The sequence below is a fragment of the Paenibacillus sp. J22P143 genome (genome assembly GCF_059692035.1).
This window is the reverse complement of the sequence record NZ_JCAUAQ010000013.1, coordinates 1-115,343: the sequence shown is the minus strand read 5'-3', so window position 1 is coordinate 115,343 and position 115,343 is coordinate 1. Positions and strand designations below refer to the sequence as shown.

General features: G+C 45.4%; 84 protein-coding genes and 1 pseudogene (1 of these 85 running past the window's edge). 59 read left to right on the top strand and 26 right to left on the bottom strand.

Annotated features, from left to right (window positions below; genetic code table 11):
• The 11 genes from AC58PQ_RS18320 to AC58PQ_RS18270 form a co-directional block, all read left to right on the top strand.
• Positions 1-1,586 carry the 3' portion of a sensor histidine kinase gene (locus AC58PQ_RS18320; RefSeq protein ID WP_497243980.1) on the top strand. It extends 163 nt beyond the left edge of the window, so only the last 1,586 of its 1,749 coding nucleotides appear in the window; the start codon falls outside the window, past its left edge; the stop codon is at positions 1,584-1,586.
• Positions 1,587-1,589: 3 nt separating this feature from the next.
• Positions 1,590-3,152, top strand: coding sequence for a response regulator transcription factor (locus tag AC58PQ_RS18315; RefSeq protein WP_497243978.1), 1,563 nt, complete (start codon positions 1,590-1,592; stop codon positions 3,150-3,152).
• 95 nt (positions 3,153-3,247) lie between these two features.
• Entirely contained in the window at positions 3,248-4,588 is a 1,341-nt protein-coding gene (locus AC58PQ_RS18310; protein WP_497243976.1) for an ABC transporter substrate-binding protein, read from the top strand.
• Between the two features lie 221 nt (positions 4,589-4,809).
• Positions 4,810-5,712 (top strand): carbohydrate ABC transporter permease, encoded by a 903-nt coding sequence (locus AC58PQ_RS18305; protein ID WP_497243974.1) that lies wholly within the window; start codon positions 4,810-4,812, stop codon positions 5,710-5,712.
• Between the two features lie 76 nt (positions 5,713-5,788).
• A complete protein-coding gene (locus AC58PQ_RS18300) occupies positions 5,789-6,565 on the top strand; it encodes a carbohydrate ABC transporter permease (RefSeq protein ID WP_497244042.1) in 777 nt (258 codons plus the stop codon).
• Between the two features lie 25 nt (positions 6,566-6,590).
• Positions 6,591-7,634, top strand: a complete 1,044-nt coding sequence (locus AC58PQ_RS18295) for a glycoside hydrolase family 88/105 protein (protein ID WP_497243972.1) — start codon at positions 6,591-6,593, stop codon at positions 7,632-7,634.
• 277 nt (positions 7,635-7,911) lie between these two features.
• Positions 7,912-8,964 (top strand): substrate-binding domain-containing protein, encoded by a 1,053-nt coding sequence (locus tag AC58PQ_RS18290; protein WP_497243970.1) that lies wholly within the window; start codon positions 7,912-7,914, stop codon positions 8,962-8,964.
• Between the two features lie 92 nt (positions 8,965-9,056).
• Positions 9,057-10,544 (top strand): sugar ABC transporter ATP-binding protein, encoded by a 1,488-nt coding sequence (locus tag AC58PQ_RS18285; RefSeq protein ID WP_497243968.1) that lies wholly within the window; start codon positions 9,057-9,059, stop codon positions 10,542-10,544.
• Positions 10,541-11,542, top strand: coding sequence for an ABC transporter permease (locus AC58PQ_RS18280; protein WP_497243966.1), 1,002 nt, complete (start codon positions 10,541-10,543; stop codon positions 11,540-11,542). Before AC58PQ_RS18285 ends, AC58PQ_RS18280 begins: the two co-directional genes overlap by 4 nt.
• 90 nt (positions 11,543-11,632) lie before the next feature.
• Entirely contained in the window at positions 11,633-13,453 is a 1,821-nt protein-coding gene (locus AC58PQ_RS18275; protein ID WP_497243964.1) for a sensor histidine kinase, read from the top strand.
• Positions 13,450-15,030, top strand: coding sequence for a response regulator transcription factor (locus tag AC58PQ_RS18270; protein WP_497243962.1), 1,581 nt, complete (start codon positions 13,450-13,452; stop codon positions 15,028-15,030). The genes AC58PQ_RS18275 and AC58PQ_RS18270 overlap by 4 nt, the downstream gene beginning before the upstream one ends.
• 91 nt (positions 15,031-15,121) lie before the next feature.
• On the opposite strand, the gene AC58PQ_RS18265 is transcribed toward AC58PQ_RS18270, so the two are convergent.
• Together AC58PQ_RS18265 and AC58PQ_RS18260 are read right to left on the bottom strand one after the other, a co-directional pair.
• Complete coding sequence (locus tag AC58PQ_RS18265; protein ID WP_497243959.1) at positions 15,122-15,880, bottom strand: YheC/YheD family protein; 759 nt, start codon at positions 15,878-15,880, stop codon at positions 15,122-15,124.
• Positions 15,881-15,986: 106 nt separating this feature from the next.
• Positions 15,987-17,981, bottom strand: a complete 1,995-nt coding sequence (locus AC58PQ_RS18260) for a beta-galactosidase (RefSeq protein WP_497243957.1) — start codon at positions 17,979-17,981, stop codon at positions 15,987-15,989.
• A 254-nt stretch (positions 17,982-18,235) separates the two neighbouring features.
• Here AC58PQ_RS18260 and AC58PQ_RS18255 point away from each other — a divergent pair, with 254 nt between their 5' ends.
• The 7 genes from AC58PQ_RS18255 (at position 18,236) to AC58PQ_RS18225 (ending at position 29,961) form a co-directional block, all read left to right on the top strand.
• The gene (locus AC58PQ_RS18255; protein ID WP_497243955.1) at positions 18,236-19,207 is read left to right on the top strand and encodes an ABC transporter permease; all 972 of its coding nucleotides are present in this window, start codon (positions 18,236-18,238) and stop codon (positions 19,205-19,207) included.
• Positions 19,208-19,240: 33 nt separating this feature from the next.
• Complete coding sequence (locus tag AC58PQ_RS18250; RefSeq protein ID WP_497243953.1) at positions 19,241-20,125, top strand: carbohydrate ABC transporter permease; 885 nt, start codon at positions 19,241-19,243, stop codon at positions 20,123-20,125.
• Positions 20,126-20,171: 46 nt separating this feature from the next.
• A complete protein-coding gene (locus AC58PQ_RS18245) occupies positions 20,172-21,758 on the top strand; it encodes an extracellular solute-binding protein (RefSeq protein ID WP_497243951.1) in 1,587 nt (528 codons plus the stop codon).
• 692 nt (positions 21,759-22,450) lie between these two features.
• Positions 22,451-24,793 (top strand): helix-turn-helix domain-containing protein, encoded by a 2,343-nt coding sequence (locus tag AC58PQ_RS18240; RefSeq protein ID WP_497243949.1) that lies wholly within the window; start codon positions 22,451-22,453, stop codon positions 24,791-24,793.
• 124 nt (positions 24,794-24,917) lie between these two features.
• Positions 24,918-27,503 (top strand): exo-rhamnogalacturonan lyase family protein, encoded by a 2,586-nt coding sequence (locus AC58PQ_RS18235; RefSeq protein WP_497243946.1) that lies wholly within the window; start codon positions 24,918-24,920, stop codon positions 27,501-27,503.
• A gap of 96 nt (positions 27,504-27,599) precedes the next feature.
• Positions 27,600-28,796, top strand: a complete 1,197-nt coding sequence (locus AC58PQ_RS18230) for an FG-GAP-like repeat-containing protein (protein WP_497244040.1) — start codon at positions 27,600-27,602, stop codon at positions 28,794-28,796.
• Positions 28,797-28,854: 58 nt separating this feature from the next.
• Entirely contained in the window at positions 28,855-29,961 is a 1,107-nt protein-coding gene (locus tag AC58PQ_RS18225; protein WP_497243944.1) for a rhamnogalacturonan acetylesterase, read from the top strand.
• On the opposite strand, the gene AC58PQ_RS18220 is transcribed toward AC58PQ_RS18225, so the two are convergent.
• Both AC58PQ_RS18220 and AC58PQ_RS18215 read right to left on the bottom strand, forming a co-directional pair.
• Positions 29,941-30,147 (bottom strand): hypothetical protein, encoded by a 207-nt coding sequence (locus AC58PQ_RS18220; RefSeq protein ID WP_497243942.1) that lies wholly within the window; start codon positions 30,145-30,147, stop codon positions 29,941-29,943. The genes AC58PQ_RS18225 and AC58PQ_RS18220 overlap by 21 nt on opposite strands.
• A 410-nt stretch (positions 30,148-30,557) precedes the next feature.
• Positions 30,558-32,738 carry an S-layer homology domain-containing protein gene (locus tag AC58PQ_RS18215; RefSeq protein WP_497243940.1) on the bottom strand — a complete coding sequence of 727 codons (2,181 nt, stop codon included), beginning with the start codon at positions 32,736-32,738 and terminating at the stop codon, positions 30,558-30,560.
• A gap of 511 nt (positions 32,739-33,249) precedes the next feature.
• Here AC58PQ_RS18215 and AC58PQ_RS18210 point away from each other — a divergent pair.
• The 6 genes from AC58PQ_RS18210 to AC58PQ_RS18185 all read left to right on the top strand — a co-directional run bounded on the left by AC58PQ_RS18210 (position 33,250) and on the right by AC58PQ_RS18185 (position 44,013).
• A complete protein-coding gene (locus AC58PQ_RS18210; RefSeq protein ID WP_497243938.1) occupies positions 33,250-33,540 on the top strand; it encodes a hypothetical protein in 291 nt (96 codons plus the stop codon).
• Between the two features lie 89 nt (positions 33,541-33,629).
• Positions 33,630-35,363, top strand: coding sequence for an AAA family ATPase (locus tag AC58PQ_RS18205; protein ID WP_497243936.1), 1,734 nt, complete (start codon positions 33,630-33,632; stop codon positions 35,361-35,363).
• 123 nt (positions 35,364-35,486) lie between these two features.
• Entirely contained in the window at positions 35,487-37,145 is a 1,659-nt protein-coding gene (locus tag AC58PQ_RS18200; RefSeq protein ID WP_497243934.1) for an FAD-binding dehydrogenase, read from the top strand.
• A gap of 286 nt (positions 37,146-37,431) precedes the next feature.
• Entirely contained in the window at positions 37,432-40,755 is a 3,324-nt protein-coding gene (locus tag AC58PQ_RS18195) for a pectate lyase-like domain-containing protein (protein ID WP_497243932.1), read from the top strand.
• 140 nt (positions 40,756-40,895) lie between these two features.
• Positions 40,896-41,936, top strand: a complete 1,041-nt coding sequence (locus tag AC58PQ_RS18190) for an S-layer homology domain-containing protein (protein ID WP_497243930.1) — start codon at positions 40,896-40,898, stop codon at positions 41,934-41,936.
• 202 nt (positions 41,937-42,138) lie between these two features.
• The gene (locus tag AC58PQ_RS18185; RefSeq protein ID WP_497243928.1) at positions 42,139-44,013 is read left to right on the top strand and encodes an LTA synthase family protein; all 1,875 of its coding nucleotides are present in this window, start codon (positions 42,139-42,141) and stop codon (positions 44,011-44,013) included.
• Positions 44,014-44,041: 28 nt separating this feature from the next.
• On the opposite strand, the gene AC58PQ_RS18180 is transcribed toward AC58PQ_RS18185, so the two are convergent.
• From AC58PQ_RS18180 to AC58PQ_RS18170, 3 genes and pseudogenes are all read right to left on the bottom strand, one after another.
• Positions 44,042-44,392, bottom strand: coding sequence for a hypothetical protein (locus tag AC58PQ_RS18180; protein WP_497243926.1), 351 nt, complete (start codon positions 44,390-44,392; stop codon positions 44,042-44,044).
• A gap of 135 nt (positions 44,393-44,527) precedes the next feature.
• Positions 44,528-45,070, bottom strand: coding sequence for a hypothetical protein (locus tag AC58PQ_RS18175; protein ID WP_497243924.1), 543 nt, complete (start codon positions 45,068-45,070; stop codon positions 44,528-44,530).
• Between the two features lie 682 nt (positions 45,071-45,752).
• Positions 45,753-45,962, bottom strand: a pseudogene (locus AC58PQ_RS18170) (IS1380 family transposase); the annotation flags it as partial.
• A gap of 167 nt (positions 45,963-46,129) precedes the next feature.
• Between AC58PQ_RS18170 and AC58PQ_RS18165 the strand changes: the two are divergent.
• From AC58PQ_RS18165 to AC58PQ_RS18125, 9 genes are all read left to right on the top strand, one after another.
• Positions 46,130-46,366: a hypothetical protein gene (locus AC58PQ_RS18165; protein ID WP_497243922.1), complete on the top strand. Its 237-nt coding sequence runs from the start codon at positions 46,130-46,132 to the stop codon at positions 46,364-46,366.
• 84 nt (positions 46,367-46,450) lie between these two features.
• Complete coding sequence (locus AC58PQ_RS18160) at positions 46,451-48,253, top strand: sensor histidine kinase (RefSeq protein ID WP_497243920.1); 1,803 nt, start codon at positions 46,451-46,453, stop codon at positions 48,251-48,253.
• Positions 48,246-49,661 carry a response regulator transcription factor gene (locus AC58PQ_RS18155; RefSeq protein WP_497243918.1) on the top strand — a complete coding sequence of 472 codons (1,416 nt, stop codon included), beginning with the start codon at positions 48,246-48,248 and terminating at the stop codon, positions 49,659-49,661. Before AC58PQ_RS18160 ends, AC58PQ_RS18155 begins: the two co-directional genes overlap by 8 nt.
• A gap of 198 nt (positions 49,662-49,859) precedes the next feature.
• Positions 49,860-50,768: an ABC transporter permease gene (locus tag AC58PQ_RS18150; RefSeq protein ID WP_497243916.1), complete on the top strand. Its 909-nt coding sequence runs from the start codon at positions 49,860-49,862 to the stop codon at positions 50,766-50,768.
• Positions 50,768-51,700 (top strand): carbohydrate ABC transporter permease, encoded by a 933-nt coding sequence (locus AC58PQ_RS18145; RefSeq protein ID WP_497243914.1) that lies wholly within the window; start codon positions 50,768-50,770, stop codon positions 51,698-51,700. The genes AC58PQ_RS18150 and AC58PQ_RS18145 overlap by 1 nt, the downstream gene beginning before the upstream one ends.
• 52 nt (positions 51,701-51,752) lie before the next feature.
• Positions 51,753-53,378: a type 2 periplasmic-binding domain-containing protein gene (locus AC58PQ_RS18140; RefSeq protein WP_497243912.1), complete on the top strand. Its 1,626-nt coding sequence runs from the start codon at positions 51,753-51,755 to the stop codon at positions 53,376-53,378.
• Between the two features lie 109 nt (positions 53,379-53,487).
• Positions 53,488-55,266, top strand: coding sequence for a right-handed parallel beta-helix repeat-containing protein (locus tag AC58PQ_RS18135; protein WP_497243910.1), 1,779 nt, complete (start codon positions 53,488-53,490; stop codon positions 55,264-55,266).
• Between the two features lie 84 nt (positions 55,267-55,350).
• Complete coding sequence (locus AC58PQ_RS18130) at positions 55,351-57,600, top strand: glycosyl hydrolase family 95 catalytic domain-containing protein (protein ID WP_497243908.1); 2,250 nt, start codon at positions 55,351-55,353, stop codon at positions 57,598-57,600.
• A 471-nt stretch (positions 57,601-58,071) separates the two neighbouring features.
• On the top strand, positions 58,072-58,551 hold the full coding sequence (locus AC58PQ_RS18125) for a transposase (RefSeq protein WP_497243906.1): 480 nt from the start codon (positions 58,072-58,074) through the stop codon (positions 58,549-58,551).
• A gap of 156 nt (positions 58,552-58,707) precedes the next feature.
• Here the strand turns inward: AC58PQ_RS18125 and AC58PQ_RS18120 are convergent, their stop codons facing one another.
• Genes AC58PQ_RS18120 through AC58PQ_RS18110 form a run of 3 tightly spaced genes read right to left on the bottom strand, consistent with a single transcriptional unit; the run spans position 58,708 to position 61,959 of the window.
• The gene (locus AC58PQ_RS18120) at positions 58,708-59,658 is read right to left on the bottom strand and encodes an NAD-dependent epimerase/dehydratase family protein (RefSeq protein WP_497243904.1); all 951 of its coding nucleotides are present in this window, start codon (positions 59,656-59,658) and stop codon (positions 58,708-58,710) included.
• A gap of 28 nt (positions 59,659-59,686) precedes the next feature.
• Entirely contained in the window at positions 59,687-60,979 is a 1,293-nt protein-coding gene (locus AC58PQ_RS18115; protein ID WP_497243902.1) for a UDP-glucose dehydrogenase family protein, read from the bottom strand.
• Positions 60,976-61,959 (bottom strand): sugar phosphate nucleotidyltransferase, encoded by a 984-nt coding sequence (locus AC58PQ_RS18110; RefSeq protein WP_497243900.1) that lies wholly within the window; start codon positions 61,957-61,959, stop codon positions 60,976-60,978. The genes AC58PQ_RS18115 and AC58PQ_RS18110 overlap by 4 nt, the downstream gene beginning before the upstream one ends.
• 237 nt (positions 61,960-62,196) lie before the next feature.
• On the opposite strand from AC58PQ_RS18110, the gene AC58PQ_RS18105 reads away from it, so the two are divergent.
• The gene (locus AC58PQ_RS18105) at positions 62,197-62,532 is read left to right on the top strand and encodes a hypothetical protein (protein ID WP_497243898.1); all 336 of its coding nucleotides are present in this window, start codon (positions 62,197-62,199) and stop codon (positions 62,530-62,532) included.
• A 250-nt stretch (positions 62,533-62,782) separates the two neighbouring features.
• Here the strand turns inward: AC58PQ_RS18105 and AC58PQ_RS18100 are convergent, their stop codons facing one another.
• Positions 62,783-63,925 (bottom strand): glycosyltransferase family 4 protein, encoded by a 1,143-nt coding sequence (locus tag AC58PQ_RS18100; RefSeq protein WP_497243896.1) that lies wholly within the window; start codon positions 63,923-63,925, stop codon positions 62,783-62,785.
• Positions 63,926-63,944: 19 nt separating this feature from the next.
• The gene (locus AC58PQ_RS18095) at positions 63,945-66,155 is read right to left on the bottom strand and encodes a CotS family spore coat protein (protein WP_497243894.1); all 2,211 of its coding nucleotides are present in this window, start codon (positions 66,153-66,155) and stop codon (positions 63,945-63,947) included.
• Between the two features lie 341 nt (positions 66,156-66,496).
• Between AC58PQ_RS18095 and AC58PQ_RS18090 the strand changes: the two genes are divergently transcribed.
• The 14 genes from AC58PQ_RS18090 (at position 66,497) to AC58PQ_RS18025 (ending at position 86,559) form a co-directional block, all read left to right on the top strand.
• On the top strand, positions 66,497-66,943 hold the full coding sequence (locus AC58PQ_RS18090) for a DUF1761 domain-containing protein (protein ID WP_497243891.1): 447 nt from the start codon (positions 66,497-66,499) through the stop codon (positions 66,941-66,943).
• A gap of 108 nt (positions 66,944-67,051) precedes the next feature.
• Positions 67,052-67,786 carry a phytanoyl-CoA dioxygenase family protein gene (locus tag AC58PQ_RS18085; protein ID WP_497243889.1) on the top strand — a complete coding sequence of 245 codons (735 nt, stop codon included), beginning with the start codon at positions 67,052-67,054 and terminating at the stop codon, positions 67,784-67,786.
• Positions 67,787-67,851: 65 nt separating this feature from the next.
• Positions 67,852-68,685, top strand: a complete 834-nt coding sequence (locus AC58PQ_RS18080; protein WP_497243887.1) for an AraC family transcriptional regulator — start codon at positions 67,852-67,854, stop codon at positions 68,683-68,685.
• Between the two features lie 70 nt (positions 68,686-68,755).
• Entirely contained in the window at positions 68,756-68,926 is a 171-nt protein-coding gene (locus AC58PQ_RS18075; protein ID WP_497243885.1) for a hypothetical protein, read from the top strand.
• Between the two features lie 282 nt (positions 68,927-69,208).
• Positions 69,209-69,724, top strand: coding sequence for a hypothetical protein (locus AC58PQ_RS18070; protein WP_497243883.1), 516 nt, complete (start codon positions 69,209-69,211; stop codon positions 69,722-69,724).
• Between the two features lie 29 nt (positions 69,725-69,753).
• Positions 69,754-71,955, top strand: coding sequence for a carbohydrate binding domain-containing protein (locus AC58PQ_RS18065; protein ID WP_497243881.1), 2,202 nt, complete (start codon positions 69,754-69,756; stop codon positions 71,953-71,955).
• A gap of 124 nt (positions 71,956-72,079) precedes the next feature.
• Positions 72,080-73,603, top strand: a complete 1,524-nt coding sequence (locus AC58PQ_RS18060) for a response regulator transcription factor (protein ID WP_497243879.1) — start codon at positions 72,080-72,082, stop codon at positions 73,601-73,603.
• A gap of 135 nt (positions 73,604-73,738) precedes the next feature.
• Complete coding sequence (locus AC58PQ_RS18055) at positions 73,739-79,618, top strand: S-layer homology domain-containing protein (protein WP_497243877.1); 5,880 nt, start codon at positions 73,739-73,741, stop codon at positions 79,616-79,618.
• Between the two features lie 148 nt (positions 79,619-79,766).
• Positions 79,767-81,092: an ABC transporter substrate-binding protein gene (locus tag AC58PQ_RS18050; RefSeq protein WP_497243875.1), complete on the top strand. Its 1,326-nt coding sequence runs from the start codon at positions 79,767-79,769 to the stop codon at positions 81,090-81,092.
• A gap of 82 nt (positions 81,093-81,174) precedes the next feature.
• Positions 81,175-82,044, top strand: coding sequence for a carbohydrate ABC transporter permease (locus AC58PQ_RS18045; protein WP_497243873.1), 870 nt, complete (start codon positions 81,175-81,177; stop codon positions 82,042-82,044).
• Positions 82,045-82,048: 4 nt separating this feature from the next.
• The gene (locus AC58PQ_RS18040) at positions 82,049-82,876 is read left to right on the top strand and encodes a carbohydrate ABC transporter permease (RefSeq protein ID WP_497243871.1); all 828 of its coding nucleotides are present in this window, start codon (positions 82,049-82,051) and stop codon (positions 82,874-82,876) included.
• A gap of 131 nt (positions 82,877-83,007) precedes the next feature.
• Positions 83,008-84,789 carry a sensor histidine kinase gene (locus tag AC58PQ_RS18035; RefSeq protein WP_497243869.1) on the top strand — a complete coding sequence of 594 codons (1,782 nt, stop codon included), beginning with the start codon at positions 83,008-83,010 and terminating at the stop codon, positions 84,787-84,789.
• A 4-nt stretch (positions 84,790-84,793) separates the two neighbouring features.
• Positions 84,794-85,588 carry a response regulator transcription factor gene (locus AC58PQ_RS18030; RefSeq protein WP_497243867.1) on the top strand — a complete coding sequence of 265 codons (795 nt, stop codon included), beginning with the start codon at positions 84,794-84,796 and terminating at the stop codon, positions 85,586-85,588.
• A 62-nt stretch (positions 85,589-85,650) separates the two neighbouring features.
• Positions 85,651-86,559 (top strand): phytanoyl-CoA dioxygenase family protein, encoded by a 909-nt coding sequence (locus tag AC58PQ_RS18025; RefSeq protein ID WP_497243865.1) that lies wholly within the window; start codon positions 85,651-85,653, stop codon positions 86,557-86,559.
• Here AC58PQ_RS18025 and AC58PQ_RS18020 read toward each other — a convergent pair.
• Positions 86,556-87,410, bottom strand: coding sequence for a helix-turn-helix transcriptional regulator (locus tag AC58PQ_RS18020; protein ID WP_497243863.1), 855 nt, complete (start codon positions 87,408-87,410; stop codon positions 86,556-86,558). The genes AC58PQ_RS18025 and AC58PQ_RS18020 overlap by 4 nt on opposite strands.
• Positions 87,411-87,624: 214 nt before the next feature.
• Here AC58PQ_RS18020 and AC58PQ_RS18015 point away from each other — a divergent pair, with 214 nt between their 5' ends.
• Positions 87,625-88,989 (top strand): Na+/H+ antiporter NhaC family protein, encoded by a 1,365-nt coding sequence (locus tag AC58PQ_RS18015; RefSeq protein WP_497243861.1) that lies wholly within the window; start codon positions 87,625-87,627, stop codon positions 88,987-88,989.
• A gap of 23 nt (positions 88,990-89,012) precedes the next feature.
• Here AC58PQ_RS18015 and AC58PQ_RS18010 read toward each other — a convergent pair whose 3' ends face one another.
• Together AC58PQ_RS18010 and AC58PQ_RS18005 are read right to left on the bottom strand one after the other, a co-directional pair.
• Positions 89,013-89,759: a hypothetical protein gene (locus tag AC58PQ_RS18010; RefSeq protein WP_497243859.1), complete on the bottom strand. Its 747-nt coding sequence runs from the start codon at positions 89,757-89,759 to the stop codon at positions 89,013-89,015.
• Positions 89,760-89,796: 37 nt separating this feature from the next.
• Positions 89,797-90,051 carry a hypothetical protein gene (locus AC58PQ_RS18005; RefSeq protein WP_497243857.1) on the bottom strand — a complete coding sequence of 85 codons (255 nt, stop codon included), beginning with the start codon at positions 90,049-90,051 and terminating at the stop codon, positions 89,797-89,799.
• Positions 90,052-90,224: 173 nt separating this feature from the next.
• Between AC58PQ_RS18005 and AC58PQ_RS18000 the strand changes: the two genes are divergently transcribed.
• The 4 genes from AC58PQ_RS18000 (at position 90,225) to trhA (ending at position 94,420) form a co-directional block, all read left to right on the top strand.
• Positions 90,225-91,316 (top strand): glycosyltransferase, encoded by a 1,092-nt coding sequence (locus AC58PQ_RS18000; protein ID WP_497243855.1) that lies wholly within the window; start codon positions 90,225-90,227, stop codon positions 91,314-91,316.
• Positions 91,316-91,936 (top strand): glycerol-3-phosphate acyltransferase, encoded by a 621-nt coding sequence (locus tag AC58PQ_RS17995; RefSeq protein ID WP_497243853.1) that lies wholly within the window; start codon positions 91,316-91,318, stop codon positions 91,934-91,936. The genes AC58PQ_RS18000 and AC58PQ_RS17995 overlap by 1 nt, the downstream gene beginning before the upstream one ends.
• A gap of 237 nt (positions 91,937-92,173) precedes the next feature.
• On the top strand, positions 92,174-92,839 hold the full coding sequence (locus AC58PQ_RS17990) for a hypothetical protein (protein WP_497243851.1): 666 nt from the start codon (positions 92,174-92,176) through the stop codon (positions 92,837-92,839).
• A 936-nt stretch (positions 92,840-93,775) separates the two neighbouring features.
• Positions 93,776-94,420 (top strand): PAQR family membrane homeostasis protein TrhA, encoded by a 645-nt coding sequence (trhA, locus tag AC58PQ_RS17985; protein WP_497243849.1) that lies wholly within the window; start codon positions 93,776-93,778, stop codon positions 94,418-94,420.
• 211 nt (positions 94,421-94,631) lie between these two features.
• Here the strand turns inward: trhA and AC58PQ_RS17980 are convergent, their stop codons facing one another.
• Entirely contained in the window at positions 94,632-95,525 is an 894-nt protein-coding gene (locus AC58PQ_RS17980; protein ID WP_497243847.1) for a helix-turn-helix transcriptional regulator, read from the bottom strand.
• 132 nt (positions 95,526-95,657) lie between these two features.
• Here AC58PQ_RS17980 and AC58PQ_RS17975 point away from each other — a divergent pair, with 132 nt between their 5' ends.
• Together AC58PQ_RS17975 and AC58PQ_RS17970 are read left to right on the top strand one after the other, a co-directional pair.
• The gene (locus AC58PQ_RS17975; protein ID WP_497243845.1) at positions 95,658-96,548 is read left to right on the top strand and encodes a sugar phosphate isomerase/epimerase family protein; all 891 of its coding nucleotides are present in this window, start codon (positions 95,658-95,660) and stop codon (positions 96,546-96,548) included.
• 128 nt (positions 96,549-96,676) lie between these two features.
• Positions 96,677-98,107 (top strand): HEAT repeat domain-containing protein, encoded by a 1,431-nt coding sequence (locus AC58PQ_RS17970; RefSeq protein ID WP_497243843.1) that lies wholly within the window; start codon positions 96,677-96,679, stop codon positions 98,105-98,107.
• Positions 98,108-98,339: 232 nt separating this feature from the next.
• Here AC58PQ_RS17970 and AC58PQ_RS17965 read toward each other — a convergent pair whose 3' ends face one another.
• Entirely contained in the window at positions 98,340-99,179 is an 840-nt protein-coding gene (locus AC58PQ_RS17965) for an AraC family transcriptional regulator (protein WP_497243841.1), read from the bottom strand.
• Positions 99,180-99,183: 4 nt separating this feature from the next.
• Positions 99,184-99,837, bottom strand: a complete 654-nt coding sequence (locus AC58PQ_RS17960; RefSeq protein ID WP_497243839.1) for a TetR/AcrR family transcriptional regulator — start codon at positions 99,835-99,837, stop codon at positions 99,184-99,186.
• A gap of 144 nt (positions 99,838-99,981) precedes the next feature.
• On the opposite strand from AC58PQ_RS17960, the gene AC58PQ_RS17955 reads away from it, so the two are divergent.
• Positions 99,982-101,481 carry an MDR family MFS transporter gene (locus tag AC58PQ_RS17955; RefSeq protein ID WP_497243837.1) on the top strand — a complete coding sequence of 500 codons (1,500 nt, stop codon included), beginning with the start codon at positions 99,982-99,984 and terminating at the stop codon, positions 101,479-101,481.
• An 82-nt stretch (positions 101,482-101,563) separates the two neighbouring features.
• Here the strand turns inward: AC58PQ_RS17955 and AC58PQ_RS17950 are convergent, their stop codons facing one another.
• The 3 genes from AC58PQ_RS17950 to AC58PQ_RS17940 form a co-directional block, all read right to left on the bottom strand.
• The gene (locus AC58PQ_RS17950) at positions 101,564-103,024 is read right to left on the bottom strand and encodes a stalk domain-containing protein (RefSeq protein ID WP_497243835.1); all 1,461 of its coding nucleotides are present in this window, start codon (positions 103,022-103,024) and stop codon (positions 101,564-101,566) included.
• 409 nt (positions 103,025-103,433) lie between these two features.
• A complete protein-coding gene (locus AC58PQ_RS17945; RefSeq protein WP_497243833.1) occupies positions 103,434-106,400 on the bottom strand; it encodes a DEAD/DEAH box helicase in 2,967 nt (988 codons plus the stop codon).
• A complete protein-coding gene (locus AC58PQ_RS17940) occupies positions 106,397-107,980 on the bottom strand; it encodes a hypothetical protein (RefSeq protein WP_497243831.1) in 1,584 nt (527 codons plus the stop codon). Before AC58PQ_RS17940 ends, AC58PQ_RS17945 begins: the two co-directional genes overlap by 4 nt.
• 196 nt (positions 107,981-108,176) lie before the next feature.
• On the opposite strand from AC58PQ_RS17940, the gene AC58PQ_RS17935 reads away from it, so the two are divergent.
• Positions 108,177-108,551, top strand: a complete 375-nt coding sequence (locus tag AC58PQ_RS17935) for a hypothetical protein (protein ID WP_497243829.1) — start codon at positions 108,177-108,179, stop codon at positions 108,549-108,551.
• Between the two features lie 85 nt (positions 108,552-108,636).
• On the opposite strand, the gene AC58PQ_RS17930 is transcribed toward AC58PQ_RS17935, so the two are convergent.
• From AC58PQ_RS17930 to AC58PQ_RS17920, 3 genes are all read right to left on the bottom strand, one after another.
• Entirely contained in the window at positions 108,637-109,428 is a 792-nt protein-coding gene (locus AC58PQ_RS17930; RefSeq protein WP_497243827.1) for a 3'-5' exonuclease, read from the bottom strand.
• 49 nt (positions 109,429-109,477) lie between these two features.
• Positions 109,478-110,629: an MFS transporter gene (locus AC58PQ_RS17925; protein ID WP_497243825.1), complete on the bottom strand. Its 1,152-nt coding sequence runs from the start codon at positions 110,627-110,629 to the stop codon at positions 109,478-109,480.
• A gap of 88 nt (positions 110,630-110,717) precedes the next feature.
• Positions 110,718-111,512, bottom strand: coding sequence for an AraC family transcriptional regulator (locus AC58PQ_RS17920; protein ID WP_497243823.1), 795 nt, complete (start codon positions 111,510-111,512; stop codon positions 110,718-110,720).
• Between the two features lie 128 nt (positions 111,513-111,640).
• Here AC58PQ_RS17920 and AC58PQ_RS17915 point away from each other — a divergent pair, with 128 nt between their 5' ends.
• Entirely contained in the window at positions 111,641-112,480 is an 840-nt protein-coding gene (locus tag AC58PQ_RS17915) for a phytanoyl-CoA dioxygenase family protein (protein WP_497243821.1), read from the top strand.
• A 68-nt stretch (positions 112,481-112,548) separates the two neighbouring features.
• On the opposite strand, the gene AC58PQ_RS17910 is transcribed toward AC58PQ_RS17915, so the two are convergent.
• Both AC58PQ_RS17910 and AC58PQ_RS17905 read right to left on the bottom strand, forming a co-directional pair.
• Complete coding sequence (locus tag AC58PQ_RS17910) at positions 112,549-113,646, bottom strand: tetratricopeptide repeat-containing glycosyltransferase family 2 protein (protein WP_497243819.1); 1,098 nt, start codon at positions 113,644-113,646, stop codon at positions 112,549-112,551.
• A gap of 40 nt (positions 113,647-113,686) precedes the next feature.
• Positions 113,687-114,265 carry a glycosyltransferase family A protein gene (locus AC58PQ_RS17905; RefSeq protein WP_497243817.1) on the bottom strand — a complete coding sequence of 193 codons (579 nt, stop codon included), beginning with the start codon at positions 114,263-114,265 and terminating at the stop codon, positions 113,687-113,689.
• Positions 114,266-114,827: 562 nt separating this feature from the next.
• Between AC58PQ_RS17905 and AC58PQ_RS17900 the strand changes: the two genes are divergently transcribed.
• The coding region (locus AC58PQ_RS17900) for a collagen-like triple helix repeat-containing protein (protein ID WP_497243815.1) at positions 114,828-115,343 on the top strand (516 nt) is incomplete at its 3' end.

The window sequence follows — 115,343 nt, the reverse complement described above, 5'->3', positions numbered from 1 at the left end:
GTGTGCTGAATTTATCGTCAACCGCGATAGAAACGGAGCTCAAGCGATTAGAGCAGTTATCTTACAGGATTTTGGCAGAGGAGCAGGTACAGGAATGGTTAACTTTGCTGAAAAAAAATCCGTCCGATTATGACCGTCTTATTATTAGTCAATACTTAATAGACCGATTGATCAGTTATTCAGGCGAGGAACCCTATTTATTTTCCATCCAAATTATGGATGCAAGAGGCAACGATCATGAAGGCGGCAACATGAAGAGGATGGATGCTGAAAGGAAAAGGCAAATCATGGCTGTCGCTGCGGAGGGAATGGGGGAAAATCGCTGGATATATCCCGACAGTAAGGATTCGGCGCTGATTGCCACGCGGGAAATACGCTCGTTTCACAAAACGAACTTTGACTTAGACTATTTAGGGACGCTTGTGATCCGTATTAATATAGAGAAAATTGTTCGCGATATCGCACCGGAAGAGGGCGATGTGATGATTGTGTCCGATGGGCATGTCATTTTCCCGAGTGAGCCTTCCTTTGATTTAAGTCGGATTGCCAAGCCTATGAATACGGTTAAAGGGTATGAAATCCAGAAAATTGACGATGAAGAATATTTCATTGCCCAAATACAGTCGCTGAATACAGGCTGGACTTATTTGAATCTTACGCCATTTAATCAAATCTTTGACCGTATCATATTTATTAAGGAAATGGTCGTTTTCGTCTTTATTGCCATCTTCGCAGTCGTCATTTTGTTAGGTATTCGTTTCTCGTACAGCTTAACTCGACCAATCGACGAATTGATGGTGCGGATGAAGCTAGCGGAGAAAGGGAATTTTGAAGAAGCGAATTTATTTCCGTCAGGCGGGCAACTCGCGATGAATGAAATCGGACTCTTACAGCGGAGCTTCCGATTCATGATTGAACGCATCAACACATTAATCCAGGAAAATTATGCGAATCGACTTTTGATCAAGGAAACGGAATTTAAAGCCTTGCAGTCCCAAATAAATCCTCATTTTCTGTACAACACGTTGGAATCCATTAATTGGATGGCAAAAGTGAATCGGCAATCCAAAATTTCCGAGATGGTGGAGGCGTTAGCGTATTTGCTTCGCCACTCCGTCGATTTGAAGGAACCGATTATTACACTAGGTGAGGAAATTGATATCGTCCGCAGCTATGTGACGATTCAGAAAATACGCTTCGAAGAACGTTTGGTGTTCAAACTTGATGTACCTGAAGAATTAATGAATCGCGCCATACCCAAGCTGACGCTCCAACCGCTGATGGAGAATGCGATTCATTATGCGCTGGAGTCAACGATCGAGCCTTGTGAAATCTCGATCCGAGGCTGGAGTACGGAAGACAGGATCTTCCTTGCGGTTGAGGATACAGGGCCAGGTATGCCAAGAGGCGTGATTGAGAGACTGCGAAGCGGCGAAGTGACGACCAAAGGTAAAGGCATCGGACTCCTGAATATCGATGATCGGATTAAGCTTGCCTTTGGCGAAGCCTATGGTATTCGGGTGGATGACGCTGCTGAGTATGGCGCTTCCATCATTCTTAGTTTGCCAAAAGGACAGGAGGAATAAGAGATGCGCAAAGTATTGTTAGTAGACGACGAAAGAATTATACTGGATGGCATTTCGCGATTGGTGGATTGGCCGTCCTTACAAACCGAGCTTATTGGGACTGCGCGTAATGGCGTGGAAGCCTTTGAATTTATTCAGAAACAGGCTCCAGATATTATTATTAGTGATATTCGTATGCCTGGGATGGATGGACTTGAGCTCGTTGCACGTGTTCATGAGGCCTATCCTCATATTCGATTTGTGTTGCTGTCAGGGTTCGGTGAATTTGATTATGCGAGCAGAGCCATGCAGTATGGGGTTAAGCATTATTTGCTCAAGCCAACGAATGAAGGGAAAATCGGTGAAGCGCTGCAGGAAATCGTGGCGGAGCTTGAGCAGGAAACGAGTAAGGAGTCGTTCGTTCGGAATATGAAGGCGGAGCTTGAGAAAGTGATGCCGCATGTGAAAGAGCAATTCCTGAAGGAGTTCGTCACGAATAAAACGTACGGAAATTGGGATTGGGACTATTTTCGAAACATATTTAAGCTTGACTTTGATTACCAAATTCGACTTCTTCTTTTCCAGTTGGAAGAGGGCTTTGAATTCGAGCATTTGTTTGCCATTAAGAATATTGCCCAGGAGATACTGGATAGTCCCCTCCTGAGTACAACGATTGGAAATCATGTTCTAATTCTAATTGAAGAATCGGATCACATCGATCAACTCCATGAGCGTATTTATCACATAAGGGACACTTTTCACATGTACTACAAAATGGATGCGACGATCGCGCTTAGTGAGCCGAGCCATATAACAAAGGCTAGACATCTGTATAAGCAATGCCTGCATCTCTTGAATTACCGTTTTTATCTGGGGGAGGGCAGTCTCATTACCCGTAAGGACACAGAGGTCTCCCAAGAAACTTCACCGAAGGAGTTGGGGTGGGACGAGGAACGACTGAATATGTCGGTGAGATCTGGTCATCGCGAGGAAGCAGAGGCAGCTTTGCATGCCTTTATCGGAGGGCTGAAGGAAGCGCAGCTGGACATTGATGCGACAAAATCGTATGTCATTCAGCAGTTCGTATCGCTTGTACGTCAGTGTGCACCGGATGAAATGAATCATTATTTCACACAAATCCCATTGATTGTGGAAATGAACACGCTTCAAACGATACAGACATTCTTGGAAAATGTTGTCATTACGATGACGGACCGATTCTATGGAATCAACAAAGTTAAGCATAGTGCGATTGTTCAGAAGGTTATCGATGTCATTAATGCGCAGCTCGGGAATTCAGATCTCAGCTTGAATTGGGTGGCGCATGATATGCTGTATATGAATGCGGACTATCTCGGGAAATTATTCAAGAAGGAAACCGGAGAGAAGTTTTCCAATTATGTCATGAAAGCTAGAATTAATCGAGCTACTGAAATGATCGCTGAAGATGCGGATATCAAAATTTTCGAGCTGGCAGAGCGACTTGGTTTCGGAGACAATCCACAATATTTTAGTCAAGTATTCAAAAAATATCGAGGTTCTACACCCTCTGAATATATGAAATCGTCAGACACCTCTGCATTTTAAACAAACAGGACTGTATTTTGGATTCACGTTTCCCCCTTCCGGCGCGATAATACGAGTAGAAATAAACCGATTACACCTTTGGGGAGGAAATACAGATGAAAAAAGTTATGTTCACCGTGATCTCTGCCGCAGTTCTACTTGCAGGTTGTGGTACTAACGGATCAAGCGGATCAACAAGCACGCCCAATACGGGTACCAGTTCGAGCCCAGCAGTAAGCACAGCACCTACGACGAGTGCCAAGGCAGATCCAGTTACATTGCGCGTTGCCTGGTGGGGTGGACAAGCACGTCACGATTATACATTGAAAGTGATTGAATTGTACCAGCAGAAGCACCCGAATGTGAAAATTGAATCGGAGTATGCAGCATTCGATGATTATTGGAAAAAGCTTGCGCCACAGGCTGCTGCTAACGGATTACCCGACGTGTTTCAAATGGACATCTCCTACCTTACTCAGTATGGAACCAGAGGACAGTTGGAAGATTTCGATCCTTACACAAAGAGTGGCGTTCTAAATGTAAAAGATATTAGCGAGAACAACCTTTCCGGTGGAAAAGTGGATGGTAAGCTAGTTGCGATTAATGCTGGCTCCAATGCCCTTCAAGCGACGGTTGATCCGCAAATGCTGAAGGATGCTGGGATTACACCGAAGCAAGACTGGACGTTTGCCGACTGGGATGCGATGGGCGCACAATTGAAGTCCAAAGGAAAGCTGCTTGCTGCTGACCTTCGACATGATGTCTACTTCCCGTTCTTCCTTAGAGGTCAAGGCCAGAAAATGTATGGAGCTGACGGAGCTTCACTCGGTTACACCGATGACAAACCGTTCGTTGAATTCTACACAATGTACAAAAAATGGTACGATTCCGGTTACCTCCTGCCGCTGGATAAGCTAGCTCAGAAAAAAGGAACGCCAGAAGACGATGAAGTGGCACTTGGCAACGCAGTTTCGTCAAACGGTTGGTCCAACCAATTTATTCTTGTTAACACCGCTGCTAAGCGTTCCCTTGATATTCTACCGATCCCGGGCTGGAACCTGAACAAAGCGCTATACTTGAAGCCAAGTATGTACTGGACAGTAGCGAAATCGTCTAAAGTTAAAGAAGAAGCTGTCAAATTCGTAGACTTCCTTATCAATGATATTGACGCGAACAAAATTATTAAAGGCGAGCGCGGCGTACCCGTTTCCTCCAAAGTGAAGGAAGCGTTACAGCCTGATCTCACGCCAGAGCAAAAGAAAGTATTTGAATACGTCGCTTGGGCTGAGAAAAACAGCTCTCAAATGGATCCTCCGAACCCAGTAGGTGCGGTTGAGGTTGATAAATTGCTCAAGGATACAGTTGAGCAAATTCTATACAAGAAGCTGACGGTTGAAGAAGGCGCGACCAAATTCCGTAAGGATGCAACGGCTATTCTAGCTAAAAATAAGAAGTAAATACGTAAGGCTCCGTGAATTCATCTGCGGAGCTTTTTTTTGATGAACAAAACGGAGGGAGGGATGCACCTGCTGGCTGTCGAAACTCGGCTAATTAAACAAAATGAACGGTTTTTTGCATTCATGGCGAGATCAAACCTCTTTATAATACAGATAGAAGAGAAGAGATGAGGCGCGGTGCCTCTCATTCCAGAGATCAAACATATAGGGGTTGATTAACAATGAACAAGCTGCGGAATAACGATAACCTAGTCGGGTATGTGTTTGCTTCTCCGTTTATACTAGGCTTTCTCATTTTCACATTGTATCCAATCATTTCGTCGCTCTACTACTCATTTACGGACTACAACTTATTTGAAGCACCAAATGTGATTGGTTTTGATAATTATCAGAAGATGTTTACAGCGGATGATAAATATTGGAAGTCACTTAGCGTTACCTTTACGTATGTGTTTGCCAGCGTTCCTTTACGACTGATTTTCGCCTTAGCGGTCGCTATGCTATTGAATAAAGCAGCTCGGGGGATAGGGGTGTACCGCTCATCCTTTTATCTTCCTTCACTGATCGGCGGCAGTGTTGCCGTGTCGATCATGTGGACGCAAGTGTTTGGTGACAAAGGCTTATTGAATTCCTTCCTAGGCGCAATTGGTATACATACAGACATTTCCTGGATCGGAAATCCAGCGACGGCGCTGTGGACATTAATTGCTTTGTCCGTGTGGCAGTTCGGATCATCCATGCTGATCTTCTTAGCTGGTCTCAAGAACATCCCGTATTCCTACTATGAGGCAGCGAGTGTAGATGGCGCAAGCAAGGTACGACAATTTTTCAATATTACCTTACCTCTGCTTAGCCCGATCATTTTGTTCAATCTAATCATGCAAACGATATCTGCCTTTATGACGTTTACACCCGCATACATCATTTCACGAGGCGAGGGCGGACCGCTCGATAATACCTTACTTTACTCGTTGTATTTGTACCGTAGGGCGTTCCAATTTTACGAGATGGGTTACGCATCAGCGATGGCATGGGTTATGCTTTTGCTAATCGGCCTCATCGCACTGGTTCTTTTCCAAACCTCCAAGTACTGGGTGTATTACGAATCGAAAGGAGAGCGGTAGCATGATCAACCTCAGCATGAGAAAAACCTTGAAGCCCTATGTGTATCATATTATTGTAGGCGTATTAGCCTTGATCATGGTCTATCCGATTCTTTGGCTCATTGCGAGCTCGCTTAAACCGAATGATGAGATTTTTACAACGGCCTATAGCTTGATTCCTAGCAAAATCGCTTGGGGGAATTACGTTTCCGGCTGGAAGGGCTTTGCTGGAAATACATTCGCAACATTTTATATAAACTCGTTCTACATCGTTATATTGTCGACGATTGGCGCGGTTGTTAGCTCGGCGTTAGTCGCTTATGCTTTCGCACGTATCCCGTTTGTAGGCAAAAACTTCTGGTTCACTTGTATGATGATAACGATGATGCTTCCCCATGACGTAACGATCATTCCACAATATGTGATGTTCTCAAAGCTGGGCTGGCTATCTTCCTTTAAACCAATTATACTTCCGCAATTTTTTGCGATACCATTCTTTATCTTTCTCATTATGCAATTTATCCGCACGATTCCGATCGAGCTGGATGAAGCAGCGAAAATGGACGGTTGCAGCAAATACGGTATTTTCTTTCGAATTTTAGTTCCATTAATCGTACCATCACTCATTACGGCGACCATTTTCTCGTTCTACTGGCGCTGGGAGGATTTCATCAATCCGCTGCTCTATTTAAATAAACCATCGCTTTATCCAGTGTCACTGGCCCTGAAGTTATTCTTGGATGGCGATTCGCTCAACAACTGGGGCGGGATGTTCGCAATGGCATCGCTGTCACTCATTCCGATTATCATCGTGTTCTTCCTGTTTCAGCGTTACATTGTGGAAGGAATCTCTACGAGCGGTTTGAAAGGTTAATATGATGAGAGAGGAACTGTGGGACATGCCGAAATTAGTTTTTGATGAAAATGAGATCAGATCAGCTATCGACCGTGTGGTAGACCGCACGTTTCGAATGGACTTCGGTTGGGATTGGCCTGGCGGTGTCGCGTTTTATGGCGTTTGCGAAGCCTATGCGGCGACAGGAAATGAATCGTATCTGACCAGGCTGAAGGCTTGGGTAGATGAAAATATGGAGGATGGCTTGCCGAAGCTTTCCGTTAACGCGGTGTCCATCGGACATTCCCTTCTTACCTTATATGAAGTGACGAATGAAGAGAAATACCTCGATACCATTAAGGAAATGGCAGATTTCCTATGCATAGATGCGGAGCGTTTTGGCGATGACATTCTCCAGCATACAGTGAATTCTGAAACCTACAATTTCCCTGAGCAAGCTTGGGTGGATACGATGTTCATGGCTGGTTACTTCCTGCTACGTGTGGGTAACTTGCTCAATATTGATGACTATTTCGAGATTGGTCTGAAGCAGTATCATGGACATGAGAACGTGTTGCAGGATGCGAAGACCAATCTGTATTATCATGGTTGGGATAACATTGCTCAAAACAACATGTCCTCCATGTTCTGGGCGCGTGGGAACTCTTGGGCAGCGCTTACGATGGCGCGTGCGCTCCATCTCGTATCTGTCACGCATCCTTCGTTTATGATCATTGATGGTTCATTGCGTGATCAGCTGAGCGCACTTGTCCGATTGCAGGATGAATCAGGCTTATGGCACACGATTCTTGATGATAGGGCGGCACCCTTAGAGACATCTGGTTCTGCAGGGATTGCTACAGCATTGCTAACGCGAGGAAGACTGTATAACAAATATACGCAGAAATCGATCGACGGTATCTTGGCTCGAATCACGGAGGAAGGCACCGTAACAGGCGTATCAGCTGGGACAGCTGTCATGAAAAACGCCGAAGGCTACAAAGGCGTGCCTGACAAACGCATCCAAGGGTGGGGACAAGGATTGACCTTGACATTCCTAGCCGAGGTGCTTCGCTCGAAGAAGGATAGCTTCGGAAACGGTTGCTGAATTTGCAGTAATTGAACTCACATCCGTTACAAATAAGTAAAACCAAAGTCCTCTCAGCCAATTTGCTGAGAGGACTTTGGTTTCTTTAATAATACGACATCTTGAAGCTTCTATTAAGTCAACAAGAAACAAAAATAATACAAAAAATACAAAAGAACTCTCGTTGTTGGTGGTACTTGATACAGACTATACTATGATTACAAACATGAATGATTCAATGCAAACGAATAAGGGATCGAAATCGTATTATCAAACATATTTAGGGGGAGTTATTCCAATGAAAAACATGAAAAAAACATTGATACTTGCGACTTTAACTGCTTTAACGCTTTCTCTGACAGCCTGCGGTACATCAAAGCCAGCTGCTGAAACTTCAAAACCAGCAGCAAGCTCGGAGGCTAAAGCTGCTGACAAGAAATCTGATCTTGTCGTGGCTGGTGTTGTATTCCAAGAAGACCAGTTCATGAAACTTCTGTCTCTCGGTTATCAAGATGCGGCAAAAGCAGCAGGTGTTAAAGTGCTGACGGGAAATACAGGTAACGACCAAGCAAAAGAATCCGAGCTAGTCAACACGTATGTGTCACAAAAGGTAAATGGCATCGCGATATCGCCTTTGAATGAAGATGCCTCGATCGCAGTTTTAAAGAAAGCGGATGATGCGGGCGTGAAAATCGCGATAACGAATACCGCTCTCACGAAAGCGCCTTTTGCAGTTGGGGGATATACGTCGGACAACAAAAACATTGGTGCAACCACTGGTAAAGAAGCAGCTCAATTTATTAAAGAAAAACTAGGCGGTAAGGCGAAAATTGCGATTGTTCAATTCAAATCGGCACTTCCGCAGCAGAGCGCTGATCGCGTTAATGGATTCCTTGAAGAAGTAAAGAAAGTCAATCCAAATGTTGAAGTTGTCGCTGACCAAGATGCTTGGATTCAAGATAAAGCTGTAGCCGTAACAGGCGATATTTTGACAGCGCACCCGGATGTTAACTTCATTTGGTCAGCCAACGAAGGCGGCACGATCGGGGCAACGATGGCTGTGAAAAATGCCGGCAAAGCAGGCAAAGTGTTTGTATTCGGAACAGATGCTAGCGACCAAATGATATCGATGCTGAAAGATAAAGATAACATTCTCCAAGCGATTACTGGGCAAAATCCTTACGATATTGGTTTTAAAGCAATGGAACTGCTGATTAAAGGTCTAAAGGGTGAAGATATCAGTGCGAGCAAAGGTAAAACGACCATTGTAGACGGCGTTCTGCTTAGCCGTTCCAATCCAGATGGTATCTCCAAGTTCGAAGCTGATCTAAAGTCGAAAATGAGCAAGTAGTCCTCGGTTATTTTCGAAAATGGGGTTGCCTAAATTGAAAAATGAGGCAACCCCATACCTTATAAACGTGAGAGAACTGTGAGGTAGACCCCATGAGTGTATTGGAAACGAGTAAAATTACTAAAGAGTATCCTGGTACTATGGCCTTGGATCAAGTTTCGGTATCGTTCGAAAGCGGAAAGGTGCATGCGCTGCTTGGGAAGAACGGATCCGGAAAATCAACCTTGCTCAAAATTTTTTCGGGTGCAGTCGAGCCTACACGGGGAGATGTCTTATTGGATGGAGCGTCCTTGAAATTTCGCGATCCGAGAGATGCTTTTGCGAAGGGGATTGTGACTGTTTACCAGGAGTTAAGCCTTGTGCCCGGTTTGACCGTAGCGGAAAACATTTTTCTTGGTCGAATGCCCATGAAGGGCATGATCGTGGATTGGAAAAAAACTTACCAGATGGCGAATGACATTTTAAATGAGCTGGGTGTGGAAATTCCGGCAGAAGAAATGGTCTATAACTTAAGCGTTGGGCAAGCCCAAATGATTGAAATTGTAAAAGCAATGAGCTATAAGCCGAAAGTTCTGCAATTGGATGAACCGACATCTGCGCTTGCGAAGAACGAAATAGAATCCTTGTTCAAGATGATCAGGGAGTTGAAAAAGAAGAATGTTATCATTATCTATGTTTCGCACCGTCTACATGAACTTTGGGAAATCGCGGATACTTGCACGGTTTTGCGTGAAGGACAATTTATCGGCATGGCGCCCATGCAGGAGCTGACCCGTAAAGATGTGATTGGCATGATGTTTGGTGATGTGGAAATTCGAACCCGTCCCGAAAATTTAACCATATCGAGCGAGGTTGTGTTGGAAGTTAAAGGACTGACGCGCAAGCATAAATTTCAGGATATATCCTTCCAGTTACGAAAAGGCGAAGTTCTTGGCATCGCGGGAATGCTCGGATCAGGTCGAACAGAGCTGCTCAAATCGATTTTCGGCGCAGATCCGTTTGATAGAGGCGAGATTTATTGTAACGGGCGGAGAATGCAATCTCCTACCCCAGAAAAGATGAAAAAAGCTGGGCTTGCTTATACGCCGGAAGATCGCAAGCATGAAGGGCTGATTCAAATTGCTTCGATCAGGGATAATTTATGTGTGGCAAGCTTAGATTTAATAGCTAAGGGTTTATTTATCCGCAAACAAGGCGAAGAAGCGTTCGTACAAAAGCAAGTAAATGACCTTCAAATCAAGGTGGCGGATGTGAACCATCAAGTTTCCTCTTTATCCGGAGGAAACCAACAGAAAGTAGTGGTCGGCAACTGGTTAAATACGAATCCGAGCATTATGATTTTCGATGAACCGACACGAGGCATTGACGTCAATGCCAAGCAGCAAATCTTTCAAATCATTTGGGAGCAGTCTCGCAAAGGAATTTCTAGCATTATGGTCTCGTCGGAGCTAGAGGAGCTGCTCGAGGTCTGTCACCGTATTCTCATTTTGAAGGACGGTAAGATTTCAGGGGAATATGTGCCGGAAGAATTAACAATAGATGAGCTGTATTCGTTAAGCATGGGAGGGGAAGCATCTTGAAAACATCAGAGTTCGTAAAACTACCTTCTTCTTCGTTTGATGTGAAGAAGAAATTAAGCAAACATGCCTTAGAGATCATACTTGTGGTCATCGTTATCATGATGTCGTTTGCTTCATCTGGGTTTTTAACAACGGATAACTTGCTGAATATTTTACGAAATATGGCTTTGCAGGGCTGTATTGCTTTTGGCATGACAATTGTCATTATTGCGGGAGAAATCGATCTTTCCATCGGGTCAACGGTTGCCTTAACGGGGGTCATTATCGGTCTTACGACCGGCAAACTTGCTGACGCGGGTATGTCGATGGATATCGCCGTCATTTTCGGGATTCTTTTATCTTTTATCGTCGCTGGATTGATCGGATTGTTCAATGGGTGGCTCTTAAGTAAATATAAAGTTCCCTCTTTCATCATAACCTTGGCTATGTTAAATGTGATCTATGGGTTCGCTGCAATCATTTCGAAAGGATTTCCTGTAACAACATTGCCATCATGGTATAATGTACTCGGAGCGGGCCAAATCTACTCGATTCCGATTCCGGCTATTATTTTGCTCATTGTATTCGCCATTATCTTAGTCGTAATGAACTATACCAAATTCGGGCGTTCTGTCTATGCGGTAGGAGGCAATCCGGAGTCGGCACGTTTATCAGGCATTAATGTCCCCCGTGTCAAAATTGTTTGTATGGTTGTCGTCCAACTGTGCTCTGCGCTTAGTGGTGTACTCGTTTCCTCACAGGTCATGTCCGGCTCATTCAACTTTGGAAAAGGTTGGGAGATGATTGCGATTTCATCTGTTATTATAGGCGGTACGAGTTTGTTTGGTGGCATCGGCAAAGTATGGGGAACGTTTATCGGCCTTATTTTTCTGGGTGTACTGATCAATTCGATGACGCTCCTGAATGTCAATGAATATGTTCAATATGTCGTTCGCGGGCTTCTAATTTTAGTTGCTGTACTGATCACTACGATACAATTAATGAAGAAACGCAGTTGATCCAAGTTATACGATATGAACGATGGTATCCCTTTTTCCTGTCATTGCAGGGCAAAGGGATTGTTCCATCTCAAGAGGAATGAAATTTGGATGATATTTCAAAACATTAGTTTTCGAACGAAAATGTTCATAAGTATGGTCATCGTCATCATTATTCCGATGATCATTGTCAGTACCTTACTCTATCGCAGATCCGCACAATCCATAACGGATCAAACTTCCAAGGTGGTCATTAGCAGCATCGATTTCGCTGTCAATAATATTGATGATGCGCTTGATAATATGACCGGATTAAGCAAGTTGATTCTAACAGATAACAGGCTTCTAACCCTTGCCGTGCAAGATAAGTGGCTGTCTTCTGAAGCGAAAAATGGAAAATACGTAGAAATGCTGGACTTGCTCCGTTTCTTTATCACTCGCATTAAAACTCAAAATGTGTTGGAAGGAACCGATTCATTTTATTTATATTTGGTAAAGCAGAATACACTCATCGATTCGAAATCAACGTATTACGAAGATATTGATACGAATAACATTGATTTTATTAAAAAAAGTCAAAACAAAGACGGTATTGAACACTGGTTTGTGTCAACACCCGTCGATTATTATAGTCTGAACCGCATTTCTACACGGTTGGAAGACAGTAAAATGATTACTTTTAATAAGGTTTTAACAGATGAAACGGGAAATTCGCTTGCTATTCTGGCTGTCAATATCAATGAGAATTATTTTAGTGATTATTATAGAAAAATACAAAGAGGCATTCCCGGGGATTTCGTCGTCTTGGATGAGAATTCCAATGTAATGGCCCATTCAGACAAGAGCGTTGCAAGCACCAATGGAAACCTTTATTCACAGATTAACGGTAAGATTCAATCAACGGGAAAAGATAGCGGCAGCTTTTTTGTCGATTCGAAGAAACAATTCGTCTTCTATTCCATCTCCAACTACAATCAGTGGAGGTATGTTGTCGTTATCCCGTCGTCAGAGATTTTAGGTAAAGTCTATGAAATCAGAAATTTTTTCTTCGTCCTTATTTCAATTACGGCTCTCATCATTTTTCTGGTTAGTTACTTTTTATCGAATTTATTTTTCAAACCATTGTTAAAGCTCATGAAGGCGATGCAAAAAATCGGCAACCGAAATTTGGATGTAAGGATACAAGACAATCGTCAAGATGAGTTTAGTCAGGTATATCAGGGGTTTAATGATATGGCCGATGAACTCAATGCACTTGTTAAAGATTTAGCTAATGAAAAGTTTTATAAACTGGAAGCTGAAATCAAACTGCTGCAAGCTCAAATTAATCCTCATTTTTTATACAATACCCTAGATTCGATCTACAGTATCGCGAAAATTAAAAAAGTCGAAGAGATCTCACAAATGGTTGCTGCTTTATCTAAATTTTTCAGAGTCAGTTTAAGCAGCGGCAGAGATATCGTCTCGTTAAAAGAAGCGGTAAGTCTGATTGTCAATTATTTAACGATATTGAATATTCGATATCGTGGTGAAATCAGTTTTCATGTGGATCTTCCAGATGAATTTGTTGATTGTCAGGTCCCTAAGATGCTGCTACAGCCAATTGTTGAAAACTCGGTTTATCACGGAATTGAAAAGGCAAACGGAAGGGGGCATATTTCGGTTGCAGTGTCATCTGCTAATGGTATCCTGCGGATTATTGTGGAAGACAATGGTATAGGTATGAAGAAAGAAGAATTGTTGCAATTAAGGGAATATCTCCAAATGGAAACGTCAGAAGAGACGCCCAGCTATGCCCTCAGAAACTTGATTAGACAGATCCGTTTAAAATACGGCTCCCACTATGGAATAGAAATTGATAGCGTTTATGGGGAAGGTACGAAAGTAACGATAGAAATCCCGATAGCAATCAGAGAGGAGCTGGCAACATGATCAAAATGATGGTTGTGGATGACGAAGCATGGGTGCGAGAAAGGCTAATTCATACGATAGATTGGGAGCAACTAGGGATCCAGGTCATAGATGAGGCGAAATGCGGTCAAGAAGCGCTGGAGAAAGCACTTCATTTGAAACCTGATATCATTTTGACCGATATCCGTATGCCTAATATGGGAGGACTTGAGCTTATTCAGTCCTTAAGAAGTCATCAGTTACATGCAAAAGTCATTATTATCAGTGGCTATAGCGACTTTGAATATGCAAAGAAGGCGATTTCTCTTGGAGCTTTCGATTATATATTGAAACCAGTGGAAGATGACGATTTGCTAGGCGTCGTGAAAATATGTCTGGAGCAAATTCTGGCTGAAAAAAAGAAAGAAGAATTGCTGCAAAAGGCGGATACGCAAGTCAATAAGCGGTTGCCAATGTTGAAAGAAATGATGTTTGCTAATCTGGTAAATGCGCGAATCCAGAACGAACGAGATGTACTAGATGCTCTGAACGATATACAGTTTGAATATGTAAATATGAATCATTGTTGCGTTATTTTTCAAATCAAAGAATCGGAAGAAGATGGCACTCAGTTGGATGCCGATTTCGCACAGTTTGTAATCGGGAATTTGGTCACAGATATACTTCGAGAGATTAATTGCAAAGCAATTACGTTTGCAAACTCTAATGAAGTAGTAGCAATTGTGTCTTCTAACCATGCATGTGAATATCTTTGCCAACAGTTCGAATCGGCAGCGTTCGATCATATGATCAATAAAATTTTTGGATGCGCTGTCGACATCGGTTATGGAGAATGGTGCTCCAACATCATCGATATTTCTTTATCATACCGACAGGCGAAGCAGTCTTTGCTGATAAGCAGTTTTCTCTATCAGGAACGCCGCGCGATCTCTGATATTTCCGCGAAATCGGAGAAGTATAAGCATTATGATATTGAAGGTTTAGTTAATTCAGTTAAATTGGGCGATAGGGAATCGGTACTTATTCAATTAGATCAGCTTGTGGAAGAAAATAAACAAACGAATCTGATTGAATTCAAGTTTTTATATTTTCATATCATTACCTCACTAACAAGATCTGCCATACAAGGCAAGCAATCTATGGATAATGTCTCCAACTTTAGTTTACAGTTTTTCGAATTACTGCAAAGATCTCAAAACGTAGGAGAAATTCGTCAATTATTTGAAGAAGCCTTATTAAAAATCATGGCTTATTTAGAAAAGACACAAATGAAGAAGAAACGAAAAGTGATCGAGAAAATTGTTGAATATATGGAGGAACATTATAACGAACCCATAAATTTGAACACGATTGCAGAAGCATTTTTTATGAATGCGTCTTATTTAAGCAAAATTTTTAAAGAGGAAATGGACATTTCGTTCAGTAGATATGTGATGGAATGTCGGGTGGAGAAAGCGATTGAACTCATGAAAGATCCGACGAAAAAAATTTATGAAATTGCGGGTATCGTAGGGTATGACGATGTTCAATATTTCACAAAATTGTTCAAAACCATTAAAGGTGCAACACCAGTGCAATATCGGGAAAAGCTTCGTTAAAAGTAGGAGGGTACTTAATGCCATATGGCTGCGGTACCCTTTTTTTGTATGGAGCGGTATAGTTTAAGTTTGCGAGAAAAAGTCGCACTAACTACTTGGTGCGACCATACTGCTTTCCGCTTTTCAACATACGTTGATACATTTTGCGATTTGACATGTTTTTCAAAGGGTAAAACTGAGGCCGCGTGTTCACTTCCAGAATCCACGGCTTCCCCTTAGAATCAAGTGCGACGTCGAGCCCTAATTCTCTGAACCCTTTGACATGGTGGTCAAAGTTGTTGCCAACGGAAACGCCGAGCTGTTTCAATTCTATTTCCTGCTCACGAATCACGGATTTGGAATAGCCTGCTCCTAACAACGTAGGCTGAAAATACCCAACGGTACCGCCTTGATTGTAGTTGGTGGCCACTTTACCCTCTCTTCCAATTTTGGTGAAAAGTCCGGTGTTGACCCATTCTCCTTGATTCGTCTTCTGCATCATGACGCGAATGTCGAAAGGTCTTCCCTTCGTTTTCGCGAGTTGAATCCCTTTCTGCAATAAAAAGGAACGTTTATCGGCGAAATGGGAGAGTTCTGAATACAGTCGCTTCTTCGTCGAGTAGAAAGCCTTTTTTCGATTCAATTGGGTTTGAAAGCCACTTGGTTTCCGCTTAATTCGAATAATATTAAAACCACCTGAACCGCTAGTGGGCTTAAAGAAGACAGTCTTATAAGAAGAAAGCATCGAATCCAAATTCTTCTTCGTAAAAAGCTCGGTTCGAGGGACGTATTGGCGTAAATCGGGTTGCTGAAGCAGCCATTTTGTTTTACGCCATTTGCTTTTTATTGATCTGCTTTTATATGTGGGCATAGGGTGTACACCTCTTTTTGACAGCGTATGTGAGGTGAACCCTGCTTGTCAGTGCGTTTACCTAGCTGCTGCACCAATTTTGGGGTTAGTTATCCTTAAGTAGTGTCTACTCTACGTTAGTAAATTGGATCACCTTGTGCTCGTATCGGCCAAGCGTCAGCTTACCCTCACGGTAACGTGTTCCCGTAATCGGATCAACGCCTTCCCATGGCAGCGTCACGCTGCCGCCGGCTCCGTCCATGTTCACAACAACCCACACCTCATAACCATCGCCTTGTCTCGGAGCGACAATCGTACCCGCCGTCACATCGGTGCGGAGAGTAACGCCAGCATCATCCGCATACCGCGAGATGAGCTTGTTCAACAACTGCTCGCCTTCGTCGCCAGTCGGCATCGAGCCGAGCATCACGATCTTGCCCTTGCCATACGTGCGCTCCGTGATGAAAGCCTGCCCAACCGCCAGTCCGATTTCGACGGTTCCAACAGCAATCGCTTCCTTCGTCTCGAAGACAGCGCTCCAAAGGGAAAGCGGTGCAGCGACGCCAAACGCACTGCCAACCGATCCACTGCCGTCCATTGGAAACGTATAGACGGTTTCCACGCCTGCAAGTTCCTCCAAAACTCCAAGTGCAGCATTCATATGCATCGTGTGTTCTTCGGTGCGTCCGCCGGAGAGAGGGCCAACAACCCACACACCGCCTTCGGCAACAAACGCAGCAGCACGTTTCATAAAATCCGCAGAAATATAGGGAAGGAAAGGTGTAAACAACAGCTTGTACCCAGTTAGTTCTGCGCCTTCCGGCACGATATCTCGGTGAAGCCCTAAATTCAGTATCCGCTCATAGAACCCGGTTACCAGAGCTCGATGATTTAGCTTTTGATGCGGTTCGGTTTTTAGAAACGCTTTGGAGCGATCCGAATACGTCATAGCAACCTCAGCTTGCATGGGCCGTGTCGCTAAGATCGTCGCTTCAATCTCCTGCCTCGCTTGTTCAACCTCAAGCACGTTAGGAAAACCAACCGTAGGCTTGCCCCAAGTGCTAATGACAGAGCCATGAGGCTGTTCGCAGCCTGAACGCTGCTGTCTCCACAGCCAATAGCAGAAAGCTTCTGCGCCTAGCGCATAAGCGGCAACCGCTTCCGCTTTGAGATAGCCATTCGGATGCGGTTTCGCATAGCTTGCGAGAGACGCAGCATGGGAAGGACTGGTTTCCATGATCCAGTAATCCCGTCCGCGCTTAAAATTCCGCCACAAATCGTTATTTAATAAATAGTTGGCCGGATGATCATACGTCGCGTAGGTATCGAAGGACGCAAAATCTAGCTCGCGAAACAGCCGCTCATTATCCACGCTGAAAGCGACGCTGCTATTGTGCGTAATTGGCGCATCCGAGAATTGGCGGATAATGGCCGCTTGTTCGTCCGAGAACTGTGCGATTTTCTCCATTGAAAACAGTTGGTACATCGTGCTTAGAGAGGAGTTATGTAAGAACGGCGCTGGACCAGGCTGTGGTACTTGCTCGAAGCTGTGGTAGTATTCGCTCCATATTTGGGTTCCCCATGCCTCATTCAACGTTTCAACGGTCTCGTACCGCTCTTCTAACCATTCATGCCACTGCGTAAGGCAAGTTCCACACATACATTCTGATACATGCGCTTTGAATTCATTGTCGATCTGCCAACCGATCACACCTGGCAAGCGTCCAATGGCCCGCGCAATGTGCTCGGTAATGATAGCAGCTTTTTCCCGGAAATAGGGATGATTCGTACACGCATGCTGCCTTGAACCATGGCTCATAACTTGCATCTGCTCATTCACATACATCCGCTCAGGATGACCGTGCGTAAACCATATTGGCGGCGTAGGTGTCGGCGTGCACATGACGGTATCTATCCCATTTTCATGCAAGAGGTTAACCATTTTCACAAAAAATCCTAGATCAATATTCCCCTCGGTTGGCTCCATATTCGACCAAGCGAATTCGCCAATTCGCGCGACGTTCATGCCTGCTTGTTTCATTAGTCCAATATCTTGCTCAATAACCGCTTGATCCCAAAGCTCCGGATACCAGGCCGCACCGTGATATAACTTGTTTCCCATTTCCATCAACCATCCTCTACATCGCAAAGTTAGTTTCTACTATAAGTGCTACCTTGCCTCAGGGGCAATAACACATTCTTGCTGGAAATATTAGGGGATTTCAACTGTTTTGACGGGTTTGCACTTTCTTGATGCATAGTAGAATGCAGAGATTGGAAGGGCTTACAAGAATGTCTGATTGGCGGTAAATGCCAGGAAATGCATAATAGGGCTACAAACGCTCACAAAGCGATCATGACATGGAGGTGAAAAGGATGAAGCAGGCAACTGCTCCTAACAACAGAGAGATTGTTCAGATGTCCCAAGCAAAGGGGCTTCGCAGATCGCAGGTGTGGGCAAGGTTGCGTAAGGATAAATGGATCTACGCATTGTTAACACCCGGCTTATTGTATTTCATTATTTTTAAATATGTGCCCATGTGGGGCGTGCTGCTTGCCTTTAAGAATTATCAACCCTTTCTAGGCTTTTGGAAAAGTGACTGGGTCGGCTTAGAGCATTTTCGTGTATTTTTTCAAAATCCCGAATTTTTCATGCTCCTCCGAAATACGTTGTTGCTCTCCTTATATAATCTGGTGTTTTACTTCCCGGCACCGATTGTACTTGCACTCTTACTGAATGAGATCAAGGTAAATATGTATAAAAGAACGATTCAAACATTAATTTATGTGCCTCATTTCATATCCTTAGTGATTGTGGCTAGCTTGACCTATGTCTTCCTTACAACGGAAGGCGGACTCGTTAACGAGCTTTTACAGAAGTATTTTGGATATAAAATAAACTTCTTAGCGACTCCTGAATGGTTTCGACCGATGATTATCATTCAAACGATGTGGAAGGAATGCGGCTTTGGAACGATTATTTTCTTAGCAGCACTGGCTGGCGTTGATGTAGAGCAATACGAAGCAGCCATTATGGATGGGGCCAATCGCTGGAGACAGCTGTGGCACATTACGCTGCCATCGATTCGCAGCACCATCGTGATCCTGCTTATTCTTCGCATGGGAGATATTATGGATAATGGCTTCGAACAAATTTTCCTCATGCTGAATCCTTTGAACAGGGACGTAGCAGAAGTATTTGATACCTATGTGTATATGATGGGGATCACGCAAGGCGCGTTCAGTTATAGTACAGCTGTCGGCTTATTTAAAGCAGTTATTGGCGTCATCCTGGTACTCGGTGCGAACTGGACAGCGAAACGGTTCGGACAATCTGGCATTTACTAATACGAATATGATAGGTAAAGGAGGAGAGAGGTTTTGGCAAAGCAATATAAGAGCGTTTCCGGAACCATCTTCGATGTAAGCAATTATCTTGTACTTGGTGTCATAGGCATCGTTGCCATTCTGCCATTTCTCTACGTCATAGCAGGGTCATTCGCATCTGATGCGGAGCTGACGAAACGCTCGGTCTTTCTGATACCAGAGACGTTTACCTTAACTGCTTATCGTTTTATTTTCTCGACGGATACGATCGTGAAGAGTATTGGGGTTTCTCTGTATGTCATGGTTGTTGGTACCTTCGTGAACCTGTTCTTCACCGTGACGATGGCCTATGCCTTATCCAAGCGGAGCTTGATGGGGCGGAATACGGTTTTGAATTTGATTATTTTCTCGATGCTGTTTGGCGGAGGCTTAATTCCTACCTATCTCGTTATTCGCCAGCTTCATATGCTGGATACGTTCTGGGCGTTGATGATTCCTGGTGCGATTAGCGCCTTTAACTTGATTATTGTCAAAAACTTTTTCCAAGAGCTCCCACCAGAGCTGGAGGAAGCAGCAAAAATCGATGGCTGTACGGAACTCGGTCTTCTCTGGCGGATCGTACTACCGTTATCCATGCCTGTACTGGCAACCTTCACGTTATTTTATGCCGTGGGCCATTGGAATAACTTCTTCTCAGCCTTGCTGTATATCAACGATCCCGCCAAGTGGCCGTTGCAAGTCATGCTCAGACAGATTGTTTTACTGTCACAGGCTGCAGCAGGAGATCTCAATTCCATGGATCCGAATTTCGTGAAACCGCCCGAGCAATCCATCAAGATGGCTGTTATCGTCGTCGGAACTATACCTATTTTGTTTGTCTATCCGTTCCTGCAAAAGCATTTTGCTAAAGGGGTCTTGATTGGTTCGGTCAAGGGGTAACGGATTCAGATAGAAGTAAGTTCATAACTTAGAGGAGGCATGTTAGATGAAAAAGAACACGAAAAAATGGGTTACCGTAGCAACCGTTGGTACAGCTGTCATGACGACTATTGCTGGTTGTAGTAGTGACAAAGGGGGGACAGCAACACCCGCAGCATCGACTTCCCCAACACAAGCAGCGACACAGACCAAAGCTCCAGAGAACTTAGCTCCGCTTGATCTGAGCATCATGCTTCCGATCTTCAAAACGAATTTCCCGAAGGATGATGGTCCTGTTACGACCGAAATTGAGAAGAAAACCAATACGAATATTCACTTGGAATGGGTGCCTAACGCTTCATATACAGATAAATTCAATATTACACTCGCATCAGGGAAGCTGCCTCAGATCATCTATGTTGGTGATGTGAAGAACCCGAGTTTCGTTAACGCAGCCAAATCGGGCGCATTCTGGGAAATCGGGAAATATTTAAAGGATTACCCAAATCTCAGCAAAGCGAACCAAGTCATTATGAACAACTCATCGGTTGATGGGAAAAACTACGGTATTTACCGTGGGCGTGCATTGGGGCGAAATGGTATCAACTATCGCAAGGATTGGCTGGAAGCTGTCGGTATGCAACCTCCGAAAACGATTGATGATTTCTACAATATGCTCAAAGCGTTTAAAGAAAAAGATCCTGACAAAAATGGCAAAGATGACACATATGGCATGGTATTGGTCAAATGGACGGGGCAATGGGCAAGCAGCTTTGATATTATGAAGCTCTGGTTTGGAGCACCGAACAAATGGGGCGTGGTAGACGGTAAGCTCGTACCAGAGCATCAAACCGCTGAATATCTCGAAGCGCTTAAATTTATGAAGAAGCTATATGATGAGAAGCTAATCAATCAGGATTTCGCTGTGTTTGATTCATTGAAGTGGAACGATCCAATTGCCAACAATCAAGCAGGGGTCGTCGTAGACGTAACAGACAATGCCACACGTATGGATGATAAAATTCATGCAGCGCTAGCCAAGGAAGGCAAAGATAATCCTAACATTCATTATGTCGATAATATGATTGGCGTCACTGGCAAAAATGGATTGAAAGCACTGCCTACCGCCGGCTTTGCAGGTATTCTAGCGATCTCAAAGTCCACCGTAAAAACAGAAGAGGAACTGAAGCGAGTTTTGAAATTCTTGGATCAAATGAACGAGCCTGAACTTGCAACTTTAGCTGGCTACGGTATCGAAGGTAAGCATTATACGAAGGAAGGCGAAGCGCTTGTGCTGAGTAAGGATACCGCTCTTCTCGAATCCGAAGTCGAAGGCTTGAACCAAATGCTGCCATTCATCCCGGAAGATCGCGGTTTGAAAGTGAAGCAAACACCGCTTCGTTTGCAAACAACGAAGATTCAAAAAGAAGCAGAAGCGAACATCGTGGCAAACCCAGTTGAGCCATTCATCTCCAGTGTATACTCGCAAAAAGGTCAACAACTAGATAACATCATCAACGATGCGCGTATTAAATTCATTGTCGGCCAAAGTGACGAAGCGGCTTTGAAGGCAGCGTTCGAAACTTGGAAGAAATCAGGCGGGGATGATCTCGTGAAGGAAATGAATGATTTGTATGCAGCTGCGAAGAAATAAGGATAAAGCATTTGGTGTTAAAGCAAAGGGACTGCTAAGCAGTCTTCTTTGCTTTTTTTCGCTCTGCTTAGTGGAAGAACATCTATAAAATTTTTCTATTATGCGACGCTTCTCCACCTCCGAACGTAAACACTGAAATCAATGGTCAAAGATGCTAAAGTACATTAATTTCGATAGGATATGGCTCTAAATCGTAGAATTAGTGCGAAAATACAACCTTTTGGAACAAAAGCTACCAAAAGGTTGTTTACCTCCAGAAATAGTTGCATAATCGCACGCATGTTAGATTGAGAGGTTACTTCGATTCAAAAGGATGTACTTTTGCATTTTTGACCACATATGAATTTATAAGTTTCCGGTACTCGGAAGAACAAATTCTTATTGGCGATAAATGGTCGCTCATCCTCGAAGTACTTCGATAAAAGTTTTTCTCATGCTCCTCAGCTGTTTGATGTACTCACGACAGAAACTGTCTTTTTAATATTAAGACTAATTTCAAGAAAATAGGGCTGCCTCAATGCGAAATAGCAGGTGCATCATGCACCTGCTATTTTGCTTTCAATAAAACTGCCAACAAGTCGGAAAAGTGGAGTAAATCCACTGGAAATTAACTTTCTTCTTCATCCAGACTGATATACGCTCGAAGGTGTAGACTTCGCTCCAAACAATACTTTCGAACGGTTGGTGAGAGCATGTTACGAGCAATCAAAGAAGGACTAGCCAAAGGATTAAAAAAGACCCTTGGTGGTCAAGGACGCTTCTACAAAAAGAGCTTGATCACGATATTTATCGTTTCGGGTATTCCTGGACTCGTAATGGGGGGACTCGTGTATTGGATGGCAGGCGGGCGCGTGGAAAGCGAGCTGCTTCAGCTGCATTATCGGCAAATTGAACAAAGGTCGCAAAATATCGATGATCAATTAGGCAATCTGGAGCTGCTGCTATCCCATTGGGCGTTTGATAATAAATTTGACTACAGTTTAAATGGTTATGATTTTGTCCGGAATTTCGAACGCACTCAGGATATCACGAGAACGTTAATCGCCATGCAGGGCTCTAATGCCATGGTGAAGCATGCAGAGCTGTATGTGGGTGGAACAAGCTCCGTTCTGTTCAACCCTGAATATATGAAGATTGATGATCGTACAGCAGCCACAGCCACTAGATATGATCCTCTCATCCACGGTCAACATACGACCTACTGGACGCAATGGTCGTTTGATGCGAATCGTCCTGAGAACAAAGATCTAACGCTCGTCCATCAAATTCCCGGTGGAAGCCTGAAGCCGTTTGGTGTGTTAGTGTTTCGTTTTGATAGTCAAAAGGTGGCCAATATGCTCAATACACTGACGCCATATGATGGCGGGGAGACGTTTCTGATTCAGAATGCCGGCGAGCTTTTTGTTTCGGCGAACGGGAACACGTCAACTTCTCCGTTTGTAAGCGCTTTGCGTGAGAAAATAGCAGCACTTGAAGGCAAAAAAGGCTCCTTTTTTATGGATTGGGAGGACTCGACGTATACGGTTTCGTACGGCTGCTTAGCCAGAATCTCGGAGGATTGGACGTTCGTATCCGCATCGCCGATTTCGAGCATCACCTCACCCGTGGTCTTTATTTCCAAGCTGATTATTACGGTAAGTCTCGCCGTATTGCTGCTTGCGGCATTGCTTGCGTGGCTGGCTTCACGTCGCATCTATGTGCCAGTCAAAAGGCTGGTTTCGATGCTGGGGGGAAGCTCTTCTAACCCACCTCAGTGCGAATTTACACTGCTCGAATCACAATGGATGCAATTGCATAATGAGAGCTTGGCGCTGAATACGAAGCTGACCGAACAGCTTCCCCACCTGAAAGACAGCTTCCTGCATCAACTGCTTCAGGGATATTTGAATGCGTATTCAGAGGAAGATTTACGCCACCGGATGGAGCGTTTTAAGTGGGATGTGAAGAATAAGCAATTCGTTGTCCTCTACGTCCAGTTAATCGGGATGACTAGCATGGAGGGGAACTTCCGGCTAGGGGAAGAGGGATTAGTCACTTTTGCCGCCGTGAATATGATTGAGGAGCTGGCTGCTCAGTATGTTGAACAAAGTCATACCCTCAATTTTCACGATCTAACAGCAGGTATCTTGCTTATTCTTCCTGAGGGTCAAACCTATTCGGACATATGCCAAGCTTTTAGCGAAGAGTTGAAGCAATCGATCAATCGTATTTTGAAAATGCGCATGACCATGGCAATTAGCCGGCCTGTATCGCTGATTTCGGATGTACCTATCGCATTTGAACGAGCGAAGCAAGCGGTTAGCTACCGCTACTTCGAGAATGTGAACCAGATTATCGATATGGAGCATGACAATTTTGCAGGAGATGAAGACATGGAGTTGCAATATCCGTTCACACAGGAGCGAGAGCTCATTCAAGCTTTACGGACTGGAAAAGAAGGGGAAGCGAGCGAATTGCTGGTGTCTTTCCTGGAGGTCTTAACCTGCAAAGGGGCCAAAGAAATTGAGGTACAGCAAGGGATGCTGCATCTGCTTGGCAATGTTCAGCATGCCATTATGGTTTCCGGAATTAACCCGAATCGCCTCTTCAAAGGCGCGAATTTATATGAGCAGCTTTCCCAAATTAGGGAATCTTCGAGAATCCTTGCCTGGTTTCAGGAAAAAGTGCTAAGGCCTTTCATGAAGGAGATGTCAGGACGTTCCGACGCCCAAGTGAAACGGATTATAGAACAAGCCATGATTTATTTGCAAATGAATTATAGACAGGATATTTCGCTTGATAATTGTGCTGAGCACACGGGGACGAATCCTTTTTTCTTAAGCAGATCTTTCAAGCAAGTGACGGGGAAAAACTTTATTGATTATTTAACAGAGCTGCGCATTGATAAAGCGAAAGAGCTGCTTCGGGAATCGGAAATGCGGATTAATGACGTCGCCGATCAAGTGGGTTACCAGCATACGTATTTCAATCGAATTTTCAAAAAATTAGAAGGCATGACGCCAACGCGCTATCGAGAGCTCAGTCGAACTTCGTAAGCAACAATGTATAATATCGCCAAAAAAGTGCAAACAGCCCGATCGCAGATTAGCAATAATGTCCGCTTGTTCGCAAGAGATCCTCTTCCTACAATAGGGCTAGATGTGAAAAGGAGATGATCGCTTGGCTTCAGATCTGGCAATTAAGCTGCGTTGGCTAAACAAAGAGGCTTCCAAGCCTGTAGGAATAACATGGGGAATACCTTGGCGCGAGGGAGAGCTTGGGCGCGAAGAGTCATTGCTGTTGGAAACGAATGACGGCCAAGGAGTTGTGCCGGTGCAAAGCTGGCCGACCGCTTTCTGGCCCGATGGTAGTGTGAAATGGTCTGCTCATGCAGCTGCAATTCAATCTGGATCTGCAGAGGGGTTGGCTATTCGTAAAGGCAGGGGTCCCGATCCTGATTTCCGTATTCTCGTAACGGAAACGGATGACACCATTACACTAGACACTGGCATCATGATTTGCACATTAGGCAAGCAAGGTAAACATTGGCTTCGCAGCATTGCTCGTGATGGCAATGAGATATGCCGCGGCGGCGAGCTGATCTGCTTGAAGGAAGGGTTCAGCGATGCGTCCGGCGTTCGAATCAGCCGTGAAGAAACGTTCGAAAGCCGAGTGATACGGGCTGTTGTTGAACAAGACGGACCGATCCGGGCTGTCGTGAAGCTGGACGGCAGGCTTCGCTCGACAACGGGCGCTAGAGCGTGGCTGCCTTTTACACTGCGAATGTATGTGTATGCGGGTCAAGAAACGATTAAACTTGTGCATACGTTCCACTACGATGGGAATCCACACGAGGATTTCATCAAAGGTTTAGGCATCCGCTTTGCGGTTCCGATGAGAGGGGCCCAGTACAATCGACATATCCGTTTTGCAGGTGATCGCGGTTATTTCAGCGAATCGCCCAAAACCTTACATACCCGTCGTACCAAAGGGAAGTATAGAGAGCTTTTTGAGCGTCAAACGGTAGGCGAGTTGACCACTTTTGATCCCGTGGAGGATGCTTATTTCCTGGGGTTGTTGGATGATTCAGCGACTTGGGACAGCTTTAAACTTGTTCAAGATTCGTCTGAGCATTATCGGATTTGGAAGCGGACGAAGGCGGGCTGCAGCTGGGTCAAGGTGACAGACGGAGCACGCGCTGGCGGTCTGGGCTATGTTGGCGGTCTGGGCTATGTTGGCGGTGAGGGTGGCGGCTTGGCGGTGGGGTTGCGCCACTTCTGGGAGAAGCACCCATCTAGCTTTGAGGTACACGGTACAGCAGAGTCGGAAGCTGCGTTTACGATTTGGTTTTGGTCCCCCGATGGGACATCCATGGATCTTCGCCATTATGATACAGAAACACACGTGGAATCTTCGTATGAAGGAGCGGAAGAGCTTCGGGCAACCCCCTATGGGATTGCGAATACGAGTGAATTGTTGCTCTGGTGTACGCGTGAGACGCCAGACCCTGATCTTCTTCAACATATGCAGGAGGAAACGCAAAGCCCTTCGCTGCTCATTTGCGAGCCGGCGTATTATCACGAGTCGGGTGCTTTTGGCTACTGGAGCTTGCCGGATCGAAGCCATTCTGTGAAAGAACAGCTGGAGAATCGGCTGGATGGTATTATCGCTTTTTATCAAGAGGAAGTCGAGCAGCGGAAGTGGTATGGCTTCTGGGATTACGGCGATTTCATGCATAGCTACGATCCCGTTCGGCATATGTGGAATTACGATTTAGGCGGCTGTGCTTGGCAAAATACAGAGCTTGCGCCTAATATGTGGCTTTGGGTCATGTTCCTTCGTACGGGCCGAGCGGATATTTTCCGAATGGCTGAAGCGATGACGCGACACACAAGTGAAGTGGATTTGTACCATTTCGGCGAATATGCGGGACTGGGCTCTAGGCACAATGTGGTCCATTGGGGCTGCGGCTGCAAAGAGGCTCGAATCGGGATGGCGGGCTTACATCGTTATTTCTATTATTTGACCGCTGATGAGCGGATTGGGGATATCATGGATGAGGTGCGTGATTCCGATTTCATGACGGTGAATTTGGATCCGATGCGCGCTTATTTTCCGAAAGATGAGCATCCCACGCATATCCGAGTAGGACCGGATTGGGCGGCTTTCAGCTCAAACTGGATGACCCGATGGGAGCGTTATGAAGATACAGCGTATCGGGATAAAATCTTGGTTGGCATCAAGTGCATTAAGGATGCTAATTATGGCCTCATTTCTGGACCAACCTATGGGTATGATCCTAAGACAGGTGTATTGTCGCCGCTTGGGGACGATAATTGGGGAAGACATTTGGCCATTTGTATGGGGGGACCCCAAGTTTGGTTTGAACTAGCAGGCATGTTGAAGGATCCGGAGTGGGAAGACATGATGGCGGAGCTCGGCGTGTATTATAACCAAACACAGGAGAAGAAGGATAAGCTGACCCACGGTCACATCTCAACGAAGCATTTCGAGCATCCTGTGCTCAGCGCAGCGATCACAGCGTATGGTGCATTTTATAAGCAGGATGATGAGACAGCGGAGAAGTGTTGGTCCATTTTGCTGGGAAGCTCTTTTGCTAAGGTTGATCTTCAGCAGGAGGCTTCCGTTGTTACGCATGTGGACACCTTGCAAGAGATTGATTGGATGAACACCAATGAGGCTGCGCAATGGTCATTGAATACCATTACTGCACTTGAGCTGATATCAGATTGGCTTCCCCAATAGACGGGTTTTTAGGAGGAATTAGTTGTGGGACAAACGAGTAAGGAACCATATTTGATTGGCAAAATAGATATTAGTGCGGCTGGTCCGCGATGCAAAATGCTCCTTGGCGACCTGAACGGAGACGGCCGCATGGAGATGCTGTTGGTACATCCTGACAATCGGCAGGATGTTCGCTATATCCCCCATCAGGTGCAATGCCTGACGGCATATGATCTCGAAGGAAATCTGCTGTGGCAGACAGGCAAGCCAGATGCGGGAGCAGGGAGTGCGGGATCGGATTATCCCGCACAAATCGCTGATATTGATGGCGATGGTCAATTAGAGGTTTTATGCGTGATGGATGGGCGGTTTCTCATCCTGAACGGACAAAATGGCGAAGTGAAATCTTCGCATGAGCTGCCGCATGAGCATGCGCATGATTGCATCATCGTAGCGAATTTGACAGGTGGAGAATACGCCAGTGACATGATCCTGAAAGATCGCTACCACACCATGTGGGCGTTCGATCGTCATTTTAATTTATTATGGACGCACGAAGGTAATCCTGGGCATTTCCCATGGGTATATGATTTGGATGGTGATGGGAAAGACGAGGTTATGGCTGGTTATGATCTGTTGGACCATGATGGTCAGAAGCTATGGAGCTGTCAGGACCTCGAGGATCATGCCGACTGTATCTGGGTTGGGGATGTGAATGGCGATGGACAACCAGAGGTTGTAATCGGAGGTAGTGTTACCGTTATGTATGATCGATTTGGTGTGGAGCTCTGGCGCTATGAGGGTTCGATTGAATCGCAGCATATTGCCCTAGGCAGATTCCAGAGTGATAAGACAGGGTTGCAGATAGCAGGGCTGGATCGGCTTGTTCGTGAGGATGATGGAAAGGGGTTAATAGGGAAAGACGCCTTGTTTCTATTGGACAGCGAGGGCCGGGAAATATGGAAGGAAGACCGCCAAACGGATGGTTGGCTGACAATTATCGAGCCTCTCCGGGGCTGGGAAGCAGGTTCCGCGGATCTAATACTTGCTTTTCGTAGAGGTGGCGGTGTGTGGCCATCCTTGTATGATGGTGACATGAATGTTGTTGTTGAATTTCCGCTAAACGGTTACGCTGTACATGCCGATGTATGTGGCAGTGGGACAGAGCAAGTGATCATTTATAATGATGACACAGCCGCCATATATGGGAGTTGGCCGCTTTCGCTGCGAGAAGGTCTATCCGGCACACAACTGCCGCAGCCCAAACGCTTGTCCAGCTCAACCTTATATCCCGGCGGCGAAATTCCGTTGTGAGAAAACCTCTATCGATGCCATTCAAGATGAGCGAGCGCGTTTAGAAAGGAAATCTACGATGACACACGCATTTAAGTTCGATTTCGGGGTAGCGAACCCAGAGTCAGGTTACACCAAAATTACACCACAAGATGAGTATGAGAAATCTGTTGGATATGGATTTAGCAACGTGAAGAATGTGCATGCCAAAGATCGAGATGAACCGGGCTCGTTGCGTAGAGATTTTTGTATTCCGCTGGATACCTCTTTCTTGGTAGATGTCTCGGACGGGACCTATCGAGTTTCGATCCTATTAGGCGATGAGATTGCAGAAACGGAAACGTCGATCACCACGGGCGAAGGAAGGCTTGTGCTTCATAAGCAGCGTACTTCTGCTGGACATTTTGTACGGACGAGCTTTTCCGTATGGGTCACGGATGCACAGCTTAAGCTTACGTTCTCGGGCAGAGCACCGCGTATCAATGCGTTGGAAATCGAGCCTGTGCCAGCAGCTTGCACGCTATTTCTCGCAGGTGATTCAACTGTAACCGACCAACCGGCAGATGGGTATCCGTATGCGGGCTGGGGACAAATGCTCCCTCTGTTCGTCAAACCAGATGCGGCGGTAGCCAATTATGCGTTGTCGGGTCGCAGTTCCCTGAGCTTTATTCGCGAAGGTGTTTTGGATACTATTTGGAGCAAAATCAAGCCCCACGATTACCTGCTCATCCAATTCGGTCATAATGATCAGAAGCCCGATGAAGTGCGGTATACCGAGCCTTTTACCACGTATAAGGAAACATTAAAGATTTATTTGGATGGCGCTCGCGAGCGAGGGGCATATCCGATCCTGGTCACATCCGTGCAGCGTCGGTTCTTTGAGGAAGATGGCACCCTGCGCGATACGCATGGCGATTATCTGAAGGCGATGCGTGAGCTGGCCTTGGCCGAAGAAGTGCCATTGATCGATCTTGCTGCTAGCAGCAAAACTTTGTTTGAAGCGTTAGGTCCAGAGGGAACCAAGCGGTTATTCATGTGGTTGGCGCCAGGTGAATTCATGAATTTCCCGGATGGTGTCGAAGATAACACCCATTTCCAGCAGCAGGGTGGGATCGATGTGGCGAAGCTTGTGCTAACTGGGTTAAAGGACTTGAAGCTGCAGCCGCTAAGCTTGTATTTGCGGTGATGTAATGTCAGGAGTGGAAAAGGAGCTAAGCGGCGTGTTTGCGCTTAGCTCCTTTGTTTTGATTTGTGGCTGCAGCGGACAGTGCTCCCCGAAATGAGCCCGAATCGCTAGCCCACCCCCATCTCCACCCGCACCCGCACCCGCACCCGTACCCGCACCCGCATCCGTACCTCCATCTCCACCCATCTCCAGCCGCCCCCCAATCCCCACCCATCTCCGAGCTGAAACACTGAAATCAATGGTCAAAGATGCTAAAGTACACTTATTTCGATAAGATATGTCTCTAAATAGTAGAATTAGTGCGAAAATACAACGTTTTGGAGCAAAAGGTGCCAAAATCATGCTTACCTCCATAAATAATTGCATAATTGCACGCATTTCAGATAGAGAGGTTACTTCGATTCAAAAGGATGTACTTTTGCATTTTTGATGCTCATCAGCTTATTGCTGTACTCACGTCAGAAACAAAGTGACTTGGTGGAATGTCTTCCTAGTGGATCGTACTTCGTTTTTTCAATTCGTGGTTTCTTCCCATAAAAAAAAAGGCCCCCCGCCACATCCATGACTTTAGGGAACCCTCTATTCTTGACTCGAGACTACTGAATGTTAATCGTCGTGATAACGGCCCCATTACCTTGCAGGGTAATCGCATGATTGGCAACCAAATTTGTAATGCTCCCCGTAATCGTTACGCTTGAAGACACATTATACGTGGTCGTCAAGTTACTACCATTCGTTCCTGTTTGATTGATGGTGATTGTTGCAATTTTGCCTTGATTCGTAAAGGTTACACTGTTAAAAGTCCCCGAAACACTAAAGTTCTGATTGTTACCGTTGGTAAGCTGAGTGACTTCGGCATAGATGGCCGAATTATTATAGGATCGGATTTTAACAATGTCACCTGGCTGAAGCGCTGATGCGCTAACCGATGCTCCATTGCGATAGACGAATGCCTTTTCATTCAAAGTAATGGCTTGCGCTTGATTGCCGCTCACCAAAATGATGACATTATTCGTTGCAGAAATGATCGTACCTGTAAGCTGTGTAATGGTCGGAAGCGAAGAGGAGCTTCCATCAGCACGTTGGCTCACTTCGGCATGCGAGACAATACCGTTGTAGTAATGCACTTTAATGACATCACCTGGCAAGAGTACACTACTTGTTGTTTGAGCGCCATTCAAGTAAATGGATGTATTTGCGTGAAGCTGTAAGCTGTACGATTGACTGCCACTCGTTAGTGTGAGTAGGTTATTGTTAATCGGCCCCACAATGGTTCCCGTCATTTCACCCGTTGTATTCACTTGTGTAACACTTTTAGTGACTTCAATGACAGCTACGTAATTATTGTACGAATAGGATGTCAGAACATCTCCGACTTGCAGCGAGGCTATGTTCGTAAGTGCGCCATTTTTGTAAACGATCGCGTTACTGTTGAGTGGAAATCCTTTAATTTCGTTATTCGTCCTAAGCAGGAGTACACTATCATTGGTCGGGAAGGCCATTGTACCAGAAACAACACTATTGTAATTGGTTGGTGTTCCAACCGTTCCAACTGGCTGTGTCACTTCAACGAAGCTGACGCCATAGTTGTAAGAGCGTGTGCTTACGATATCACCAATTTGTATGCCTGCGGCCGTCGTCTGCGAACCGTTTCGGAAATAAAGTACAGTGCTATTTAGCGGTAGTGAGATGGTTTGCGTACCACTCAATAGGGTGATTGTGTTACCCGTGACAGCAGCGGCCACCATGCCGGTTTTCACACCGATGGCTTGCGTTGGCGTTGTTGTTGGATTGGTCGGGTTGCCGCCATTGGGTTGCGTTACTTCGATGTAAATGACGTTATTATCGTAGGAACGGATTTTTAGAAGGTCTCCCGTTTGCAAAGCAGATGGACTCACTTTAGCGCCATTCCGATAAATAAACACATTGGGATCAAGTGTGACATTGATGTTTTGGCCATTACTTCGAATGGTCAGTACAAGGCCATTAACAGGTGCTAGTACAGTACCTGTTACAAGCCCATCGATGCTGTTCGGCAATTGGTTGCCTGCGCGATCTAGTAACGCGGCAATTTCCGCGCGGGTTACGAGCTGTTTGGGGCGGAATGTATTGTCAGAGAAACCATTCACAAGTCCTTTGTCGACGGCTACCTTGACATATCCAACGGATCCAGCAGGTACGCTAGATGAGTCGGAGAAGGGGAGTTCTGCATTCATATTGGCTTCAGCTTCGTCCTGAAGTTTCAGAGCTTTGACGAGGAGCGTTGTGGCCCACAACCGATCTGCTGGTTGATTCGGGTTGACGTTCGTTTCGGATTCAGCAAATAGATCGTTCTCTAATGCGACCGCGACGTATCCGACGGCCCACGAAGGCACATTCGCTGCATCATGGAAATTCAGTTTAGTCGCCTTCTCCTCATCGGATTCTGCTTGATCACGCAGCCCCATTAACCGAACAGCTGCCGTAATGGCTTCGATGCGAGAGACCGTTTCTTGCGGTTTAAAGGTGCCATCGGGATACCCATCGAAAATGCGTCTAGAAACGAGACTCATGATGTAGCTTATAGCCCAATCAAAATCTTTGCCCTTTATATCTTTGAAGTCAAACTTAATTTCGGGTTTTGGGCGTTTGTCGGACATGGAGCGTGAATTGTTGCTGTGATTGTTTTCTTTGTGGTCGTCTCGACCGTTCTGAGCGAAGGCCGTTGTCCCCATTCCCATTACGAGTGAGATGGCGAGTGTGGGGACTAGCAGTTTTTTCATACGCGAATGCTTCATCTTTTTCTTCTCTCCTTAATAAAATAAATGAGTAGAAAATTGCGATTATGCGGTGCGTGCTTGAGTTGGTAAAGCTTATTACAGTATTCGGTCACAGATGGGTTTTTCTGGGTGTTGGTTGTTAAAAAAAGGAATTGAGAATTCTTGTGTTGCCCGAATGAGAGCTCGGAAAGCGAGCTTAAAGTGAGTGGTTAACCACTCTTATCAAGCCCGAAAGAGAGCCCCCAACGATCCGCTTGACCGCTTCCTTCGCTTAATACCATTAGCTTGGTTGCGCTTTCGCGATCTAGCGGCTTTTTTTTGGTAGATTTTAAAGATTCTGCGGCTTACTTCGGTCTTATTTCCAAAAAAAATTAATATATTTTTCTTAAAACAATCTTGAATGAGAAGGAAAATAAACCTTTATGAAGTAAGTAATAGAAATGAAATAATTCAATCAGTTCGTTCTAGCCTACTGGTCATTCACCCGTCCCTATTCCTAGCATAGTATGAAGGAAGGTGGTGATGAAAAGTGACAAATACAATTGAGGGCTGGATAATTTACACGTTGTGGGGTATTTTTGGTTTCATGTTGATTGATTTTTTTATCGCGTTCTTCAAATCCTTTTGGGCAGGCTCCTTTGGTCCTACACTCGTGTTAAGTTATTTGAAAGATGTCCTATACTATGTGCTGCCACTGACGGTCCTATTATCTATGATTACATTTGATCCAACAGGCTGGATTATCGTGATTTTTTATTTCATTTGCGGTCTCGCTGTGATGATCAAGTATGTGTTGGATATCATTAAAAGATTCCAATAATCTAACGGAGGCCCTGCGTAAAGCAGGGTCTAGATCGAAGCCCATTTCATAGGGAAATACCAACTTTATCATATGAAGGAAGTGTAGCCATGAGGAGATATCAATGGATTAGATGGCGAAAGTTGATCCTCTGGCTGATAGCCATTACCTTGATTTTCGGGGTGTTATGGATAGGTGGGCCGACCTATTGGAGTGTCGCGTTTAGTATAATCGGCTTACTGTTGAACCTGGTTATGGCTATGTCTTTTATGATCATTCAGTTTGTAGCACTATTCTGGTTCCTTGCACGAGGTCGTACCTACTGGATTCTGCCAGGAGAGACGGGATCGACTTGGGATGATTATCGTGGGAATCCTGAGATTGTGGAGAACGCGAAACGTATCGTTACCCTTCTGAAGGGTGTCAAGGAATTCAAGGAGATGGGCGGAGAAGCGATTCGCGGATTGCTGCTCTGTGGACCGCCAGGTACCGGGAAGTCATACTTAGCACAGGTTATTGCCAATGAAGCACAAGTACCATTTGCCTACGCATCAGCACCAAGCTTTCAGAATATGTTCTTCGGCGTCGGTAACCTAAAGGTAATGGGGATCTACAAAAAAGCTCGTAAGCTGGCGCGCGTCTACGGCGCATGTATCATCTTTATTGACGAGATCGATGCGATTGGGATGAGCCGACAAGGCGGCGGTGGCATGGGTATGGGTGGTATGATGGGCATGGGCGGCGGTTCTGGCTTGCTCAACGAACTTCTACTTCAAATGGACCCACCCAATATCGATAACTCTAAAATTGTGAAAATGCTGCGCTCGCTAGGTCTTCGCCGTAAAAAGGCAGAACGCCCGCCCGTGTTAACAGTAGCAGCTACGAACTTGCCAGATGTACTCGATTCTGCCTTGCTCAGGCCAGGCCGCTTCGATCGACAGCTCTGGGTAGATGTCCCTGACTATGACGGTCGGGTGGATATTTTCCAATACTATCTGAAAAAGGTAAAGCTGGACGAAACACTCACCGCGGAAAAAGCAGGTCTCGACTCCATTGGATATAGCCCTGCACAAATTAAACACATCGTTAACGAAGCGGTCGTTATCGCACATCAACGTGGTGCTGCGGCTGCCAGTTATGAGGACTTCCGGGCCGCGATGGAAACCTATGAGTGGGGTCTCAAACAGCCGCTCCGCTCCATGCGAGATGATGAGAAGCGGAATGTCGCTTATCACGAAGCGGGTCATGCAGTGGCGCAGTTCCTGCTTAAGCCGCACGAACGAGTTTGGAAAGTTACGATCGTTAGACGGGGAGGCGCGCTCGGGCTCTCGGCAACCAAAGAGACGCATGAGCGATATAACCGAAGCGACTCGGAGATGTTAGCAGAGATACAGGTGTGTCTGGCTGCCCGTGCGGTAGAGGATGAATTCCTGCACAAGAAATTAAATGGCGTTACTTCGGACTTACAGCATGCAACCCATATTGCGGGTGCGTATCTGGGGATGCTCGGAATGGGCGACGAACTGTTCAGCTTCTTAGCGGTAGGTTCGCGCACGGATGGTCTCAAGGCGCTTCGACCACAGATTAATGAGCTGCTCAAAGAGCAGATGCTCGAAGTGAAGAAGCTCGTGCTGGATTATACGGATTTCGTTCATAAGATTGCGGAAGAGCTGCTGAAACGTGAAGATTTGACAGGTGATGAAATTGAAGAAATCTTTACAGAGCTTTATGGGGACTCGCGCCCTAGGGCGATTGAGGTAAAGCCTGCGCCTCTGAAAAATCTTAAGCTTGAAAAATCGCTAGTCGTCATTGACGACATGGAAGAGGATCTCAAGGATTCGTAAAAAATAGGAATCTACGTCGGTAAATTGCCTCCTTTGTGGCTATAGTGGTCAGAAGGGGGCAATTTGTATGAAGTAAGATCGAAACATGCTATCTAGAGACAATAATCAAAGGAGAATTCGATCATGGACTATGATGTTATTGTGGTTGGAGCAGGACTCGCGGGTTTAGTGGCAACGGCAGAGATCGCGGATGCTGGCAAAAAGGTGCTGCTCCTGGATCAAGAACCAGAAGCCTCCTTTGGTGGACAAGCTTGGTGGTCATTCGGCGGTTTGTTTCTAGTTAATTCTCCCGAGCAGCGCAGGTTAGGCATTCAAGATTCGCAAGAGCTAGCCTGGCAGGATTGGCAAGGGTCAGCAGGCTTTGATCGCAAAGACGACGAGGATTACTGGGGCCGCAAATGGGCGGAGGCTTATGTCGAGTTCGCATCTGGTGAAAAGCGCGAGTGGCTGCATACAATGGGGGTACGCTTCTTCCCGGTTGTCGGCTGGGCAGAACGCGGTGGATATCTGGCAGAGGGGCATGGAAACTCCGTGCCTCGGTTCCACATCGTGTGGGGAACAGGGCCAGGCATCATCGCCCCTTTTGAACAACGCATTCGGGCGCATATGCGAAATGGACTGGTCGTGTATCAACCTCGTCATCGTGTGAACGAGCTGATTCAAAGCGGAGGTGCCATCACCGGCGTTTCAGGCTCTGTGCTTGTGCCTAGCTCTGCCGCTCGCGGGGAAGCGAGCTCGCGTGAGGTGATTGGCGAATTTAAATACCACGCGCAAGCGGTTATCGTAAGCAGCGGCGGTATTGGCGCTAATCACGACTTGATTCGCCAATACTGGCCAAGTCGGCTTGGCGAAGCGCCCAAGCGTATGCTCTCTGGCGTGCCGGCCCATGTCGATGGACGCATGCTTGCCATTACGGAGCAATCCGGAGGCCGGATTGTGAACCGCGACCGGATGTGGCACTATACCGAAGGGATCACCAATTGGAATCCCGTGTGGCATAACCACGGCATTCGAATTCTGCCAGGACCATCCTCACTCTGGTTGGATGCACGAGGTCAGCGATTACCAGCGCCTAACTTCCCTGGATTTGATACCTTAGGTACGTTAGAGACGATCCAAAAGTCTGGCTACGACTATTCCTGGTTTATTCTATCTCAGAAAATAATTGAAAAAGAATTCGCCTTGTCTGGCTCTGAACAGAATCCCGATTTGACAGGGAAAAGTATACGTAAAGTGTTGTCTAGAGCGCTGCCAGGAGCGATGGCTCCTGTACAAGCTTTTATGGACAAGGGCGAGGATTTCGTTGTTGCTCCGAACTTGGCTGAACTTGTCGCTGGCATGAATGCGTTGACGGAGGAGAAATTGCTTGATTTTGACCATATTGAACGGCAAATCAAGGCGAGGGATCGGGAGATCGCGAACACGTTTACCAAAGATCTACAAATCACAGCCATTCGAGGCGCTCGTAACTATATTGGAGATAAATTAATTAGAGTCGCTAAACCGCATCGCCTGTTGGATCCGAAGAATGGACCGCTCATCGCGGTGCGTTTGAATATTGTGAGTCGCAAAACCTTGGGTGGACTGCAAACAGACTTATCCGGTCGTGTACTGAATCAGGCGGGAGAGGCTATTCCTGGTCTTTATGCTGCCGGAGAGGCATGCGGCTTCGGTGGCGGCGGTCTTCACGGGTATCGCGCGCTGGAAGGTACGTTTCTCGGAGGCTGCTTATTTAGCGGCCGAGTAGCGGGACGAGCTGTTGCGAAGGAGCTAAACAAGTAATAAATGCAGAAAATAGCAACCTGAGTCGAAGAATATCGATTCAGGTTGTTTCTTGTTTGACAGCTACAAAAACAAAGTGAAAAGGGACAAACACCTTAAGTAACTCTCCCTTTCTCCTTAAGTTTACCGCTTCCATTGGAAGCAGTATTTTCCTATGATTAGGATACCAACTACGAGACAGCATCCTACTTTGCAAGACGAGAGGGTGATCAGAGCAATAATGTAATCGCTTACCTATTGGGGAATGAGACATGACTGATCGGTTCCAATCTAAGGGAGGTATACAATGCGTAGTTTGAAGAAAATAGTTTCATCCGTATCCATGATGGCGATTGTTCTTAGTTTGTGGAGTCCTGGCGTTTCGCAAGCAGCAACACCGATCGGTGATGCGAATTCATCGATATTTGGTCCCAATGTGTATGTATTTGATCCCGATATGCCTGCGGCGGACATTCAAAGTGCCGTAAATGCCGTATTTACAAGGCAAGAGTCCAACGAGTTTGGCACGGAAAGAGATGCGTTTTTATTTAAACCAGGAACTTATAATGGCAATTACTTTATCGGCTTTAATACGCAAGCTTCGGGACTGGGGCTCAATCCAGATGATGTCTTGATCAATGGCGGACTGAATGTGAATGCGGATTGGGATAATGGGAATGCGACACGTAACTTTTGGCGAGGTATTGAAAATCTGAGCATTAATCCAACTTTCAATTACACACCGCCTGCACCTGCTCATTTCTCTGCGGGTACGACGCAAATCGCTGTTTCCCAAGCGGCACCACTTCGACGCTTACACATTAAAGGGAAATTAAATTTGTTCGATTTTGATGGTGGATGGGGTGCTGGATGGGCAAGCGGAGGCTTCTTAGCGGATTCAATCGTGGATGGTCAAGTCACACCTGCTTCCCAACAACAATGGTTCTCTAGAAACAGTCAGTGGGCGAGTTGGTCTAATGGGGTTTGGAACATGATGTTTGTCGGTGACAAGAACACACCTACGGGGAACTTTCCTGATCCGCCTTATACGGTCGTTCCGAATACACCTCTCATTCGGGAAAAGCCTTATCTATATGTAAACAATGCGAATCAATATCAAGTATTCGTACCTTCGCTTTCTCAGAATACACAAGGTGCAAGCTGGGCGAATGGCCCAACACCAGGTGAATCCATTGGTATAGATCAGTTCTATATTGTGCGTGCCGATGTACCGGCTACGACAAGTGCTTCGAATATTAATGCTGCGCTGGCGGATGGCAAGAATTTGCTATTCACGCCGGGAATCTATCACATAAATGATACAATTCATATCAACAATGCCAATACGGTCGTGCTTGGTATCGGGATGCCGACGCTCATTCCAACGACAGATAAACCAGCGATGACGATTGCTGATGTGGACGGCGTGAAATTGGCAGGACTGCTTTATGAAGCGGGGCCCAATGTAACATCTTCGTTATTAGAAGTCGGTCCAGCAGGCAGTTCAGCTGATCATGCTGCTAATCCAACTTCGTTGCATGATCTATTCTTCCGTACAGGAGGAGCGGTAGTGGGTCAAAATAAAGCACAAATGACCATTAACAGTGATGATATTATCGGCGATCACTTCTGGATGTGGCGCGCAGACCATGGTGCAGGGGCTGGTTGGACGGAGAATGTTTCGACGAATGGGCTGATCGTGAATGGCGACGATGTCACCCTTTATGGCTTATTCAATGAGCATCACAATGAGTATCAAACCTTATGGAATGGGAACGGCGGTCGCACCTACTTCTATCAGTCGGAGATTCCATATGATGTTCCGAATCAAATCTCTTGGATGAACGGAACGAAGAAAGGCTATGCTTCTTACAAAGTAGCTGATTCGGTAACTACGCATGAAGCTTGGGGTCTCGGTGTCTACTCCTATTTCCGAGATGGGGCTGTAAAGCTCGATAGTGCAATTGAAGTGCCGAATGTCGTAGGTATCAAAATACATCATGCAACAACCATTTGGTTAAATGGTTTGCCAGGCAGTGAAATCACGCACATCATTAACGATATAGGCGGGCGTGTCTATGGTACTTCAGGCAGTTCCATGAGACAGACTATCAACGAATTTGTCGGTTCGGATGCAGGTGACGCGATAGCGCCAAGCGCACCAACGAATTTGGTAGTGACAACTGCGGCCTATAACCAAGTCAACCTGAGTTGGACAGGATCGACGGATAACGTTAGCGTTGCGCGCTATGACATTTATCGGAATGGCAGTCTTATTGGAAGTTCAACTTCAACCTCGTATAGCGATATCAGTGCGAAGGCATCAACCGCTTATACCTACACCGTTAAAGCGAAGGATGGAGCAAACAATACTTCGGATGTAAGCAATACCGCAACGGTCACAACGCCGAAAAAAGCGCTAGACCGAACAGGCTGGACTGCGACGTCAACGTCGACAAGTGCAGACGGTCCGATGAACTTATTGGACGGTAAAATGAATACGCGTTGGACGATGGGTAAACCTATGGCTCCATCGCCGGAGCAGTCATTCACCATTGACATGAAGGTTCCTACGAACCTCAATGGTATCGAAATGGATTCGACAGGAAGTAATACGGATTATGCTCGTGGTTATGCCGTATACGTCTCGAATGATGGCGTAAATTGGGGTAGTGCCATTGCTACAGGGGTTGGTACAGCACCGATCATCTTAGCTGAATTTACACCGCAAATTGCGCGCTATTTCAAAGTCATTCAGACAGGTACGATCTCGAATTGGTGGTCGGTTCGCGAGGTTAGAGCCTACGGTCCGACGCAGTCTGCAGCATCCTTATACGGTCCTGCATCAGTGACTAGCGGGCAATCCTTTGATACGACTGTTGATGTGGATAGTGTAGTGACAAGTGTGTACGCACAAGATATTATGTTCACGTATGATCCGAATAAGTTGGAATTTGTTTCGGCAGAATCCTTGAATCCGGCGATCACGCTTGTTGACTATAAGCCGGATGGGACTGGACATTTACGATTATTGACAGCTAAATTAGGCAGCGGCAATGTGAATGGACCTTTGCTTATGTTGCATTGGATTGCGAAAACAACGGTCGATACTGTGAGCACGACGATCGCGCTAAGCAGTCTAGCATTAGCAGATTTGCAAGATGAAACTAATCTAGACCCGACTTCCCAAGTGGTTCTGGTTAAAGCAATCGTGGATCTGGAGGAATTGAACGCCAAGATTGCTGCGGCTCAATCGACGTATAATGCAGCTACGGAAGGATATGAAATTGGCCTTTACGCTGCAGGTTCGAAAGCAACCCTGCAAGCTGCGATTAATGCAGCGTATAATGTTGCTGCGAACCCAGATGTTACAAAACAACAAGTGACAGTAGCAATTGCGAATTTGGATGCTGCTCTTGTTGAATTTAATAAAAAGAAATACACAAGCACACCTGGTGACTTGAATACAGATGGTAACTTCACGGTTGTCGATTTAGCCATTGTAGCAGCGGCATATGGCAAAACGTCTGCAGATACAGATTGGGCACAGTATGAAAAAGCCGATTTCAACAAAGATGGAAGAGTGGATCTGGTTGATTTGGCTGCTGTGGCACAACGTATTCTTCATTAATCGTCAGGGGAAAAAGGTTAAAACAAGTTAGTTAGGTTGAAGCATGCCCGTCGTGATACTTTTTGTATGATCTCATGGCGGGTGATGCTGCCTTTCACTCGGTCGGATTAGTTTTTATATGCTGAAGGAGGATATCGAACATGGCTTTGCGGAAATGGATGACCTACAGCTTCGTTTTTGTATTCCTGACAAGCTTGATCCTTCCTACATCGATTTGGGCCTCTGAGGCTGAGCAGACAGGCACATTCACGATGACGGTTTCTTCACAAATGCCTAATCATGGCGACACCATTGAAGTTGTCATTGAGGGACATCAAATGATAGATGTATACGCTTTTGAAATGAATATGGAGTATGATCCTACACGGTTAAAATTCATAGATGCCAAGTCCGATGCACCTGGATTCTCTGTCCCGCCGAGTATTAAAGATACACATATCCAGCTTGCGCATACAAAGGTCGGTCAAGGGAAAGGATTAGAAGGAGAGCAGCCATTATTCAAGTTACACTTCCAAGTGATTCAAAATGGGAAAAATGAACTTAAGCTAAGTAGTGTGAAGATGGTGGATTCCAAGCTCGTTAGTACGACAAAGCAAACGAGTGTGGCGACCACCCTAACCAACCACAATCCTTATTCCTTCGATGATCTTGATTCATTCGATTGGGCTGCTGAGGCTATCGAAGAATTGGCTGCCAAAGGCATCGTGAATGGCACAGGAGATAGACAGTTTAGTCCAGGTGCAGCGGTGACGCGTGCCGATTATCTTGTGCTTTTAATGAGAGCGCTTGGGCTGAAAGGGGCAGTTGGCGAACAATTCGGCGATATCGAGGATGGTGTTTATTATGCGGAGCCAGTAGCAATTGCGAGGTCATTGGGCATTGCACAAGGAGACGAAGCGAATCAGTTTCATCCTAAAGCTTCGATTACGAGAGAGGATATGATGGTGCTCACGGATCGGGCATTGCGCGTATCGAATCATCTTTCTATGATGGGTAGTCAGTCTGAGCTTTCTGCTTTCAATGACGTCTCAATGATTTCAGGTTATGCCTTAAATAGTGTCTCTACGTTAGTTAAAATAGGTCTCGTACACGGCTATGCCGATGGTATTCATCCGAAAGAGACGACAAATCGTGCGCAGGCTGCTGTCCTTATCTATAATCTTCTGTCATATATCAAGTGACGACTTGATTGGTTTGGAGAGATTACCTGTTGAAAGGACCTTGGGGCGCTTATCCCGTCTCAGGGTCCTTTTTCTTTGCCGAGCGATCCAATGAGACACTTGCTTGTCGCTATATTGCAATATTTGTAAGCAACATGCGCGAGTAACTTGTGTTAAAATGGGAAAATCGGCTTGAAATCAACAGGTATGAGGTGAACCATTTTTGCTGCAATTATCAACTTATAAACGAAAGACAGTTTTCTCCACGCTTCAAAGTTTCCTGAGTGTCGTTCTGAGCAGCCATAAGCTGACGTTTTATACGTTCATTGCTTTACTGTGGAAGTCGCAGCTTTTACTGGCAGCACTGCATGCGCCAGATACGGCTGGGATCAATATTGGCAAAATGTATTTCACAATTCCACCCGTCCTTTCGCATTTTATGCTCATTTTGTTTGTTGTTGCCTTTGGACTCTTTTTCAAAAAGCGAGGTCGACGCAACTATTTGATCGGTATTCAGGTGCTGTTCAGCTTATTGTTGTTTTGCGATTTAGTTTATTACAGAGCGTATGCAGCGTTTCTATCGCTTCGCTTCATTGTTCATCCCAATGGATTTAATCCACTCGATTATAATCTTTGGACGTTTATACGCCCGTTTGATTTGTGGCTGTGGGTTGATCTCGTGGTGATTGCTGCGATTGCGCTTTTCCGTTATAGAAACACTTCGATCATATCACGCCGAAGTGAACGTAAAAGGCAGCCAATCCTAGCTATCTCGCTGATGATACTAGCTGCTGGGGTTGTTTCCTACGACCATTATCGTATCGATGTGAAGGATACGACAAACGGCGAGATGAGGTTCTTCAATTTGAGTTGGGCGCCTTTTCAATCTATGTCAGATATGTCACCCATTGGTTATCATCTTTATGATGGATTACGTCTTCTCGGTGAAGCGAAAAGCATCAACCTTGCCGATCAAGAACGCGCAGAAGTACAGGATTGGTTTGCACATAATGCGGAAGGTTTGCCGGATAATAGCTACAAAGGGAAATTTCAAGGGAAAAATCTAATCGTCATTCAGGTAGAATCCTTAGAAAATTTCGTTATTGGTCAGAAAGTTAACGGACAAGAGATTACGCCGAACATCAACCGTTTACTAGGTAACAGTTTGTATTTCTCTAACTTCTATGAGCAGGTCAATAATGGGACGAGCTCAGATAGTGATCTGTTGACAACTACGTCGGTGTTTCCAGTTCGAGAAGGCGCGAATTTCTTCCTATATCCAACCAACACGTATAATTCGCTGCCAAAGCTGATGGAGGGCATGGGCTATCGAACGATTTCCACGCATTCAGAACCCGCGGGGAGTTGGAACTGGGTCGAGGCCCATCACAATATCGGGTATCAAACGAGTTGGGATCTAAGGCAGTACAAGGTAGATGATACCGTAGGACTTGGCTTGTCAGATGAGTCGTATCTCAAGCAGCTAGGCGATAAAATGACGGCAGTCCAATCCCCATTCATGCTTCATGCCGTTACTTTATCCAGCCATGGACCTTTCGATTTACCAGAGAAAACGAAGGAGCTTCGTCTAGATCCGAACTTGGATAAGACGATCATGGGCGCTTATTTCCAAGCGATCAACTACACAGATAAACAGATTGGCGCATTCATAGACAAGCTGGATCAATTAGGCTTGTTGGATCAATCGGTTGTTGCCATTTATGGTGACCATACAGGTGTGCATAAATACTATCAGGACCAAGTCGACGCGATTCCATCCTTGGAAAATGAAGTATGGAGAACGCATACGCTGCAACTTCCTTTCATTGTTTACAGCAAAGGGATGGATGGCGAGGAGATTCCCACGATCGGGGGGCAAATTGACACATTACCGACGCTTGCCTACCTAATGGGAGTAGATAAAGCGAAATTTGAGTCAACCGCTATGGGGAAAATCCTGGTGAATACGAATAAAAATTTCACGATTCTCAACAATGGAACACTGGTGGGGGAGCCTGGGGATGCGGAGAAAGAACATATCCTGCGTTCGTTCCAAATCGCTAGTTGGCTGCACGAGAGCAATTATTTTGCGAAATAGAAAATGACGAGAAGAGCTAAGCAGATGCTTAGCTCTTTTTTGCGCGCGGCGAGGCTCGGGGGATCGACTCACCAGCGCTGCCGAGCCCGAGATACTCGATTATTTCGAGTATCTCGGCTGCAAAAGAGCTGCCGAGCCCGAGATACTCGATTATTTCGAGTAACTCGGCTGCAAAAGAGCTGCCAAGCCCGAGATACTCGATTATTTCGAGTAACTCGGCTGTAAAAGAGCAGCCGAGCCCGAGATACTCGATTATTTCGAGTAACTCGGCTGCAAAAGAGCTGCCAAGCCCGAGATACTCGATTATTTCGAGTAACTCGGCTGCAAAAGAGCTGCCAAGCCCGAGATACTCGATTATTTCGAGTAACTCGGCAGCCAAAGGCCCAGTCGCGCCTGAATTAGTCGGTTTGTTCCGACTTTTTCGATTAACTCGATTGTGACAGAATAAACGAAGAGGCTGTCCACAAGTAGTGATACTACTTGTAAACAGCCCCATATTTGTTCCTTCAACTACCTATTTCACATCAGAAAGAAGGAATTTATCGTTTGCTTTTTTCGTCGTATAGGTAACGCCATCTTTCGTTGTGAATTTCACAAGCTCAGGCGTGTTCGCTTTATCAAACGTGATTTCTTCTTTCTTTGTCGCCAAAATATTGGACGTAAAGTACGATTTCGTGTTCGTAGCGAACGACGCACCTGCCTTTGTATCCGTTACATAATGATTCGTTAGAGTATCTACCAACGTAGCGTCAATGTAGCTGGATAGGAACTTCTTTGCTGTTTCTTTGTCTTTCGCAGCAATGGGGTTTACGATGAAAGCGCCGTCTGCTGATTTGGCTTCAGCGAACAAGTAATCTACTTTCTCGCGTGCAATTCTAGCAGCAATATAGCCTTTCATGTTCGTTGCATCTTGCGTTACAGCAGCGGTTGCTTGTGGAGCTGCGGTTGCTGTAGTAGCTGGGGTTGGTGAATTTGCAGAATCTTTGGACGTACAAGCCGCGCCTGTTACTGCTATCGTAAATATTAGAAGCCCTGCAGCCGTTTTTTTCAATGTCATTTGGGTACACCTCATTATCATTTATGTACTGGCTTATATTGTTAAAATAACCGAATTCTATGTTAATAGGATAGCCAGCAAGATAAAAATATAAACGATCAGGGTGGGAATTGCAAACGTGTAGGAGCGAAAATGCAAAGTGGAATTGGGAATACGCTGCTTAGTAATCATGGAAACGCTTGTAATTGTGACAGTTTCCGAGTGATGTATGCTTATGAATTTCAAATTAGTGGATTTTAAGTACTGACTTTGGCAGGTTACCTCTAATATTTTCTAATAAATGGATGAAATGACGTTAAATGAGTCTATTTTTTGTCTAATTTGCGACTTTATCGACTAACACGACCAGCAAAGGCGCAGCTGCACATGAAAAGTCGACTTATCGAATAACTCGGGTCGAATTGATTCTCCGGTATCCAATAGTCCGAAATTATCGAATTAATCTCACTGTTCGCTCAATATACAACCCCCAATCAAGGAAAATAGGTAGACAATTCGGCAGAATCTGACCAATTGTCCTTTTTAGAAAGGAATCCTCGATTTAATTCGGAGATATCGGACTAACACGAAAAAATCCACATCATCAGATGTGGATGATCCAGTCATTTTCCCAAGTAAACTCCTTATAAATAGATCTAACGGGAGCCACGATAAGGACTTTCGCTTCGCCTGATTTCACGGTCACTGGCGTTAAAGGTACTTCCAGCGAGCGAAGCAGATCTGCGGATTCCTCCAACAAGATGGTTTGCCAGTCGTAACTGGCGGCAGCAGCCAGATCGAGCCGTTGCCGAAGAGTTGGCGATGAAGGCGTATGATTAAGACCGAGAGCTTTAGCGAAAAATTTATCTTCCCGGAAAGGCTCAATATGATCGAAATCGCTTTTACCTTGGCACTAAATAACGACCTTGGCAAGCATGTCATTCAAAAAGTTTCACGGATTCAGGAAAATGTTATTAAACTAGATATTAGGAATATTATTTATCGTTTAAAGTCTCTTTATTTTTTATTTATGCTTAATAATTGCAAGAATAATTGTTAAGAAGCAATGGACATATTGAAGTGACCGTACCTCGAGGCATTCCAGGTGACATCAATCACGATGGTAAAGTGAGCATCGGGGATCTGGCCTTGGCTGCGGTCAATTACGGAAAAACGTCATTCGATTCGTATTTGAATTGCCAGAAAACTGAATATAGAGAATTGGCATTGGATAAACTGTTAAAATATAGGTGGATTTCAAGCGCCTTTGGTGCTCATTTTACGGTAAATCGTGTAGAAATCGTGACAGCATGTTGAAAATTGTGTATTATGACCTTGGTAATATTAATAATTAGTATATTCAGTTATTACCATAATCCACAATGAATGGAATGAACAAAGATGGCTTTTTTAAGGAAATTATCCATTCGATCGCAGTTACTTATTCTTGCAGGATCTACAATCATTGTGGTGTTATTTATCATCTTTTTTACCTATTCCATGCTATCAGGGATGATCACGCGAACTCACGAAGAATATGTAAAACAAACGATCTCGGAAATAAAAAGAAACGTTTCCACCAACAAGGATGTCGTAAACAGACTCATGCAAAATTTATCGTATAACGAGGATGTTCAAAACTATCTTGTAGAAAAAAATGAATTAAAAAGATTTGAAGCCTATCAAAAGGTAGATAGATTGTTAACCAATCAAAAAGATTTAAAAGAAGGCATCATGGACATTGTTTTTTCTGGAAATAACGGAGTCTGGATTGATATTCACGGCAGCATTTCCGACGGAAAGAAGGTTGTTGCCCCTTTGAAAGAGTCAGTACCCGCAAAAGTGAATGCTTATTACGTCGGAATGCGAAATTTTGAAACCATATACGGTGCTAAAAATTACTTGATTTTCGCTACGAAAGTCTATAACATGCAGCAAGGGGAGCTGTTCAACACCGATATCGGTACCATTTTCTTTATTATCGACCCTAAATCTCTCGTTGGTGAACAAGAATATGCATCGAAGCAAACGAGTACGCAATTCTATTTGCTCGAACAGGATAATAAAGTTATTGCAAGTAACTCACAAACAAAGATAGGGTCTCTTTTGACAGATTTCAACCAAAGCTTTAAGTTTACGAACAATGAAATGATTACTTGGAAGAGTAAGCGGTATGTTATGCAAGCGGAGGAATTGCCAGCCATAAATGGAAGCGTTTTAAGTTTAGCTCCAAAGGATGAACTTCTGCGAGCCTTGTCGGATATCCGTAGGTTGGAACTGATTATTCTAGTGTCAGGCTTATTGCTATTAGCAGTCCCCTTTTTGTTCATCGTGAATAATATTTTACTTCCTCTGAAAAAATTGATTCGATTTATGACCTCAGTAAAAAGAGGAGATTTACACAAGTTAAAGAAAAGGGTCACTCTTCATGGATACATGGAAATGAGTATTATGGCTTCAGAGTTTAATATGATGCTCGATGAGATTGACCATTTAACACAAAGTTTGCTTGAAACAAACACAAGACTATACAGCATAGAACTGGAAAAGAAGAAATCGGAGCTGGCATTCTTACGGAGCCAGATTAATCCCCACTTTTTATACAATACGCTTGAGGCGATTACAGGGATTGCTGCTGTGGAAGGGCAAAGCAAAATAAAAATGATGACTCGGGCGTTATCGAGTATTTTTCGCTACAGCATCAAGGGCTCAAATAGGGTGCCACTCAAGGATGAAGTGAAGATAATCGAATCCTTTGTTCAGATTCAGCAAATTCGTTTCGCCGATCGCTTTTACGTTGATTACGATTTTTCGGCGGAGGCGTTGGATTACTACGTGCCGAAAATGATCCTGCAGCCGCTTATAGAAAATGCGATTTATCACGGATTTGAGCCTACATTAAATATCGGTCAACTATGGGTCAAAGGTTTCGTTGACGAACAAGGTACGCTCGTTATAAGAGTCGAAGACAACGGAGTTGGCATTGATTCCGTTCGTCTAGGGGAAATTCGAACCATTTTGTCAGAGTCAGCATCCGCGTTACTGGAATCCGAGGAGCAAAGGAGCATTGGTCTAGCTAATGTTAACAACCGGATTAAACTGATGTTTGGAAATGAATGCGGTCTTCAGATCGAAAGTACGATTGGCTGCGGAACCAAAATTCATTTGACGATTGCAGCAGGGAGGGAACAACAAGGTGCATAAAGTTCTGATTGTAGATGACGAAAGCTGGGTAGTGGAAAGTCTGAAAGATTCTGTAGATTGGATGCAGTATGGATTCGTTGTGATTGGTCAAGCTTCTAACGGCGTAGAAGCGCTGCAAGCGATAGAGCAATATAGACCAGATGTCGTATTCACGGATGTCCGAATGCCGCTAATGAACGGTTTGGAATTGATTCAAAAGGGAAAAAATCAATCTTATCCCATCCATTTTGTGGTCGTAAGTGGATATGCGGAATTTGCTTACGTACAAAAAGCGTTGTATCATGGCGCCATAGCCTATTGTGTGAAGCCATTTGACGAAATGGAAATCATTGGTGCACTTTTGAAAGTGAAGAAAATACTTGGCACTGTAAAGCCTTCATTCGATTCGTCGCTGATTCTTTTATTGGCAGATTCGAATGCTGAAAATCAACTGAAGCTGCAGGATGAATTGAGGAAGCACGGTATTGTTCACTGGAACACCGATGGCATCGTATTTGTTGTTTCAATTGGTTCAGGAGAACTTCCTGACATGAACGAGAATGTCATCAAGTTTAAAACTGGCACCTCAAAAGTCGCCTATTTAATGGACGCTCAGCAGGCAAAAGATCACATTAAAAAATGGGAAGAAAGATTACCTTCCGATATTTTGGGAATTGGTGTTAGTGAGCCTATTACAGATTTAAAGGAGATTAAGCAAGCAATTGATAGTGCTGATTTACTTGCCTATCATTTCTTTGTTACTAACGAAAACGGTGTCTACAATTCGCAATTTTTTAAACAAACCGAATTGAATGAAGAACTTAAGAAAATGAACGATGCCATACACGAAAAGGACAGCCAAGCAGTTAGTAAAGTATTTGAACGCATAGGTGGCCTTTTTAAAGAAGAGTCTTTATCAATTAAGCACGCGTTTCAGGTTTATAACATGACTTTATCGTTTCTGTTCAAACTGGGGCAGATGGAGGACATTTTATATAGCTATGAACAATTAACCCACTCTTTTAATCATGTAGATGCTATGCTGGCAGAGTTAAAAACGCTCACCACCCGTTATCTTAGAAATTCCGATAAGATATCGGTTGAATCCAAAAACCAAACCTTTAACGCCATCCTTCAGTTTGTCATGGAAAACTTTCATCAGGATATATCGCTGCAAAGCTTGTCTGAGCAGTATTATATGAATCCTAGTTATATCAGCCAGTTATTCAAGAAAGAGGTCGGTGAAACATTCACGGCCTATCTCTCTAAATTGCGCATTTCCTATGCGTGCGAATTATTGGATAAAGGGGATTGTTCGATTTCTGAGATTGTAGAAAGAATCGGTCTTCACGATTATTTTTATTTTACGCGCTTGTTTAAAAAAATAACGGGCAAAACGCCTACCCAATATCGGAACGAAAAACTTTAATCAAAATTCATATTGATTATTTATATAAAAGTTATGGATTATTTTTAGAAAACTTTCCTCGGAAAGTTTTCTTTTTTTCTAATGGACATTTTTGCATGCTAATACTATAGAATGCGTACATAGACGCTGGAGGCAATTCTAAGGATAATATAAGTATGGTAGCGCTTTCGAAATAAAGGTAGTTTAAGGGGGATTAACATGGGTAAGTTATTAGGGAAGGAGATCTACAAAAATAGGTATTTGTACATTCTTCTCCTCCCTACCGTATTGTTTTACATTTTCTTTCAATATGTTCCGATGTATGGAATCATACTTGCATTCAAAGACTTTCATATAGGCGAAGGAATCTTACGTAGTCCATGGGTCGGATTGAAAAACTTTGAAGAGGTAGTCAAACAGCAAGAGTTTTGGAAAGCGTTTAACAATACGATGATTATTAGTCTTGGGAGAATTGTCTTCGAGTTCCCGGCTGCCATCATTCTTGCTCTTCTGATTAATGAAGTAACGAAAGAGAAGTTTAAAAGATTTTATCAAACCGTGTATACGTTCCCGCATTTTATATCCTGGGTAATTATTAGCGGAATTATGCTTAATTTTCTAGGCGATGCAGGTGTTATGAATCAATTCTTCGCTTTCTTGGGTTATGAGAAAAAGAACTTTCTGACAGATCCTAGTATATTCCGTCCGATACTGTTTCTATCAAGTATATGGAAAGAAGTAGGATGGAGCGCAATTATTTATTTGGCAGCGATTGCTGGTATTAATCCGGAAATGTATGAGGCGGCTCATGTGGATGGTGCTAACCGGTTTCAGCAGCTTAAAGCTATTACGTGGCCATCGATTCGAGGTACCGCAGCGATCCTGCTTATTCTGGCAGTAGGGAATACAATGAATGGTGGTTTTGAACAAATCTTTAACCTTTACAATCCGGGTGTATATGAAACAGGCGATATCATCGATACCTACTTATTTCGCTCAGCCTTTGATTCCGGTTTGGGCTTTGGGATGACGACTGCTGTTGGTCTGTTCAAGGCTGTTATTAATTTCGCACTACTGTATTCAGCTAACTACATGGTGAAAAGACTTGGTGGAGAGGGGTTAGTGTAGTGGAAAAGGTAATGGATAAACAGAGTTTGCCTAAACACGGAAAGCCGTTTGCAATGAAGCGCAGAAAACTAAATGCGGTAGATTTAATCATTCACTGTATTCTCATGATGCTGACAATTTGTACGATTTTCCCTTTCTATAATGTAATTCTCATGTCGTTTAGCGATCCCGTCGCCATATCTAAGCAGATTGTTTATTTAATTCCTACTTCTTTTGATTTTTCAGCCTATCGCCTGATTTTCCATGAATCACGGTTTTTGAATGCTTTCTACGTCACAGTATTTGTTACTGTTGTAGGTACTATCATCAATATGGTTACCACATTGACAGGATCCTATGTGTTATCGAAGAGTGGAGTACCCGGGCGTAAATTTGTGATGTCAGCCATTATTTTCACTATGTTTTTCAGTGGTGGCTTAATCCCTTTTTATCTAACGATTAAAAATTTAGGCTTAATCAATAATTTACTAGCTATGATTCTGCCAGTGGCAGTCAATACATTTTATTTGATGATTTGCATTGCCTTTTTTCGGACCTTACCAGCGAGCTTGGAGGAATCAGCCAAAATTGATGGTGCTAACGATATTCAGATTTTTGTAAAAATCGTTGTGCCTATTTCAATGCCCATGATAGCTACAATTACACTTTTCTATGCAGTGGATCGTTGGAACGAATGGTGGTACGGTATTTTGTTCATGATAGATGTACATTATCTTCCTCTGCAAGCTCTATTGCGTGAAACCTTAGTCAACTATACACAAATTATGCAAAATATTAACGCAAGTTCGGTTATATCACAGAACCAAACTTTGAAGCCTAATATGTTGAAAATGGCGATTTTGGTTGTCAGTACATTGCCAATCTTGTGCTTATATCCATTCATGCAAAAATATTTTGCAAAGGGTGTACTGGTAGGTTCAATTAAAGGTTAGTAAGAGCTTAGGCTTTTATTATAAAAAAAATTTTAGGGGGAAGAATACAAAGATGAAGAATTTAAAACCCGTAGTCATCAGTACTGCTTTTCTTGCTTCAGTCATATCCGGATGTGCAAATAATGGAGCGAAACAAAGCGATGTGTCTCCATCTCCAGCACAATCTGCCACAACAGCTCAGGCTGAAAATCCATTGAAAGATCATATGGATATTTCGATTTCTTGGTGGGGAGTCGGGGCAGGTTTTGAGAAACATGACGAATTATTGCAAAAGTTGGAGAAGGACTTTAATGTCACGTTCAAAGCAATGGATGTCGGCTGGGACAATTATGAGCAGAAAAACCAAGTGTGGGCCGCTTCCGGACAATTGCCTGATATCATTACCGGTTCAGCTATCACCGATAAACCGGCAACGTACTCAGACTGGGTTAATCAAAAGCTGATTCGTGCGTTACCTGACGATTTAAGTAAATTTCCGAATGTGCAGAAGATAGCCAAACTGCCGGAAGTTCAAAGTGTATACAAGGACGGGAAGTTACATGCGATACCGCGCATGACTTATCCTAATGGTGATATGTGGGCATTGGACCGTGCAATTTGGGTACGTAAGGACTGGATGGAAAAGCTAGGAATCCAAGATCCGAAAAATTTCGATGATTTTACAGCTATGATGAAAGCGTTTGCCGAAAAAGACCCTGATGGTAATGGTAAGAACGATACGGTTGGACTTGTAACGAATAACATGAGCTTCCTAACCCAAGTGTTTCAGCCTACCTTTCCGCAAATTGGAAACAGCTCGTGGCTGAAAGAAGATGGCAAATGGATTCCGCCTTATGCTTCCAAACAAATGGATAATGTAGTGACTCAGGCACGTAAATTGTATGTGGAGAACGGACTTGATAAAGATTTTGCTGTCCAGAAATCCGGAGAAGGAAATCAAAAGTTTTATCAGGGTAAAGCTGGAGCACTTGCCTTGTCGCTCAGTAATATGGGTACAAAAACGGAGTGGGAAAAAGCTAATCCAGGCAAAAAATTCTATGATTCCGTAAAACCTTTACACCTCTGGCCTTCGGCTGATGGTAATACGTATCGCTTTACTACAGATACGTACTGGTCAGAAAGCATGTTCAGCACAAAAGTTGACGATAAGAAAATGGATCGTATTTTACAGATTTATAATTACCTGCTTTCTCCAGAAGGTAAAACTCTCTTTAACTACGGAATCGAAGGTAAAGACTATAAGAAGGATGGAGACAAAATTGTCATTACCCGTCCTAAAGATGAAAAAACAGGGAATTTTGTAGACCCTAAAGTAGAATATCCTTCTATGGATATTATTATGCACCTTGGAGCTTGGGGACAAGAGAGCTTATTTGAAGATAGTGAAGCAAATAAAACGATCATGGGCGAAGCAACAATGAAAGTTATCAAAGATGAATACAAATGGCAATTGGATAATGCCAAACCTATTCCAACTGCTTTTGAAATCTCTACTTTGTCCACACCTGCCAAAGATAAGATTAGCTCGATTAAGTTCACTGACGACTTAACAAAAGTTATTCTTGGGAAAGATGATCCGATCAAAATGTGGCAAGATACTGTTAAGAGTTATAACAGCAAAGGATTGCAAGAAGCTGCAAATGAAGTAACCGGTGTTATGGCGAAATTAAATAAATAATCAATTCAAAAAAGTTAGGAAATGCCCCTCAAGGAATTAGTGGGGCATTTCCAATTTAGTTTGAACATAATTTTACATTCTAAAGTAATCTAAACAAGGGGGATAAAGGATGAATATCGTAGAAACTAAAACGTATTCTGAATTAACCGTTATTCGACTAACAGATTTCGGGGTAAATCCTGATTCGGGTCATGATGCTGTGGAAGCCATGCAGCGTGCGCTCGAGGCGGCGGCTCAAATAAATGGCCCAGTTAAGCTGGATTGCCCGAAAGGACGCTATGATTTTTACCCCAATTATGCACAAAAATTGCCGTATTACATCTCCAACACAACTAGCGAGACAGAATGTGCGGATGTGACGAAAACGATTGGTATCCTGTTTAAAGGGATGAAAAATGTCACACTTGAGGGTAACAATTCGCTCTTTATATTCCATGGTAAAGTAACAACGATCGTAATGGATGAATGCGAAGACATCGAAATTCGAAATTTAAAAATCGATTTTGAACGTCCAAGCATGTCTGAGATGACTGTTGAGACGATAAATAGTCAGAGTCTGGATGTCAGAGTTCTACCTGATTCTTGGTACGAGATAAAGGGAGGAAATCTGAGCTGGATTGGTGAAGGTTGGGAATTTAGGGATGGTCCGTCACAGGAATATGATCCAATAGCGAATATAACATGGCGTATCCCGAATCCGATTTCGTCGACGATAAAGGTAGAAGAACTTGAACCAAATCGATTACGGCTTTACTACAATGGTACGCCAGAAACAACAGTCGGAAACGTCTTTCAAATGCGAGATGGCGTACGCGACCAAGTTGGGGCATTTGTTCACAAATGTCGTAATATCAAATGGAAAAATGTTGGCATGCACTATATGCACGGTCTAGGGATTGTAGGGCAATTCAGTGAGAATCTGACTTTTGAGGAAATGAATATAGCGCCTCGTATTGAAACTGGGCGTACAGTTGCGGCTTTTGCAGATTGTATTCATATTTCTGGATGCCGAGGCAAAGTTACGGTTGTAAACAGTCGTTTCGAAGGGGCACACGATGATCCGATTAATGTGCACGGGACTCACTTAATGATTGTGGAAAAGCCTGCTCCTAATCAAGTGCTTGTCAGGTTTATGCATGGTCAAAGCTACGGATTTGAAGCATTTTTTCCTGGGGATAAGGTTGATTTTGTGAGAGGGCGATCATTGACTGTCTATGAGAGCAATACGATTCATGCTGCCGCATTTATCAATCCTCGGGAGATACTTCTCACACTAGAACAACCATTACTAAGTTTGATAGAGAAAGAAGATGTTATCGAAAATGTGACTTGGACGCCGGAAGTCGAGATTAGGAATAACCATTTTTCACGTATTCCTACGCGTGGGATACTGGTAACGACTCCGCGCAAAGTGGTTATCGAAGATAATGTATTTGAACGAACGATGATGAGTGGGATTCTTATCGCTGATGATGCCGAAAGCTGGTACGAATCCGGCAAGGTGCGAGATGTAACCATCCGTAATAACCGATTTATCGAATGCGGCAATATCGAGCATCCCGTTATTTATATTCTTCCTGAAAATCTAGATGTACGAGTAGCTTGCCCGGTTCATCATAACATACGTATTGAAGAAAATGTTATTCAAACATTAGATGCGCCTGTACTTTATGCCAAAAGTACGCGGGGGCTAAGCTTTCGGAATAACCAGATATCCTCGCTCAGTTTCAGTCCTTCTGATCCTATTCATTTGTTAGCATGCAGCGAAGTGACAATTACTGATAATGAGTTCATAGGAGATAAGGTTATTAATATTATTTTACAAGATATGACTGAAGAATCCTTATTTCTCTCACCGAATCAACGTACTCAAGTCATAACAATGTAGAAAATGGTTGACTTCGAGTCAATTCTGATGCTGCAGAACGATAAGGTGAAAAAAATTGACCGCTTATGCGGGGAGGTAAGTGAAATGAACAAGTATGATCTGATATTCGATCAGCCGATTGCAAGATGGGATGAGGCGCTGCCACTTGGCAACGGATTAACGGGATGCCTGCTGTGGGGAAACGGGGAGCCGCTTCGTTTCAGCCTGGACCGTGGCGATTTATGGGATTTGCGGCTAACGCCGGAAGTGCTGGACGCCGGGTTCACCTATGCGGAAATGATTGAATGCGTAAGGCGCGGCGACCAGGAAGGACTGCTCAGCCGATTCGACAGCATGTACGAAAAATATCCGTACCCAACCAAGCTTCCTGCCGGTCGGCTGGAGCTGCGTTTCGGGAGGCCGGCGGATCAAGTGAGAAGCCATCTCGTAATCCGCGAGGCATGCGCGCATGTCGTAATGGTTTTCGGCGATCGTACCGTTAAGGTGGACAGCTACCTGCATGCAGTGAACGGCCTCGGCTATATCCAAATAACCGGCGCTCCTTTCGAGGATGGACGGCTGGACATCGTTCCGCCAGATTACGCCGGTGCGATGCTGAGTGATACCGCAGACCCCGTTTTCCATACGAGCCTAACTCGGCTCGGCTACCCGGCCGCCACGATGCACGGGGAAGGAGATGTCCGCTGGTTTTATCAGCGGACATGCCAAGAGCTCGAATATGCCATTGTCGTAGCCGAACGGCAAACGGCGAGTGGCGAATGGGAAGTGGTCTATACGATCGCTGCCAACCATGACGGTGATCAGTGGCTGGAGGAGGCCAAACGGAAGGTTACCGATGCACTGGACGCTGGGTTTGACGCCGCATTCCGTGATCATTGCGCCTGGTGGGAACGCTACTGGGGCAAGAGCTCGATCACTTTGCCGGACGCGGAAGCGGAGAAGATGTGGTACTTGAACAACTACCTGTTCGCATCCTGCTCGCGCAAAGGTTCTCCACCGATGCCGCTTCAAGGGGTGTGGACGGCAGACGAGGGCCTGCTCCCTCCTTGGAAAGGCGACTACCATCACGACTTGAATACGCAGCTCAGCTACTGGCACTATTTGAAAGCGAATCATCTGGAAGAAGGGGAAAGCTTCCTCGACTTCTTGTGGGGCTTGCGGCCGGAGGCGAAGCGGTTCGCGCAAAGCTTCTTCGATGCTCCGGGCATCAATCTTCCATCTGTCATGACGCTTACCGGTGGTGCGATGGGCGGGTGGCCGATGTATAGCATGAGCATTACGAACCACATTTGGGTGTGCCAGGCGTTCGACCATTACTGGTTGTATACGGGCGACGGCGATTTCTTGCGCGACAAAGCGTATGTGTACTTCAAGGAAACGGCGGACTGCGTGCAGCGCTGGCTGACGCTGGGAGAAGACGGCAAGCTGCGGCTGCCGGTATCGAGCTCGCCTGAGTTTCACGACAATTCGCTCAAAGCATGGCTGGAGCCGATCAGCAACTACGATTTGGCACTCCTTATTTATTTGTTCAGGCGTTTGCACGATATAGCGGAAAGGCTTGCTTACACCGCTGATGTAGAAAGATGGGCGGAAGTTCTTGCCAAACTCCCAGAGCTTGCCGTTAACGAACGTAACGTGCTAATGATCAATCCAGAAGAGTGCCTCACGGAAAGCCACCGGCATATGTCTCACATGATGGCTATTTATCCGTTGCAACTGCTTGACCGACGTGGTTCAGAGAGGGACCGCAAGATTGCCGATGCGACGATCGCTAATCTGGAAGTGCTCGGCAAGGGCCAATGGGTCGGCTATTCGTTCGCTTGGGCGGCCGCCATGTACGCGCAGCAGGGCAACGGCGAAGCGGCGATTTATCATCTGCAGCAAATGTGGCAATACACGTGCTCGCCGAACGGATTCCATCTGAATGGAGATTATAAAAAGGTGGGCGTCTGCATGTTTCATTACCGCCCGTTTACGCTCGAAGGCAACTTCGCCGCCATATGTGCGCTCCAGGAAATGTTGCTGCATACGGACGGGCAGACGATTCGTGCGTTTCCGGCGATTCCCCGGGAATGGGCGGCAAATGACGTCGAGTTCCGCGATTTCCGCGGGGAGATGGGCGTGCTCGTTTCGGCGCGATGGAGTGCGAACCGGCTCGACTATGTAGAACTGCATGCCGAACGCCGCGGTTTCTTCCGTGTGCAGAACGATTTCGCGAGCGAAAGGCTGCAAATTCGAATCGGCGATAAGACGAAGGAGCTCGCATGTGGAATGAAAGACATTATGACAATCTCTTTGCAAGCAGGGGAGTCCTGCACGGTTACCGTGTTGTAAGATTTGATTAATAAAAGCGTGGAGGAATGGCGGCAAGGCTGAACATGTCTTGTCGCCATGCCTGCTCTAACTCCTTTGAATATTCCAAACTGGAATTAGCTACCTTTGGGATGATCATGTATTCATGTTATACTCGTTTCAATAAGAGGAATGAATGCGCTTCCAATTTCCCGTGTTTTTATGTTTGTAGGAAAGTTTTCGTTTCATGAGGGAATTCATGAAACGACTAATAAAATCGTTTCCGCGCAAGTCTACCACAGGTATGAAAAAATGACGCTACTGAGTAACTCGCTCGTGAATGCTAGAAGCTTCTACATTTATATTTCTTTAATTCGGTCTTAAACATACGCCTTCATCGCCAACTCTTCGGCAACGGCTCGATCTGGCTGCGGCCGCCAGTTACGACTGGCAAACCATCTTGTTGGAGGAATCCGCAGATCTGCTTCGCTCACTGGAAGTACCTTTAACGCAGTGACCGTGAAATCAGGCGAAGCGAAAGTCTTATCGTGGCTCCCGTTAGATCTCGACGTTTCACGCTTCGACAATGGATTTACACAAAAAGAAGGGGTCTCTTGGACCTATAAAGGGACTGATGGCTACTCGCCTTTCTTTGCCTACCTTGGACAAGAATGTTACGGGGTCAACGTAAATCTGCGCGAGGGTAGCACGCATGTGCAAAAAGAGGCCGCAGCCTTCCTTTTACATAGCATTGAGTATAGTCGTCGGCGGACAGACAAACCACTTCTGGTTCGGATGGATGCTGGTAATGATGCCATCGAGAATTTGAATGTCTGCTTAAACGAACAGGTTGACTTCATTATTAAACGCAACCTGCGGCGTGAGTCGCCAGAAGAGTGGCTAGCCATCGCTCAACAAGACGGCATGTGCTGCGAAGAACGCGATGGCAAGCGTGTCTATCTAGGTACAATGAGTTGGCACGACAAAAAATGAGGAAACTATATTCAAGGCCATGGTGAGACTTCCCAACATGGGTAGGTCTGTTTGCGTCTGCGCATAAAAATGCTTCTAGAACTGACCTACTGTCATTTCTCGATAATGGCTAAATAACGTCCTTGGCAAGCATGTCATTCAAAAAGTTTCACGGATTCAGAAAGGAGTTTGCGATAAATCCATGATTTCCGCTTGCAGTCCACTGCGTAAATCGGTTTTTGGCTGGTAGCCGAGCAGTAATTGTGCCTTACTTATATCTGCCCAGGTATGGCGAGGCTCACCGGAAGCCTTGCCAAGAAATTGCCTGTCTATTTTTCGGGCAAAAAGCTCCTCAAGAATAGCGATACAATCCAGTACGGAGGCACGTTCTTTGCCGCCGATATTGATGGTTTCGCCGATGATGTTCGCAGCGTACGCAGTTGCAGCGATGGCCTCCACACAGTCGCCAACAAAGGTAAAGTCGCGAGTCTGCAGACCATCACCGTGGATAGGGATTGGTTTATTTTGCCGAATATGTTGGATAAAGCGATGGAACGCCATGTCAGGACGCTGTCTAGGACCGTACACAGTGAAGAAACGTAGTATAACGAGAGGTAGTTCATCCTTGGCAGCATAAACCTTACAGAGCTGCTCTCCAGTCAGTTTGGTGACCCCGTAAGGCGAGAGTGGCTCTGTCGTAGCGGCCTCATTGACTTGATTTGTTTTTTCTCCGTAGACGGAGGATGTCGATGCATACACGAATTTGCTGACGGGATACATGCGACAACCTTCCAGCAACCGCCCAGTAGCTTCAATGTTGTTAGTGACGTAGGATTTAAAATCCTCACCCCAGCTAGAACGCACGCCTGGCATGCCAGCCAAGTGGTAGACGATATCTACCCCAGGAAGAATCTCCGCCAGCGGGACATGCATGAGATCCTGATTAATGAAAGTGAACCGAGACTGAGGAAGTAAAAAACGAAGATTATATTCCCTTACCTGTACAGGGGTTGGAGACTTCTGAACAAAAGAATCCAAACCAATGACTTCGTTTCGCGGATCTTGGAGAAGCTTTTCACAAAGATGAGATCCGATAAAACCTGCTGCTCCTGTAACGAGTATTTTCATGCCAAGTAACTTCCTTTCTTACAGCAGATTATCTATTTCCGATGCCAAAATAAGCATAGCCTAGCTTGGTCATTTCTTTGCCGTTAAGTGCATTTCTTCCATCAAAAACAAAAAAATCCTTCAAGTACACTCGTAGCTGTGCCCAGTCTGCACGAATGTAATCTTTCCATTCCGTGCAAAGGATGATTGCGTCGCATTGCTGTAATGTGACTTCAAGGGCTTCGAACTGTTGAACTTTATCAGATCGAAGAGCTTCCGGCAGCTTGGCAATGGGATCGTGTACTCGGATGTTCGCTTGTTTATCAAGTAACTGTTGAATGATAGAAAGTGAAGGTGCTTCCCTTAAATCATCGGTATTCGGTTTAAAGGATATGCCGAGAATCGCGATGGTTTTATCGTTGAATCCACCTAGCTTTTGCTCCCACAAGTTTAAAAAGTGCGTAGACTGTGAGTTGTTGACGGCAACAACTTTCTCAAGAATGCTCAGATCAACTTGTTGCTCTTTCGCCGTATATAAGAGAGCCATGCTGTCTTTTGGGAAGCAAGACCCGCCATAACCGATCCCAGCTTTTAAGAAATGAGGACCAATCCGTTGGTCCATTCCGATTCCTTTCGTGACGTCGGTGACATTGACTTCCAACGATTCGCAGAGTCTTGACAATTCATTGACGTAGGAGATTTTAGTAGCCAAAAACGCGTTCGATGCATATTTAATCAATTCTGCTGTTCGGGGTTTGGTAACAAAAATAGGTGCTTTTATTTTGCCATATAGCGATTGAATCACATTTGCGGCTTGCTCATTATCACTTCCTATAATGATGCGATCCGGATTCAGTGAATCATACAATGCGCTGCCCTCTCGAAGGAACTCGGGATTAGAAACAACATCGAAGGCGTGGGGATGGCTTTGTGATTCTGTGACCCAAGTGACTATTTTACGGTTTGTGTCTATAGGAACTGTGCTTTTCACAGTAATTATTTTATAGTCATCCATGAATGAACCAATACTTTGGGAGACACCTCGAACGGCTTGGAGATCAGCGCTTCCGTCCTTATCGGAGGGGGTGCCAACACATATGAAAATAATTGTATTTTCACGAATACCCTTCTCTGGTGAAGAGATAAAGCTGATTTTTCCTGATTCAAGGTGTTTCATTAATAAGTCGTCTAGCCCTGGTTCATAGAAAGATAATTTACCCTCAGATAATGCCTGGATTTTTGTCGTATCCGTATCTAACCCCGTAACCTGCCATCCCAATTCAGCAAATACCAATCCAGTTGTCACGCCTACATACCCCATACCTATGATTAAAATGTTCATGTTCCTGAACCTCCGTCTTTTTGAACAAACACCGACTGTGGACTGATAATCGAGTTCGACATTGGATAGTGGTTCGGATTAAGTATGGCGTACTCAAGCAAAATGCTGTTCTCTAATATACAACTTTCGAGTTTGACATTAGGTCCGATCGTCACGTAAGGTCCGATCACACAATTGATTAATTCTGCACTAGGGTCGATGCATACTGGTGGGATTATCGTGGTTCCAGGATGATCTGTACGATACGTTAGCGAACCTTCTTCCTCCATCTGCTTCAGCATCCACCTGTTCGCCTCTAGCCATCCATCCATAGTTCCAACATCTGAGAAGTTCTTATCTGTCATTTGATAGGCCACCGAATATTGTTGATGGATCAGCCACTGAATGGCATCCGTAATTTCGTATTCGCCTCTGGCTGAGGGGCTGATCGCATGCACAGCTTGAAAGATACTAGGTTTAAACGCATAACTCCCCAGAACCGCAAGATCTGACTTGGGCTCTGAAGGCTTTTCTTCCAGACCAATAATGCGATCTTTATCAATTTCGGCAATGCCAAATGCCTTTGGATTCGTCACTTTTCTTAGAAGAATAGCAGCATCATAGTTCTCATGTGTAATGGCGTGATATAAGCCATGAAGATCTTGGGTAATCAAATTATCCCCAAGAAGCAGTACGAAGGGTTCGTTGTCCATGAAAGACTCGGAGTGTTTCACAGCGTCTGAGATACCCAAAGGATTAATTTGAAAAATATATGTGATGTTTACATGCCACCTTTCGCCAGTACCTACTTCTTCCATAAACATGGCATGAAGATTGGGGCGGATTACAATTCCGATTTCGTAGATGCCTAATTCCACTAGCTTTTCAATGCCGTAATAAATTAAGGGTTTATTCGCTACTGGAAGCAGACCTTTTGGTTTTATATTGGTAAAAGGTTGGAGTCTAGTACCATTGCCTGCACAGAGAATTAATCCTTTCATAAGCTTTTACCTCCTTGTCTATATGAAGACATTATTAATTTATGATGAAAATAATGAAATGTAAGGGCTATTAACAGGGAAAATAAGCTGATATGTATACGTTTTATGGAAATTCTTCGAAATGGACAATCATAATCCGCGCATCTACTCTATGAAGAGCCTAAGCATGAGGTGCGAAAAATCATAGTATACATGGAGACTTAAAAGTTTCTAATTTAGGTGAGGGGAATGATTTTTTTGGAAAATTTAGAACTATTACTCAGTTATTTAAAAGCGCATCCCGAAGTGGAAGAGATCTCAGTGGAGTATTTGGATGGTGAAAAAGACAAGGTTGATGTGTCCGCAATCGACGGCATGGATTGGAGTTTAGTAGATGAAGTTGAGATAGAATTAGCTGACGGAACTAAATTGGAGTTCGGTGAAACTGATGACGAAGAAGAGGAAGAAGACGAAGAAGAAGCAACGGTTTCAGCTGTAGGAGCTGAAGAAGAGTCAGACGACGACGATGATGACGATGACGATGACGATGATGACGATGACGACGATGACGACGAAGAAGAAGAAGAAGCGTAAGTAGGAAAGAATTAACATCGCGATATAGAGATTTGTAAGGAAACCTCTTACTCTTGTTATGGCTTCTGCTAGTTTTTGCAGAGGATACATACTTGTAGAAGAGGTTTTTCTTGTAACACAGGCGTCAGCAGTTAGGAAGGCTGATCACGATTGTCAAGGCAGGAGAAATAGGCTGCCCCCAAGTAGAATTATCTACTTACTGGACAGCCTCTTGGATTTATTTGCTAACTAGAAATCCCCTTGTTTATACCTATCTTTGTTCCCAGACGGCAAGAATTTCCTGAGCAACGCGTTCCCATGAGAAGTTCTGTTCTGCTAATCTTCGGCCGTTAAGCCCCATTTGACGAGCATTACCGAGGTTAGATAGCATTCCATTCAGGTTCTGTGCATATTCTTTCGGGTCTTCAGGGTTATTAATGAGGACGCCATTATTGTTCTTGACGATCTCCGGATTACCCCCTCTAGCCGTTGTGAGGAAGGGTAATCCAGCGGCCATAGCTTCATAGTGGACACGTGCCAAAGGCTCCTGCCAAATAGACGTACAGACGAAGATATCTCCTGCACAGAACCAGCGGTGAACCTCATGCGCAGGAACATAGCCAGTCGTAATGACAGGAAGTGGTGAACGTACGGCAAGTGCTCTGACATAAGCAACATAGTCGCTTACCGAGTTATCACTGAACCAGGTACCGCCAACAACAACGAGTACAGCATCGGAATGGCTTATTTCAGACATCGCACGTACTAAGACATGGGGACCTTTATTACGGGTTAGCCTCCCGACAAACAGAATGACTTTTTTGTTAGTAAGGTTGTGTTCGGCCCTAAGGCTCTCCCGATCTTTCCTTGCTTGCTCTGACTCCAGCCAAGGTGCAAAACGATTCATATCAACACCGGAGTAAATTGGTTTTATTTTACCAGCTGCTTGAGGGTAGTAATCACAGATGGCAGTTCCAATATATTGGCTGATTGAAATAATACGTTCTGTTTGTTCGATGACGGCATTTCCCTGGCTATGATCAATCTTAAAGGGGTTAAACATATCGTTATGCATACTTAAAATAATCCGTGATGACGGCGCAACCTCCCGGACTGGAAGGACCAGCAGGGGGCGATTGAAAATTTGAATAATATTATAAAATTCGGACGTGTTTTGTAGAAATTGGATAACTCCAGCCTTATATGCGTCAAGTAAACCATCTGAAACAACACGCACATAGCGGATGCCATTTACAATTTCTTCGTTCGGTAAATCAGGGTCCGTCCTTCCTAAAATGGTAATTCTGTGATGTTTACTTAATAGCGAGGCCACACCGTCAATATAGGTTTGGATAGCTCCCCCTCGAATGTTGGGGACAGGCAGCTTTTCTGTACAAATCATCAGAATGTTCACAAGTTAACAGCTTCCTTTCTCAGGCAGTCCTTTTTCTGGGTTGAATCTGCCTTTTTTTCCACGGCGGCGATACATTTTTATTCGATTGTGTTTGTTGCAATTTTTTCATAGATGGCTTCACTGCACGTTTTACCGGCTTTCTAAGTCCCAGTTTACGTTTCATTTGTTTCTTTTTAGGACGGAGAGTTGGCTTCACTTTTTTCTTAGCACGCCATGTTTTGTAACCCCAGATAATCGTTACACCTGAGACGCGTTTCCATTTTGTGAGTCTCTTTAGTTTCCTGCGCTTTAGATAACGGGTTTTCTTGATGATTTTGGTTTTTCGCAATGCGCACCGTTTCTTTGGAACTCGGAGTTTAAATCTCTTCTGTCCGCGAGCAGGTAATGGAATGAGGGCTGGGACAGGAGTTGGTATTGGAGGCACGGTAATAGCAGCAGGCTCATCTGCATGAACAGGCGCATTTGTAACCGGAACCGAAATTGGCTGTGATACAGCTGGAGCTTTGGCGAAATCTCTTTTTGATTTTCGCGTAGAAGGAAGGGTAACCACAACAGGCTCTAGTGTATAGGGGATAGGGATGACATTCTCATCTGGTTGCTTGGCATAAACTGGTTCCACTACAGCAGGTTGCTTGGCATAAACTGGTTCCACTACAGCAGGTTGTTTGGCATAAACTGGTTCCACTACAGCAGGTTGCTTGGCATAAACTGGTTCCACTACAGCAGGTTGCTTGGCATAAACTGGTTCCTCTACAGCAGGTTGCTTGGCATAAACTGGTTCCTCTACAGCAGGTTGCTTGGCATAAACTGGTTCCTCTACAGCAGGTTGCTTGGCATAAATTGGTTCCTCTACAGCAGGTTGCTTGGCATAAACTGGTTCCTCTACAGCAGGTTGTTTGGCATAAACTGGTTCCTCTACAGCAGGTTGCTTGGCATAAACTGGTTCTGTCTCAAGTGGAATTGGCAAGAACTCTTCAACATTAGGCAGAACTGGAACAACTGGTGTAGCGGGTACGACGGGCGTAACTGGCACATCGGAATAAATTGGTGTTAACACATCACCAGGAAGAATAACAGCTGGACGTTGGATAATCGGTTTGACGTAGTCTGTCGAGTAGTCACCAAGAGGATAGTTTGCCTTATCTTTTTCCAACTCTGATAATGCCTGCCATTTGCTTGCTTCCGTTGTCATGACTCTTTGAAGGATCGGCGCTAGATCAGTCTCAAGAAACACTTGGGGATTAAACACAATTTCTTTGACATGCTTGTAGAATTCATTTGGAAAAGCCATATCTATCCATAAGATTTCAAAGGTTTCTTGGTCTAGTGGATTGGCTCGATGGTAGGCGTCGATCATGCCACGAATCCAGGTTAAGTCCCACACACCCATATCATCCATGGTGCTTGTAATCAATTTACGTAGATCACGGATGGGCAGATCGTAGGAAACACCGTCTAAATCAATAACCCAGATACCGCCGGGGCCCATTTGTCCGTTCGACCATCCGAAATCTTGATGGGCAAGTCCCCAGTGGGGTTCACCTTTGGTTACCATTGCGTTATAAGGTGAGTTTTGGAAACGTTGATACATGTCGTTAGCCTGCCGCTTGAATTCCTCGATGACGTCAAGTAGGTTTGCGCTTGCTGGGGTATCCGAGTAGGCATGGGCGATATCCTGAAACCAGCCAATCTTGGCAATTAACTTTTCATAATATTTGCCCCAGCCATAGATGCGGGAGGATTTCTCCGAACCGCTGGGTGGAACATAACCCTTGGAGTTGTTGTGGAACTCACCTAAGCCAAAGCACAGCTGAGAAGCTCCGTCGAGGTCAACCTTGGATACGGGTACCAGGGGTTCGATCCAGTCGGTAACGATCCATAGCTTACCACCTGCTTCAACGTAGAAACTACCTTCCTTCGTAGGAATGAACGAAGGAACCCGGTGACCTAGTCCGGACATATAAGCTTGAGCGCCAACACTGAAAAGACTTCTTCTAGGCCGTCTGTGCAAACATTTAATACTAAGATTGCCCTTACTTGTGCTGATCTTCCATATTGCGCCGCCTTTATCTGGCTTGGAGGTAATCAAGAGCATATCATAGACCTGCATGTCATAATGTCCCATGACCTCTCGTGCCAGCATTTCTAACCCAGGAGGAACATACATGTTAGCCACGATTCCTGGTTCTAAGACGTCATCGATCCAGGGAACGATTTGATAATTTTCCACCACCATCACTCCATCACGTATTTTAAAGTGAATTGTACGTTCTAATGCCCTTACAGATGCTGCGAAATTGCAATTTCAGGTTTACTTCTGTACATCTTCGTCCTGCTGCAATAACGAAAGTTCACCTCACATAAACCAGATTAGGTTTATCTAATTCTATGCATATGTCATTAGGTGAATGGTTGATATGTACAAGAGTGGAACTTCATGAAAAACGAATAGACTTTCGCATACTTTCTTACGGAAAGTAGGAATTGACATGAAACCAAATGGTTGTATATAATTAAAAACGAAACCAAAAGGTTTCGCAAATTTACATAGGCGAGAAGGGGAGAGATGATATGTTATCCCATGCTATTAATTATTGGGCCGTGTTTGTTACCGGGATTTTATCGTTAGTATTAGGCTTTCTATGGATGGCAGTCATATGGGCAAAACCTTACCAGAAGCACATGTATGGCAAAGGAGTCCAAGTCGATCTTAACGTAAGTAAAGCAGATAAGATTCAATCGTTTGTGATATATATTCTTGTTTCCTTCGTAACTTCACTTGCCTTCGCAGTATGTTTAGAGCTCTGGAAAGCTGGTGGACAGGCATTTTCGTATGATGGAGAACGATTGTCGAATGCCTTCTGGTTTACTATGCTGCTTGCAGCGGGTTACACACTGCCGTTCACGGTTGGCAAAAAGGTATGGCAGTTCAAAAGCTGGCTTGTCGTAGCTGTAGACACCTCGTATGAGATTGTTCGTTTTACGATGATGTTACTCATTTTTTGGTACTGGATATAAGATATCTGAAGATACGCTAACTTCTTCTAAGCTTATGATAAGCCTTCGAATCCTACTGCGGGTTATAGTTAGTGTGTAGCTAAGAACACACTCTCAGGAGGGGTAACGATGAGTAAATTAACACAAGAAGAAGTCGAATTTTATATGAAAAATGGGTATTTGCTGTATGATAAGCAGCTATTCTCCGCTGAGAAATTAGCCGAACTAACGGAAATATTTGAAGATCAGCTGAAGCAAAAAGGCAGCAAGCTTTCAGACGAGTTAGACACACCGCATTTCCGTGAAGATCGTCTTTTACAATTCCTACTGTCAGATGAAGTGTTGGATCTGGTTGAGCCCATTATCGGACCAAACATTGGTCTTTGGTCTTCCCATTTTATTTGTAAGGACCCGTTCGTAGGCCGAGCGACGCCTTGGCATGAGGATTCTGCTTATTGGAAAGGCCGCGTCAGTAACTTCGATAGCATTATTACCGTATGGTTGGCTATCGATAATAGCACGAAGGAAAATGGCTGTATGCAAGTCATTCCAGGCACGCACAGCAATGGGTTTTCTGAATATGAGAGTGTGGACGGTGCGAAGAATCTCTTCAGTACGCAAATCAAAAATATGGACACATCAACAGCCGTTCATTTTGAGTTGCAAAGAGGTCAATGCTCGCTGCATGATTCACGTATCATTCATGGTGCTGATCCGAACAAAAGTGAATTCCGACGCTGTGGCTACACCATGCGTTATTTCGCAACAGATACGAAAATCTTTGAGGAGAAGAATCCCAACTTCAAAGTATGGCTAGCTCGCGGCAAAGATCTAGCTGGAAACAATTATGCGAATGTAGAGTAGCAGGAATTGTGACTTCATGCATGGAAAGCTTAGGATATACAAAATTCACAATGAGGAGGTTGCGGATGAAAAAACAACCGGTGAGACTTACGAATGAACAATTTATTCATCCTGCATCCTCCTTCCAAATTTACTTTCAACATATCAATGAGCATCATGCGCTGCATTGGCACGAATTCTATGAGCTTTGCTTTGTGCTTCGAGGTAGAGGCATGAACATTGTGAATGGCACCGAGCATGAGCTGAGTAAGGGAAGCTTGTTTCTGTTAACACCTGCAGATTTCCATGAAATCTATTCGTATCCAGATGAACCCATGGATCTGTATAACCTCGTTTTTGATGATAAGCTGCTGGATCAAGAGATGCGAGAGTTCATGTTTGGGCAAGTTGCGGAATATATGGTTGATCTAAACGAGGATCATCATGAGATCATAGAGTTGGAATTTCAATTGATTCGTGACGAAGTTCAAATGAAGAAGCCTGGACATCATATTCTGATCAAAGGTGCTTTCGAGCGAATTCTATTGTACTTATTTCGTACATATAATGAAGGTCAATTTCATAAAGAGTCACAAGAAACGATGTCACATCCGTCAACGCTTCAGCGAGCGCTCGTTTATATTCACCATCATTTTCGTGAAGCTCTACGGTTAGAGGATGCTGCAAAGCAGGCTGGATTGGTGCCAAATTATTTCAGTCTCGTTTTTCATAAAATGACAGGTATTTCGTTCCAAATCTATTTACAAGGTTTACGCCTGCAATTTGCCAAATCACTATTGCAAGCGTCGGATATTCCGATTACTGAAATCTGTTTCGCATCTGGCTTCAATACGTTAACGCATTTCGAACGAGCCTTCAAACAGAAATTCGGAAGCTCCCCGAGAACATTCCGTTCCTAGTAAAGGTGTGAGATTCCCCCCAAATGTGTATAATAGAGTTATCTTATCTTCACAAAGGGGACGACTTCTCATGATCACTTGCAAATCTTGTTCCAAACGAACAGAGCTCCAGATGCAGCGTTGTACGCACTGCGGGGCCATGTTAACCTACACGGTTGCTGAGAAATTCGATATGATGGCCGAGTTGGTGGAACAAGCGCTAAAGCAAGAGCTCGAGGCGAGAAGGAGATTGAAGCATTAACCGGAAACGGGACAAGCCAAAATAGATTACAAGAAAGAATATTTCATTTATGAAACACCCAACTTGTTCGGGTGTTTTTTTTGCGTTGCTATGCACGCGAGAAATATGAAAACAATCTTAGATTCCTGTTTAAGGTCAAGTTTTTGTTGCTCAGTCCAATTCAATATTAGACTGAACAGCGTATACTTGTTTTGTAGGCGCTTACAGTGCTTTCAAAATAAGATGACTGGGGTGATAGTGATGTACACGGAACGAATAAACACCAGGAGTAGGTTGACCATCATGTCTTGGATTTTACCACTTTTGCTGCTTTGGGGAACCCTTTACACGCCACCAGCGGCAGAAGCCGCTGTGACTGGCTATGTGACACGTTCAGGAAATCAACTGCAATTAGACGGTCAGCCTTTTCGTTTTAGCTCAGCAAACATTTATTGGCTAGGTTTGGATGAAAATGTACCAACGAACGGGACGATCGACTTCCCAACGACTTTCCGTGTGGATAACGCCTTGGCTACAGCGAAAGAAATGGGTGCTACCGTTGTGCGGTCACATTTAGTGAACTCTTTTGGCTGTACAAAATGTATTATGCCGACGCTTGGAAACTATAATGAGGAAGCCTGGCAGAAGGTGGATTATGCAATCAAAGCCGCAGGGGATCAAGGGATTCGACTCATCCTACCGGTGATTGATATGTATAATTATTACCAGGCGGCAAGAAAACATGGACCAAATGGTATGGTTACCCGGATGATGGTGTTATTTATACGGGGTATGAATTTTTCAGTGATGCCAATATAATTACGGCATTTAAGCAACATCTCAATATAATGTTAAATCGCGTAAATACGTATACGGGCGTAGCCTATAAGAATGACCCTACCATTCTTGCCTGGGAAACAGGGAATGAGTTGGGCTGGTTTGACAATCCGACGCAATTGAAAAACTGGACACAGCAGATTGCGGATTACCTGAAACAGCAGGATACACATCATTTAGTAGCAGATGGGAATTATGGTATTGCTGATGCTCATTTGACAATTTCGAGTATCGATATGTATTCCGACCATTTCTACACATGGGGAAATAAAGGACTATCCGTACCAGTTCTACAAACGCAAGCCAATAAAGTAAGAAATGCAGGCAAAGTCATGTTTGTCGGCGAGTATGATTGGAAGAGCGAGCAGTTCGGAACGCTGGCTGCTTTCCATACAGCCATTGAGAATGATAGTGTCATTGCAGGTGACATGTACTGGGCGTTATTTGGCCATAACGATAACAATGGCTATGTCCAGCATCCGGATGGTTACACCGTCCACTATCCAGGAGATACGACTTTCATGCGTACCCAAGCACAGCAAATGAGGAATCATGCCTATAAAATGAGAGGCATTACAACCGCGCCAGCTCATGGTATTCCTGGTGCACCTGTCATTACCAGTTCAACGACCTCCGGTGGTAAATATGTGTTAAGCTGGCGCGGTTCTGTGCCATCTGATAAATACACGGTTGAACGCTCTACCGCAGGTGCTAGCGGTCCGTGGACAGTTGCGTGTAATCAATGTGTGACCGATAATCAAACACCTTGGACCGACACTGGCTCTACGTCTGGTGCAGCGACTTGGTATCGCGTGAAAGGGCACAATCTGTCCGGAGTTGCAGGTGCTTATTCAGCGGTGTTTGCGATTTCCGGTACACAGCTGCAAGCTCCTGGAAGCTTCGCCCAATCCGCTCCTGTTAGCGGAGCCACGAGTGTGAATGTGACGCCAACATTTACTTGGGGAGCGGCTGCTAATGCAGCTTCTTACACGATTGTCGTTGCTGATAATACGTCGTTTACGAGTCCTGTTGTCAATGTGAGCGGACTGACGGGCACGAGCTACACCTCTTCAAGTGTGTTGACGAACAATAAAACGTACTATTGGAGGGTGACAGCCGTCAACAGCACGGGTTCAACCCATGCTTCGAATGCGGGTCTCGCTTTTACAACGGTAGCCTTGGCTGCACCTACAACGACGGTTGATAATTTCGACAGTTATGCGTCAGATACGGCTTTGCAAACGGCTTATGTGCGAAATTCAAGCGGAAATACATTTACCATGACGCGGGAAGCGACGACGAAGGATTCAGGCGCTTATGGTGCCAAAATCGTGTATACCGTCAACGCAACAACTAGTTACGCAGGTGCTGTGCATTCGCTAGGCAATGCGAATTGGACCGGCAATACGAGCCTTAATCTGTGGGTGAAGCCGGATGGATCGAATCGTACGTTAACCATTCAATTCAAAGAAACGAATGGTGAGTTATGGGAAACGTACTACACGTTAGCAGGGACGACCGAAACAGCACTGTCCATTCCTTTCTCAAGCTTCCAGCACCCAGGCTGGTATAGCGGAGGAAATGGTGTTGTCGACCTAGGTTCCATTGCGGAAACAAACTTATATATAAATAAAGGTTCAGGTGCTGATGGCAGCAGTACCATCTATGTGGATTCCATCCAACTTGGCAATGGTTCGACACCACCGCCGCCTACGACAGTTGTCATTGACAATTTCGAAAGCTATGGAGGTTCCAACCCGAATTTGCTTGCTGCTTATGTACGGAACACAGACGGCAATGCCATTACACCGACATTAGATGGGGCGAACAAATCACAAGGCTCCTATGGTTTGAAGCTTGCTTATACGTTGGGCACGCCTAACTTTGCAGGTGTTGTGCATGTGATCAGTCAGAATTGGTCGGGTAAAACCGGCATTCAATTCTGGTTGAAACCCGACGGTTCGAATCGGACATTAACCGTACAATTCAAAGAGCCGAATGGGGAACCGTGGGAAACCACCTATACGCTCTCGAGTACAACAAGCGGCACGATTCAACTGCCATTTACAGCGTTCCAACATCCACCTTGGTATTCGGGCGGTAATGGCACGAAGGATCTGGGTACAATATCCGAATTTAACCTATATCTGAATCAAGGCTCAGGCGGAACAGGCAGCAGTACAATCTATGTAGATGATATCCAAGCTTATTAACGTGTAGCGATTAGGGTGAAACTGAAGCCGTCATGCGGAAAATCCGTATGATGGCTTTTGCCTATATGATAGAATGAATGGGACCAGAGTTAATTTCTGGAATGCCCTCAAGGGTGGGATGAACATGATCCGCTTGATTGTAGTTGAAGATGAGAAGCCAATTCGATTAGGCATAATGAGTATGATTGAGAGTATGGAACTTGGCGTCCATATACTAGGATCGTTCGGAAATGGAATGGAAGCGGTGCAATTTCTGACCAAACAGGCTGTAGATGTCATCATTACGGATATTTCCATGCCAAGAATGGATGGATTTGAGCTTGCAGAGCATGTCAAACAGCATTATCCAGCAACTCACATTGTTATATTGAGCGGCTTCAATCAATTCGATTATGTGCGCAATGCGCTTCGCAGCGGGGTGAGTGATTATTTAGTCAAACCCGTGAATAAGAAAGAACTAAATCAGATTCTCGTGAAGTTGGTGTCCCACATGCACAAAGAGAGAGTGCGGAAAGGGCAGACGTCGGAAGTGTTGCTGCGCAGCTATTTGTTAGGGGATATGAAGGGGGAACAACTTGAACTGTTGTGGGAAACTTTTGCGACATACAAGATGAGGGAAGTTCCTTGTTTATTCTTCGTGTATCCAACTAGCCTTAGCCTGTACCCAGGTGATTTAGACAGTTTTTCTTTGGTTCCGCCATATCCAGAAATGCTTGCTTGCAGCCTCACGCCCGAGCTACAGCTAGTGATTGTGGTAGGTGTCCATGATGTGGAGGACGTACATGCCAATGTTCGGTCCAAATGTATGGCACATGCCATACATGCTGAGGAAACTTATGCAGTAGGGATGTCGAGCCTTATCTCAAGCATCGATGATTGGCCGAAAGGCTTATCGGAAGCCGTCTCCGCCTATTGCATGCATTGGCACGGGAGTGGCATGCAAGTCCCGATCACCTTCGAGGAGCCGAGCTACCACCGATCAGAAATTATTGTTATGGTGTCCTTGATCGATTCCTTGTTACAGCATACATCGAAATGGATGGAACCTGAGGAACGGAAGAAATTAAAGGGACATCTCTATCGGCGAGCAAAGCGAATTCAGATTCGTTGGGAAGACTTGTGCCGTATTTTGGGTTACTTACTTTATCAGTTACGCATGCGCATTTCAGATGCGACAAATCGGACCATTCCATCACATTCGGACACGAAAGAATTTGATCTTCATATCTGTGATTATCCAAGCTTGTCAGATGTCATTGAGGATATTTTTGGCAGGATTGACGGGATGATGGCTGAACTGGAACTGGAACCAGGTGCCTACGAACGCAAAGTTGTGAGCAGTGTAAAGAAAATGATCGATCAGAGCTACAATCGTGAGATTGAATTGTCAGCACTGGCGAATCAAGTGTATTTGACAGCAAATTATGTTAGCTTTCTGTTTCGTAAGGAAACAGGGATGACGATTACAGAATACCTCATTGATCTTCGAGTCTCGAAAGCGAAGGAACTGCTTCTTACACAGTTGGAATTGAAAACCTATGAGGTGGGTCAAGCGGTTGGCTACCCTGACGCTGCTTATTTTAATCGTTTATTTAAAAAGGTAGTCGGTACCACGCCACGCATGTATCGGGAACAAACACAGGTATAGCAATTGCCCTGATAGCCTTCATTACCAAGATGACAATGTAGTCCTAGAAAAAGCCAAGCCAGTACATTTCAACGCCATTCTATCCCACCTATAATTGAAAATGATATTAAATGTATCATACGAGGGGGATCATGTATGCAGTTGAAAAGCATGTGTGCGAAGCTAGTTGTAGCCTTGCTGGTCATGTCTATGCTCTTGAGCGGCTTTGTTGGCACACCGATTATGAAAGCGGATTCAATCCCGATTACGACGCTGGGTAATTTTATTACCCGGGACGGGGATAAATTGATGGATGGCACTTCGGAGTTTCGTTTTATCGGGGCGAACACGCCTACGCTGACGATGGTCGAAGATGGCTATTGGCAGGTACCCACGGAATGGGAGCAGCGAGATGCGTTTGAAGCTTTGAAGCAAATGGGTGCAACCGCAACAAGAACGTATGTCCTTTCGGTTAAAAAAGCAACAGATTACACAGGCATGATTCGCCATGTCATGGGGCCCAAGCAGTTCAATGAGCAAGCGTTCGTCGCGCTAGACCGCGCACTTGCCCTAGCGAACGAGTACGGCATTCGCCTTATAATCCCATTCGTGGACCAGTACGAATGGTGGGGCGGGATTGGCGAGTATGCGACGTTTCGTGGGAAAAGCAAGGATCAATTTTGGACCGATCCGACGTTGAAACAAGATTTTAAAGATACGATTGACTATGTATTGAATCGCACCAATACAATTACAGGTGTGGCATACAAGGATGACCCTGCGATTCTTGCGTGGGAAACAGGGAATGAATTAACACCATCCACCTCGGCGTGGACGACAGAAATGGGTAATTACATCAAAGACATCGATAAGAAGCATCTTCTTATTGACGGCAAATATGGCATCGATACGAGCTCCTTAGAGGAAAGTTCTCCAATTGATATCGTTAGCAATCATTACTATCCGAATCACTATGCGGACTTTGCCGCTCAAGTTAATCTCGACAAAACGACGGCGAGTGGGAAAAAGCCCTTCTATGTTGGAGAGTTTGGCTTTATTCCGAAAACCCAATTAGCGCAGTTCTTGAACAACGTTGTTGAGAGCGGTACCAGTGGCGCTCTAATTTGGAGCCTGCGGTATCACAGCGAAGATGGCGGATTCTTCCGACACACGGAAGGCACTTACGGCGGTACATTCTATGAAGCTTACAAATGGCCTGGCTTCCCTTCTGGCGAACAAGGCTTCGAGGAAATTTCGGTGTTGAATTTACTTCGTGAAAAAGCGTATGCAATTCGCGGACTACAACCGCCAGCTTTGCCTGTGCCTAAAGCACCTGTCATGCTGCCAATTGATACTGTTTCTCGTATCGGATGGCAGGGATCAACAGGAGCTACTTCTTATACGGTAGAACGTTCTGTCGATGCGAACGGTCCTTGGGAAACAGTTGGAGGTCAGGTCTTCGACGCTTACAAAACCGATCTATTTGATGATATGACTTCAGTTACAGGAGCGACATATTTTTACCGGACAAAGGCGAGAAATACTGTCGGTGAATCAACGTATTCGAATGTTGTAGGAACTGTTTCCACCAAACACGCGATACAGGATGAACTCATCGATTACAGTAAAATGTATCAGTTCTCAACGGATTTGAAATTTACGACAGATGATTTGGACCCAACACTGTTTGGCGATGATCATTATCGACTCAAGCTACAACCGAGTGCAGTCGACCAATTCGTGGCGTATGCGCTTCCATCAACACCAACGGCATCCACGGAACTGAAAGCGTTATCCTTAAAGGTTTCCGCATTCCGTAATTCGGTGAATCCGACGAGTGAGTTTAAGATTTGGACTTCTGTGGATGGAACGACGTACACAGAGCTTCCGGTCGTGAAAACGGCTGCTGGCGGAGGTGAGTGGCGTAAGTTTGTTTACCAAACAGACAGCTTACCGGCAGATGCGAAGTACTTTAAAGTAACCTTCCCTGAAGGCGATGGATTAGCGCAATTAGGGGATGTTGAAATTGTCTACAATCATACAAGTGGTGAATCTCTCATTTATAAGGATCCTATATCTAATGTTGCTATCACCAATGGTGTGTTGACAGATGAGATGAATAATATGTTGAAAATGGCGGATCACTCGGCTAATCTAGGCTTCGATTCTGGCGGGGAATACTTTGGCAATGATGAGAAGCGATTATTCCGAACGGCAAATACGGCAGAATCCTTTATGTATCATACAGCAGGAGATATGAATTATTTCATAATGACTAGCTTTGCGAGGCAGAATCCTACCGAATACCGGTTGCCGAACTTTACTATACAAACATCACCAGATGGCGAACACTTCACGACAGTGAACAACGTGGATGTAGATGAAGTACCAGGTATCGGCTATTGGAGTCGCATGGTCTACACGGCGTATACATTACCTGCAGGAACCAAATATCTGAAGATTATTTTCCCGGTTATTCCGGCAGGGAATTTTGTTTCTAATTATTGGACACCGCAAGTTGGACGCATTCAGATCGGGGTAGGGTCGGAAAAATTAGATCCTCCTGTTCTTGTAAAAAGCGATGTAATCGAGAATTTTGAAGGCTATACAGGATCAGATAATACGTTAAAAAGTGCCTATACAGTGAATTCTTCGGGATCACCAATCGTATTGAAGTTGGATACGGTTCATAAATCCGAAGGGAATTACAGCTTGAATTTAACCTCATCCTTGAGTGCTGGTTGGGGAGGAATCGAGAAGCCCACTACCAATACTGATTGGTCAGGCAGCAGTGGCATCTCCTTCTGGGTTCAACCTGCCGAAGCCTATACTGGGGTTTCGATTCAATTCAATGAAGGCAGTGCAACGAATGGTGAGATTTGGAAGAAAGATATTGGCGTATCCGGCAGTGAACCGAAGTTGATTAAGTTACCGTTTAATCAGTTCTATGTTCCTGACTGGTGGAAAAACTCACATCAAGGTGTGGGTAATAATATCGTCGACCTTTCATCTATATCCACTTTTAGTATCTATATTGACGGTTCAGCAAATGTCTCGCGATCCGTTTATTTCGATGATTTCCGTTTGTATAAATCACCAGTCGTAGACACCTTTGAAGACTATGGTAATGATAATACGAAGTTGCAAGCAAAATACTCACGCAACACGAGTGGCGATCCTATCTCTGTGACACTCGATTCTGAGAACAAACAATCAGGCGCGCACGGCCTTAAACTTGACTTTGAAATGACGGCAACCAAAGGCTATGCGGGTATGACCAAATCCGTCGGAGGTGCAGATTGGTCAGCGCATAATGGTGTGCAGCTATGGATGAAGTCAGGGCAAGCGGGACGCGGAGTCACGATTCAAATGAAAGACGCCAGTGGCGAGTATTGGGAAGCCAAATTGTTTATAGACAATACGGATGGTTCCGTAATCAATATTCCATTAAGCGCCTTCCATTTGGCTGGATGGCAAAATGTGACCATTGATAGAATACTTGAACTCTCATCCGTCAAAGAGTTTTCTATCTATGTAGACAGAGGTTCAATAGGCAATGGGCCTGGTACGCTGTTTGTAGATGATATTCAAGCCGTTTCACTTCGTGAGATTGACAATTTTGACTTCTATTCAAACAATGATGCTGCGGTACTGAGTGATTATGTGAAAGATCAGTGGGGCGACGCAATGACGGCTTCAGTCGAAAATGAAACGAAGCAAGTGGGGAAACACGCGCTGAAACTTGCCTACACGCTAACAGATGAGAAGGGTTATGCGGGTGTCAAACGCACACTCGGTGATCTCAACATATCCAACGGTGGTAATGCACTCTCCTTCTGGTTGAAATCAAGTAAAGCAGGTCACGGATTGACGTTCCAACTGACCGAAAGTGATGGCGACATTTGGGAAGCGCAAACGACGATCACTTCTACAGAAGGAAGTGTGATTCAAATTCCTTTTGGCGGATTCGCACTTAATAAACAATGGTCGACAGGTGATGGCAAGCTCAATCGTGCAGAAATCGCATCCTATGCCATTTTCGTCAACAAGGGAGTAGGGCAAGCGGAGGCGAATACCATCTACATCGATTCTATTGCAGTTGATCTCGTGCCGACGATTGATGATTTTGATTATTATGGCAGTGGGGAGCTCGTTGCAGGCGGTACGTACACAACGAACCCGTGGGGTGGAGACGTCACGTTGACACCGGTTAGTGATCATAAGGAAGCAGGTCCAGCTGGGGGCAAGTATACCTATGATTTCAAATCAAAGGGGTTTGCCGGAGTCAACAAACAACTCGGTAGTTTGGATTGGCGCGAGTATGAAGGCATTCGGTTATGGTTGAAAAAGGATGCCTCCAACAATCGATTGGTGATTCAATTCTTAGAGTCAAACGGTACAGCGTGGGAATCCAACATTACATTAAATGATGACAAATCAGGTGTGTTGACATTGCCATTTAATAAGTTTAAGAAAGCATCATGGAGTACCGGTGATGATATCATCGATCTTGACGCGGTCAAAGAATTTTCCATCTATGTGAATGAAGGAGCAACTGGAGCGCTCACCCAAGGCTCACTGTATTTCGATACGATTAAAGTGTACAAAGCTGGTGAAGAGCCTGATCCTGATCCGAACCCAGATCCAGATCCAGATCCAGATCCGAACCCAGATCCAGATCCAGATCCAGATCCAGATCCAGATCCAGATCCAAACCCAGATTCAACTCCAGAAACACCGACTGTCATCATTCCAGCGCCAGGCGTTGTTGAAAAAGACAATCAAATCGAACTGACAGAGCAGGCTCTGATAATTCAAACCGTGACTGACAGCAATGGGAAGTCCGTGCATCAAGCGATCGTTCAAGAAGATGAGCTGAAGAAGGCGTTGGATCTTCTGACATCGAAGGAGCAAGATAAACCAATTGTTTTGACGTACAGCTCCTCGGACATCGACGAAATCGTCATCCCAGCCGGCGTATTGTCAGAGGCACTTGCAGCTAACCCTGAAGCTTTAGATGGCACAGTCCTGACGCTCAAGAGCGATGTTGGTTCGTACTCGCTTCCGCTAACACTGCTGACGAATCCAGCAGTTCTTAAAGCAATTGGCTCTAATACTGAGGACGATGCTGCCTTGCATATTGCGATCACGCCTGTCTCACCAGCGCTTTCCGATCAAGTTCGTCAAGCAGCAGAAAAACAAGGAGCAACACTCATCGGTGTACCTGTTTCGTTCCGCCTGCTTGTGACGAGCGGTGGTCAACAAACCGAGATTGATCATTTTGGCTCTCTCTTTGTTAATCGCAGCATCATCACGGATGGCACAGCCAATCGACAAGCGACTGTTGTCGTTTACGACGAAGAAACAGGCACGTTGACGTTCGTTCCAGCGTCTTTCCAGACACAAGATGGTGTGCAAGAAGCCACAATCACCAGAAATGGCAATAGCGTTTATGCGATTATGACGCATCAAGCATCTTTTGCAGATGTGCCTGCCAACCACTGGGCCAAATCTGCGATTGATACGCTGGCATCCAAGTTCCTGTTGACTGGGATCACGGATACCACCTTCGCACCTGATCGTGCCGTCACCAGAGCCGAGTTTACGACGATGTTGGTGAAAGCCATGGGGATTGTGCCAACAGATGCCTCCTCAGCGATTTACACCGATGTAAAGGCACAAGATTGGTATGCGTCTGTCATTGGCGCCGCAAATGCTTTGGGCTTGGTGGATGGCTTTGAAGACCACAGTTTCCAACCGAATGCGACGATCACGCGAGAGCAGATGGCTGTTATGCTCAGCCGTGCGCTGACCTTAACGCAGCTGACGGAAACTGTGAAACCATCTGCAGCACTTCCATTCACAGATGCGTCCAGCATCTCCTCTTGGGCAGAGGCAGCGATTCGTCTAGCAACAGCCGCAGGCTTGTTAAGCGGCAATCCAGACGGATCGTACCGACCGCAAGCCGTTGCAACACGCGCTGAGGCCGCTATTGTTTTTTACAATTTGCTTCACAAGTTAGACCGTGTGAACTAAACGAATGGGGGGCTTCGGCCCCCGATTTTCACAGAAAAGTGGAAATACAGTACAAGGAAAAACAAATGCGTGCCATTTTACTCGATGCATGGACGTTTTATAATAAAAATGTAAGCGCTACACAAACTAGTTTATTGGGGGAAATAGGATGAAGAAGACGATAGTAGCCTCAACATCAATTTGTTTATTAGCAACCTTACTCGCAGCATGCGGATCGGATGCATCGACAACGACGGCTAGTCCATCACCAGAAGCCAAGGCAACAGCAGCACCAACGGCTGCAGCAGCGACAGAAGCTCCAAAAGCAGCGAATCCGAATGATGAGATTAAAGGTAAGATCGTGTTCGCAACGAACCGGACGGACTTAGTTGATACGAAGCTCAAAGAATACCGTGAAGCGTTTAAGAAGAAATTTCCGAATGCGGACGTAGAATTCGAAGCACTGAAGGATTATGAAGCCGCTATCAAATTGCGTATGGCTACTGCGGATATGCCGGATGTCGTTCTGATTCCGAACATTCCGAATACCCAGCTTCCTGATTATTTTGCACCACTAGACGATCTTGGTCTGAATGATAAAATCCGCTTCAAGGATTACAAAACAGCGAACGGCGGCACATATGGTCTAGTAACTGGCGGTTCGACAACGGGTATTGTCTATAACAAAAAAGCATTTGCAGACGCGGGTATTACAGCTGTTCCGAAAACACTGGATGAATTCTATGCCGCATCCGAGAAGCTGAAAGCGAAGGGAATTGTTCCACTCGCAACCAACTACAAGGACAAATGGCCGCTTTACACGTGGCAGCACGTAGCAGTAGCGATGTCTGGCAATCCAAACTTCTGGAATGATCGCATTAAGCAGGAGAACGCTTTTGACCCGAATGGTGCATTCGCCAAATCCCTCGGCATTCTCAAAACCATGATCAGCAAAGGGTACGCGGAGAAAGATATCAACTCCTCGAATTGGGAACAGTCCAAGAAAGATGTTGCATCTGGCAAAATGGCGATGTACTTATTGCCGAACTGGGTGATCCCGCAAGTCATTGAAAATGGCACAGAAAGCGCAAATGTTGGCTTCTTCCCAATGCCTTTCGATAACTCTGGGAAGCTGACTACACTTATGACGCCTGATTATTTCTATGCAGTTAGCAAAAACAGCAAAAACCTGAAAACAGCCAAAGCCTTCGTTAAATGGTTGATTGAAGATTCGGGACATGATGATTTCGCTGGCTTCATTCCATCCTTGAAGGATAAGAAGTCTACTGTCACGCAATTGTCTGACTTCTTGGCTACGAAAGACCTTAATTTCGTTGAAATCGCTCCAGATAATAGTGACGCAATGGCAATCCAAAACAAAGCACAAATTGATCTCAACGATATCGCGCAAGAGGTTGCGGTAACGGATGTTGCCAAAGTATTCGATAAATACAACAAGAAATGGACAGAAGCGAAGAAAGCGCTCGGTAAGTAAACGATAGGCGTAAGAGGGCTGAATGAGACTTTGCTAGCATTCAGTCCTCTTTTTTCAAATTAAAGAGCAATGAGGTATGGAGATGAGCTACCAACAACAAAAAATCACCTTAATTTTATCGTTTCTACTTGTGCCACTCGCGCTTCTGCTGACATTTACCTACTTTCCGGCCATGAGGCTCATTTACTTAAGTTTTACGTCATGGGATGGGTTAACACCAGCCAAAACGTGGGTTGGGTTTTCAAATTACAAAGAAATTATGGGGAATCTTGAAGTGTTCTATGTGTTCCTCCATAATGTGGCTTACTTTGTTGGCGGGATTTTACAGAATATAGTTGCCTTTTTCTTCGCTGTGATGTTAAACAGTAAGTTGAAGGGCCGCAATATGTTTCGTACAGTGCTGTTTCTCCCTTATATCATGAACGGCGTTGCGGTCGCGTTTATGTTCGGTTATGTATTTGATACGAATACAGGATCGTTAAATTATTTTCTGAATTTGCTAGGTGTAGAACCCATTTCTTGGTTAGGTAAACCTGGGTTAGTCAACATATCACTTGCTTCGATCTCAGCATGGAAGTTTATGGGTTTCAATATGGTTGTGTACTTGGGGGCACTGCAATCGCTGCCGGAAGATCTGTATGAAGCAGCTAAAATGGACGGTGCACGAAGATTCCAAGTGCTTCGCTACATCACATTACCTGGTATGAGGAAAATTATCGAGCTTAATCTGTTTCTGACCGTGATAGGGGCTTTGGAAGTATTCGACTTACCCTTTGTCCTCACAAAAGGCGGCCCTTTGGCTGCAAGTAAAACGTATGTTCAGCAAACAGTGGAGACCGCGTTTCAATATAATAACTTTGGACTCGCATCAGCGATGAGTGTTCTGCTTATGATCGTCGTTATTGTCGTAGTATCCGCACAACGTAGAATTGTTGGAGGAAAGGAGGAGTGACACCATGAAACCAAGACCAATCACATCGACAGTGAAATACGCGCTTTTGTCCTTCGCGACCCTGATTATCTTTTTCCCTTTGTATATCCTATGTGTAAATGCATTTAAGGGAAGTAAGGAATACGGCATGTCCAGCGCGTTTTCATTGCCGAACTCCTTTCTTAATTTTGAAAATTTCCGCATCGTGTTTGAACGTGGGAATCTGGGGCAGGCTTTTCTGAACACAAGTATCGTGATCGCTTTATCCTTGCTTGGGAACATCGTGATGGGGACAATGGTAGCTTATGTACTCGGGCGCTTCAAATTCCCAGGACGCTTTCTCATTCTTGGTCTATACACGGGGGCAGCGATTATTCCAGTCATCACAACGCAGGTGGCGATTTTCTCTATAATCAAATGGTTGGGCTTATTTAACACGCATTTTGCTCCTGTGCTATTATACATCGGTGCGGATGTTGTGCAAATTTACATTCTGCTTCAATTTATTCGGAATATCCCATATGAACTGGATGAGAATGCGATGATCGAGGGGTTATCCCTCTACGGGATTTTCTACCGTATCATCATACCGCTCTTAACGCCGGCGATTTCGACTGTTATTATTCTGAAAACCATTTCGATTTATAACGATATGTACACGCCATATTTGTATATGCCTTCGCAGAAGCTAGGCGTTGTTTCGACCACCTTGATGAAATTTACAGGCACGAATAGTGCCGAATGGCAGCTAATTTGTGCAGCAATTCTCATCATTTTACTTCCGACGGTCGTGCTGTATTTATTCCTCCAGCGGTACATTTTCTCTGGCATTACGAATGGTTCTGTGAAATGAAAAGCAAGCAGGACACTGCTGCGCTCGAGTCGAAATAGTAACCCAAGGCCCAGCTGTTGGAGCCATGGGTTTTCTTGGCTTTTATAAAGAAAGGGCTTACATTCCTGCGAAAGAGCTGGGGGGAACTTCATGTGCTAAGCGAAATTTGGCATTGGATTGTGAGATTATCATTAACGCAAAAATTGATTACAGTTTTTGTTATTTTAATTACGGTACCGATTGTAACCATCTCAATGATCTCTTACTCCAGCTATTCCAAATCAATAGAGAAGAATACGGCCGTCTATGTGAACCAGATTTCACAGAAAATATTGGAGCGGGTGGATCAGTATGTTTCAGATATTAAGCGGGTGACAGGCAGTCAAATTTATATGCAGGATATTCAGGAATCCCTAGCCAATCCGACCAAAACATTGGAAGAAACGAACCGTCTGCAAAACTTTGTGAAGGGTCTGAACAGCCTGAAGAATGATACGGAGTCTGTGTACATTTTCGACAACTACGGCAATATGTACGACAGCACGAAAAATGATACAATCCGGGCGAACATCCGGCAGCAAGCCGTGGATTTAAGGCAGCAATTGCGCAACGCGCAAGGCTCCTCCATTGTGATCTCAACACAGAAAATTAGGGTGGGACAAACGGATAAATATTACTTCTCCATTGCACGTGAGCTGAAAAATACAAACTCTTTGGAAGGCATCGGGATGATCATATTTGATTCTAGAATTCAGGTCATCGCTGATGCGGTGCGTGAATTGGATGAGGTAACCAAAGGCCGAACGATGGTGATCGACGATCAGAATACAGTCATTTATGATAGCGAGCAGAGATGGATTTCTACGAATGTAGCTAGCAATGAGCTTGTTGAGAAAGCGGTTGGGGCACAAGGAAGCTTTAAAGTGACGATAGAAGGGAAGACGTATTTGACCTCATACACGACCTCGGAGGTGACGGGCTGGAAGCAAATCGTGCTCATCCCAGTGGATCAATTAACAGAGGAAACTAGGGTAACGCGGGATTTCACGATGATTCTCGTGCTCCTATCCATCACAGTTGCTTTAGTCACATCAGCTATTATTGCGATCGCGTTGACGCGGCCCTTAAGGACCTTGATGCGGACGATGAAGCAGGTTAACAAAGAGAATTTAGACGTACAAATACCTGTGAAATATTCGGACGAGTTTGGCATCTTAGCGAAGCATTTTAATAATATGATTAGAAGAATCAATGAGCTTGTGGAAGAAGTCTATCAGACGCAAAATCGCAAACGAGAGGCTGAACTGAGGTCTCTGCAGCATCAAATTAACCCGCATTTCATTTACAATACGTTGGAAGTGATTCGGATGACGGCCGAAGTAAAGCGAGATTACGAGATTTCAGAAATGACCTACAATTTGGGTGAGTTACTGAGGTACGGCATCTTGCGAGGGACGGATCAGGTGACGATTCATAAGGAGTTGGATCATTTGGAGAAGTATTTGGCGCTGCAAAACTTTCGCTTCTCCAAGGATATACAGCTTGAGTTGAACATCAGCGAGGAACATCTGAACTACCCCGTTATTAAGCTATTGTTTCAGCCGATCGTAGAAAATGCGATTCTGCATGGTTTTGAAATGAAAGAGGAAAATTGTCTCATCACCATCAACTCTTACGAGGATAAGCAGGCGATCTATTTTACAGTTAGGGATAATGGAGGCGGGATGGAAGAATCACAGCTGAAAATTATTCGGAATGCGATGCTAGGCATGCAGCAAGAGAATCGTACTAACATTGGTATTGCCAATGTGAATGAGCGTATTTTTTTACAATATGGCGCCCCGTTTGGCTTGCAAGTGAGCAGTGAAATCGAGGTAGGTACAACGGTTACGATTGTCCTGCCTGTTCTGGAAGCATGGAAGGAGAGTGCTTAATTTGATGATGAAAATGTTGATAGTTGACGATGAACAACGAATTCGATTGGGGCTTCAGGCCATGGTAGAAGCGATGGATTTACCCATTGAGATCATGGGATTGTGCGCAAACGGCATTCAAGCGATGGATAAAATGAGCGGCTGGGAAGAGGGGGATTGCAAGGTGCTCCTCACCGATATCAAAATGCCCATGATGGACGGGATGAAGCTGATTGAAAGAACGAGAGCAGAATATCCGGATGCGCATATTATTCTATTAAGTGGATTTAATGAATTCGAGTATGCCCGTCAAGCGATACGGTTTGGTGTGGAAGAGTATTTGTCGAAGCCCGTGAATAAGAAGGATTTATTTCAAGTTTTGAAGCGAGTTGGGGAGCGCTTGACGGTGTTCCATGCATCTGAAAAGGAAGCCGTTGAGCGCTTACCAGAGGAGCCAAGGGCGCACAAGAAGCAAATTATCGCGGACGTTATTCGCATGCTGGAGTCGGATCTCAATCAAGCGTTCGAGCTGAATGAGCTTTCTAATAAGGTCGGGTTAAATCCTAGCTATTTATGTAAATTGTTTAAAAAGGAAACGAACAAGACGATCACGGACTATGTGACGGATCTGCGTATCGGGAAGGCCAAGCATATTTTGGAGGATTATCCGGATGTGAAAATGTATGAGGTAGGCTCGCTTGTGGGCTATGACGACCCTGTGTATTTTACGAAGCTTTTCAAAAAAACGGTTGGCATGACGCCAAAAGAATATCAAACTGGACAGTGTGCTTTCGGCAACCATAATGCCTGTTTAGACTAAAGATTTTCGGTGTTTCTTGCAGTAAAGTAAAGGTATGAAAGAATTCTTAGGAGGTTGATCTAATGAGCCAACAAGAGATTCACAGACCTGAAGCCGATGCTTTACTGCAGTCTGAAATTACGAATGAACAAGCACAGTTTTTCTTGGAAAATGGTTTTCTCGTCATCCGTAATGTGGTGGTCGGGGAGGAACTGCGACTTCTGCAGGAGCAAACGATGAGAGCCGTTGAAATCGGGATGGCTGGAAGCGATGATGAAGATTATAAGTACCGCGTAAGGAAAAATGGTGATCGCAAATACTGGCGGACGGAATATATCATAGATAAACAAGAGGCAAATAAAGCCTTGCTTGCTCATCCGTTTATCTTACGTTCAGTTGCCAAGATTCAAGGGGGTAACTTCATTCCAACGTGGGATTCCTTAGTGGTGAAAATCCCTAATCAGGCAGCCAGTGTGCCTTGGCATCGAGACGCGTTAGTGCCAGAGGGGTGTACAGATCCGCGACCGATCTTCAATGTTGATTTTTATTTGGATGAAGCAGATCTGAAGTCATGCTTGTGGGTTATTCCGGGAAGTAACCACTGGGCGACGGAGGTTGCCGAGGAACGCTGCGCTCGCCCTGGCTTCGAAGTCAGCGATGCAGTACCTGTTCCTTTGAATCCTGGTGATGTGATTTTCCATAACATCCAGTTGCTTCATGGCTCTCCAGAGGGAGATGGCAATGCGCTTCGCCGCACCGTATATTACGAGTTCCGTCCAGGTGAGATCGAAGCCGAGTTCGGCCCGCATACGTTGGAGTATCTTGCATTAAAGCAACATATGCTCGTTGATTGTATTGAAAAGCGCGGGGAAGCTGCATATTCATCGGGTGAAACTCCGTTTGTGTATCAACCGCAAGGTGCATTCGCGATTGGCGCGAAGATGATGCCGAAGACGTATCGATATGCGCATGATGATTATTGGCGCGGTTAGGAATAGATCAAATTCGCACAAAACTGGGTTAAGCTTTGCCCAGTTTTTTTCTTGAACATACGTCCGAAGGTATGGACATCGGAGTAGCCGACGCGATCCGCAATTTCACTGAAGGAGAGATTGCTGTGGATGGCCAGTTCCTTCGCTTTGTTGATTCGGATCCATGTCAAATATTGCATTGGCGACATGCCGACATGTTGGCGGAAAAGACTCAAAATGTAGTTTTTGCTGAGGCCGGATACGTCCTCCAGCTCTTTAATCTGTATCTCACGGCTGTAATGCTTCGTGAGATAGTTCTTAATTAAGACGAGCTTCGGCATGGTGAGCGCGTCTGTTTTGGTGCGGGTTGTGCCCGATTCGATGGCTTGTGCGGCTTCGGCAAGAATGCGCATGAGCAAGCTTTGGCAATGCATCTGGTGCACAAGCCCAGGCTGACGATAATGCGAAACAAGCTGCGAAAGCATCGTTTCTACGGGATGATCCGCGAAATTGCCGAGCAGATGCTTGTGCTTAAAAAGTTCCTCATACGGGAACGCAGATGTGCCAAAGTGGAAGACGAGCGAAATACAGACATAAGGGCTGAGATCGGCTTTAATGATAGAATGGCGCTCGTTAGGACGATGAAATAAGAGATCGCCACGGTGCGTCTCATATGGGTTATCACCAACCGGATAATAGGCGAATCCATCAACCACATACTGCAAGATAAACTGCGTCATCTCCCGATTGCGAATCGCCCAGCCTTGTGGGGCGTGGAACATATGGGCTACTGTGATGTAAGGTGGAAAATGGTAATCCTGTAGCATTCCAATCGTTTCTACAGGTTGCAGGATACTCGGGTGTAGAGACATTTGATCAGCACCTTTCTATATGCTTTATTGTAGCATGTAGATGTGAATTTGGTGAGTGCCTTTGGCAACAGTAATAGGGTCTTGGGGCGGATCGGCCATCTGATGGGGTAGGAGGTAGTCGATCTTGTGATCGGCTGCTTTCTTCGTTATGCTTATGGGGCAGGAATTAATTAGAAAGCCCCGTCGAGGCGTATAACGATCAAGGAGAATTGACGTGAGATTTACCCCATTCCACCTTAGCATTACGATACTTACGACAGTTTTAGGACTGGGTGCTGCGTATTTGTTTCGCATTCCGTTGGCTATTGGATTTGTATTCGGTTTAGCGGTATTGATTGCAATAACTTTGCGGCAAGGAGTGCCTGTAAGGACACTCGTTCACAGTATGATAACTGGTATACAGCATACCAAGGAAGTCATGTATATTTTACTGCTCGTTGGCCTATTAATCCCTGCATGGACTGCAAGTGGAACCATTCCGTATCTGATTGATACGGGGTTAGGCCTGCTTAATCCCGCATTTTTTGTCAGCTTTTCTTTTGTGTTCACAGCAGGCATATCAATGATTTTAGGCACGTCTACGGGCACATTAAGCGCAGTAGGTATACCGCTAATAGGGATGGGAGCACTGCTAAATATTCCACTCCCGCTGGTAGCCGGCGCACTTGTATCCGGCGCTTTTGTCGGAGACCGAACATCGCCATTTTCGAGTGCGAATCAGCTTGTCGCTTCCTCTACTGGTATGACAGTCAAAGGTCAGTTCCGTTATCTGCTGCCAACGACGATCTTAGCTTTCGTTACCGCGCTCGCATTCTTTGTGATAGCGGATATAAGAGGAGATTGGAATGGCGCTCTATCGCTCGACAGCGTGTCGAATGGCTCGCTAATCTCGGTTGTTTATACTTCGCAATTTCGTTACAGTCTTTGGCTATGGCTGCCGGTTGCTGTGCTTCTAGGAACAATCCTGCTGAGATTCAAAACGAGGCACGGGTTCCTCTTTTCCATTGGTATCAGTATCGTGCTGGGAACGCTCATTCAAGGCGTCGATGCCTACCAATGGCTGGATCATTTGTGGAACGGTTATTCTGCGGAGCAGTTGCCATCCTTGCACAGCAAGGGTGTGTCCAGCATGATAGGGTTAATTATCTTGATCGCACTTGCTGGGGCCTATAACGGTATATTGGAAGAAACAAGCGTTATGCAGCCTTATATGATTAGTTTATTGGGCACTTCCTCATCCCAGGGCACGGCTACTGTTCGTACCGGTTTATTCGGATTAGCTCTGGCCCTGCTAGCTTGTACGCAGACACTTCCGATCATGATGACGGGACGCAATTTGCTGCCGCTGTGGGAGCGGAAATTCCCCAAGGGGCATTTATCACGCGTGGTGGCGGACGCACCTCTTATTTTTGCTGCCTTGGTGCCTTGGAACTTGTTAGCTATTCTGTGTGCAACGATTGTAGGAGTCACTGTTGAACGTTATATACACTTTGCGGTATTCCTATGGACGCTGCCACTGTATACCTTGATTGTTTCCTATGTAGTGGACAGAAAAAAACTTCAGCCCCCACAGGGCTGAAGTCTCATAAGTTCCATAAATCCTTACTCCGTTACCTTCTGCATCTTACCCGGATTGTTGATCTTATACGGAACCGGGTGCTTGCTCAGCTTCTTGGCAACGATCTTGCACTCGAAGGTGACGATGTCGCCGATTGCGAGCTCGAGCTTTTTGAGCGTTGCGCTGTGGCTCGACCAAGCGGTGCCGACTTCGATCGCTGGCTCTAGAATCGAAACGGCTTCGTAGATGATGACCTCATCATCGGTATCGGAGAAGTTGTTCGGCACTGTCGTAAACTCCGTAACGGTTGCCTTCATTTTCACTTTTTCTTCAGGAAGCTCCAATTTTGGGGCTTTTTCTTTTTTCACTTTAGCGGGAGCTTTCTCAGCAGGAGCAGCCTGTCCATCCTCAGCGATAACCTCAACCTTAGCAGCTTTGGCTGGTTTGGCTGGTTTCTCTTCCGGCTCAGCAGTCTCAAGCTCGTCCACGAAAGCAGCGTCTTCAGCCAATGCCGCACCACGCTGGCTATAGTTTGCAGCCTGCATTTCCTTCAAATAGGAGGGATGAATGCAGTGCAGTTGCTTCGAATCCAATTCAATGACAGCAGTCATGGGATCCACAAGGCCAACAATTGTACAAGCAACATTCAGGCTATTACCTTTATAGAAAAAAGCCTTCGATTTTACTGCTTTTTCCGAAACTAAACCCCATTCTTTACACTGATCGATCAGCTCGGACTCATCATCGAAACGAGTAAACGCAGCTGGTTGAATGGCGAACGCGTAATCCATATGTGATCAACCTTTCTATTCTAGATAGAGGGAAGGATTACTTCACTTCTTCCTCATTATCATCTTCTTCATTTTGATCAAAATCGTCGTCGGCATCGTCGTCTTCCAAATCTTCATCTTCCTCTAAGCGGAAATCATCGGTCTTTTCCCCGTCTTCCCAAATCTCCACGAAGAGTGCATCGCAATTTTCAAAATCAGCCGGCTTAAACGCAAGCGCTTTGTCCTCATCTGGACCGACATAAACATTTTCAAGTGTTTCCCCATCAAACGAGAGGATGACATAAATTTTCATAATTAAGGATGCCTCCAATAAGGTGATAAGGTTTATTATAACATACCGAGTGAATTGTTCGCATGAAGAGCGATTGATGATTCATATACATCTATATAGCCTGTATTCCCGGATCGAAAGATGGGCTCGTTCAGGATCCGTTGACAGCGGGATGCGAAGGAGGAGTTCTAAGGATGGCGCTTCTAGTACTATGTATACTCGGCTGTCTGTCTGGTTTCGTGATTTTCAGGAGACATGTGATACCACGCAGCGCGGATCAAGCTCTGAATGATGTTAAGCTGTCTATTATTATTCCGGCTAGAAATGAAGCGGACAATCTGCCTCATTTGCTTCACGCGTTGAAAATTCAATCCTTGGAGCCCTATGAAATCATCGTCGTGGATGATTTTTCGAATGACAATACGAAGGAAATCGCCGAAAGCTATGGGGTTACTGTGATTTCAAATCCAAGGCTGCCTGACGGGTGGACGGGCAAAAACTGGGCGGTATGGAATGGCTATTCCCATGCGACTGGGGATCTCATTGCTTTCCTGGATGCAGATATTCGCTTTGCACCTCGGGCATTAGAATGTTTGGTGAAGGCGCGGAATAAATTAGGTGGCGTACTATCCATTGTCCCCTACCATTACACGGAGAATCTTCGAGAGAGGCTGGCGCTTATCTTCAACGTGCTCGGCGTATACGCGTTTACATCTCCTTTTGAAAAAAATAATGCACAGAAGGGCCTTTATGGGTCCTGTATTTTAACGACAAGGGAAGATTATGAATCGATCAAAGGCCATGAAGGCATCAAGTCGGAAATGCTGGACGATCTGAATCTGGGTGGTGCTTATGCGAGGGCAGGTATCCCGGTGAACAATTTTATCGGCTTTGGGCTGGTTTCTTTCCGCATGTATCCTCAGGGGTTCAAAAGCCAGATCCAAGGCTTCGGCAAAGGCGCTGTACTCAGTACGTCTAAGATAAAAGCAGGCACACTCACGCTAACCGCGATTTGGGTCATTGGGCTGATCCTCTCATCAGCTTTCCCATTTTTTCTATCAACCTCATGGGGCGTTCCGCTTCTAATCGGATACCTGCTTTACATGGCACAGCTCTTTTATTTTGTAAAATACGTTGGTATGTTTGGCATTGTGATGCCTGTCTTGCATGTAGTGTCGACATTATTTTTCATTATGGTCATGCTGTACTCGGTGTATCAGGTCGTATTTCTGGGACATGTGGCCTGGAAAGGGCGGCACGTCAAAGTAGGAAGCAGGCGAGAGTAATGATTATCGTTTGGACGCTTTGTGCTTTTATATCGGGTTCGCTTATGTTTAGTTACTGGCTAGGTCGGTTGGCTCGGAAAAACCTGAAAACAGTCGGAGACGGCAACCCCGGTGCCCTCAATTTATGGAAAGCGGCGGGTTATCGGCTGGGGATTGTCGGGGTGTTGCTCGATTTTATCAAAGGGTATCTAGTCATCTTATTGGCCGTTGAGGTTGGCGGGATGTCAGGGTATGGACTGATCCCAATCGCGCTTGCGCCAATTTTCGGGCATGCTTTTTCACCTTTTTTACGTGGAAAAGGGGGCAAGGCCATCGCCGTTACCTTCGGCGTTTGGAGTGGATTGACACAGTTCGAGGTGTCACTTGCATTGGCTGTTATTTTGGCAATTATGCTAGGTCTGATGAAGGTCATAAACAAATGGAAACCGATATCGTCGGAGGCAGATGGTCAGCAGGTCGTGATCGGTATGCTGCTCTTGGGCGTTTATCTGTATGTACGGGACGCGGCCGCCGTGTTGCTCTGGGTGTGGTTGGGGAACACGCTGCTAATCATGCTGAAGCATCGCAAAGAGTTGATTGCGTTGCTGCATAAAAAGAATGAGCAAAAAGAAGGGTCTTAGCGCTGATCGTGCGGTGACTCCTAACTCGCGCGGAACCTCGGCGCATGTTGGGAGTCACCGCCGCATGGCGGCTGTTAAACCCACTTTTTTTACTAAATGGAGAAAGTAAGTTTATTTTGCCAAGTAGCATGGAGTTTGGTAATGTGAATATATGCATGATTTTACGCGTGAAGCACACGCCGTTAGCTCCTTTTGCCGGAGCTAGCGGCGTTTTTATTTTCTTAGGAGGCGGTAGGTATGTTTGAGAACATGTATGAAGATTTTTGGAAGGAGCAAGTTCGGCAAGCAGAAGGTCAGAGACGCGAGATGTTGCTAAGGGATTTGGCGGGAACGAAGAAACTTTTGGAGGTAGTGCTGCTGCCAGTCTTGGGGACGTTAGAGGGTTTGATGCTTGAAAATGAAATGTTGAGTTTGTCCGGGGTAAGGATATATGGTGATGCATTTCACCCCGCGCTGCGGATCGTGTTCGAGGAGGACAACTACGTTACCCATGCTGAGAAAATCACGAGAGACCGTTTTTCATTCGAGCGAGCTCGTGCGCGTTCAATCGCGATACTTGGGTACACTTACTTTCCATATAGTCGAGATGAGCTAGAGAAAAAGCCGGAATTCTGCCAAAGAAATCTATATGAATTGATCGGCCGAATCGGAAATGTGGAGGGTGCCGGGTTGCTCCAACTGCCTGTTTGCGAGCGGGAAGTTTTGAGGTTCGCTTTGCTAAGTAATAAGCCGTTTGGATTGGCGGAGGTATGCGTGTGGCTCCAGCTAACGAAAGAGACTTGCAGGAAAGTATTACGAGATCTGGAATCCAAAAGTTTGATTAGTTCAATCGGTGGAAGTAAGACTAGATGTCATAAATTCATAATTACGGAAAAGGGGGTGGCGCTTTTGCGTCGTAACTAGTCGGTAACTCGAGCGAGGCAACGTCGAATCCGAGGAGATACTCGAAAAATTCGAGTAACTCGGTCGAGCCAGAGTGAAAATGGAAGAGATACTCGAAAAATTCGAGTAACTCGGGAGAGGCAGGGCGAAAATGGAAGAGATACTCGAAAAATTCGAGTAACTCGGTGGAATCAGAGCGAAAATCGAGGAGATACTCGAAAAATTCGAGTAACTCGGGAGAGGTAGAGCGAAAATCGAGGAGATACTCGAAAAATTCGAGTAACTCGGGAGAGGTAGAGCGAAAATCGAGGAGATACTCGAAAAATTCGAGTATCTCGGTTGAGGCAGAGCGAAAATGGAAGAGATACTCGAAAAATTCGAGTAACTCGGGAGAGGCAGAGCGAAAATGGAAGAGATACTCGAAAAATTCGAGTAACTCGGGAGAGGCAGAGCGAAAATGGAAGAGATACTCGAAAAATTCGAGTAACTCGGTGGAAGCAGAGCGAAAATCGAGGAGATACTCGAAAAATTCGAGTAATTCGGTGGAAGCAGAGCGAAAATCGAGGAGATACTCGAAAAATTCGAGTAACTCGGGAGGGGCAGAGCGAAAATGGAGGAGCTACTCGAAAAATTCGAGTAACTCGGTGGAAGCAGAGCGAAAATGGAAGAGATACTCGAAAAATTCGAGTAACTCGGGAGGGGCAGAGCGAAAATCGAGGAGCTACTCGAAAAATTCGAGTAACTCGGTGGAAGCAGAGCGAAAATCGAGGAGATACTCGAAAAATTCGAGTAACTTGGTCGAACCAGAGCGAAAATGGAAGAGATACTCGAAAAATTCGAGTAACTCGGTCGAAGCAGAGCGAAATTCGAGTATCTCTTCGCCCCATCGCCGATACATACGCGCCTCCTCCGTGGGAAAAACTAGGGGCATACCCAACGAAAGGAGTGCCCCGACTCATGGAGGATCAACTTACACGAAAAGAAGAACGCTTAAACACGGTCAGCCATGGAATTGGCGTGTGTTTAAGCGTCTATGGGCTCATCCTGCTATTGCAGCGATCTGCGCTATTTGAAGATTGGTTATACGCGGCGAGCAATGTTGTTTTCGGAGCTTCGTTTTGCTTACTCTATGTGTCCTCGACGCTGCTGCATGGCATTCGCTCACCCATATGGGGGAGACGCTTCGAAAAGCTGGATCATGCGGCGATATTCATCGCCATGGCAGGTTCCTACACGCCGTTCCTTCTCATCACTTGGCACAGCCGCATAGCGATTGAACTTCTCATCATCATTTGGGCGCTAGCGTTCGGCGGTGTGCGATATGTGCATCTCATTATTGGGCGATTTATGCCATGGGGGTTGCTGTTCTATTTGAGCATGGGCGCCTTTATGATAATCTTCATCGTCCCGTTATATGTGCGACTGCCTCACATGGCGTTTGTTTGGCTCGGGCTCGGATTGATGAGCTATGTCGTGGGAGTCCCTTTTTTCCTCTGGCGAAAATTACGCTATCACCATACCTTCTGGCACCTGTTTGTTCTGGCTGGGAGTACGTGCCATTTTATTACCGTGTACAGCTACGTGATGCCTGCCATCCTATAAAGCTAGGCCCTATTCGATTGATATTGAACTCCTGATGATCAAGTATTTCAGCCTTCGTAAGCTTGCCTTCGGCCACTTCGCAAATTTCCCTGCCAAATCAACTCGCCAGTTTGCTCCAAGAGTAGCGTTCCATCCAACATTGGACTCACATCCACACCCGGGCCAAATGGGTAATTCGTCATCCTCAATTTGACTGCAGCCGTGCAGGACGCTACGCCTTGCTCGGTCTTCTGCGAACATCAGAAGGGGGAAAGCCCTTATATTTCTTGAACATTTTCGTAAAATAGTTCGCATTCCCGCAGCCAATTCGCTCAGCAATTTCCGTAACCGTCCATTCTGTTTCGCGAAGTAAACGGTCGGATTCATTGATCCGCAGCCAGTTCATATAATCGATGAAGGTGCGTCCGGTAAGTTTTTTGAAGGTTTTGCAAAAATGGTACGGATTCAGATTCACAATTCGCGCTGCTTGTTCCACGGAAAGAGGCTCCGATAGCTGAGCTTCCATCTGCTGAATTAATGGCTTGAATGCTTCTGTATGCCTGACAGGAATAGGCTTGGTGACGAATTTCTCCGGCAGAAATTGTCGCGCTAGCAAGCTGAATAGCAATTGGAAATTGTGTTTGATCACAAGCTCATATGCGGGATTCTTCTGTTCAAATTCAGCTGTTGATTCACGAATGAGTCGGCGATAGGGGGCTGCTTGTGCATCACTGAATTTTAGCATGGCAGGTGGAAGTACGCGTCCGTCAAGGAACGGTAGAATGTAGCGTTCATATACAGGATCGGAGTTTACCATCCGCAGCAAGGACGCATTAAACACAACCGCTACATATTCCATCGGCTCATCAGATAAGCTATAGCCCACGTGCAAGGCACCAGCAGGGACGAAAAGCAGGTCACCAGCTTCGACCTCATAGGGCCTGCTATCAATATGAAAGACCGCTTTGCCAACGTGCATATCGATGATTTCAAAATGCTCATGCCAATGCAGATAGAGAATCGTATCATCCTTCGCGCTACGTGTAGCACGGTTTCTATAGAATCGTATGGGGTAGTTGTTGTCCCATAATGGTGTTCGTTCTTTTAAATCCTGCGGGTAAGTCATCGGGTCGCCTCTCATTTCTTGAAGATGCAAGATAAGACATATATAGCACAAGATTGGATAGGGTGATTAGGGTGAAGCCTAGCTATAATACAAGTATATCTTAACTTTATACCAAAATAGGAGTGATTATCAATGACGCATAGTAAGCTTCGCATTGGAACTTTAGTCGGTGGGGGCAATGCGGTTCGTGTTATTCCGCAAATCGCTAAACATGGTTTTGAATCGTATAGTTTGACCTTCTGGCAATCAACAGGTGAGATCGATTTGAAGGAAACGGCCAAGCAAGTAGCTGATATTGTTGCCGAACATGATGCTGTCATCTCGGCGATTGGCATCTTTGGTAATCCGCTGACTGGCACAGGAGATAATCGGGATACCCTCGCTAGCTGGGAGCGATTAATTGATCACGCACATTTATTTGGCACTGATATTGTAAATGGCTTCACAGGGCGAATCACGGATCGTCCGATTGAAGAGTCTATTCCGAAATTCAAAGAAGTGTTCGGTGAGCTTGCACGGAGAGCGGAGGATCGCGGGGTGCGCATTGCTTTTGAAAATTGTGATATGGGTGGTAACTGGAAAACGGGTGATTGGAATATTGCTCATAATCCGACGGCTTGGAATTTAATGTTTGATGCGGTTCCGTCTGCAAATCTAGGGTTGGAATGGGAGCCTTGTCATCAAATGGTCAGTCTGATTGATCCGATCCCGCAGCTGCGTAAATGGGTCAATAAAGTGTTCCATGTTCATGGGAAAGACGCGACCATCGCGTGGGATATTGTGCGGGAGTATGGCGTACATGGCAGCCAGGAATTCGTCTGGCATCGCACGCCAGGCTTCGGGGATACGAATTGGTCCGACGTCATTACGATTCTTCGTCAGAACGATTATCAAGGCACGATTGATATCGAGGGTTGGCATGATCCTGTGTATCGAGGCGAGCTGGAGATGACGGGACAGGTACACGCGCTGAATTATTTGAAGCGCTGTCGTGGTGGTGATTTTGTACCAAACCCAGTGTAATTAGGTGGATAAAAACACCTTAATTTTGTGCTAGTACAGATTAAGATTGTTTATTTAATGTCCGAATCATCATTCATATAATAAAGGCATGGATCACTAATTCCTTACATGCCAAGGAGGCAGAGACAATGCAGAACAACACACCTTTATTATTGACGGATGAGCAAATGAGATCGTTTATTACGAATGGCTGCCTAATTCTCAAAACCGATTTCCCACGCGAGTTCCATGAAAGTCTAGTTGAACAGTTGAACACGGTGTATACGGAGGAAGGCAACCCTGGGAATAACTTGTTGCCCCGAATTCGGGAGCTGCGCAAAGTATTTGATCATCCCGTTGTAACGGGTGCATTAACCAGTGTTCTGGGTCCTAACTATATGATGCATGCGCATCGTCATGGGCATTTTAATGCTTCAAATGTAGCGGGAGCTTGGCATAAAGATAGCTATTGGGGCTATAAAAGGATGCGGAACCATCATCCGCATTGGGCGATGATCATGTATTTCCCGCAGGATACGCCTGTGGAATTAGGACCGACGAGCGTCCTGCCAGGAACGCAAAACTATGAATCTCGCACATTTGAAGAAAATGAGCAAGAGGCTGAGGTTTTGGCGAGTGGGGAAGCGGGTACTTTTGCGCTGATTCATTATGATATATGGCACCGTTCTACGCCGAATGTGCTGGGGAAAGAACGGTATATGTTGAAGTTTGAATTCATGCGTACCGAAATGCCGCAATCGCCGAGCTGGAACAATCAAGAGAGTGGATGGCGGAAGCCTGTGGGTTTACAACTGCCAATCGCTGAGCATGATCTGATGTGGGAAGAGACATGGAATTGGCTGTCTGGACAAGTCGGCAGCATAGCCAATACAGTTGCTTCCGATCCAGATCGGATCAAAGAATTGGCAGCGGGATTGAGCAGCTTCGAGCCGATTGCAATTAATGCAGCTTATGAGCTTGCGGCGAGTGGACAGAGTGGTGTTGAAGCGTTAATTCAAGGACTTCACAGCGCTGATAAAAATGTGTCGCGGATTGCTGCTTATGGCTTATCCGCTGCAGGAAGTGATGCGATTCAGGGATTGGCTGAAGCGTTGGCGGGTGCGGATGAAGGAACGGAAGCGAATTCCGAGAAAGTCATAGCGCATGCAGTGTTTGCACTTGGTGAACTAAGAGGACTTGCAAGCGAAGTAGTACCTGCACTTGTGAATTTGATGCAGCATCCGTCGGAGACGATTCGCTGTGCTGTGGTTGATGCCCTTGGTCTAATGGAGGTCGGGCACGATCAAGTGGTCGCCAGCTTAGCGGGGGCGCTGCAGGATGAGAGTGCACAGGTACGGTTTATGGCGAGCCTAGCCTTGTCCCGCTTAGGGGCAAGTGCCGAGGCGGCGATTCCCCAATTGGAAATCGCTTTGGATGATGAGAACCGCTATGTGCGTGCGCATGCGGCGGAATCCCTGCACTACATTGGAACGGAGCGAGCGAAGGATACGCTCATTAAGTTCCTGCTGAACGCGCGTTGGTGTCCAACGACGACAGCGAAGAATGCTTTTTATCCGTAAGCGCCTAGTTCCAATAGGCAACGACAAAGCCCCCACATCGAAGTCAATTCGATGTGGGGGCTTTGTGTGTAGCGGCAGGGAGACCAACGGCACCTCAACAACCACAAATTTGCCCTTCCCACCAAAATATCCAGTTATTTTCGGCACTTTCCGAAGAAAGGGGCAGATCCCAAGAAAATAGATGGAGGTTTTATATTTCTCCCCGCTGATCCTTTACAACCGCATCCATCACTCACCGCGGCCGCAAATCGCGGAACGCCGTCGGTTTAAACCCCGTTTGTTCCTTGAACATACGGGAGAAATACGACAATTCCATGCCGAAGGAATCGGCTATTTGGGAGACATTCAGCTCCGTGGTCAGGAGCAGATCTTTTGCTTTTTCCGAACGCAGATGGTTCATATATTGAATCGGAGAGTACCCCGTAAACTGTTTGAATGCGTTGATGAAATAATTCGGATGATAATGAGCGAGCTGCGCCAATGTTTCGATTGAAACCTGATCCGCCATATGCTGTTCCATGTATCGCAGAACACCATACATTTTCTCATGAGTAGGCGTTGTTGCTAGATTCAGTTTCACAGATGCATTCCCATCAATAAATTCCGCGATAAGCTCATGGAGGATGCCGGTGACTCGGAACTCAGCCGATAAGGCATCACTTCGGCGGTAGGAGATCAACTTTTCAAATGTTTGTTGAAGCGATTCCGAATCCTTGACGACAATAGAAGGGGTGGTGTGCAAAATTTGAAAGAGGTCCAAATCCCCGATTTTCGCCGTGAAATGGCACCAATACTTGCCGAAGGTATCCTCACTGATCGTCCCATAGGCTTGGTCGCTGCCAGCAGGTAGAAGGTAGAGCTCGCCGGGCCGTGGATAATAAGTTTGATCCCCTACTTTTACAAAACCTTCACCTTCGATAATAAAATACAACCGATTTACAGGACAGGCTGGATTCTCATCATTCCAGGTTTTCGGTACTTTCGTGTACGCTGCATAGTCGACATCTATTCTCGCTTTAGCAATGTATTTCTTCCAAAAGGTACGCTGACTAGCATTCATTTCTGATTTCATAGCTTTATATTCCTTTTACAAAAAGTCGACATATGCCATCCGTAAATTGCTGCTTCGTGTAGCCAAGTACATCTTTATGGTACATATACTGATCTGGGAAAAGTGAGATTAGAATCGTATTGACCGTTAACGTAACATCAATGTCCGCGATTTCGCCATGCTGAACGGAATGTTGAATAAGCGGCGCAAGAATATTGCGGAGTCTGACAAAGAACGGCTTTTTGTGAATACTGACGCTGCGTTTATCCGCATGCATGGAGGAGATGACGGACAAGAGTGCGACATTCTCATCGACGAAATCGATGACATCATGAATGCAAGCAGATAACTGTTCTTGCCCAGATCCATCGGGCGTAACTCTTGCGTATTTTTCCTCAAGATTATTAATAAATCGCGTCGTAGTGGACTTGATCAAATCGCTGCAGACATCTCCAATATTCGCATATCGGCGGTACAAGGTTCCTTGGCCCACACCGGATTCCTTCGCAATTTGATGCATAGTAACGGATTCTATATCATGCGTTTCCAGAAGGGTTCGAGCAGCAGAGAGGATGCGACGACGATACTCCGTATCTCGTTCTCCACGGCGACTGCTTGGTGAAATGACTTCCTTAGCGGGTTCACAAAAAACGAGGTTATGATCATCTGGATGTTTCATCTATTCGTTCCTCCTGATAGAGAGATCGTCCATGAAAAAATCATTTGACTTTGCGGACAATTGTCCGTAACATGAAGTAGCGGACAATTGTCCTATATATATTGTAACACGATGAGAGAGAGATTGTCTAAGGAGGAGTTAGGTATGAGTCAAACAGCTGTATCTGGTGGAACGGAGCCGGAATTTAAGATTACGAGCATCTTGGTGCCGTTAATCGCCATTATATCAGGCATATTTATGGTAATCCTCGACACGACTGCGATGAACGTAGCATTGTCGAAGTTGGTTGTTGATTTCAAAACGGATCTACCCACGATCCAATGGGCAGTGACGGGCTATATGTTAGCATCGGCAGCCGTCATTCCGTTAGCGGGATGGTTATCTGACCGATTTGGAGCGAAAAATGTCTTCCTCACATCAGTATTTTTATTCACGATTGCTTCCCTTTTATGCGCGACACCTAACACGGCAGAGATGTTGATCATTTTCCGTGTTCTACAAGGCTTGGGCGGGGGCTTCGTTATGCCTGTTGCGATGGCTTATGTATTCAGACTTAGTCCACCTAACAAAATTGGGCAAGTCATGGGAATGCTAGGCGTACCTATTTTAATAGCACCAGCGATTGGGCCGATCCTATCAGGTTGGTTAGTTGAGTACCATTCTTGGCATTGGATTTTCCTTATTAATTTACCCGTTGGTATTTTCAGCTTAATATTTGGATTGTGGAAATTACCTGTTGTTGCTCGTAAAAAGGTTGCTGGCTTTGACTTGCCGGGGATGATCCTAGGTCCGATTGCTTTCGCATCACTCTCGTATGGGATCTCACAAGGTGCTTCTGGGTGGACTTCCGATAAAGCGCTTGGAGGTATGATTGTCGGTGCGCTCGCTTTAATTGCCTTCGTTATCGTGGAATTGAAAGCGAAAATTCCTTTACTTGAGCTGCGCGTGTTCAAATCGTTCGATTTTTCATTTAGTATATTCATTCAATGGGTGATCCAATTCTGTATGTTCAGTGCGATCTTCTTACTTCCGCAATTCTTGCAGCAGGCGCGTGGTTTCGGCGCTTTCGAATCGGGGTTGACCACATTCCCGCAAGCCATCGCGTCGGGTCTAATGATGCCAATTGGTGGTTATTTATTTGATAAAATTGGCGTTCGTTGGTTAGTCGTTATTGGTCTTTCGTTAGTTTCAGGAGCGATTTTCCAATATTCTCACATGGATTTGGCTACACAAAGAACGGATCTCATCTTACCATTAGCAATGGCTGGTGCAGGTATGGGTCTTATGATGATGCCAATCAATTCTCATTTGATCAAAAAAGCTCCGCAAGATCTCGTCAGTCGTGTTACATCGTTGACGAGTGCTATGCAGCAAGTTATCAGCTCGTTCGGTGTAGCAATCGTGGTTACGATTCTTACTTCCCGCGTGACAACTTTGATTACGGAGCAAAAGCTTCCTGTTGGTTCCCCAGCAGAGATGCAGAAATCGATGATTTCCGTAGCGCCTGATGCATTCGGCTATACATTCAAAGTCATGATGGTGATTGCGATATGTGGCATTTTTCTAGGACTTTTCCTTCGTCGCGGCAAGACGGTCGCACATCAAGAAGCGCATACCGATGTAGCGTTAGAGGGATTGCACTAAGCTATATTGCTTAGACTGACTCATATAAAAAGACAGCCTGGAAGTAGTTATATACTACTTCCAGGCTGTCTTTTGTGCTTTTTTAAGGCAGACGTACGGATGCGCGGTACAGCTTGCTATTCCACTCGACAGTACTTTTGAGCGACTCGGCGACTAGACGAAGCGGGACGTACATCCGGCTGTCGCCCATGATTTGCAAGGGGACAGGGACAGAAACAGACTTTCCGTTCACCGTTGCAACCGAGCTACCATCCTTCAGTTTCAACGTGACGCCAGCATTGGTGATGGTGGCTGTTCTTGTTGCAGCATCCCACGTAAAATTGGCGTTCAATGCGGTAATAAATGGACGAATCGGGACAACAGTCGTTTCTTTATCGATAAATCCGGTAAAATCCGAAATGTATTGGCCATTAATATCAATTTGTACTTTTGGCTTATCCAGCTTACGAACAACGAGTGCATTGCTGAGCTTCCGACCTGGATAGGTCATCATGGTGCCGTTTGCGTAAAGGCCGGAGCTGGAGCCGCCATCCATATTCATCGCCTCATTCAACCCTAGCGCGATTGAAATTGCGGCAAGCTCTGACAAGGTTGCGCTTGGTACGGTTCCCATCACGAGACGGTTAGAGCCGTCGATCCCAACAAAGCTTCTAGCGGCGGAAGATTGCGTAACTTTAGGGTCCGTGAAGCCATCTCGTTTCACATTGATATCTGAGGAGCCGTTCGTAACGAGCTTCGGACCTACGCCGATTGCGGACAGCCATGTTTTGGCATCGAGGTTGCTTCCACCTTCACCTTTCGCAATAATATCCTTCATAATTCTGTCACCTACGTCCAGCTTGGTCAGCACGTTCTGCTTATTGTTGGCACTGTTACCGACAAATAGCACATAACCGCCTTCTGGGACAGAAACAGACTCTTGCGTAATTCGTGTGACAAGGCCATCGCTTATCACCACTTTGGTTCCATTTGGAAAACCGATCCAGCGGCCAAAATCCGACGTATACCAGACAATCTGGTCGGTGCTCGTGTCTCCGTAATATTTGTTAATACCCCAAGGATTAATGGTATAAGTGCCGCCACCTTCGCTGGTGCGAACGGCAATGTCGAGATTGACGAATTGAATGTCTGGCACCTTATCTTTGTTCAAAAATAACGTCTGATTTTCCCCAGAATGCATGGGCTCGCCAGACTTCAGCAGCGTCCCGTTGGGGTAGCGGATATAAGGATCAGATTCGTAGGCGTTGAAAAAAGTTCCATTGATCGCAGCGACACCGTTCTCTCGCTCTACGATCGATTGCATGGCATCGTCATGTCCGATTCCACCGTCTGCTAGTGCAGGAACGAGTTCCAGCGTAGGATCAGTGAGGTCAACCGTGACAACCTTAACATTAAAGTTTTTACCGGCAGCGTAAACTAATTTCGTAGACGCGTTCACGGATGAGGAGTAGGCGGCGGATGCTGGTGCGGGTGCACCGCTGGCGAAAAGAGCCGCGCTTAAAAGTAGGGAAGTAGCGGGTATTAAAAGCTTTCTATTTAACATAAGTAGTTTCTCCTTTAGTAAGTTGAATGTCGAAATTTGCTGAAATGTACACAGTCTATTATAACATTCGGATGAGATGTGGTGTTTAAGACGCATGTCTAGGGGAGGTGGTACATTGTGGAGAAACCAAACGGGGCTGTAGCGACCAACTACAGAGTAGCAGTGCCTATCTGAAGCTGGATATTCCAGCGTCAAAATGACATTTTGAGTAGCTGAGGCTACCTGAGGCTACCTGAGGCTGGATATTCCAGCGTCACTAAGAAGATTTTTTCGACACGCCTAAGGGCGCTTCCGAACCCGAAGCTTTAAGGCCTCTTTTGGGCCCCACGCCCCCAACAATGCAGAAAAGGGGCGATCCCCGCGTAGATGGATCTACACGGAGACAGCCCCTATACAGGTGAACCCTAAACTACCAAGACTTCCGCAGCGTAAACAAATCCTGCAGCTCATCATTCGAAAGCTCTGTAATCCAGCCTTCGGAGGAGGAGATGACGTTGTCGCTGAGGCTCATTTTACTCTCGAGCATCTCGTCGATTCGCTCTTCGAGCGTGCCGAGCGAGATGAACTTGTGCACTTGCACGTTTCGCGTCTGGCCCATCCGATAGGCGCGGTCCGTCGCCTGGTTCTCGACCGCGGGGTTCCACCAACGGTCGAAGTGGAACACGTGGTTCGCCGCGGTCAAGTTCAACCCGACGCCTCCGGCTTTCAGCGACAGCACAAAGATATTCGGTCCATCGCCGTCGGCGGCTTGGAACCGATCAATCATGCGGTCGCGCTCCACCTTCGGCGTGCTCCCGTTGAGGTAGAACACCGGCTCTGCGCGCTGCTTCGAGAGCACATTCGCCAACATGCGGCCCATGCCCACATACTGCGTGAAGATCAAACACGATTCGCCCTCGTCGCGGAGCTCATCGACCATCGCAACCAACCGCTCTAGCTTCGCCGAGCGCAGCACCAATTCACCGCGCCCATCCTCGCTCTGTGCCATTTCCTCAGCCAGCTCCGCTTCCTTCGTGAGCAGCATCGGATGATCACACAGCTGCTTCAGCTGTGTCAAAGCGCCAAGGATCGCGCCCTTGCGCTCCATGCCCTCGAGCTTCTGCATCCGCTGCATCAGATCCTTGACGGTCTGTTCATACATCGCGCCTTGCTCAGCCGTTAAGTTGATGTAGACCTTCATCTCTAACTTGTCCGGCAAATCGAGCTGGATGGCTGGGTCTTTCTTTTTGCGGCGCAGCATAAAAGGTTTCACCAACTGCTGCAGCTGCGCAGTCCGTTCCGTATCCTGATGTTTCTCAATCGGATTCGCGAAGCGAACCTGAAAGCCACGCTGGTTCCCGAGGTAGCCAGGATTCAGGAAGTCATAGATCGACCACAGCTCTGATAATCGATTCTCAATCGGTGTACCCGTGAGGGCTATACGATGAACGGCGTTCAATGAGCGGATCGCGGCGGATTGTTTGTTTTGGGCGTTTTTGATATTCTGTGCCTCGTCCAAACAGAGGGAGCTCCACATATAAGGCTGAAGTGTCTCTTGATCCATAAGTGCTGTCGTGTACGAAGTGAGAACAATATCGACGCCTGCTAAAGCATCATCCAGTGCACCGCCACTCAATCGACCTTTCCCATAATGGAGCATGACACTAAGCTCAGGAGCGAATCGCGCAAGCTCCTTCTGCCAGTTGCCAAGCACGGAAGTCGGGCAGATGAGTAGAGCAGGCTGCTCAGAAACGGGCTTGTGATGTAATAAATACGTGATGAATTGAACGGTTTTACCAAGTCCCATATCATCGGCCAAGCAAGCGCCAAGTCCGAACTTCCGTAGGTAACTCAGCCAAGTAAACCCTTGGTGCTGATAGCCACGAAGCTCAGCGCGCAGTCCTTGCGGCACAGGGATGAGCTCAAGATCGGAAGGCTGCCCAAGCTGCCGTAACAACGCCATCAGATGCCCATTCAGCTCAACTTCCAGCTGCAAACGTGCTTCTTCTTCGTAATCCAATTCCTCTTGAGACTCGCCATCCCACGAAGACTTCACTTTATCCCGTTCTAATTCGCTCAATAAGTGAAGCTGGAAAATATCTTGCAGAGACAAGCCCTCAGCCGGATCAATGCTATCCATCAATCTACGGATTTGATCTAAGAAAGCGGGGTCCAAATAGATCCACTGCCCACGGAAACGGATTAGCCGTTCGTTACGGGTCAGCAGGCTGTTGAACTCGGCTTCGCTCAATTCGGAATCTCCGATGGCAATTCGCCAATCGAAATTGACGAGCGAGTTCATGCCAAACAAGGACTCGCTTTTACCGCCACCGCCAGCACCGCCGCCTGCTTCTGCAGCGATCTTAGCGCTGAGTCGTGGCTTCCGTTTGGCTGCCGCTTCCCACCAAGCAGGGAGCATGACGTTCCAGCCGTCCTCTAGCAAAATACGGCTGTCCTTCGTCAGGAATGTCCAAGCCGAGTCGTCACTCATTGGATGAGCTAGCAATTCCTCGTCATCGGCCATGCGAGGCAAAGCCTCAAGCAACCGCGTCACCCAACCGGGTGCACGCTCAACGACAAAGGGACTCCATTCCGATGCCCAAGCGCCCGAAGCCGTTCCATCTACATGTAAACGAATCGGTGTGAGCAGCGTACTGTCGTGTTTATCCTGCAGCACGAGTCGCAGTCGCCACTCATCTTCTAATTCGTCGGGTTCAAGCAGCTGCAGCGCAGGACGGAAAGGTGCAAGGTCGGGACGCCAACCCATGGCGGAGAGCCATTCGTTTTCTGTGAAAGCGGCAGGGGAGTCATCCGCAGACATTGGTTTCCGCGCACTACTAAATAAAGCCGGATAATCCCGCCGCAAATCGGCCATTGCCGCATCATCCGCATAGTGAGCTTCCATGACCGTAGCCGAGAAGGCTGCTCGTAAACCCGACAAGCCTTCTCCGAGCTCATCCAAACTCTCTAATATGTTCCAGTCCACACCCGCCAATTCATCTGCACTGCGATCCCAAGTCCATTTCAACTGCCCATTGCGGAAATCCTCGTAGCTCGGAATATACAGCCCTCTCTGAGCGGCTTCATAGAGGAGCGGAGCCACACGCAGCATGTGTTGCGCGGACTCCGTACCCATCTCCCAGCTAACAATGTCCATGAAGTTCGGATCTGCAAAGAAAGGAAGCACTTGCTCCACAGGGAGAATGGTCACTGCCAACTCGCCAGCTTGTTGTGTCTCAAGCAATGTGCCGTAGAGGGAAGGGGCGTGCCAGGTGAACAATAGCTTACGGAAGTGATCGCCGGAGACATCTCTTCCATCCTTGAAGCCCCATAACAACGCATCTCCACCATCCGTTAGGGACATACATAACGACATTTCATGCAATTTGGTGCTCATTCTAGCAGCTTCCCTTTCTTCAATTCTTCCTGCAAGGCGCGCAGCCTGCTAAACCGGCTGACGAATCGGGTGAAGAATGCTTCCCATCGTTCGGGTTGCTTCATTTTTTTATATACTTTTTCTAACCGCTTTAACAGACGTACGGCCGATTTGTAATCATGACGGTTTTTGAGGCGAATATAGTGCTCCACAGCTTGATGATAATAGGGGAGTAGTAGCTCAGGCGAATCCTTCTCAATGGGCTGAAGCACATTCACCCGATGAGTGAACGGGTCGTAGCCCTGTGCAATTTGCATTTCGATCCATGGCTTCCATTGGCGTCGCTCATAGTAGAGCGTCTCAATGATCCGGTAGGAGGCAGGTAGTAGTTCTTCTAACGACGCCCACATTAGGGCTTCCGCATCGTCAGCAGTGTGAGCTACCGCGAGTTTCCAATACGCAGCGTATGCTTCGATCTCATGATGTCTTTTTCCACTATAGAAAGAACTCAATCTTCGCAGCCAATGAACAATCTCGCCCCAATCCTGAGCATGCTCCATGTAGGCTAGGAATGGCAGGAATAGAAGCGCTGGGGCTTCCTTGAAGGAAGCGTGCGACGCAATGGCATGCCATGCTTTATCAGACTTCGATTGTCGAAGATACAGATACGCTCGTCCTGCGCAGAGAGAAAGGGAGAGCTCCGCAGCCTCCATCGCTTCAAAAGCAGCAACCTCGGAAGCTATCCGTTTTTCCTCACTAGCTACCTCAGAAGTGATCAAGCTTTCCGCTTTCGATACCTTGAAAGCCCAAAACGTCGTAAACAGCCGAAAGTGGTGGAGCTTCTTCGGCGACTCAATAGCCATTTGCGCACGAAGATAAGCGGAAGTCTGTGTTAATCTCTCTTCATTCCGGACGCCACCCGAAGCTTCCTTCAACCAATCATCAAGCTCATCACTCAAATGATAAACGGTTGCGGCTGTGTAGAACGTAACGCCAGCTTGTGCGTTCTGCTCTACAATTTTGCGCAGGATGAATAGCCTCTGATGAAAATCGAAATAGAATTGATCATCCTCGGAGAACGGAATCGTCGTTCTCTTGAGATTCGCGAATTGCCCTCGCAGCAATTCAACATAGTTCCATTGATCGTAGGATGGCTTGAGGTGATACGTGTAATGCTCCATAAATTTGTGCCAGCCCTCCACGGTTAACCCAGGAAGTTGCTCCAGGGTGGACACGTTAGAGGATTGAGCAGCTACACGTTTCAACGCCATCTTAGCATTCATGATTTGTGAAGCTGGGTAGCCCTGTCGATCAGCTAGCTCCATCAAGGCTGCTGCCACATGTTTACAAGCCGTCTTAACAGGACAGTTGCAGGAGTTGCCTTTCAACTGATTGAGATCAATCCCGACCATACATTTCTCGCCAAACTCTTCTACAACGGCGTGAACCTTTCTAATCTCTGGTGCAATAATGAGAGACGTTACCATCTGCTGTTTATAGAAATGAAAGCCTCGACTTAGCGTAACTTCGTTATACGATTCAGCCACATATTCGAGTAATTTCGACCATTGGTCATCATTTAGAACGGGTGTAGAAGACATGAATAAACTCCTTCGGGTACTTACAATAGGAACACATGTCTCTATTATAAAATGTAGAGATCAACTTGTAAATTTTACAGGGACAAATTTTTACTTTGCCTAGTTCTCCGAATGGTTAACCACCACTTGACATTCTTTACTGTAATAATTATAATTACAGTATGGATGAACATTTCTAGTGAAGGTGGCGAGGCGTATGTTGAACATTGCAATTAGTGATTGGGTTGTCGCAACAACAAGTGAAGATGAAATGGTTCATGGCTATGTGGAAGCGATCGCTTGGCAGCATGGTATCGCCTTCGTTCATGTCATCGCTTCGGATCAAGATGAAATTATTGGACATCAAATTGAAGTGAAACTCGCCAGTGTGAAGGCATTACCAGTAAGCGGACTGGATACAGAAGCTAGCGTGCGCAGTTTGATCGACCTCGCCTTATCGCTCAGAGATGAAGCATGGTTCTTAGAGCTTTCTGCGACGTTGCTCGCCTTGCAGTCTTACGAATTAAAGACTACCCGAGACAAGGTGATCCCCGGTTTCTACCAGAACCGACTAGGCGTGGATCAACTGTAATGGTTGGGAAAATAGAAAAAAGCCAATGTACTCGATCACTTGCTACGCAAGTTTAATCGGTAGATTGGCTTTTTGTATGTAGGGCTTACTGCGAAGCTGCAGTATTCCCGGGGGGGTTCGAAGCTGTCACGCCCTTTGCCACTTCCGCGGCGAATAGCGTTTGCATTTCGGCGACCTTTTTGGCGTCAGCCGCCTCAATTTTATCAGCGAAATACTTTTCTACAAACAACTCCCAGGTCGGAACGACCTTCTGCGTCGTCATGGTCTTCACGGCTGTTTTGATCAACCTGCGCTCTTTGGCATTCGTGTACATATCGACATATTGCTGCTTGCGATCAAAGTCTAAATCGGTGAAGATCGCACGGAATACCTCCGCGGTCATTCGGGCATCGTCCAAGGCTCTATGTGCAGAGCCCTCGGCCACGATATTCAGATCAATAAGTGCGGCTTCTACGCTGACGTCATTCGTTACTTTTTTGAAGCGGGTGAACCCTTTCAGTAAGTCGAAATAGTTCGCAGCCATCCAATAAGCATCGTCGAGCTTGTGCATGCGGGTATCAAACACGATCCGTTTCAAATCTTCGCCGCCCCATGTGACCAACAGCAGCTCCTCACTCCGGCCGAGCCATTCCAAGAAATCAGCAATTACTTTGCGGAAGCCAGCGGCTTCATCGATATCTTCTTGGGGAATCCCTGTTTTCTTCTTAATAAAAGCATTCAATTTGGAGAAATAGACCGGCTTAATCAAAGCTGAAAATTCATCTATGTGCCCAAGAGAAGCGTCTAAACGAACAGCGCCAATCTCAATAACCTCCATCGGTAAATCACTTGCAAACTTTCGTCCGTTAAATTCGATGTCTAATATAATGTAATCCATGTTGCGGGCCCCCGTTTCATCTCTATCCTATCATTTTAGCAGAAAAAGCTTAGGTTGCCAGCTTCTGTTTCCGATAAACGGCACGCAGCCCTAGGCTAAATATAAATCCAGAGAGTGACATAACCGACACCAACATATATAACTGTTGTCCACCAAATACCTGATAGAACCATCCACCCAGATAAGAAGCGACTATTCCTGAGATCCCGAAGAAAATGATGGCTAGAACAGTTTGTCCCGTAGCACGCCATTCTTCAGGGACGATTTGATATAAATACTGAATCGCAGCCGAGTAGAAGATAGGGAATGTAAAGGTTTGAAGGAGTTGGATCGCGACGAGTACATGCGGATCCGTCACCCAAGCGCTGATAAAGAAGCGCAAGAAATAAAACAGCGCAGCTAGGGAGATTAGCGCTAATTCCATGCCTTTGCGAAGCCACCAGAAGCTGAGTGCAAAGACTAGAATCTCACTCCCCGCAGCCAAAAACCAGGCGATACCGACCAGGTGATTGCTGCCGCCCAATTCACGGATATAAACCCCTAGGAACGTGTCGTTGATCCGTTGTGGAACTGCGCAAATAAAGATTAGCACCATAAACCATATGGTTTCTCTATTACCTAGGAAATTTCGTAGACTTCGAAGCGAGATCGGTTTACCCGTCGCTGGCGCATCAGGCAGCGCGAGACAAATAATCAAACTGATCAATCCGAATCCTCCAAAAAGGTAAGCTAAGCTATGAATGCCAAAATATTGCGCGGAATAACCAACGACCAAGGACATCACGGCATACCCAACCGCACCGAATGTACGGATAGAACCATAGCTAGTACCCACAGCTTCCGCTGTTTGGAAATTAAGGCTTTCCGTTAAAGGATCTAGCGGCATTAAGAAAAAGTAGAGCAGCATAGTAAATAGAAGAAGGACGATAAAGCTTTTGGAGTCATATAGTAGAAATCCCATGATTGTCGAGAAGAATAGTAGGACTAGCATGACTTTTTTGATGGTTTTCGTCCGATCGCTGATCATCCCCCACAATGGCTGTGAAAAGATTGCGATAAAGCCGCCGGTCCCGATGATGAGACCAATTCGCGATGTGGAAAGCCCCTGTGCGTCTAAATAGACGGGCAGGAATGAAACGAAAAGTGCGAGTAAAGCAAAATACATAAAGTTAAATGATCGTAATAAGTTGGATGAATTCATGCTGACCTAACCTTCCTTGATGTACTAGCGCGATGCTGTCGTAAAGGTACATTTTATCACGTTGTACGGGAGATGCAAAAAAAATTTATCACGAGCGAATCTCAGATGGGTTGGTGCCTGTTACTTTTTTGAACTGGCGGCTAAAGAAATAAATGCTGCGATAGCCTAGCGCTTCAGCGACTTCACTCACATTCATACCGAGCTTCAGCAAATAAGTGGCGCGCTCAATTCTTTTCTGAATGAGGTAGGATTCAATCGTTTGGCCCATGATCTCTTTAAATTTTAAAGAGAAGTAGCGCGGTGAGAGATGGGCTTCTTTCGCTAAATCTTGAATACTGTGTTGACGACCAGGATCTTGCCTAATCTGTGCCGCGATATCCATCATCACTCGGTTCATCGGACGTCGTGCAGGGTCACCCTGAGATTGATGGGCACGCGCTTGACGTTCAAAAAGCAAGAGAATCAACTTCAGCAGTGCATGCGCTTCTTCTTCATGCCCATAAGCTTCCGTCAGACGTACATGTACGAAACGATCTAGGTAGCTTTCATGGAACTCCGCGGGATCGAAGTGGACGAAGGAAGGCAATGACATCGGAAGTGTTGGATCCCCCAAGGCTGAGAAATGAATGTAAGTAACCGTGAGCGGACGTTCTGGATTATGCTTGGCACTCGATAGATCCCCAGGTCTGAAGAGAAAACAATCGCCTGCTCGTACAGGGTAAATCTTACAATTTAAGGTGACCTCACCTTCGCCATCCCATACATACCAGAAATCATAGTCCGTGAAGGGCTCGTTTTCGCGGCTCCATTTCCAGTTCACTTCACAATGTACCTTGCCGAAGAAACGGTTTAGCTGCAGCTCCAAAGTTGAGAATGAGGACATGTAATCTAACAGCTCCTTATGTAAAATAGTGCAAATTGTCATGTGCTTTACTGCATTTATATTACTATCTTCCGTTCATATAATAAAGATATAAATAGTCCAAATTATTTAAACGGAGGGTACTCGTTATGGCGAAAGCAGAACCAACAAATCTAACGCCCGAAGAAATTTCAGCCAAGCTTTATCGGTATGAACGCATTGCAGATAAAGTGGAAGGCTTTGCGAATTGGAACGAGGACCAACTTGCCAGTTATCGGAGAGATGGCTTTGCAGCGGTCGAACATGTATTAAATGATGGAGAAATTCAGATCTCGATAGAAGCCCTGAATGATCTTATTTTTAAAGATGATAAGGGTGCACAGATTCAGTTCACGAAACCGAGAAGTGAGTTGAAAACAGAAGAAGAGCTTGAGAATGCGATCCGTAAGCTTAATGATTTTGTGCAAGTCGAAGAACGATTGAGAAGGATTGCGGAGCATCCGGCTATTTTGGCCATGGTCCAGGATATTCTGGGTGAGACTCCGAGGCTAGTACAGAACATGGCATTGTTTAAGCCTCCGCATGGTGGTGGTGAGAAGCCATGGCATCAAGATATGGCCTACGGCAATTTGGCATATGAGAAAGCAGTCGTTGGGGTGTGGATCGCATTAGATGAAGCTGCGCTGGATAATGGCTGTATGCATGTCATCCCTGGCTCACATGCAGATGGGGCAACGCCTCATTATGCGATACGAGATTGGCAGCTTTGCGATTCCCATGTACAAGTGGAGAAGGATGTTGCTGTACCCTTATTGCCTGGAGGAATCCTATTGTTCCACGGGTTACTCAAGCACGGAACACCTTATAATCTATCAACAAAGAAACGTCGTGCCTTGCAGTTTCATTATGCAGGTGATTCTGCTACTAAACTTACGCCGAAAGAGTATAAACGATTTTTTACAAACGAGATGAGTGGAGCTGAATGTTAGCCAACAAGATGTTAAAGATTAAAAACAGCGGCAGCGCCCCATATAATTAGGGCGCTGCCGCTGTTTTTTCAATTCGCTGTTTCAGAGATTTCCGATTTATTCAGAACGGACTCTAGGTACTTTTTATTATGCAGTATACTCGGGTCTTTGGGGCGATAGCTGCGGGCAATTTCATTGTGATTGTAAGCAGCTTCATGTTTCCCGAGCAAGTCATAACAGACACAGAGTTGGAGATGCGGCAGCCATGTTGAAAATTTAGGATTAGAAAATCCCCAATTATGGTCAGGCGTATCTAATTCTGTCGCTAATTTGTACCAAAATAAGGCAGACTCGTATTGCTTGCGGGTTAGAAAATAATAGCCTAGACGACAGCAGAACTCGGCACGTGGACTATCATATAGAAAAGATCGGAATACGGATTGTAATTCCATTTCATTATTCCCTAAATAATGGTAACAGTCCGCTAGCTTACTGCAGGTAGATATGGCGTCCTCCACCCAGCACTTGCCGGTTTCCAGAAATTTATTATAATAACTAATTGCTTTGGAGTACTTGCTATGATCATTTAATTCATTTGCGTAGTAATATAAGTCCCTGGGTGTGAACTGCTCTCCTCGCATCATCCTGTTTTGGTATATTTTCAGATTCCTGTCGCTTCTATTATGGATTTTGCAATGTGTAACGGTGATGTCGGAGTCCTCAATATTCCCGCTTACCTCCAAATATTCGTGTATGGCTCCTATCCATTTGAATTGTTTCTCCCTTTTCACAAGACGATTTCGCTTAAACCTGCAAATCGGGTTGCCAAACTCATCAAACGCGGAATTATAAAACATCGTTACCGAATCGACCGAAGGCTTCAGTGCTGCTTTTAACTCTATGAGCTTGTTGCAATCTTCTTGCTTCAAAATGTCATCCGCATCCAGCCAAAGAATATAGTCCTTCGTAGCTTGGCGGAAAGCGAAGTTACGCGCTGCCGAGAAATCATCGATCCATTTAAAATCGTAGATTTTATCCGTAAAGGACTTTACAATCATTTTCGTTTGGTCTGTAGAACCGGTATCGACAATGATAATCTCATCAACTGCTCTTTCAACTGATGATAAACAAGATCGAATCGTATCCTCCTCATTTTTAACGATAAGGCAAAGACTTATCGTGATCAAAGTGTTCACTCCCTTTCAGAGTTCGAGTTATTAGGATCGCCTATCCGTTGATCGAGTACCAACTCATTGGTTTGGTAGTATCACAATCGTAATGATATAACACAGATGGAATTCTTATTTGGTTGATTATATCCTTGGATACTCTCTCTCCCCATTCATCATCTTCACCGAAACTTATGTCTTGAAACTTATGATTGGAAGCAATTCTTTTGGCATAGCACATAAGGTGATTAGGCCTTCTATAGTAGAAAAATTGATCTTGGCCGTATGAATGCTCTTTTCCATATTTGCATAGCTTGATAAACTGTCCGTTGAAATACACGGCGACATCGAAAACGATACAATCTGCATCGGGCGCTGATTCAATTTGTGCACATAAAGTACTTACATAATTTGGTTCTATACGATCATCATCATCGACAAAAACGATGTAATCACCTTTTGCTTGTTCGATCAGCACATTCCGTTTTGTGCCGATGGTACTTTTTTTATTATCCAGCAAAACAATGATTTCTACAGGCATGCCTTGCGTTTGCTCAGATAAGTGGCCAATAATTCGCGACAAATGGCCCATGCGTTCTGGTACAGAAGGAATCAGGATGGATAAGGCGATATTCAATTTTTTCGTCTCACCTCTTTACGATTATTAGTTCGTTACAAAATAATCTATTCATAGTTTCAAAATGGGGGCACGGCATGTGAATCAATGGTAAGCCTTACCATGGGAATATTTTGAATAAATGGATGATTATATTGAACGCGAATTCCTTTGACGGAATATTGTGCTCAAAAGGGAGATACAGTGATTCAGTATATTATTGATACTTCAGGCTTATAAAAGCAGCGGCTGCTCCCCATTAATAAATCGGGCGCAGCCGCTGCTTTTTTTTCGCACATGTGTATAGAAACTCTCAACCATCCCTCGTTTTAATTAATGATTAGAAGCGTGATTATAGGCTTCAGTTCCGAAATTTAATTACTACTTTTATCATTATTTACAAAAAATGTTTTTTAAGGCAATTATCCACTCTCATTCGTCCATGCATTGACAGTATGTACACATACAATATACGAGGAACTAGAGTAGTTTCATTGTAGTAAGGGAGGTTGAGGTTATTAAAAGAAAATGTATATCGATTGTATGTAATTAGTTTTTAAATTCATAAGGAGGTGTTAGTAATTTGAGTAAACTTGCTCAGTTAATGAATCTAATTGGTATCGTGGGTATTATGAATATCAAGAAAATTGAAATCGAGTATTTTAATGATGATGAATACAAAATAAAATTCGAAAAAGGCGACGGCCCAATTCAAAGAATGTCTGAACTGGAGGATTTTTTGGACGACATTGAATGGTACGAAGTCGAGGAAATTGAAATTGAGATGTACAATGGTGGAGAAATAAAAATCAAGTTTCCTTATGTAGGTCCGATTGGCCCGACGGGTGCAACAGGAGCAACAGGAGCAACAGGAGCAACAGGAGCAACAGGTGCTCCAGGAACTGCAGGAGTTACGGGTGTTACAGGAGCAACGGGTTCGACAGGTGCAACAGGAGCTCCAGGAACTGCAGGAGTTACGGGTGTTACAGGAGCAACGGGTTCGACAGGTGCAACAGGAGCTCCAGGAACTGCAGGAGTTACGGGTGTTACCGGAGCAACAGGTTCGACAGGTGCAACAGGAACTCCAGGAACTGCAGGA

Excerpts from the sequence above, each read along its gene's own strand:
- AC58PQ_RS18205 (WP_497243936.1), top strand. The coding sequence starts at position 33,630 with ATGAGGAGATATCAATGGATTAGATGGCGAAAGTTGATCCTCTGGCTG.
- AC58PQ_RS18275 (WP_497243964.1), top strand. The coding sequence starts at position 11,633 with ATGATATTTCAAAACATTAGTTTTCGAACGAAAATGTTCATAAGTATG.
- AC58PQ_RS17955 (WP_497243837.1), top strand. The coding sequence starts at position 99,982 with ATGAGTCAAACAGCTGTATCTGGTGGAACGGAGCCGGAATTTAAGATT.
- AC58PQ_RS18130 (WP_497243908.1), top strand. The coding sequence starts at position 55,351 with ATGAACAAGTATGATCTGATATTCGATCAGCCGATTGCAAGATGGGAT.
- AC58PQ_RS17965 (WP_497243841.1), bottom strand. The coding sequence starts at position 99,179 with ATGAAATCAGAAATGAATGCTAGTCAGCGTACCTTTTGGAAGAAATAC.
- AC58PQ_RS18290 (WP_497243970.1), top strand. The coding sequence starts at position 7,912 with ATGAAAAACATGAAAAAAACATTGATACTTGCGACTTTAACTGCTTTA.
- AC58PQ_RS18195 (WP_497243932.1), top strand. The coding sequence starts at position 37,432 with ATGCGTAGTTTGAAGAAAATAGTTTCATCCGTATCCATGATGGCGATT.
- AC58PQ_RS17970 (WP_497243843.1), top strand. The coding sequence starts at position 96,677 with ATGCAGAACAACACACCTTTATTATTGACGGATGAGCAAATGAGATCG.
- AC58PQ_RS18160 (WP_497243920.1), top strand. The coding sequence starts at position 46,451 with ATGGCTTTTTTAAGGAAATTATCCATTCGATCGCAGTTACTTATTCTT.
- AC58PQ_RS18175 (WP_497243924.1), bottom strand. The coding sequence starts at position 45,070 with ATGACATTGAAAAAAACGGCTGCAGGGCTTCTAATATTTACGATAGCA.
- AC58PQ_RS18315 (WP_497243978.1), top strand. The coding sequence starts at position 1,590 with ATGCGCAAAGTATTGTTAGTAGACGACGAAAGAATTATACTGGATGGC.
- AC58PQ_RS17925 (WP_497243825.1), bottom strand. The coding sequence starts at position 110,629 with ATGAATTCATCCAACTTATTACGATCATTTAACTTTATGTATTTTGCT.
- AC58PQ_RS18285 (WP_497243968.1), top strand. The coding sequence starts at position 9,057 with ATGAGTGTATTGGAAACGAGTAAAATTACTAAAGAGTATCCTGGTACT.
- AC58PQ_RS17995 (WP_497243853.1), top strand. The coding sequence starts at position 91,316 with ATGATTATCGTTTGGACGCTTTGTGCTTTTATATCGGGTTCGCTTATG.
- AC58PQ_RS18190 (WP_497243930.1), top strand. The coding sequence starts at position 40,896 with ATGGCTTTGCGGAAATGGATGACCTACAGCTTCGTTTTTGTATTCCTG.
- AC58PQ_RS18025 (WP_497243865.1), top strand. The coding sequence starts at position 85,651 with ATGAGCCAACAAGAGATTCACAGACCTGAAGCCGATGCTTTACTGCAG.
- AC58PQ_RS17940 (WP_497243831.1), bottom strand. The coding sequence starts at position 107,980 with ATGTCTTCTACACCCGTTCTAAATGATGACCAATGGTCGAAATTACTC.
- AC58PQ_RS18215 (WP_497243940.1), bottom strand. The coding sequence starts at position 32,738 with ATGAAGCATTCGCGTATGAAAAAACTGCTAGTCCCCACACTCGCCATC.
- AC58PQ_RS18110 (WP_497243900.1), bottom strand. The coding sequence starts at position 61,959 with ATGAAAGGATTAATTCTCTGTGCAGGCAATGGTACTAGACTCCAACCT.
- AC58PQ_RS18150 (WP_497243916.1), top strand. The coding sequence starts at position 49,860 with ATGGGTAAGTTATTAGGGAAGGAGATCTACAAAAATAGGTATTTGTAC.
- AC58PQ_RS18300 (WP_497244042.1), top strand. The coding sequence starts at position 5,789 with ATGGTCTATCCGATTCTTTGGCTCATTGCGAGCTCGCTTAAACCGAAT.
- AC58PQ_RS18065 (WP_497243881.1), top strand. The coding sequence starts at position 69,754 with ATGTTAAATCGCGTAAATACGTATACGGGCGTAGCCTATAAGAATGAC.
- AC58PQ_RS17980 (WP_497243847.1), bottom strand. The coding sequence starts at position 95,525 with ATGACTTACCCGCAGGATTTAAAAGAACGAACACCATTATGGGACAAC.
- AC58PQ_RS17990 (WP_497243851.1), top strand. The coding sequence starts at position 92,174 with ATGTTTGAGAACATGTATGAAGATTTTTGGAAGGAGCAAGTTCGGCAA.
- AC58PQ_RS17950 (WP_497243835.1), bottom strand. The coding sequence starts at position 103,024 with ATGTTAAATAGAAAGCTTTTAATACCCGCTACTTCCCTACTTTTAAGC.
- AC58PQ_RS17960 (WP_497243839.1), bottom strand. The coding sequence starts at position 99,837 with ATGAAACATCCAGATGATCATAACCTCGTTTTTTGTGAACCCGCTAAG.
- AC58PQ_RS18305 (WP_497243974.1), top strand. The coding sequence starts at position 4,810 with ATGAACAAGCTGCGGAATAACGATAACCTAGTCGGGTATGTGTTTGCT.
- AC58PQ_RS18260 (WP_497243957.1), bottom strand. The coding sequence starts at position 17,981 with ATGGGAAACAAGTTATATCACGGTGCGGCCTGGTATCCGGAGCTTTGG.
- AC58PQ_RS18295 (WP_497243972.1), top strand. The coding sequence starts at position 6,591 with ATGCCGAAATTAGTTTTTGATGAAAATGAGATCAGATCAGCTATCGAC.
- trhA (WP_497243849.1), top strand. The coding sequence starts at position 93,776 with ATGGAGGATCAACTTACACGAAAAGAAGAACGCTTAAACACGGTCAGC.
- AC58PQ_RS18045 (WP_497243873.1), top strand. The coding sequence starts at position 81,175 with ATGAGCTACCAACAACAAAAAATCACCTTAATTTTATCGTTTCTACTT.
- AC58PQ_RS18225 (WP_497243944.1), top strand. The coding sequence starts at position 28,855 with ATGACACACGCATTTAAGTTCGATTTCGGGGTAGCGAACCCAGAGTCA.
- AC58PQ_RS18070 (WP_497243883.1), top strand. The coding sequence starts at position 69,209 with ATGTCTTGGATTTTACCACTTTTGCTGCTTTGGGGAACCCTTTACACG.
- AC58PQ_RS17915 (WP_497243821.1), top strand. The coding sequence starts at position 111,641 with ATGGCGAAAGCAGAACCAACAAATCTAACGCCCGAAGAAATTTCAGCC.
- AC58PQ_RS18140 (WP_497243912.1), top strand. The coding sequence starts at position 51,753 with ATGAAGAATTTAAAACCCGTAGTCATCAGTACTGCTTTTCTTGCTTCA.
- AC58PQ_RS18000 (WP_497243855.1), top strand. The coding sequence starts at position 90,225 with ATGGCGCTTCTAGTACTATGTATACTCGGCTGTCTGTCTGGTTTCGTG.
- AC58PQ_RS17935 (WP_497243829.1), top strand. The coding sequence starts at position 108,177 with ATGTTGAACATTGCAATTAGTGATTGGGTTGTCGCAACAACAAGTGAA.
- AC58PQ_RS18115 (WP_497243902.1), bottom strand. The coding sequence starts at position 60,979 with ATGAACATTTTAATCATAGGTATGGGGTATGTAGGCGTGACAACTGGA.
- AC58PQ_RS18040 (WP_497243871.1), top strand. The coding sequence starts at position 82,049 with ATGAAACCAAGACCAATCACATCGACAGTGAAATACGCGCTTTTGTCC.
- AC58PQ_RS18005 (WP_497243857.1), bottom strand. The coding sequence starts at position 90,051 with ATGAAAATTTATGTCATCCTCTCGTTTGATGGGGAAACACTTGAAAAT.
- AC58PQ_RS18255 (WP_497243955.1), top strand. The coding sequence starts at position 18,236 with ATGAAGCAGGCAACTGCTCCTAACAACAGAGAGATTGTTCAGATGTCC.
- AC58PQ_RS18085 (WP_497243889.1), top strand. The coding sequence starts at position 67,052 with ATGAGTAAATTAACACAAGAAGAAGTCGAATTTTATATGAAAAATGGG.
- AC58PQ_RS18080 (WP_497243887.1), top strand. The coding sequence starts at position 67,852 with ATGAAAAAACAACCGGTGAGACTTACGAATGAACAATTTATTCATCCT.
- AC58PQ_RS18020 (WP_497243863.1), bottom strand. The coding sequence starts at position 87,410 with ATGTCTCTACACCCGAGTATCCTGCAACCTGTAGAAACGATTGGAATG.
- AC58PQ_RS18060 (WP_497243879.1), top strand. The coding sequence starts at position 72,080 with ATGATCCGCTTGATTGTAGTTGAAGATGAGAAGCCAATTCGATTAGGC.
- AC58PQ_RS18055 (WP_497243877.1), top strand. The coding sequence starts at position 73,739 with ATGCAGTTGAAAAGCATGTGTGCGAAGCTAGTTGTAGCCTTGCTGGTC.
- AC58PQ_RS18265 (WP_497243959.1), bottom strand. The coding sequence starts at position 15,880 with ATGCCCACATATAAAAGCAGATCAATAAAAAGCAAATGGCGTAAAACA.
- AC58PQ_RS18270 (WP_497243962.1), top strand. The coding sequence starts at position 13,450 with ATGATCAAAATGATGGTTGTGGATGACGAAGCATGGGTGCGAGAAAGG.
- AC58PQ_RS17975 (WP_497243845.1), top strand. The coding sequence starts at position 95,658 with ATGACGCATAGTAAGCTTCGCATTGGAACTTTAGTCGGTGGGGGCAAT.
- AC58PQ_RS18230 (WP_497244040.1), top strand. The coding sequence starts at position 27,600 with ATGCTCCTTGGCGACCTGAACGGAGACGGCCGCATGGAGATGCTGTTG.
- AC58PQ_RS18090 (WP_497243891.1), top strand. The coding sequence starts at position 66,497 with ATGTTATCCCATGCTATTAATTATTGGGCCGTGTTTGTTACCGGGATT.
- AC58PQ_RS18010 (WP_497243859.1), bottom strand. The coding sequence starts at position 89,759 with ATGGATTACGCGTTCGCCATTCAACCAGCTGCGTTTACTCGTTTCGAT.
- AC58PQ_RS18120 (WP_497243904.1), bottom strand. The coding sequence starts at position 59,658 with ATGAAAATACTCGTTACAGGAGCAGCAGGTTTTATCGGATCTCATCTT.
- AC58PQ_RS17945 (WP_497243833.1), bottom strand. The coding sequence starts at position 106,400 with ATGAGCACCAAATTGCATGAAATGTCGTTATGTATGTCCCTAACGGAT.
- AC58PQ_RS18310 (WP_497243976.1), top strand. The coding sequence starts at position 3,248 with ATGAAAAAAGTTATGTTCACCGTGATCTCTGCCGCAGTTCTACTTGCA.
- AC58PQ_RS17920 (WP_497243823.1), bottom strand. The coding sequence starts at position 111,512 with ATGTCCTCATTCTCAACTTTGGAGCTGCAGCTAAACCGTTTCTTCGGC.
- AC58PQ_RS18075 (WP_497243885.1), top strand. The coding sequence starts at position 68,756 with ATGATCACTTGCAAATCTTGTTCCAAACGAACAGAGCTCCAGATGCAG.
- AC58PQ_RS18050 (WP_497243875.1), top strand. The coding sequence starts at position 79,767 with ATGAAGAAGACGATAGTAGCCTCAACATCAATTTGTTTATTAGCAACC.
- AC58PQ_RS18245 (WP_497243951.1), top strand. The coding sequence starts at position 20,172 with ATGAAAAAGAACACGAAAAAATGGGTTACCGTAGCAACCGTTGGTACA.
- AC58PQ_RS18135 (WP_497243910.1), top strand. The coding sequence starts at position 53,488 with ATGAATATCGTAGAAACTAAAACGTATTCTGAATTAACCGTTATTCGA.
- AC58PQ_RS18200 (WP_497243934.1), top strand. The coding sequence starts at position 35,487 with ATGGACTATGATGTTATTGTGGTTGGAGCAGGACTCGCGGGTTTAGTG.
- AC58PQ_RS18030 (WP_497243867.1), top strand. The coding sequence starts at position 84,794 with ATGATGAAAATGTTGATAGTTGACGATGAACAACGAATTCGATTGGGG.
- AC58PQ_RS18240 (WP_497243949.1), top strand. The coding sequence starts at position 22,451 with ATGTTACGAGCAATCAAAGAAGGACTAGCCAAAGGATTAAAAAAGACC.
- AC58PQ_RS18220 (WP_497243942.1), bottom strand. The coding sequence starts at position 30,147 with ATGGGTGGAGATGGAGGTACGGATGCGGGTGCGGGTACGGGTGCGGGT.
- AC58PQ_RS17930 (WP_497243827.1), bottom strand. The coding sequence starts at position 109,428 with ATGGATTACATTATATTAGACATCGAATTTAACGGACGAAAGTTTGCA.